Below are 115,343 nucleotides of genomic sequence, written 5' to 3'. Positions count from 1 at the left end.
TTGTCTAGCGTGTGTGGTCTTGCGGTGCCTCCGTGCCCGTCGGTAGTAACTTTGTATAAGTTGTTAACATGAGGAAGAGAGGGCCTCACGTGAAAAAAGTGTAGCCGGAGCTCCATTGGAGCCCACCATTATAGATCATAGTTAAACTAATAACCATCAGAATGAATACAACGATAAGAATGTGTTTGGCTTTAGCACTTGTCTGCGTGCTAAAGTTGACCTATGCCCAATCCGAGCGAGAAAAATATCTGCAGGTGATTACGGAACGGTCAGATAAAATCATTGCTCAGCTCGGCGATTTAGATCGGGAAAAGTACGCGGAAGCTAGAGCGATAGTCGTGCGCCAGTATGATCTCCTCAACAGCCACCACGAGGCTAGGGATGGTAAAATAAAGCAGCTGAAAGACACGTACGGAGGAAGGCCGGCTCTACTAGAGGAGAAAAGGGACGAGTTGGAAAGAAAGGAAGACAGCGTGCTCCGCGTGCTACACGCCGATTTTCTTTATAAGCTTGGTCAGGTATTGACACCAAAGCAGATCGATCAAGTGAAAGACGGGATGACATATGGTGTACTGCCGTTGACGTACAAGGCTTATCAAGAGATGATTCCACAGCTGACAGAAGCGCAGAAAGCACAGATCTTTTCGTACTTGATAGAAGCTCGCGAGTTGGCGATGGACGCCCCGGGATCGAAGGAAAAGCATGGCGTCTTCGGTAAGTATAAGGGACGTATCAATAACTATCTTTCCAAGGAAGGTTACGACCTGAAAGAGGAAGGAAAGAAATGGGAGGAGAGACGGGCAAAGGCAAAGGTCGATACCAAGAGCTGAATACCAGAGAGATCGTTTTTGTATGATATTGCTAACAAAGCGAAGATATAAACCTACTTTATTTACAATACTACAGCATGGATTTTAATGCATTATTCAAAAGAAGACTTTTTTTGCGAAGTCTAGGTATCTTTTGTCCTTTATTCATTCTTTTGCCTCACGTGGGCGTGCAGGCGACAAGCGCGAAAGAACCTATGAAGGAGTCGTTCTATACATTCGTTAACATTACCGGTAAGGTTTTGGATCAGGATGGCAAGCCGGTAGGCGGTGCAACTGTCACATTGAAAGGGACGAATACAAGTACCCAAACGGACGAGCAAGGTGTATTCCGTCTAAATGTACCGCCGGGTAGCGCCATCTTGGTGGTCAGCTTTGTGGGATATAAGACGCAGGAAGTACGGCTAAATAATCGAACGGATATTCAGATCAGAATGGAACCTACGGATGCCATCGACGAGGTTGTTGTAGTGGGTTACGGAACGCAGAAAAAGGCCCATTTAACTGGGGCCGTAGAAACCGTAGATATGGAAGCCATCGAAGATCTGCCCGCCACAAACATTGGTGCAGCTCTTGCCGGACGGCTGGCGGGGGTTGGCGTGAGTGGAGGAACCGCACGTCCGGGGTCTAAAGCTATGTTAACCATTCGGAAACCAGTCACCTATGGTAAGGACTCGGGCACTGGGGAACCGCTATACGTGATTGATGGAATGATCCAGGTCGACGCACAAAACAGGCCGGAGTCGACCCAGTTTAATAACCTGGACCCATCGGAGATCGAAAGTATTTCTATCCTGAAAGATGGTGCAGCTGCGGTATACGGTGTGAGGGGAGCAAACGGTGTCGTTCTTGTCACGACCAAGAAAGGTCGAGCCGGAGCGCCGCGGATATCGTATAACGGCTCTCTCGCATTAAGTGATGAAGCTTATCGGACAAAGATGATGAACGCCTACCAGTTCGCGCAATATTTTAATATTATGAACGGGCCAAATGGCGACAATGCAACGCCGGACAACTATCCCAACCGGCTTTTTAGCAGCGACGAGTTAGAACATTTTAAGACGCTAAATTATAACTGGTTGGATGACGCCTGGAAGGTGGCTTACAATACCAGACATGCACTTAACCTAAGCGGCGGCGCGGAAAGGGCGACCTATTTTGCCGGTGTCTCCTATAACAAGAACAATGGCAATCTGGGTAGCTTAGATTATAATAAATGGAATTTTAGAGCAGGCAGCGAGGTAAAGGTATCCTCTAACTTCAAAGTGTCATTGCAAGTTTCAGGAAATGAAGATCAGCTGGATAAAACCTTTAACAAAGTGTCCGGAGAAGGAGCTGAGGATGACTACAAGAACCTGCTTCTGGCGGCTCCCTATGTTCCTGCCTACATTGATGGCCTTCCGGTCAAACTTCCGGGAAGGGCAAATGACCTATCCGCCTATCATTTCTTCGAAATAGAACGACTTGGCAACCAAGCTAAGACTAACGCTAAGTTTTTTTCTTTAAACATCGGCGCAGAATACGACTTTAAGTTTTTGCCGGGACTAAAGGCGCGAGGTACCTACAGTAGAAATATGCGAAACTCGGTAGGTAGCCAAATCGGTACGAAATACGAGGTATACGAGTTCCAAAAGCAGGGAGAGTATCAGCATATCTTTGAAGGAGCTACGAACCCCACGGCGGTAACGGTTAGCAACGGAAACCGCTTGTATTATTCCAATATAAACGGAACCAACACGCAATATAACTTCTTCCTGACGTATGAGAAACAATTCGGTAAACATAATGTAAGCGGGCTATTCTCTGTCGAACGTGGTGAGGCGAAAGGACAGCAGGAGGACGTTTGGAAATCTGATCCGCTGGAAACTACAAATGGACAGTTTGGAACAGCCTTCGGTGAAATTGACGGCCGTACGTTCGCTTATGAATCGGGCTCTTTGGGCTATATTGGCCGGGCGAACTACCGCTATGACGAAAAATATCTTGCTGAATTCCTTTTCCGTACGGATGCTTCGACTAAGTTTGCCCCCGAAAATTATTGGGGAAAGTTCTACTCCGCTTCTGTGGGGTGGGTTGTTAGCGAAGAAGATTTTTTCAATGTTAGGGGAGTCGATTACTTAAAACTCCGCTATTCCGCAGGCTGGATGGGTAACGACCAGTTTTTGCCATGGTCCTGGCGTCAACGTTTTACATATGAGGTCGGTAAAGGAGCTGTATTCGGTGGGAATGGGAATTCGACGACAGGAATGAAAATGGGTCTGTCGCCAAACAGGGAGGCTACCTGGAGCGATGAATTTAAGAACAACATGGGGGTAGAAGCGCGATTTTTAGAGAGCCGTCTTTCCGCAACCCTCGATGGCTACTATAATAAAGCTTCTAATATTTTACTGCAACGCATCGGTAACATGCCTGTGTCTGTGGGCGGATCAGTTGCTTCCGAAAACTATGCAAAGGTTAATACGTATGGATATGAAGTCAGCATCGGCTGGAACGACAAAATCGGTTCGGACTTTAATTATGGAATTAACGGACGGCTCTCGTGGTCTGACTTGAAGATTATTAATATCGATTATAGCCCTGTTTCTACACTTTACCCATGGAATCCGAGAAATGGACGATCAGAAGACCTTGGCATGTGGGGTTTTGATTATCTAGGCATGTTTAAAAGCCAGGAAGAGATTGACGCTTATATCAGCGAATACAATATTACGCAGGTGTTCGGAACTAATGCGAGTGACTTGAAGCCCGGTATGTTGTATTACCGCGATGTGCGCGGCCCGTTGCAAGCGGATGGAACCTTCGCCGGCCCGGATGGTATCATTGATGACAATGATCAGATCCAGCTAAGTAGAAGAAAAAATAACAACTACGGTTTTGGCGTAACTTTGCGCGCCGGCTACAAAAACGTTTCTTTTGAAGCCGTCATTGCCGGCAGCTTCGGCGGTTATGCGGAAGTTGGTTCTACCGAAAGGAAGAAGTTAAACAACGATATCACCCGCGTATATAATAACCTCCCCGCCATATGGGGTGATGTGTACGATCCGGTCATTAATCCGACCGGGACAATGCCGAATCCCAATTGGGAGAATATCTACAACGTAAGTTCAGACTTTTGGCGGGTAAGCGCATTTCGTATGCGCGTCACGAGCCTGAACTTAGGTTATTCGTTACCAAGGAGCGTTGTCGAAAGGATGAAGGTAGCCAATGCGAGGTTATACTTCTCAGCGATGAATCCGTTGGGACTGTATCAGGCGTTTAGTTATAAGGATACGTATGGTACTGCGTGGGATTCGTATCCGAACTTAAAAACCTTTTCATTTGGCTTAAACTTAACGCTCTAGTGTTCTCGCTCCAACGGATGCTGTCCGTCGGACTTATTAACTAATGTAAAAAGCAAATAGACAAAAAAATGAGAAAGCGTTCATATATAAATATACTAGCATCGTTATTCTTGTTAACCGCAAGTTGTAGTGATGACTTTCTGCAGGAAAAGCGCGATTTAACAGGGGTTAATGAAGATGTCTTTAAGGATCCTGTGCTGGGGCAGGCGTACGTCGACTACGTGTATGGACTGTTTTTACCGGCAAATAACGGGACCGGCTTTATGGCTACGCAAACCGCATCGGATAACGGCACGTATAACACCGTGTTTACCCAAACTACCGACGAGCTGGCCGGAGAGACAGATTTTAACAAGCTTTGGGCTACAATATCAAATATTAACAACCATGCCAACAAGTATTTTGGTCAGCCGGTAAGCACCAATATAAACAACAATACGTGGACACGGTTGCGACAGATCAACATGTTTTTAACGGAAGTGGAAAAGTATGGTATGGAGGAAGGGGTAAAAAATCAGCTGAAGGGACAGCTGCATTTCTGGCGTGCATGGCAGTATTTTGAGCTGGTTAGATTATATGGTGGTGTTCCTATTGTGCTGACAGCGCAGAATCCGGCGGTGGGTAACATCGAAGAGAACTCTGTACCAAGGAGCTCAACGTCAGCTTGTATTGAGCAGATATGTGCAGACTTGGACAAGGCTGCCGAGCTGCTCCCCGGTAGATGGGATGCGGCCAACTGGGGGCGCATAACGAGCGGCGCGGCGCTGGCTCTAAAAGGACGGGTTTTATTGACCTGGGCGAGCCCGCTTTTCAACCCAAATGACGATGCTTCGAGGTGGCAGGAGGCCTACGATGCCAACCTTGCGGCCAAGGAACTGCTAGAACAAAACGGCTTTGGTCTATACAAAGACGGAAACCTAGAGAACGGAGAAGCCTGGGAAGGCATGTTTCTCGAGGAGGTGGGTAATCCGGAGGCTGTTATCGTTTTTGGTTTTAATAGCCTGGCGGTAGGGGGAAATTTTACCAAGAACAGCGGGTGGGAGCAGGCCATCCGTCCACGGGAGATCAACGGCGGCGGGTCTGTTTCACCAACCCGCCAGATCGTAGAGTCCTTCCCCATGAAAGATGGTAAGGTTATCGGAGACCAAACATCCGCATACCGGTACGATCCTAATAAATTCTACAAAAACAGGGATCCGCGGTTTTATAAGTCGTTCGCTTATAACGGCGCTATATGGCCGTATGGGGGAAATCCGAACTATAAAGTATGGACCTACTCCTGGAAGAAGGAAGACACGCCGAATACGGGGTATACGTCTACCGAGACTAAAGGGCCAAACGCGAGCGGAATATATGTACGTAAAGCGTCCAATCTATCTGCGAATAATGCCATCAACAATTTTCAGGAAAGTGGAACAGACTTTATGGAGCTGCGGTTTGCAGAAGTAGTTCTGAATCTCGCCGAGAGTGCTATTGGTATCGGCCGTTTGGGAGAGGGGCTTGAGGGGATAAAGGCGATCCGGCAACGGGCTGGGATAGAGAACCGGGATGGGGCATATGGCTTGGCCGACGTCGCCGGCGACAGAAACAAGCTGTTTAAAGCTATTATTGACGAGCGCAAAGTTGAGTTTGCTTATGAAGGAAAGCGTTTCTACGATTTAAGACGCTGGATGCTATTTGACGATGCTACCGGTATGAACACGCGGTTAGGTATTCCTGTCCTGAATGGGACGAGGAGGACAGGGTATCGTATTACTGTTAGACGCTCGGACAACGCTTATTTCGGAGCTGCAGACCCTCTGCTGGGAGAATCTGCACCTGTGATAAACAGGGATGCAACGACCTTTCCTTCAGGCGTAGATAGCTATGAAGAGTACCTGGATTATCTCTATGACAACTACTTCGTGGTTTCCGATAAAGATGATCTCGATCGAACCAATGCGTCCCCTATGTGGACATTCAAGTGGTATCCGGAATATTATTATTTTGGTATTAACCAAAATGTCCTGGACAGCTCTCCTTACTTGGAGCAGACCAAAGGCTGGAACAGTTTAAACGGAATGGGTACGTTCGATCCGCTACAATAAGTTTTTTAATTTTTGTTCTCTATAGGTCGGGGACTAGCGTTTGCTAGTCCCTTTGTGGTATCAACAACAGGGCAGTCCTGCGGTAAGAATGTCAGTGGCGACTATGTGGGCAATTGATCACCGCCCGTCCATATAATGGGCTCCATGGTTTCCGATGTTCTTTTGGCGCCGCGAGGTAGATGCCGTGTTATGATAATGTGACGATTGAAGCTAATATGTTATAATATTTCGTGAAAATGGTACAAGTAACTATATATTTATCTTCCTAGTTTTGAGTAGTTAATGTAATGATTATAGGATATAAACCTTATGATTGCTTAGAGAAGGATTTTGTGCGTGGCAATGTCTTAGCCGATGCTCCTTCTATCTGTTTGTAAGAACAGCTGTTTAGACTTTTAATTTTTTGAAAGTATACTATGAATAAGAAAGTATTGTCGGGCTTTCTGCTCGCGGTAGGTCTGTTATCGCTAGAAACGGCGAAGGCACAGTATCCGAAGATTCCCGAAGACGTAAAAAAGGCATCAAATGAGCTTATGGAGCGCGCGAGACTGCAGTCTGACGTAGCTTGGGGCAAGGCCCTTCCAGTGATAGAGGAATATGCAAAGCAAGGGAAACCATATATCCCATGGGCAGGCCGGCCAACGGACTTGCCACAGGCCGATATTCCTGCGTTTCCGGGAGCTGAAGGGGGTGGTAAATACAGTTTTGGAGGAAGGGGCGGCAAAGTGATAGTTGTAACCAGCTTAGAAGACAACGGTCCGGGAACATTGCGGGAAGCCTGCGAACAAGGAGGCCCCCGTATTATCGTATTTAACGTCGCAGGAATTATCCGGCTAAAAACGCCGCTTATTATCCGAGCGCCGTACATCACTATTGCAGGGCAGTCTGCACCTGGGGATGGTGTATGTGTGGCAGGCGAATCTGTTTGGATCAATACGCACGATGTGGTCATCCGCCATATGCGTTTCCGGCGCGGAGAGACCTATGTGGGGCGCCGTGACGACGCCATAGGTGGAAATCCTGTGGGTAACATCATGATAGACCATGTGTCGGCCAGCTGGGGGCTTGACGAAAATATGTCTATGTACCGACACATGTACAACGACAGTACGGGCAAACAGGAGGAAAAGCGGGGAACGGTTAATATAACCATACAGAACTCTATTTTCTCAGAAGCTTTGGATACATGGAACCATGCCTTCGGCAGCACCCTGGGCGGAGAAAATTGCACATTTATGCGCAACCTATGGGCCAACAACGCGGCGAGGAACCCTTCCATCGGCTGGAATGGCGTGTTTAACTTTGCGAACAACGTAATCTATAACTGGGTGCATCGAGGAATTGACGGAGGCGACTACCAGGCAACATATAATATCTTTAATAACTACTTTAAGCCGGGCCCTGCGACACCCAAAGGACAACCGATCCGTTACCGTATTCTTAAGCCGGAGTCGGGACGAAGTAAATTGCCCTACGTTGTTTTTGGCCGTGCTTATGTAGCAGGAAACATTGTCGAAGGTAGCGAACAGGTCACTGCAGATAACTGGAACGGCGGCGTGCAACTGGAAAATAAGGCAGGTAACGCCATGACTTTTGACGAGGCACAGCCGTATTTTGCTGCAATGAAGGCGGAGAAGCCCTTCCCCCACGCAGAATTTAATGTTATGAGTGCGAAGGATGCTTATAGCTACGTCCTGGAGAATGCTGGAGCGACCTTACCAAAACGTGATCCGGTAGATATACGTATCGTGCGGGAGGTGCGCGACGGAAAGCCTACGCCGCTGAAGAATGTCACGCTGCCGGAAAAAGACTTCGAGCATAGACGTCTTCCGAAGGATTCTTATAAGATCGGGATTATTACGGATATTTCGCAGGTCGGTGGATACCCGACGTATAGCGGGACACCTCATAAAGACAGCGACAATGATGGTATTCCCGATGACGTGGAAATTAAAATGGGGCTAAATCCGAACGACGGCACCGACTCCGCGAAAATTACCGATTCGGGTTATGCAAATATTGAAGTTTACCTAAATGAGCTAGCATCAAAATAAACGTGATGAGTTTGAAAACAAGATATCGTATTTTACTGGTGCTTAGCGCGCTGCCTGTATGCTCTTTTGCGCAGTATCCGGTAATTCCCGATTCGTTAAAAGCTGTTGCCGCGCAACGCGAGCAGCTCGAGCAGCTACGATCCGAGAAGATGTGGCAGCAGGCGCAGGCGAGGATGGCGGAAGAGGGGAGACCTTATATTCCGGACGCGGCGAAACCAGAAGACTTGCCCCCGGCGAAGATACCGGCTTTTCCCGGAGCAGAGGGGGGAGGAGCCTATACCGCCGGTGGGCGCGGAGGACGTGTTATGGTGGTTACCAGCTTAGCCGACAGCGGCCCGGGGACCTTGAGAGAGGCATGCGAAGCCGGCGGTGCCCGTATAGTGGTCTTTAACGTAGCCGGCATTATTAAGCTGGAGAAGCCAATTACCATCAGGGCGCCTTATATAACGATTGCCGGTCAAACTGCTCCGGGAGATGGGGTCTGCGTAGCGGGAGAGTCATTTCTTATAGATACCCACGATGTCGTTGTCCGCTTTATGCGTTTTCGCAGAGGAACAACAGATGTAACGCGGCGGGACGACGCTTTAGGAGGAAATGGGATAGGTAACATCATGATCGATCACGTGTCGGCGAGCTGGGGGCTGGACGAAAATATGTCTATGTATAGGCATGTATACGACAGAGAAGGCAAGAACCTGAAGTTGCCCACCGTAAATATTACTATTCAGAACTCGATTTTTTCCGAGGCCTTGGATACGTATAACCATGCCTTCGGGAGCACGATCGGCGGGCTGAACAGCACGTTTATGCGTAACCTCTGGGCTTCCAACATAAGCCGTAATCCATCGGTGGGTATGTATGGCGATTTTGGATTTGTAAATAACGTTGTCTGGAACTGGTGGAATCGCACGGCGGACGGAGGAGACCACCGATCATTGTATAATTTTATCAACAACTACTATAAGCCGGGGCCTATTACGCCTGTTGGTCAGCCGATAGCATACCGCATACTCAAACCGGAATCGGGACGTGACAAAGAAAACGCCAATACTTTTGGAAAGGCGTATGTCCATGGAAACGTAATAGAAGGAAATGAGAAAGTTACGAACAACAACTGGGACGGGGGCGTTCAACCCGACGCCGACCCCGCCGTCCTTGCACATATTAAGGTAGACAAGCCTTTTCCGCTATCACACTTTGGACGGATAATGGAAGCTCGGGAAGCCTATGATTACGTGCTCAAGAACGTGGGCGCAACATTGCCGAGGAGGGATGCGGTCGACGAACGTATCGTTAAGCAGGTTAAAACCGGTAAAGTTTTCTTTACGGCTTCTGCTGGCCGCTCAGTTCCCTCGCCCTATGTTAAACGGCGTCTACCTGCGGATTCATACAAGCAGGGAATTATTACGGATATAAGCCAAGTTGGCGGATACCCCGAATATAAGGGTAAGCCCTATAAAGATGCAGACAATGACGGACTACCAGACGATTACGAAATTAAAATCGGTCTAGATCCGAATGATCCCGACGACTCGGCCAAGATAAGTGAAAATGGGTATGCGCATATCGAAAACTATTTGAATAGCGTTGTGCCGCTGAACAGCGTGAAACCCTTATAGCGGTAGATATCAGATAAGAAAAGCGGGTCTAAAGGGCAATACCTTGTCATGTGAGCTTGTCGAAACACAATTTAACGTGCTGTTTATTATTCGACCATGTCAGGCTGAGCACTTCGGCAGGGTCCATGCAGGCTCTGTCGAAGCCTAGGACAATAAAAACAGCTTTTTGGTAGACACTTTCTTTACGTTTACCCTTTTCGCTTGATGTGGACATGGATTACCCACTGTCGGTATCGAAGGGGGCGGACCGTACGCAGGAAATAACTTCTTTCTTTGAAAGAAACAGTTTGTAACATATTCGTTGGATTATGGTAATATGTTATAATAAAAAGGCAATGCGATATAATATTACGCGTTGCCTTTTCCGTTTATTTGTATAGTAATAACATAATCAGTTTGTAAGCCTTTGTACGCAAGAAAGTTATTGGTTGCTACCATTGTTTCGCTTTTATGTTTTAAGGCTAACCAGTTAGAAAAATAAACAAGTGCAGTATACCGTCGGACAATATCAACGGTAGTAGTATTTGTCTCCATTTATAAAGTGTATTGTTGACATTTATGCTGTGCAGCTGTGGAATATAGTTGAGGAGACGGAACATTGTTTCGTCGTACGATACTTTTAGAACCTATTTTATAAACACAATTTTAAACCAATGAATTATCAAGCTTATTTTACGAAGAGATGGCTGCGGAGGGGGGCGGTTCTTATGACGCTCATCTTAATCTATGCATGCAAAGAAGAGGATATCCGAGGTCCGGCAACGAGTTTGACGGAGATGGGAAGTGCGATCACCATTGTGCATGCAGATACCTCTTTGGTGTTGACTTGGGAAGCGGGGCGTGCAGCTTGGGAGGGGGATGACCGAAAGGTAGAGGTGGCTTATGAAGTTCAGGTCTCTTCCGATTCTACTTTCACCGACGCCTCCCAAAATGTCATCGATTTTCTTACCGATTCCACCTCAATTTTTCTCAGCGACCAGGAATTGACACCGCTGGAACCTTATTTTGCACGTGTACGTACGGTGTCCAGTACCGGAACGGGAGCATCCTCTTGGATGCGTACGCCACGGCTCCAGTTGAAGCCAATCAACCTGTTTACCCCGATTAAAGTCTGGAAACTGTCCCATGAAGCCGTAGTGCTGAACTTTGGAAGGCATGGCGAACTGACAAAAATGGTATTGGAAAAAGCAGATGGAACTAATTCCCAAGAATTCGATGTGTCCGCTGATGAGTTGACTGCTATGCAATTGGATGGATTGAGCTCAAATACAGACTATGTCGCCCGGCTTTTCCGGCCGGACGGTCGCTCGCTAGGTGAACTTGAGTTTAAGACCAAGCCTACCGTAGAGGAGGCGGGACATATTGATCTAAGAGGAAGTTCCGATCCGCAAATTCTGCAAAACACCTTGAATACGGTGCCTGATGGAAGTGTCATTGCGTTGAAGCGGGGCATGACCTACACCATGGGCGGCCTTACTTTGAATCGTGGGGTTACCCTGATATCCGAGCCGGGATTCGGACCGCAGGCGAGGATTGAAATGTCTTCCTCTTTTAATGTCGAGGGAACAATGAACCTCATCAAGTTTGAAGATGTACATTTTACCGGTGATATAGGGGGCAGTTACGTCTTTAACATCAGCGGGGAAGCATCGATTAACAAAATTGAGTTTGAAGCGTGTAGGATATCCGAGCTTCGGGGTGTGATGCGCTTGCAGTCCGCAGGGCCGAAATCAGTGAATGAATACGTGATTAATAACTCCATCGTACAGAATATTGGAAACTATGGTGCGCTGACGGTAGATCATAACGACGTATCCGAACGCGACGTGCGCTTTACAAATTCTACCTTCATCAATGTACAATGGCTCATTCGCTATGGTGGGTCGGTGAATGCCGGTCTTAATGCTGTACTCATTGAAAATGCTACGCTCTATCAATCACCCTGGGATAATCGCTACATTATCGACGCGAGCCGTGGCGAGATCGGTGGTTTCACGATGCGTAATACGCTAATCGGGTACACGACGGGCGGGCGTTCCTTCAATCGTGTTATGCCGAATTCGAGTGCCGTATCGAATAGTTTTGCGACGTCTGATATTCGCTGGGGAAGTAACGCGACGCAAGGGATGATACAAGGTGTCGTCGCTTATGGAGGTGCTTCCGAGCAGGTTTTTGCCGCACCGGATAAGACCAATTTTGCCAATAGCGATTTGACGATTATTGATAAAACGTTGTTTACGGTTGGCGATCCGCGCTGGCGACCATAAATGGGGGGGGAAATGGAGATGAAACCTATTTTTAGAATGAATAAACTTAAAATAAGATATATGAAAAGTCGTGCTGAATTGCCCCTAGCTTTTCTACGGGGAACGCGAAATGTGCTACTGGCATGTTTGCTCGTCACTCCTTTCGTTGGAGTGGAGGCGGCCGGGATGCCTGCACGGGAGCTGAGGAAAATAGAGAAGTTTGTCAATATTACGGGAAAAGTCATCGATCAGGATGGCAACCCGGTAATGGGCGCTACAGTATTGGTAAAAGGTACAAAATCAGGCGTCCAAACCGATAAAGACGGAATGTTCAGGATAAACCTGCCGGAAGGAAATACGCGGTTGGTGGTGAGTTTTGTGGGTTATAAAGTGCAGGAAGTCAATGTCGCCGGGATGACCAGTATCACCATCACACTGGAGTCCAGCGATGCGATTGACGAGGTGGTCGTTACGGGATATGGCACACAGAAGCGATCGGAAATTGTAGGGTCGGTGGCGACAATTACGGGAGAGGAGCTGATGGATATTCCGGCACCGAATATTGCCGGTGCTTTGCGGAACCAGATCGCGGGGGTTGGGGTCAGCGAAGCATCCGGTCGGCCGGGGTCGCGTATTTCCTTAAATATCCGGGGGGCGTCAACCAGTCAAGAAGCATCACGTATCGGATCAACATCCGACCCGCTCTATATCGTGGATGGGATAACCGTATCCTCAGATGTGTTTGATGCGTTGGACCCCTCCATGGTGGAAAATATTACCTTTCTAAAAGATGCGTCGGCGGCTATTTATGGTGCAGCCGGTGCGAAAGGGGTGGTGTTGGTGACCACCAAACGCGGAAAGCAGGGAAAACCCAGTATATCCTATAACGGCTATTTAGGGATAACCGATGCTGCCAGAAAACCCGATTTTCTCTCGGGCTATGAATTAGCGCAGTTTCTTAACGAAAGTGCCTTCATGGGCAATAAGCCGGAAAGTGAAATGTTCTCCCAAGCGGATTTAGACTATCTGAGAGGCTTAGATGTAGACAGTTGGTACGACCAACTGTGGAAACCGGCGATAATGCAGCGCCACAACCTGAGTATCTCCGGTGGTAGCGAACGCACGACGTTCTTCGTTGGAGGAAGCTTTCAAAACCAAAATGCCAATTATGCCGGCATGAAAGATGACAAGTATTCGTTGCGCAGTGGGTTGACGACGACCATTGTCGAAGGTCTGAAGGCGGATATTGCTTTTAACCTCAATCATAATATTCGGAAAAGCCAGAATCAAATCGGAAATGAAACGGATGCGGACTTTTTTGAACGGATAATATCCACTCCCGACTGGGTGCCTATGTATATTGACGGACTCCCGGTAAATATCAATGGTCGAGATAGTAATCCCTTGGCAGTGTTCAATTCTGGTTATGCGCAGAGTAGGAAGTCTCAGGATTACAATATCAATGCGAGTTTAACTTATTCGCCGTCTTTTTTGAAAGGCTTTTCGGCAAAAGTACAGGTTTCCCAGCGAGGAGGAAACGGTAGTAGCGAGCAATATATAGCGCCTTATATACTTTGGAATTTTGAGCGAATGGGAAACAATAACCTGTTTTTCTCGAACAGCTTGGTGGCAGGAGATAATCCATTTACTGAAGTACTTCCATTGGCGAGTGCCAGCTTAACTTCCTCTTTGGCGAATAATGGGGGCTATCAGGGGTTTGTAACTTTGGACTATAGCGGCACATTCGCGGATCACAGTATTGCTGTGGTTGCTGGAGCGGAGCAAACCGTTTCAAACAGTGAAGATATGGGATTGCGTTGGCTCAATCAGTTGATTCCAGAATCTATGGATTACTGGGGCTTTGATCAAAACCTGATGGAACGTACGACGCGTGCCATATTAAAAACAACTAAACGATCGGCTTTCGGGCGCCTTAGTTATGACTATAAGAAAAAATATATATTGCAGGTGGTGGCACGTCTAGATGCCTCTTCGAATTTTGCTCGAGGAGATCGTTGGGGCTGGTCGCCGAGTGTAGGTGCGGGCTGGATTGTCAGCCAGGAGAACTTCTTCAAGGATAATATTTCTTTTGTGAATCATCTAAAGCTGAAAGTAAATTGGGGGATTACGGGGGATGACCGCGTGAGCGAACGCCTTTGGCAGGAACGCTATGTCCTAGATGTTAACAATGGCTATATGTTTGGCGATAATAACTACGGTGTTGGTATGAATCCGCAATCTTATCCAAACCTCAATATCACGTGGGAGAAAATGCGCTCTTTTAACTTCGGAATGGAATCTACCCTATGGAATAATAAACTGAACATCGGGATGGACTTCTACCAGAACAAAATATTCGATGGTTTCGATCGGGGTGCGAACGAAACCAACCCGCTGTATTCCGGCTTAATCGCTCCGGTCGTTAATTATCGGGAAGCTTATAGCTGGGGTTCGGAGTTTACGATTGGCTACAATACGAAGATAGCCGAAGACTGGAGCATCAATGCGGGGATGAACTTTGGCTGGGGAAATTCCATTGTTACGAAAATGCTCTATAATCAGAACAACCTCATTGAAACGGACCGCTCTAGTGGTAATTGGCTGGGAACCAGTTTTGGGGTAGATCCTAGAAAATATGTCAACAGTAATATTGGATTCCGTACCCAGGGCATGTTCCGTACGCAGGAACAGGTAGACGCTTTTCTAGCGGAGAATCCAAACTATACGATTAACGGAAACGTCCCGCAGGTCGGGTGGATGATTTATGAAGACACCAACGGTGATGGCGTAGTTAACTTTAATGATAATGTCGTGTTGTTCGACCGTATATCCCCAAGGTTTTCTACCGGGATCAACCTTGGCATAGGGTACAAAAACTTTAGTCTCAGAACCAATATTATGGCACGTTTCGGGGGTAAGGTCTTTGTGGATAGCCGGGCGCGGTCGAAACCGGATCCGGGTACGAATGTACCCATTTTTTGGCGGGATCGCTGGACACCGGAGGATCCGATGAACGGAAAATATCCGCGGGCAGACGACCCTTTGATTAACGACAATGCCGATATATGGGCGCTAAATGGCACCACGATCCGGGTGAACAACATGACTTTAAGTTACTCAATCCCGTCGAACGTCGCCCGTCGTATAGGGCTGGGTAGCGGACGTATCCTTTTGACCGGTAATAACCTCTGGACCTTAGTGAACCCGTTCAGCTATAAGGATCCATACTCGCCTCAGGTATATAACTATCCGACGGTCCGAACAATTTCAGTGGGTTTAAGCGCTAGTTTATAAGATTTAACACGAATAGACATGAAAAAGAATTTATATAACAGGCTAAGAAAAGGCTTTTTGGTGATTCTGTCGACGACTTTCTTGCTTTCCTGTAACAACGACGATTTCTTTATCCTGCCCGATAGGGGAGGATTGGACGCCGAGGGGTTATGGAATACAGAGGGAGCAGTGAATTTTCACCTTAATAAGGCCTATGAATTGATTATTCCTCGGTTTCCTTGGCAGACCGTTCCATCCCGTTTCGATATACACTTGGTTAGCGACGAACACTTTTTCGCATCGAACGGAAGTTACGGTGCACAGGCGCTGGGGATTGCCGGCAACGCGCTGATTAATCATGATGTGCGATATGTAGGGAATAGTTATAATCAAAATTATCTAGATAACCGCTATATGGATATAGCCCGTTGTAATAATGCGATAAAATACTTGCCTGAGAGTACCATCCCTGATGCGCAGAAGTTCCCATTGCTTGGACAGTACTATGCCCTCCGAGCGATGGTCTATCTCGAATTGGTCAAGGTGTATGGCGGGGTGCCGCTGGTGTTGGAACCGCAGGATCCTGATGCGGTCATGACCGACGGACGTTCCAGTGCAAGAGCCTGTTTCGCACAAATCGTGGATGACCTAGATTATGCCATGCAGTACCTCGAAGGGGTAACTTGGGGAGGAGATAACTGGGGGCGGATTACCCATGCCGCAGCCGCGGCACTGAAAGGAAAAGCCTTATTGTACTGGGCAAGTCCACAGTTTAATCCGTTGGATGATCCGAAGCATCCCTACGACGTGTCGCGTTGGCAGGAGGCGTTGGCAGCGAATAAGGAGGCCTATGATATTGGATTAGCTGCTGGAAAGCGTCTCGTTGAGAACTACGCGGATATCTTTCGCATTAAGGGCTCCGCAAATACGGAAACCTTAATTTCCCGCCCTTATTCGAGTACGCGTCAACGTCGTGGGCATGATGAAGAGCGGCGATCACGTCCGCGTTCTGAGAACCAGAATGCTGCGCCGCATAACGGATATCGTGCTACAGTGAAGCTGCTTCGTGCCTACCCAATGAAAGACGGAAATAGAATAGACGAGCCCGGAAATTACACCTATGATGATGTGTTGTTCTGGAAGGATCGCGATCCGCGTTTTGAGGCAACGATGGCCTATAACGGTAGTATTTGGGTATTGAGCAATAAGCAGGGACGCAGACAGTGGAATTACGAGGGAGCGACAAATAATGGCCGTGCAGAAAGTGCGAATTGGGCTGTTTATTGTAAGAAATTTAGTACGCCGACCTTAGCTGAAGCAGCGGTTCCCTATTCCGATGGAATAGGTGGCAGTGGCATGGATTGGATTGAGATGCGTTTTGCGGAAGTGATGCTGAATTTGGCGGACTGTGCGAACGAAACCGGTGACATGGCTACGGCTAAGGATATGGTACGTCGAATTCGCCAACGTGCCGGTATTGAGCAGGGAAGCAACGATTACGGTTTGGGGCATATTGCTAGCATTGCGCAAATGCGGGAATTGTTGCTCAATGAACGCATGGTGGAATTTGCCTTTGAAAACAAACGTACTTCCGATCTGCGCCGTACAAGAAACTGGCATAAGCTAACGGGGGAATTCTTAGAGGTGTACCAAGTGCAAGTAGCAGGTGAAACGGATGCCGATCGAACTGCAAAGATTAACGAGCTGGAGGCAATTGACCCGAACACAGGGCGACCGTTTCGCGACGGCTTGGATTTGAATAACCGAGATGTGTATTTGGAATATTTTAAACCACATTATATTGTCCCCCAACAAACGGGTTTTCGAGCAATGAATATTCCGGAGTATCATAATTTCTACACTTTCCATAATGATTTCGTCCGTAGAGGGGTGAATATCGAAACGACCATCGGCTGGGAAGGCGGAACCTTTGATCCCCTAGACGATTAAGCGGATGTTGATAATAGACTTAAATAATGAATGATGAAGAAGATAAATATTAAAAGAATCCTTCCTTTTCTTTGCACGTTATTGGCCTTTAGTGCCTGTAAAGTGGAATCGGAGAATATATTTAACATGTTTGACGATGTGAAGGTAACCTTCCATAATAACAGCGAATATGCTATTGTGGAAGACGCGGTTGTCAATGACGGGGATAGTGTGCATATCTACTTTACGATCACGTCGGAAAGGGAAGACATGATGGCCATTGTCGTTGATAGCACCAACGGTACTGGAACCTATTCGCAGCGAGAAATCCTAACGACCGAGTCAGAACGGCGCTCCTATTCTGGAGTGCGGAAGTTTAAGATGCAGCGCGATGGAAAGATGACCTTCCGTTTTTATGCTAAAAATGATAAGAATGTGTATATAGGCGATGGTTACACGTCTATTACGGTGGAAGGTGCTCCGAGCTACACCCTTTTTCCGGACAGGCGGTTGTATGCCCCAGTTGAAGGAGAAGACTACCCAAGTTTCCTATCGTTGAGTAGCGGAAAAACCTACAGTTATAGTCAAGCTGCGACGGTTTCCGAGGAGATTGACTTCGGAATAGATACGATATTTGACAGCCGGGCTAATTATTCCACGTTTTTGGTGTATAACCTGTACGCACTTACGGTAGATAAATATCCTGTTGAATTTTACGACGTTTCCAATTGGACCAAACGCGAAACTAAATTTAGCGCTCCCATAACAGCTTCAAATGCCTATACAACGTTTACCCGTACATTGGTGTCGTCAAGTAGAATTGAGGAACAGGCCTCGAATCAAGCGATTGACCGAGAGCAAACTGACGGGTTAGAATACACGCAGGGGCTTGCTGCAGCGAGTATGATATACTTCCAAACCCCCGAAGGAAAATATGGGGCGATATATGTCAACCAGGCAACACGAGATCAGCAAGGTCGGTATTACGTAAGCATGGATATAAAAATTCAGAAGTAATCCAGAAAGTAATAATAATATTGTCATCCGAGCATGTTTGCCATGCTCGGATTTTTTATGCCTCTTGTGTATGTCATCCAAAGCCTGTCGAAGGATAGACATGCTCTTTGATAAACTCACACTCTCTTAGTGTGAAGCAAAAGAATGTCTGAGACTTCTGTTTATAGACCTCGCCCTAGAACCCGCTTCGCTACCCTACGGAGAGTGTGTGTATGAATGGGATGCCTTCCATGAAAGTGATTTTGAGCCCCAAATACTTTTGCCATAAACAATCGCTATATGTTAATATTTTATAACAAATTGGTAAGGGGATACAATGTGGAGTTTCGAGTTTTCCGTTTCTTTGTATAAGTAATATAACACCGGTAGCAACTTTTGCAGAGGCGGGACCGTGGTTTTCCAATTTATAAACCGTGTGCGAGGGCTAATCAGTTAAAAATAGGATTGCAAGCGATAAACAGACTGGTCGTTCATACACCGCGACGGAACCCGTTAATTATACTAATTTAGCTGCCGAACATTGTAGTCCGCTAGAAAATTGTCAGGTATAGCACGGAATGGTAGTTCCGATTTGTAATAATGTTAACGCCTGTTTGGCTAACACAAATTTAAACGAATGAATGATCAAATTTACTTTACAAGAAGGTTGTTGGGTCCAGCTTTTTGTCTGTTCTGTACGCTACTTGCGTCCGGATGGACAAACTCTTTTGCAATGGAGTCGGCGACAACTTATGTTCTCAACGATAGAATGGTAGGCGTCACGGGCAAAGTATTGGATCCCGATGGCAACCCAATCGCCGGCGCTACAGTGCTGGTTAAAGGAACAAAAACCGGTGTAAAAACTGATGCCGACGGCGTATTCAATATCAATGTTCCCGAAGCAAACAGTACCATTGTCGTGAGTTATGTGGGATATAAAGTTCAGGAGGTAAGCGTGGCAGGCAGAAGAAGTGTCACGATAACGCTTGAGCCCTCTGATGCCCTCGAAGAGGTCGTAGTAATCGGTTACGGCACCGTCAAACGGAAAGATTTAACCGGAGCGGTATCGTCCGTAAAGGCCGAGGAAATCGCCATGGCTCCGGTAGCAAACCCCGTGGAAGCGTTGCAGGGGCGTGTGGCCGGCCTGGATATCGCGCGGGAGTCGGGTCAAGCGAACTCAGGTTCCAGTATCTTGCTGCGTGGTAATAGATCGTTGACAGCCGGCAGCGAGCCTCTGTATATTATCGACGGTATTCCCGGAAACATTACGAATCTCAATCCGAACGACATCGAGAGCATTGACATTCTTAAAGACGCATCATCGACAGCCATTTATGGATCGGCTGGTGCAAACGGGGTCTTTATTATTACTACGAAACAAGCGAAAGTAGGTAGGGTATCTGTTAATCTTGATGCCTACGCAGGTATCAATGCCAACGGCCGATATCCCTCTGCTTTACAGCAGGACGACTGGCTTAGATATTTAGAGGATGCGTTTATTGCGTCCAACAACCGTGCCCCTGCCAGTCGAGATGAGTTGCTAAGTGCGTGGAACTTGAATCCAGAGCAGATTAATCCTTATATCGACAACGGGCAATGGGTTAACTGGGTGGATGAAACCTTGCAGACGGGTGTACAACAGAATTACTCGCTATCCGTAAATGGTGGAACCGAAAAAACGCAGGGTTTTTTCTCGATGGGCTACAACTCCACAAAAGGGATATACCGGAACGATCAAGCGGATTTGTTTACTGTTCGTACCGGTGCGACCAATAAAATCACGGATTGGTTTAAAGGCGGTATTGTAACCAACCTGACTTGGAGAGATATTGATACGCGTCCAAGCCGCTTGAACAATACGTTCAGTATTGCGCCTATCGGACAGGTGTACGATGAATATGGTAATATCAATGTGTGGCCAATTGCAGGACTGACCGAGCCGAGCTTATTAGCCGATGATATTCCGAATACATTAAGCAACAATTCGAAGCACCTGAACCTGACCATCAACCCCCATATTGATGTGGACATTATGGAAGGGTTGACCTTTCGTTCGATTTTAGGTGCTACATTAAGCAATCGTCGAACCGGACAGTTTGAGAGCGACCGGACCTACATGAAATTATCCGGAAGTGGTGCGTTGGTACGTAGTGCAAGCTACGAAACAGCGCTGGGATACAGCTATGTATGGGAGAATATCCTAAGTTATCAGCGCACTTTTGGACAGGATCACGATCTATCCGCTACACTTGTGTCTTCCTGGGCACACATGCAAAATGAGAGTTCATCATCGAGTAATCAGGGATTCTTATATGATGAATACCTATATTATAGCTTGGCATCTGGAACGGTACCGTTCGTAGGGACTGGCTATCTGATGAGCAAGCGGATGTCTGTCGCCTCGCGGATTAATTACGGTTATAAAGGACGTTACTTACTCACATTGACCCAGCGTACCGACGGCGTATCGCAACTCGCGCGGCGGTGGGATACCTTTTTGGCAGCGGCCGGAGCATGGCGTGTAAGCGACGAAAGCTTTATGGATGGTGCACGGGATGTTCTTAACGAGCTGAAGTTCAGGGCGTCGTACGGTGTTTCTGGAAACTCGGGAATTGACCCCTATTCGACGTTGACAGAAGTAACCAGTACAGGTCTGGATCAAATCAACCTTGGTGGAGGTGTTTTGCCCGTCAGTGTGTTAACCCAAGCGGTGGGTAACCCATTATTGACATGGGAAAAATCATACAACTTCAACCTGGGTTTAGATTTTGGGTTGCTCAACAACCGCATAACAGGTGCTATCGAATGGTATGACACCGACACACGCGATGTATTGTATGCACGTAGTCTACCGTTCTCCAGTGGCGGTTTTACCCCGAAGATTCCTTATCGCATGACCGACAACATTGCGCGTATGAACAACCGGGGTATTGAAGTAACCTTAACCGGCAACAATATACTGAACGGGAATGCTTTCAAATGGAACTCCACGGTGACCTTCGCTCATAATAACGAGCAGGTACGCTCCATTGACCTAGGCAGCGGGACCTCCGTAGACGACCTGATTTCATTAGGGCTATTTATGGGGCGTCCGAGCAATACCTTGTTCGGATATAAAAAACTGGGTATATGGCAGACCAATGAAGCAGCGGATGCTGCTGCGTTTGGTCTCCTGCCGGGAGATGTGAAAACACAGTCCAACCTCACCAAGGTGCGCGACGGTGTCTGGGTAGACAACGAAGGAGTCGAGTATACCGCAGACAATCCTTACTCCATCTCGCCCGACGACCGCGTAATTTTAGGGCAGGGTACACCGAAGTGGACCGCCGGTTGGCAAAACACATTTCTATATAAAGGATTCGACTTAAATATTTTTACCATCGCCCGTTGGGGACATCACATTGATGCTGAGTTATTGGGCTATATGAATAGTTATGGCACAAGAAATATCCCGGCTGTGTACGATTATTGGACGCCAGACAACCCGACGAATGATTACCCAAGACCGTATATCAACAGGACTTCGGCTAATCACAGCAACCCGCTGCTTGGAATGAATGTGGTAGATGCGTCCTTCGTTAAAATCAAGAATATTACACTAGGTTATACCTTGCCCGAGAATTTAAGTAGGAATATAAAACTGTCCAGATTCCGCGTATATGCCACGATGCATAACCCGATTATTTTTACCCGGAGCCATCTGCTGAAAGGCATGGATCCTGAGACCGGAGCGTCAGATTCTTTCCCGCTGTATAGACAGATGGTTTTTGGCGTAAACATGTCTTTCTAAACAGTATACGGTATAGATACGAACTATAAATATGACAACAATGAAAAGATTACGATATAAAATTTCCTTCGCGCTGCTGATGGCCGTCGGGGTCAGTTCCTGCTCCTTGGACGAATGGAATCCGTCTACGGTGGACGTTGAAACAGGTTATAAGTATAGAGATGGGTATGAGAGTCTGATCAATTATTGCTACAACGGGTTGTACTATTTCTATGGCAAGATAGACGGCATCGGGGCCATGGAAATGGGCACCGATCTTTGGGCGAACGTGGCCAATAACGAAACGGGATTTATCCTCTACAACAGTAATATGAACGCGCAGTTGGGAACTTTGGCGACCATCTGGAACGGGATGTACGCGACGGTTAACTATTGCAATACAGCGATCTATTATGCCGATCAGGTAGAAGACTATGCGTCTGAAGAAGAACGAAATGCAAAAGTAGCAGAAGCATATTTTCTTAGAGGATGGGCCAATTGGCATCTGGTGGAGCAATTCGGTGGCGTATCATTGACGACCATCCCCTCCACGGAAACTGGTCCTGTTAATAGCCCTATCCGGGCAAGCGAACAAGCATTCTACGATCTAATTATTTCCGACCTGATCTTTGCAACGGAACATTTGCCCGATAGACCGGCAGGCGAACGAGGACGTGTGACTAAGAAGGCCGCATATGCGATGCTGGCGAAGGCTTACCTCCAGCGTACACGTCTGGGCGATGTACAGGAGAATGCCCGCTTAGCATTGGAAGCGGCCGAGGAACTGATCACCAATGGTAGTGCTTACGGAGTCTCGTTATATCAGAGTGACGATCAGCAATCCGGTTTTGGTAAGCTTTGGAGCGGAGCCAACAACAAGAACAACACCGAATTTTTGTTTATTGAGGCGGTAGATCATACTGAAGGTAGGAATCCAGAAGGATGGAACCGCGGAAGGACACGCCAGTATTATCTGGCGGACACACGTACTACAGGAGCTCCGTGGGGAACGCAGGAAAATGAAACTTGGACAGGCCGTTCCAATAGCCGTAACTTCAAGCCAACGAAATATTTGCTGACTGAGCTGTTTGAGCCCGTTCCGGATCCGGCCGATACCCGGTTTAAAGAGACATTTTTCTATGAATATTACAACGCTAAATGGGCGGATGTAACGATTAGCCAATCCATGGTGAGTCAGTACCGTAAAAATCCTAACCTAGTAGGGCATGTCATCAAGAACACCGCCGCAGGTGATGTCACGTTGGTACAAGGAGGAACAAACACTTGGCGCATGGGGGTAGAGAATATGGTGGATAATAATGGCGATGGTTGGTTGGACGGTTTGTCGATATTCACACCAAACTGGGTGATGTCCGCTCAGGAAAAAGCAGATCTCCCGTTCTGGATTGTCGATCCATCAGATTGGTTTCAGGCCGATGGGAGATGGGTACAACCGGAAAGCCATAATATGGCAACGTATACCCGCGAAATTTACCCATCTCTAAAGAAATTTTCGGCCTGGGAATATGTCATGGACCGTCAGTATTGGTTAGGCGATATTCCGATCATCCGTCTGGGGGAAGTATATTTAATCGCGGCCGAAGCGGCGTTGTTGTATAACAATGATGTAAATAAAGCCCGGCAGTATGTCAACGCCGTCCGGAGGAGGGCAGCAATTACATCAAGACAAAGCGAGATGGAGGTAAGTGCCGCACAGGTGACACTTGATTTTATCTTAGCGGAAAGAGGCCGCGAACTGGCAGGGGAGCAGACACGGTGGTATGACCTGAAACGGATGGGTAAGCTAACCGCAGATTATTTGCGGGCGACAAATCCGGATATCCAATTCTTTGATGCCAATAAACATACCGTACGTCCTATTCCGCAGTCTTTTATGGACGCTATTGCGAATCCGCAGGAATTCGGACAAAACCCAAATTACTAATCATACGGCCGGTGTAGGAGTTCATCGGTAAAATGATATAAGAGCCGGAAAATATGTTATAAGCATGTTCCGGCTCTTTTGGTTATGTTTGGAATACATAAAAACTAAACCATATAAGCATGAAAATATCCTCCCGTAAATCAATAAAACATTTACTTCTAATAGCGCTGTTTTCCACTGTGGTGGATGGGTATGCGCAACAGGGCGCTGTCGCTGGTGAGCCCGAACGGGGGCAGATACCGCCACATCCGCCGCGATTACCAGAAAAGGTTATTCCCGCATTTCCCGGAGCCTGGGGCGGCGGCATGTTTACCACTGGGGGACGTGGGGGTAAGGTCATTGCGGTAACTAACCTTAACGACAGTGGCGACGGAAGTCTGCGGGCGGCGCTGGAAGCAGAGGGACCGCGGATTGTTGTGTTTCGCGTCGCCGGAACAATCAAAGTGGACGGCGACCTCAACATTAATCATCCCGATATCACTATCGCAGGACAATCCGCACCGGGCGACGGTATCTGCATTGCCGGTACCTTAAACATCAACACGCACAATGTGATTATCCGTCACGTACGTGTCCGTCGGGGCGTGCCGGTAGGGGGCCAAGGAGACGATAATATCGGCGGAAACCCACATCACCATATCATCATTGATCATTGCTCTACCAGCTGGGGCATGGATGAGAACATTTCCCTTTACCGGCATATGAGACCTTCTGCTGACGGCAGCACCCAGATAAAAGATCCGGCCGAGAACATCACGATTCAGTGGACAATATCCAGTGAGGCGCTGGATGCCAAAGGACACGCATTCGGCGGTACCTGGGGAGGTAATCCCTCAACATTCCATCACAACCTGTTTGCCAGCAATACGGCACGCAACCCCTCGATCGGGATGTCTGGAGCCTTTGATTTCCGGTACAACGTGATTTTCAACTGGCGCCACCGGACGATAGACGGCGGAGATGAAACGTCAATGATCAATCTAATCAACAACTATTTTAAACCGGGGCCCGCAACGAATGATAATATGCGTGGCGTCATTGCGCGTATCGAACAACGTAGCATGTACTCTCCCGGCAGTGCGTGGGCGGCGGGCGATTGGTACCCTAAAGAACAAAACCGTCCCGGCAAATGGTACGTGGCGGGCAATATTATGCATGGCAACGACGAGGTAACTCATAATAACTGGGCTGGCATGCGCATGAAAGAAACGAAAGGCTCAATTATTCCGAACAAAAATGAGGCAGAAAAATATGCACGTGTATACACGCCATTCGAGGCCTGGCCGGTTGCACCGCACCAGACGGCAGATGTGGCTTTCGAGTCGGTACTCGCAAAGGCTGGAGCGACCTTACCCAAGCGTGATGCCGTAGATGCACGCGTCGTGGAAATGGTGCGTACAGGAAAGCCCACTACGGAGACAGGTATAATCCGGTCGGTCGATGAAGTAGGCGGCTACCCCGCCTTGACATATGACCCCGCTGAGGTTCCTGTTGATACGGATGGCGACGGTATGCCGGATAAATGGGAAATTAAACATGGCTTAGATCCGCATGACCCCACAGATGGCGCTAAAGATGCAGACGGAGATGGCTATACGAACGTCGAAGAATACCTCAACGGAACCAATCCGAAAGAGAAAATCGATTATCGAAACTTAGGTAATAACGTCGATACCATCAGTTGATTCAAGTAAAATGCTGCCGGCAAAATGCTACAATAGCTAGAGAAAATAATACAACCCTCCGGCATCATTTTTACCTATGTTTGTAGAAGTGGTAAAGACCTATATTTTATACTTTTTTCAAGGAAGCAATACTAGGTAACTTCTTTGTTATTAGCTTTATAAGCCTTTTTTTATTTGTATTAAATTGAAACGTGTTTTTTTATATAGCAGTTTGTGTTTTAGAAAATGGACGATTTTTCTAGCTGTTCTTTGTGTGATGTCTCTTGTAGGATATGCACAAGAACAGCGATCGCCCATTTATATAAAAAAGGATGGCCGTTTGGCCTATGTATCAGACAGCTTGGGGAATCGCATACCGGATTTTTCGTACGCAGGCTATGAAGGCGGAAACAAAGCAATTCCCGAAGCACCGGTGAAAATGGTCGTGCCGATACAAGAAGGCGACGCTACGGCACGTATCCAGGCGGCGATTGACTATGTGTCACAATTGCCTGTGGATGAGAAGGGATTGCGTGGGGCGGTACTGTTGCAACCGGGACGGTATGTGTTGTCGGGCTCTTTGAAGCTACATACCTCAGGGGTTGTTTTAAGAGGGTCGGGATTTACAGAAGACGGTACCGTATTGATTGGCGAGGGCACGACGAGGGAAACGTTAATACGCATAGCAGGACAGTCGGATATCGTCCGTGAAAAAAAAGGTCGGGTCGAGGACGCTTATGTGCCCGTAAATGCCCACGCGTTTCATGTGGATAATGTGGGCGATCTGCGTCCAGGCGACCGCATCATGATTACCCGTCCGTCAACAGACGAATGGATTAAGACCTTGAGAGCGGAAGAGTTTGGAGGTGGAATGTCGTTCCTGGGTTGGAAGCCGGGGTACTGGAATACGACGTGGGACCGGACAGTTGTCCGGATCGAAGGAGACCTGATCGAATTCGACGTTCCGCTCACTGTGGCCCTGGATCAACAGTACGGTGGCGCTATCGTCGAGAAATATACGTGGCCTGGTCGAATTGAACATGTCGGCGTCGAAAATTTACGGCTGGAGTCGACTTTCAATGCGTCGAATCCAAAAGATGAAGACCATCGGTGGATGGCTATCACAATTGAAAACGCATCGAACGTATGGGTTCGGCGCATGCAGTTCCGCCACTTCGCGGGGTCTGCTGTTTATGCAAAAGAGACTTCCAGTAAGCTGACTGTCGAAGACTGTATCTCAAAAGATCCTGTTTCGGAGATCGGAGGGCAGCGAAGATATACCTTTTATACCCGGGGCCAACAGACGTTGTTCCAACGACTCTACTCCGAAAAAGGCTATCATGATTTCGCAGTAGGTTTTGTAGCTGCTGGTCCGAATGTGTTTGTACAATGTCAGGCTGTAGAACCATACAGTTTCAGTGGTACGATCGATAGCTGGGCTTCTGGCGTTTTGTTTGATATAGTAAATATGGATGCACAGGCGCTGCGTTATGGCAACCGTGGACAGGACGGCAAAGGTGCCGGTTGGACAGCTGCAAATAGCGTTATCTGGCAATCGACAGCAGCCCTTATCGAAAATGTACATCCACCGACCGCACAAAATTGGGGGTTCGGTCTATGGGCGCAATTTCAGGGAGACGCCTATTGGTCGGAAACCAATAGCCATATCAATCCACGGAGCCTGTATTATGCGCAGCTGCTAGACCGCGTAGGGGAATCTGCGAAGGATAGGGTAGTGCTGTTGCCAATGACGACTGAGGCGTCCACGAGTCCGACAATAGAGGAGGCTTTGGAATTGACCAAAATTGCGGAGACACCCGCTCCGGAACTGCAAGATTTGATTGTACGCGTATCAGAGCGCCAGCCGTTGAACATCGAGGTTAAGGGAGCAAGGGTGCTAACCGAGAAAGACGTTCCTCAGAAGAAGAAGCTGATCAAAGCCGCGGATATGCGCCTACTAAATGGTTGGCTGGTGCGTGGTGACGAAGTATTAGTGGGCAGGAAGAACGACGTACAGTGGTGGAATGGCAATATCCGCCCGCGTGGGCTGAAAGATGCCAAACCTCATATCACCCGCTATGTTCCCGGAGAGACCGGAACCGGTCTGACCGACGACCTCCGCGAAGTAGTGGATAGTATGTTAGCCAGGAATGTATTAAGTGTCGATCATAATTATGGACTTTGGTACGATAGACGAAGAGATGACCACGAGCGGATCCGACGTATGGATGGTGACGTATGGCCGCCATTCTATGAATTGCCTTTTGCCAGAAGTGGACAGGGGCTGGCGTATGATGGTTTATCGAAATACGACCTAACAAAATACAATTCCTTTTATTGGAGTAGATTGAAGCAATTTGCGGATTTGGCGGATCAAAACGGTTTGGTACTGTTACATCAGAACTACTTTCAGCATAATATTTTGGAAGCAGGAGCACATTACACCGACTCGCCCTGGCGTACGGCGAATAATATTAATAATGTAGGCTTTCCCGAACCTGTGCCGTATGCCGGTGATAAACGGATCTTTATAGCAGAGCAATTTTATGATGTCTCGCATCCGGTGCGGCGCGAATTGCATCGGGCGTATATCCGCCAATGTCTGGAAAATTTCAAAGATAATACGGGAGTTATCCAGCTAATCAGCGCTGAATATACCGGACCTCTCCACTTTGTTCAGTTTTGGGTGGATGTGATCAAGGAATGGAAAAAGGAAACCGGAAGAAATCCGATGATAGCCTTAAGCACCACCAAAGATGTGCAGGATGCCCTGTTGGCTGATCCGGAAAGGGCAAAGGAAATTCAGGTAATCGACATCCGCTATTGGCATTATCAGGCGGATGGTACACCGTATGCGCCTAAGGGCGGACAAAACCTTGCACCCCGGCAGCACGCACGGCTTTGGAAACCGAAGAAAACATCTATGGAACAGGTATATCGCGCTGTTGCGGAATACCGGCAGAAGTATCCTGATAAAGCCGTGCTCTATCATGGTGATAACTACCCCGAGATGGCTTGGGCCATTTTTATGGCGGGAGGCTCTATGGCTGGAGTGCCGAAGGTCGAGCAGCCGGGCTTTTACAAAGCCGCGTCGAACATGCGGGCGGCGGAAGTTGGTGGCGTGTGGATGCTGCGGGACACTGAAAACGGTGCTATCGTTTACAAGGACCCGGGAAAGCCCCTTACCTTCGACGCGACTGCTCTCAAAGGGGATTTTCATCTTTATCACATTGACCCGAAGACCGGTAGGACAATGAAGAAAGAGCGGTTGAAAACCGGAAAGAAGATAACATTTAACAACGATAAAAGCGCAGAAATTCTGTGGATAACAAAAAATAAGAAATGAAGATTTATAAAAAGCTGATACCTATTCTTTTGGCTGGAGCGCTGTTTTCCTGCACGTCGGGCGGTAAGCAGGAAATGGAGCTATTACAGGTTTCGGAGAATGGCCGTTACCTGGCAACAGCGGATGGAAAACCTTTCTTTTGGCTGGGAGATACCGGGTGGCTGTTGTTCAATAAGTTGAACCGTGCCGAAGCCGACCAGTACCTGGAGGATCGAAAGGGGAAAGGATTCAATGTAGTGCAGGCTATGGTGCTCCACACTGTTCCTTCGGTAAATGTGTATGGCGACTCTTCGATTGTTAATCAGGATATATCAAAACCGCTTGTCACCGAAGGAAGTAACCCTGAGGTGGATGCAGAATACGACTATTGGGACCACATCGATTATATAATCGACAAAGCGGCGCAGAAGGGTATTTATATGGCTTTAGTACCGGTCTGGGGAACGCCGGTGAAGGAGGGGAAGGTGTCTGTAGAGCAGGCAAGGATTTATGCCCGCTTCCTGGCCGAACGGTGGAAAGACCGAAAAAATATTATCTGGTTGAATGGAGGAGATATAAAAGGGAGCGACTCGATTGCCGTATGGCAGGAAATAGGAAGAACAATTAAGGAGGTCGATCCTCAACACTTGATGACTTTCCACCCCCGGGGCCGAACCGCCTCATCAGATTGGTTTCACGACGCAGCATGGTTGGATTTCAATATGGTGCAGTCGGGGCACAGACGCTACGACCAAGATACCTCGGCGAACGAAGATAAACATTACGGGGAAGACAATTGGCGCTTTATGGAGGCGGACTGGAACCGGTCGCCGGTTAAGCCAACGATTGACGGCGAGCCCTCCTACGAAGGTATTCCACAAGGCCTGCACGATATCAATGAGCCCCGGTGGACGGCGGCGGACGTTCGGCGTTACGGCTACTGGTCTGTATTCGCCGGTGCCTTCGGCTATACATATGGGCAAAATTCCGTCATGCAGATGCATGCTGAAACGGACACGACAACCGCGTACGGTTCGACCGAGCTATGGGTAGAGGCTTTAGATGCTCCGGGCGCTAAACAGATGCAATACCTGAAGAAGCTGATGCTGTCAAGAGATAATTATTTCGGGCGTATACCCGATCAAAGCTTGGTGGCGGAGAATGGGGAACGGTACAGCCGGCTTATGGCGACACGGACCGACGATTACGCGTTCGTGTACACCTACAACGGGCAGGAAATAAAGGTCAATATGGGTAAGATCAAAGGACAGGAGGTCAAGGCTTCGTGGTTTAATCCACGTACGGGAGAAACTACCAAAATCGGCGTTGTCGAGAACAGGGGAGTGCAGACATTTCGTCCCGAAGGCGCGCCGGAAGATGGGAATGATTGGGTGTTGATTTTGGATAGCTTATAATGAATGAAATTTACAGTTAAGTTTTTAGTTTTTGTGTTAGCTACATCCCTCTTGGCGTCCTGCCAAAGGGATGTTTATCTCTTTACGTCGTTTCGCGAGCCTGCAAATGAAGGCTTACGTTATCTGTATAGTGAGGACGGATTCCATTGGAAGCGTATTCCCGGCGTGTTCCTAAAGCCGGAGGTGGGAACGCAAAAGATCATGCGCGACCCTTCTATGGTTCGGGATAAACACGGTATGTACCACCTCGTCTGGACGATTGCCTGGAAAGGCGATAAAGGAATTGGTTATGCATGTTCGAGCGATTTGATACATTGGGAGAAACAGCAGATTATCCCCGTGATGGAACATGAGCCACAGACCGTAAATGTATGGGCGCCTGAACTTTTTTACGATGAGGACGAGGATAGGTTTATTATTATCTGGGCATCCACCATCCCCCATCGTTTTTCCAGAGGTATAGAAGCCGAAGACAACAACCACCGGATGTATTACACAACGACGAAAGACTTCGAGGAGTTTGCGCCGACGCGCTTATTCGCCGATCCGGGTTTCAGCATTATCGATGCGGTTATCGTAAAAAAGGCGAAAGACGACTATGTACTCGTCCTAAAGGACAATACACGCCCGAACAGGAATCTAAAGGTAGGCTTTTCGGATAGTCCTCTGGGGCCTTATGGGCAGATTTCAGAGCCTTTCTCGGATTACCTCACGGAGGGTCCAAGCGTGGCAAAAGTAGGGAAAGAATGGTTGATCTACTTTGATTCTTATGGGGCCAAAACGTATGAGGCCGTGTCAACCAAAGATTTTAAGCATTTTGAAAAGATAAATAACCGGATTTCGATTCCCGAGGGGCACAAACACGGGACGATATTTAAAGCTTCTAAAAAAGATTTAAAAAGGTTGTTAGAAAGTAAAACGGCGGAATAAATTGGACTTCTAACACCGCACAAATAGGAAAACATGAAATCGACAATATTTGGTATAACGTTATGGTGCCTTGCCCATGCAGCCACGGCACAGGATACGGTAAGATATACCGGGCAAACGCTGTCCAACGTAGACTATCACCACGGACAATTAATGCCCGCTGTAGGTACACATAATATACAGGTATTCCGTGCGAATAGGGAGTTCCCCGACTTGGCCGGAGGACACGGCTTTACGTATAACCACCAACCGTTTCTGGCCTATTGGAACAACACGTACTACCTACAATTTCTGAGTAATCCTATCGGAGAACATATCGCCGAAGGCAAGACGCTGCTCCTGACGTCAAAAGATGGGTACGCTTGGTCTGAACCACAGGAATTATTTCCTCCTTATCTCGTGCCCGAGGGATTTACCAAACCTGGGCGCACGGATAAGGCGGGGAAAAACCTGTATGCGATCATGCACCAACGAATGGGTTTTTATACAGCGAAGAACGGAAAACTATTGACGATAGGCTATTACGGCGTCGCCCTGGATGCCAAAGACGACCCGAACGACGGGAACGGCATCGGCCGGGTGGTTCGGGAAATCAAAACTGATGGTTCGTTCGGACCGATTTATTTTATCCGTTTCAATTCATCCTTCGATCAAAAGCTGGCGCAATATCCGTTATATACCAAAAGCAAGGATAAAGCATTTGTAGCGGCGTGCAAGGAATTGTTGAACACCCCCCTTATGATGCAGCAGTGGGTAGAAGAGGCCGACCGCGACGACCCCTTAGTACCCTATAAACGCCCGATAAAAGCGTTTGCCTATTATCACCTAAAGGACGGAAGAGTTGTAGGGCTGTGGAAGCACGCGCTGACTTCCATCAGTAACGATAATGGCCGTACTTGGGCGTATGGTCCGTTACGTGCCCCGGGGTTTGTCAACAGCAACGCAAAGATATGGGGACAAAAGACCAGTGATGGGCGCTACGCCACCGTATATAATCCCTCTGAATTTCGATGGCCGCTGGCCGTATCGACAAGCGATGACGGTCTGTCTTACACCGACCTGTTGTTAGTTAATGGAGAAATTACGACGATGCGTTACGGAGGAAACTATAAATCCTACGGCCCGCAATACGTACGGGGTATCCTCGAAGGAAATGGTACGCCGCCGGATGGAAACATGTGGTTGACTTACAGTATGAACAAGGAAGATATGTGGGTAGCCAAGGTTCCGGTGCCGATAACCGCCCAAACTAAAGGAGCGGTGGCTGACGATTTTAAGAAGAATGGTGAAGAGGCCTTTAATAGCTGGAATATCTATAGTCCGCTTTGGGCCTCCGTGAAGGTAGAAGGCGGGGAGCTCGTCTTAAGAGACAAGGATCCATACGATTATGCGAAAGCTGAACGTATCATCGAACCGTCCAAGAAAGTAAAAATAGCATTTACCGTTACACCAAAACAGGTGGACCACGGCAACCTACAGGTTGAATTGGTCAACAATCTGGGATTAGCAGCAGCCCGTATTGTCTTCGATGCGGATGGGATAATTAAAAATAAGGCGGGTTATCGTATGGCTTCGCTGCAATCGTACGAGGCCGGAAAAACCTACCACGTTGTGTTGACGGTAGATGTAGATACGCGGTCTTATCAGATCCGTATCAACGGAACCGACAAGGGAACACGGCTGTTTTTCCAACCGGTAAGTGAAATTAGCCGCGTATCGTTCCGTACAGGCGACGTCCGCCGGTATCCGGATGCGGACACGCCTACAGATCAGGATTTTGACGTAAAGAACGCGGGCACAACGGTGAAGGAAGCCGTATTTGGAATAGCTGCGTTTGAGGCCGAAAAGCGAAATTAAATGAAAAGACTATTGGTTAGTTGTTGTTTCTGTATGTGTATGCTTGCAGGTTATGCAAACGTTGTGTTGCCTAATATTTTTGGGCACCATATGGTATTGCAACGGGAGCAGCCGGTAGCAATTTTCGGGCAGGCGGATCCGGGCGAACAGGTGTCCGTCCGCTTCGGTGATCAGACGAAGCGGGTGACAACAGACGGGGGAGGCCGATGGAAAATCTTACTATCACCGATGAAGGCCAGCGATATAGGGCAGGATCTGACCATTCAGGGCGTGAATACTATTGTCTTACGTGATGTTGTCGTTGGCGAGGTATGGATTTGCTCCGGACAATCTAATATGGAGTATCAGATGCGTAAGCTGGAGAAACTGTCTCCTCCACAGACCGGCGGCGATTTTCCAAAAGACGAAGTAGAGATAGCAAAGAATCCGCAGATTAGGTTGTTCTTGGTAAGACGTAAGTTTCTAACGAAGCCCGATCATACCTATGCCGGCTGGAGCATTGCGCAAGACTCCGCTTTACGTCAGTTTTCGGCAGCAGGCTACTTTTTTGCGAAAAAGGTGCAATCGGAATTAGATGTCCCCGTAGGTATGATTTCGGCTGCTGTGAGCGGTAGCCGCATTGAACCTTGGATTCCGCAAGTGGCACTTCAACACGAGGCATATTTTAAAGGACAGAAAATAGAGGGCGACCCGGGAAAGTTTTTTGAAAGTATGATTGCTCCGTTGGCGCCATATACGATTAAAGGGTTCCTGTGGTACCAGGGTGAAACGAACGTCTTCCTTCAGGAAAATATTAGCTATGCGTACAAGCTCAAAACACTCATTAAAAGCTGGCGTAGACAGTGGGGAGATGACCGGCTGCCATTTTATTTTACGCAGATTGCGCCGTTTCAATATTCCATCGATGAAGCGGGAAAACAGCGGATGTCGCGCTATGTATTGCCCGCGTTCCGGGAAGCACAGGATCTGGTGTTACAGCTGCCGCATACGGGGCGCATTGTTACAACAGACCTGGTGGATGACGTGACCGATTTACATCCAAGCTATAAATGGGAAGTCGGACGGCGGCTGGCCTTGCAGGCGCTGAGAAAGACCTATAACTACCCCCTGGTAGCGGACGGGCCGACATGCAAAGCAATAAGAGTACGAGGGGGTATGGCCCTGATCGTCTTCGATCATGCCCATGGCCTGCACACACGGGATGGAGAGGCGTTAACGGGCTTTGAGGTGGCGGGCGAAGACGGCAATTTTTTCGGTGCCGACGCGTATATTCAGCGGCAGACGGTTTACGTTTCCGCATCTGCCGTTCCAAAAATAGTGCATGTCCGTTTTGCATGGGATGAGGCGGCGCAACCCAATCTCGTTAATGGAGCAGGACTGCCAGCTCTACCCTTTCGGTCAGATAACCCTTATAAAAAGCTAAAACTCTAATAACTGGATACCACATGAGACTATACGTAGCTATTCTGTTTACACTACTTTTTGTGCACGCGACCCGTGTATCTGTCGGACAGGAAACTGTTCGCCATTATCTGTCGGGCACCGGTAAAGACGATGGTGTTCTGTGGGATTTCTCCGTATCAGAAGGTATGAAGGCCGGACAATGGACGAAAATTCCTGTTCCGTCCAACTGGGAACTTCACGGTTTTGGAAAATACAACTACGGCTTTGATAAAGAAGAAAAAAAAGGGAAAGAGATCGGCCGGTATCGACATTCTTTCATAGCCGACCGGAGTTGGAGGGGAAAGCAGGTCAACATTGTTTTCGAAGGCGTTATGACCGATGCCGAGGTTCGTATAAATGGGCAGCTGGCGGGAGAGGTGCACCGGGGCGCATTTTATACTTTCAAATACGATATCAGCAAGCTGTTGAAGTGGGGTAAACCCAACGTGTTGGAGGTAGAGGTAGCGAAACATTCGGCCGACAAGTCGGTGAATGCCGCTGAGCGGGAAGGAGATTTCTGGGTGTTTGGCGGAATCTTCCGGCCCGTGTTCCTCGAGATCTTGCCAGTCAACCACATAGAACGTGTTTCTTTTGATGCTCAGGCAGACGGCACGTTACGCACCAAGCTGATCGTCAAAGGGCGCGGCGACGAGGCCATTATCCAGCTTTACGACAGGGAGGGGAAAAAGTTCGGTAGGCCTGTACAGTTGGACATAAACGACGGACAGGCCTATGAGGAAGCCCGCTTCGAGCAACCCCAGCTGTGGTCGGCAGAGTTTCCGCACCTCTATCGCGCGGAAGTTGTGTTGCTGGCCGGTGGGACGGAGCAGCACCGCCTCACGCAAAAAATAGGCTTCCGGACGGTAGAGGTCAGAAAGAGGGACGGTGTCTATATAAACGGCACCAAAATTAAGTTCAAAGGTGTCAACCGGCATTCTTTCCATCCGACCTCGGGCAGGACGACCAGTAAAGCGATTAGTATTCACGACGTAGAGCTGATCAAGGAGATGAATATGAATGCCGTACGTATGGCTCACTATCCGCCCGATACGCACTTTCTAGAAGTATGCGATTCATTAGGCCTGTATGTCATGAACGAACTGGGAGGTTGGCATGGACATTACGATACGCCTATAGGGAAAAAGCTGCTGAAAGAAATGATACGTGTCTCGGAGAACAGCCCATCGATTATATTCTGGGCAAACGGCAATGAGGGCGGCCATAATTCGGAGTTAGACTCGTCCTTTTTCGCAGAAGATATCCAAAGGCGGCCTTTAATCTACCCGTGGGCCGTGTACGGTGGGTTCGAAACAACCCATTACCGCGAGTACAACTACGGTATAGGAACATATGATCATGGACATCATATAGTGATGCCTACAGAATTTCTGCACGGCATGTTCGATGGTGGACATGGAGCCGGCCTCGAAGATTATTGGAAGGCCATGTGGAACAATCCCCTGTCAGCCGGCGGATTTTTATGGGATTTCCAGGATCAGGGTGTGGTCAGGACGGATAAAGGCGGGATATTGGATACCGACGGAAATCGAGGCGCTGACGGCATTGTTGGTCCATACTACGAGCGGGAAGGTAGCTTTTACGCCATAAAGGAAGTGTGGAGCCCAATTTATTTTGAACGCCGCGAGATGACACCCGACTTTAACGGGGAGTTTATAGTTGAGAACAGATATGCTTTCACAAATATCGCCGACTGCTCCTTTACATATGCGTTACGCCATTTGCAAGGCGACCGCAGTAACATAGCGGTAACTCCTGTACGTATTGCATCACCAGATATTGCACCCTCCGCGAAGGGCATACTAAAAATCGAACTGCCGGCTGACTGGTACAGCTATGATGCATTGTATATTACCGCTAAGGATCCACATGGGAAAGAAATCTATACATGGAGCTTTCCCATCGCGTTGCCAGAACGCGTCGCTGAAACGTTAAAGAAACACGGTCTGTCTGACGTACATACAGAAGAGACGGCAACATCCTTCGTAGTGACCGCAAATGGTGTCCGCTATCAAATCAATAAGGAAAATGGTTTGTTGGAGTCCGTACAGAACGCGAAGGGCATCATTCCGTTCGCCCAAGGCCCCGTACTTCAGGAGGCGGTGAACAACTATGGCGGGTTTGTCATGCGGCGCGATAAGGACACGGTGATTATCGAATCTACCTTTGACAGAAAAGAGCGCTACAACACGTTGTCTTGGAAAATCTTTCCATCAGGGCAGCTTAAAATGCATGTTCAATATTTTCCTGAAAGTTATTTTACACGTTTCGTAGGCGTGAATTTCAATTTGCCGGAAAAGGAAATGAAAAGCGTCGAATATATGGGTATGGGGCCTTATCGCGTATGGAAGAACCGGATGAGGGGAAACCAGTTTGGAGTCTGGGAAAAAGCCTACAATGACGCGGCAACCGGAGAGATACCCTTTCAATACCCCGAGTTTAAAGGATACCACGCCAACATGTACTGGGCCAAGTTCAAGTTGGGAACACAGTCTTTCACTGTGTTTACCGATCGGGAAGATGTCTTTTTGCGCCTGTATACTCCGAAGGAGCAACAAGACACTGAGTGGAAAAATATGGAGCCTACCTTTCCTGCGGGAGATATATCCTTTATGAACGGGATATCCGCTATAGGCACCAAGACGCAAAAGCCCGAAACAACCGGTCCAATGGGGATGAAGCATGTCTATTATGATTTTGAGAAAGAGCCTATACGGGCGTTACATATGGTATTGTACTTTGATTTTTCTATTGAGCAATAAGCGTTAGCGGTATGAACAGATGGTGGTGTGTTTTTATAGTATGGTTAAGCGTTGTTCCCGCCGCGGTCATCGCTGGTCCGGACGTGTTTGATCTGCGCTGTGAACTGCTTACGGAACCGCTCGGCATAGACGTGCCGCAGCCTCGTTTAGGATGGAAGATTAAGGCGGAAGAGCGTGGCGTACTACAAACCGCCTATCATATACTCGTCGCGTCCTCGCCCGAGAAGCTGGCGCAGGACATTGGAGATTTGTGGGATTCGGGTAAGACGGAATCCCATAATTCGATTGCCGTTTACTATGACGGAAAAGCTTTAAAAAGTGACACGAAGGTTTTCTGGAAAGTCAAAGTGTATACCAACGTGGGTGAATCCGCTTGGTCGGCGCCTGCTTCATGGCGGGTAGGTCTGCTGTATTACAAGGACTGGAATAGGCGTTGGATTGGCTTCGATGGGTACTTCAACAGCGATGATGAAGAAGCCGGTTATCTGAGCGCCCGGTATTTCCGAAAGGAAATTTCCATGACGAAAGAAGTGAAAGAAGCAACGGCCTACATTATGGGGCTCGGTTTGTATGAGTTGTATATCGATGGTAATAAAGTGGGCGATCAGGTGCTCGCTCCAGGCTTAACCGATTACACCAAAAACGTAAAATACAACGTGTTCGATGTTACGGATTTACTCAAGGGGAATAAACATGCTTTGGGAGTCGTATTAGGTAACGGGCGTTATTACGCTGTACGGCAGGAAAAACCGTATAAGGTGAAAAATTTCGGTTTCCCCAAAGTACAAATGCAAATTCGCGTGACTTATACGGATGGTTCTAAGCAAACCATTCACACAGATGATACGTGGAAAGGCACAACAGAGGGACCGATTATATCCAATAATGAATACGATGGCGAGATATATGATGCCCGTAAGGAGCTGCAGGGCTGGGCGACAGTTGGCTATGATGACAGGGCTTGGAAGAAAGCGACCTATGTACAGGAGCCGGGGGGGAATTACGAAGCCCAATTAAATCGTAATATGAAAGTAATGCAAGACCTTCAACCGGTTTCCATCACATCCAAAGGCGGAAAATATATTATCGATTACGGACAGAACTTTTCCGGCTGGGTGAAGATGCGTGTGCAGGGCGAAAGTGGAACGAAAGTAACCTTGCGCTTTGCAGAATCGCTAAATGAGGACGGTACGCTTTTCCGGGACAATCTGCGCGCCGCAAAGGCGACGGATGTGTATATTTTAAAAGGCGGCGCCGTAGAGGAATGGGAGCCGCGTTTCACCTATCATGGTTTCCGTTATGTAGAGGTAGAAGGTTACCCCGGTGACTTGGATGTGGAGAAAATTACGGGGCGACTGGTATACGATGAAATGGAGACGGTCGGGTCATTTACCTCATCAAATACGTTGCTGAATCAAATTCATAAGAACGCCTGGTGGGGAATCGCCTCAAACTATAAAGGTATTCCCGTAGATTGCCCGCAACGTAACGAACGGCAGGCTTGGTTGGGTGACAGGCCGGGTAGTGCTTACGGCGAAAACTTTCTGTTCGACAATGCCAATTTCTATATCAAATGGTTGGACGATATCCGCCTGTCGCAGAAGGAGGACGGGGCAATTCCCGACGTAGCACCGGCTTTCTGGCGATATTATAGTGATAATATGACCTGGCCCGGTACATACTTGATTGTGGCCGATATGCTATACCAACAGACAGGTGATGTACGTATACTAAAGAGGCATTATCCGGCCATGAAGAAATGGATGCAGTATATGCGGGCGCTCTACATGGATGGCGATGGGATCATAATCAAGGACAGCTACGGCGACTGGTGTGCACCACCGGCAACTATTGAGGAAGGACGTGGTAAGAGTGCTGATGTCAAACGTCCAAATCCCCTCATATCCACGGCATATTACTACCATTTGTTGGAGGTAATGGCTCGTTTTTGTGAATATACAGGAGACAGCATAGATCGGGCAGAATTTGAGGAAGCCGCGGTCAAAATGAGGGAAGACTTCAACAGAAGATTCTATAATCCGTCTGGCTATTACGGCAACAATACCCTGACAGAGAATATCCTAGCGATGTATTTCGGGCTAGTGGAAGATAGCGAGAAAGAGAAACTCGCCGGCCGCATTATCGCGATTATCGAGAAAGAAAATAACGGTCATTTAAGTACCGGATTGGTTGGAACGCAATGGATTATGCGTACGTTGACCGATATGGGGCGTTCCGATCTGGCCTATAAACTGGCCACCAATACGTCATACCCGTCATGGGGCTACATGATTGAACACGGCGCAACGACCATATGGGAGCTGTGGAACGGTAATACGGCGCATCCGCGTATGAATTCGCAAAACCATGTGATGATGCTGGGCGACCTATTAGTGTGGTATTATGAGAATCTGGCGGGGATTAAGTCGGCAGCGAACGGATTTCAAAGAATTGTCATGCAGCCGGAGCTTATTGAGGGGCTTGATCATGTAGCTGCGCGCTACCAGAGCTTGTACGGAGAAATTACATCGAACTGGACAAAGCGTAAATCTACCTTTGAGTGGACAATTTCTATCCCTCCGAATACGCGAGCGGAGCTGTATTTACCCGCAAGAAAAGGATCATCTATCACAGAAAGCAACAGAAATATAAAGGACAATAGCCGTATGCAGATCCTGTCAGAAGACGGCGACAAGGTGAAGATAGCGATTGGATCGGGTACCTATCAATTCAAAACTAAATTATAAACACATGAAAAAGATATTCATTATTTTTTTTCTGAGCTTTTTAGCGGTCAATCTGAAGGCGCAGGATAATACAGGGGAACAGAAACGGGCTGCTGAGTGGGTCGCCGCGCTTGATCTTCATGACACGAAAAAAGAAGAGCGTATAAAGACGTTAATCTTTAACCACCTGGTTGCCGTTAAAGAATGGCACAATACGCATCCCGCGAGTACCGTTCCTGCAGGAATCAACCCTGTAACCGGTCAGAAATTAAGTGAGCTCGATAGAACGATTATTGCCGACTCGGCGATGCCCGACACCGTTCATAACACGCTGATGAATGGTTTACGGGAAGAACTGGATGCTGCTCAAGTGGCTTTTATCCTGGATAAATATACCATTGGTAAGGTTGATTTCACCATGAAGGGTTACAAAGCTATTGTGCCTGATCTGACCGCGGAAGAGGAAAAAGTGATCCGCGCTCATTTGGAAGAGGCGAGGGAAATGGCTATTGATTACAAAAACATGAAACAGATCTCCGCTATTTTCGAGATTTATAAGACCAAATCAGAAGCGTATTTGAATGCTAACGGAAGAAACTGGAGACAGCTGTATAAAGATTACGTTAACAAGGCTAGAGCCGAAAAAGCTAAAAAATAAAAAATGAAAAGTAAGATAGGGTTATTCATGATAATCAGCATGGTGTTCTTCTTTGGTGCACGTGCGCAGGAAAATGCTTTACACAAATGGCAGAAAGGTATCGTACGAGACGAGTTTATCTATGAAAAGGCAGCCTTTCCTTCCTGCCATTCCGCTACGTTGGCGGAAACGCCGACGGGGCTGGTGTATGCATTTTTTGGAGGTACCAAGGAGCGGCACCCTGATGTGGAGATTTACATTTCCCGGTTAGACGACGGAAAATGGACAGCCCCGGCGTCGGTGGCCAATGGGATACAAGAAGACGGCAGCCGCCTGCCCACCTGGAACCCTGTATTGTATCAGGTGCCCAACGGGGAGCTACTGCTATTTTATAAGGTAGGTCCCAAGCCCTCGGCTTGGTGGGGTATGCTTAAACGTTCTACCGATGGCGGCAAGACATGGTCGGAAGCAGAACGCCTGCCGGAGGGCTACCTTGGACCCATTAAGAATAAGCCGGTGTTACTGAGCAATGGCAGCCTGATATGTCCAACAAGCACCGAAGGTAATGGCTGGAACATACATTTCGAGATCACGTCAGACTTCGGAAAGACGTGGCGCAAAGTTGGCCCTATTGCCAAGGGTGAAGATGTGTTAAATGCCATCCAGCCGAGTGTACTGGACCACGGTAAGGGGAAGCTACAGATTCTCGCGAGAAGCCGTAACTGGGCGATTGTGGAGTCTTGGTCGTACGACTACGGCGAAACATGGACGCCCCTGCAAAAGACAACATTGCCAAATAACAACTCAGGGACAGATGCCGTTACCATGAAAGATGGCACACACGTGCTGGTTTACAATCACGTCTTACCTCCCAAAGACAATCCAAAAGGGGCACGTACCCCCTTGAATGTGGCTATCTCGAAAAACGGAAAAGATTGGGATGCCGTACTGATATTGGAAGATTCGCCTATTAGCCAATATTCTTATCCGGCGGTGATACAAACAAGCGATGGTCTTCTCCACTTCGCCTACACGTGGAGAAGGCAGAAAATGAAACATGTTGTTGTAGACCCCTCCCAATTAAAAAGGAGACGTATCAAGAAAGGCATCTGGCCAACGGTAGCCGGATATACCTTACCTACATTGGAAACGTATAAAGCAGAAGAAGATTAGTAATAGAATATAAAAAAAGCATGTCAGTAGAACGCGTATTAAAAATAAATTTTCCAGGGAAGCTCGTTTTTGGCAATGGTGTGTTGGAACAGCTTGTGGAAGATGTGGTCGCATTAGGAAGCAGGTCGGTCATGCTGCTGACGATTAGACCTTTGGAACAGCGGGTCAGTGGGTTTGTAACGCAACTGAAGGAGCACGGTATACAGGTCGTCGTGGATACAAGTATCGATAAGGAACCGTCATTCGGTGACTTTAATCGGGTATCTGCCAGTCATCGGGAGATAGAGATTGATACCGTTGTCGGGATAGGAGGAGGCAGCGTATTAGATGTCGCCAAGTTGTTGGCGGCGCTGTTGGACGGTGTACAGCCATTGGAAGCTGTTGTTGGTAATGGCCTGTTAAGGGGGCGAAGCAAACGGCTTATCTGTGTTCCGGCAACATCCGGAACGGGAAGCGAGGTCTCGCCAAACGCTATTTTGGTAGACGACGAAAATCAGAAAAAAGGAATTATAAGCCCTTTCCTGGTTCCGGACATGGTTTATGTGGATCCCTTGCTCACGATAGGATTGCCGCCCGAGATTACAGCGGCAACGGGACTGGATGCATTGACCCACTGTTTAGAGGCGTACACGAATAAATTTGCGCAGCCTTTTATAGATATCTATGCGTACGAAGGCATACGCCTAATTGCGGCCAATTTAGTGGAAGCCGTGCGGAACGGAACGAATACGCAAGCAAGACATGACATAGCTATGGGAAGCCTGCTTGGCGGCTTCTGTCTGGGGCCCGTAAACACGGCGGCGGTACATGCGTTGTCCTACCCCTTGGGTAGCATGTTTCACCTTGCTCATGGACTGTCAAATGCGTTGCTTTTGCCGTATGTCATGGAATACAATTATACGGCGGCACCCAAGAGATACGCCGACGTTGCGGTAGCATTGGGGTGCCCCCGAAAGCAGACGGAGGAGGAAACAGCACTATCGGGAATAGCCAAGGTTAAGGAATTGATAAAAGATTGTGGAATTCCTGCCCGGTTACGCGAGGTGGGCATACCTCGGGAAGCGCTGCCAACGATGGCTGAAGATGCCATGAAAATAACCCGTTTATTGGTTAACAATCCACGCGAGCTTGCATTATCTGACGCGTTGGCCATATTAAATGCTGCCTATTAAGATGAAAGAACACAATATACAAAAAGAGACGATTGTTCCCGTGGTAGCGCCCCTGAAACAAGATCTAAGTCTGGACCGGGACGCTGTAGCCCGCATTTTTTCCTACTTGTATGCAAACGGGGCGACCCCATTTATTCTAGGTACAACCGGGGAGTCCGCGTCCTTATCAAACCGTTTTAAAGAGGATTATCTGCAGGCGGCCGTGGCGAACCGGCCACGTGACAAGAAGCTATATGTGGGGATTTCTTCGAATATCCTTCAAGACTCCATTGCTTTTGCCAACCTGGCGGCCACGTTGGGCGTTGAAGAGGTTGCCGCTACGCTGCCAACATATTACAAGCTGTCAGAAGCGCAAATGGAAAAGTATTATCTCGACCTTGTAGAAGCTATTGAAGCCAACTTAATAGTCTACAATATCCCTGCCACAACACATATGTCAATTCCGCTTGGTTTATTGGACAAACTAAGCTTCCATCCAAAAATTGTTGCTGTGAAAGACTCTGAGCGAAGCATGGAAAGGCTGGAACAATCGCTGCGCCTCTGGAAGGACAGGACAGACTTTAAACATTATATGGGGTGGGCAGGCGCCTGTGCACATTCCTTGATTCACGGAAGCGACGGTATCATTCCCAGCTCGGGCAATTTTGCCCCGGCAATTTATACGGCAATGTGCCGGGCCGTGGAACGGGGCGACACGGCGACGGCAGAAGCTTTACAGCAGCAGTCGGACAATCTGGGCGCGCTGTACCAGTCTAACAAATCGCTAGGCGAGTCTTTATGGGCCCTAAAGGTGCTCATGAAGGAGCTCGGCTTATGTGAGCCCTACATGATGCCGCCACTGTATGCGTTGGGACAGCAGGAAGAACGGGCTTTAATTGAAGCCTTCCATGCATTGATAACTAAAGAGAGTATAAAATTGAATATTGTAAATCATGTATAAACCTATTATCGGTATTACAATGGGTGATCCGGCGAGCATAGGGCCGGAGATAGCTTTAAAAGCCTTACTGAACAAGCGGGTACAGGATATTTGCCGACCTATATTAATCGGCGACGCCGCCGTATTCCAACAGATAGCGGACCGGCTGCAATTACCTATTGCTATCCGTCCCGTGGCAGCTGTTTCGGAAGCGCAGTTTATCGACGGTCAGGCAGATGTGTTCGACCTTCACAACACCGATTTGTCGAAGGTTGTATTCGGCGAGATCTCGGCAGAAGCGGGAAACGCATCTTTCGAATCGGTGGTGAAAGTCATCGACTTGGCACTCAATGGGGCCGTCGACGCCACAGTAACGGGGCCGATCAACAAGAAGTCTATTAACGAAGCCGGGCACCACTTTGCCGGGCACACCGAGATCTATGCACATTACACGGGAACCAAAAAATATGCAATGTTGCTCGTCGAGGAGAATATGCGCGTGATCCATGTTTCAACCCATGTATCCCTCCGGCAAGCCTGCGATCTGGTGCGGCAGGAACGTATCCTCGAGGTTATCGAACTGCTCCAAAACGGGTTGATCAGCCTCGGCGTAGACAATCTAAAGATCGGTGTTGCCGGTTTAAATCCGCATGCCGGCGATTCGGGACTGTTTGGGACTGAAGACGACGAAGAGATTCTGCCCGCAGTGGTGTTGGCCAAAGAACGCGGGTACGATGTGGATGGACCCATTCCGGCGGACACCCTGTTTGCAAAAGCCGCTACTGGATATTACGGGGGGATTGTAGCGATGTATCATGATCAAGGGCACATTCCGTTTAAGCTGACGGGCTTTAAGTGGAATGCCGAAAAAAAGCAGATGGACAGCGTGAAAGGCGTAAATATCACCATGGGGTTGCCAATCATCCGTACGTCGGTTGATCACGGGACGGCTTTTGAAATAGCCGGAAAAGGTGTTGCCAGCCCCGATGCGATGATTCTGGCGATAGAATCCGCCGTTCAGCTGGCATTAAACAGATAAATCGAAACGTATGAAGCCGATTTTAGTGATAGCAGACGATTTAACAGGGGCCGCCGAAGTTGGGGGCATCGCCGTTCGCTATGGATTGTCCGCTCAGATCGCGCATACGTTGAAGCAAAAGGCAGACGTCGATATCGAGATCCTGAACACGAATACCAGATCAATGAACCGCGATCACGCGCTGTCGCATGTCGGGTCTTTGTTTACAGATATAGATAGGGATAGGTGGAGCTGGACATTTTTAAAATTCGATTCTGCGCTGCGGGGACATATACAGCAAGAAATCCCGTTTTTCAGGGCATTATTCGGTATGCAAGGCGTATTATTCTGCCCTGCAAATCCGGCTTTGGGGCGCGTGATTCAACAGGGGATGTATCTGGTTGACGGCATTCCTATAGCGGATACCGGCTTTGCCAACGATCCCGAATTTCCGATTTCGGAAAGTGCTATTCTTTCTCTGTTGGGAGCTGAGGATTGGCGGTTACTGGATCGGATGGATGCGCTTCGGAAGGAATATACGTATGTTGTTCCGGCTATCGCCGATAATGATGGGCTAAACCATTGGGCGTCTATTTCTCCGGTTGGACACTTATGTGCTGGGTCGGCTGTTTTTTTTGAGGCGTTGCTACGCAATCGCATGGAGGAACGCCGTCCGGCGACTACCACGGGGCTGGCAGAGCGACTTGACCATGCGCTCTTCATTTGCGGATCAAACCATGTCAGCAGCGTAAATCGCCTAAATAAACTTAACACCGACGATGTCGTGTACTGGAGGAAAAGCGGGGAGGAGCGGATCGTCGCGAACGCTTTACGGGAGATGCTAATGAAAAAGGGCGGTGGAGTGTTTGCTATAGACCCTACCGTTTCGGCCGACCCTGTTGCCATTAGGCACAGTATGGCAAAAGTTATTGCTATATTGAACGAAAAATGTACGCTGAGGAAGCTAATTATAGAAGGAGGTGCTACAGCAAGCGCTGTTTTGGAAGCACTCCAAATTGACGCACTTCGTCCAATTAAGGAGCGAGCGCCGGGGGTCATCACATGCGAAATTCCTACAAGCGGATTGCATGTCACGTTGAAACCGGGCAGTTATCCATGGACGAAAGATTTATGGGCTTTCTAGCCTAAAAAAACCGAATAAACAAATGAATAAACCTATTTTAAACGTTTTTGATTATGGTATCATCGTAGCTGTCCTACTGGTTACTTTGTATTTTGGACTGAAATACGCCAAGAATCAAAAGTCTACAGAAGCTTATTTTTCAGCGAAAGGGCGCGTACCATCGTGGGCAATCGGGATGTCGCTTTTAGCTACGTTGATTAGCAGCGTGACATTTTTAGGGTATCCTGCGGAGGGCTACTCGCATAACTGGATTCTCTTGGTGCAAGGGCTAATGGTGCCCATCGTGTTGATCGGAACGGTATGGTTCATTGTACCGTTATATCGGAAAGTAATAGGTCTAAGCACATATGAATACTTTGAAAAGCGGTTTGGTAATTTTGCGCGCTATTACAGCTCTATAGCTTTCGTTTTGAGGCAGTTCTCAGGGATGGGTACCGTACTCTACCTGTTAGCCGTAGCTTTGTCCAGTATGACCGACATCAACACCTACTGGATTATCATTGTTGTCGGAACTATTATCGTTGTTGTTAACCTTCTTGGAGGTATTGAGGCTGTTATCTGGCTGGACGTGTTTCAGGGATTTATGCTTTTTGCCAGCGGAATCCTCTGTTTGCTGGTCATTATATTCTCGGTACAGGGCGGATTGCCGGAGATCTGGAGGGTTGCGTCGGAGAACGGCCGGACCGGGTTCGGACCTTACGACCTCGATTTCACGAAATTGACATTTGTCGTAATGGCTATAAACGGAATGTTTTACGCCATACAAAAATACGGAACCGATCAAACGGTAATCCAGCGCTATCTGACGGCGCGGTCTGACAAATCTGCAATCCGTGCGTCCCTTATGGGAATTTTGCTGACCGTGCCTGTATGGTCGCTTTTTATGTTTATCGGGACAGCATTGTTTGTCTATTATACGCAGCAACCTTTGCCGGACGGCATTGGTCCCAACAGTGTATTTCCCTATTTTATCATGAGCAACCTGCCCGTAGGTGTGGTGGGCTTTATCTTAGCGGCTATGGTATCGGCTGCAATCTGTAGCCTCAGCGCTGACCTCAATTCGCTGGCAGCCGTTGGAATAGAAGATTACTATAAGAAGCTACGGCCGGACAAGGTGGATAACGAATACCTGAAGGCGAGCCGATGGATGGTGGCGATTGCAGGGCTGGTGTCCATGGGGATAGGGTTTGTCTACATTGAGCTGGGCAGCGAAAGTATCCTCGGGATAATCTTTACGTTATATGCTATCTTCTCCGGAGGGATAGTCGGGATTTTCTTACTTGGTATATTTTCATCGCGCGCAAACCGGCAGGGCGTAAACATCGCCATAATAGCCTGCATACTGTTTACAGCCTACGCGTTCTTAACCAGTACAGAAATAGAATTTCGCGGCGAGAAGCTGATGCTGCTGGATCTAGGCGCTTTCAACTTTACACATAACAAACTTATGCTCGGTGTCTACAGCCATGTTGTCGTCATCGTGGTTGGATATGTGGCAAGTCTGTTTTTTCCAAAACAAGAGCTGGATCCAAATCTATATTATTCCGGTTGGAAGAACAATCGCAGGATAGAAAAAGAAGGAGGAGTAAACCATGATTAAACAGCTTGTTTTTGCGGCGGTATTCCTGACAGCAATCGGTCGGGTATCCGCACAGACATCGGACAGCCAATACCGGAAGCCCTTAAAAGAGGTATTGGAGGCGATCCAGAAAAGGTATGGGGTGATAATCAAATATCAGGAAGAGCAGGTCAGCGACAAGTGGCTAAATTATGCTGACTGGCGCTTCCGCGCAGATGTGGACGAAACATTGCGACAAGTACTGGCGCCGTTAGACCTGAAGGTAAACAAAGAAGGAGACAAAAAATACAAGCTTAAAGAATACGAATATTACCGATGGGAGCCGCAGGACGGATGGGATTATCTCAATCAATTGGCTTCGCAATATCAGGATAAAGATAGCTGGGAGCATCGGAAACAACAGATCCGTCCCGATTTGTATAAAGCGTTGAAGCTTTCGCCGTTGCCTCCGGCGCCGCAATCGGTACCCTTGGTAACAAAAAAACGGAAGTTTCAGAACTATACCGTGGAGAACTTCGCATTAGAGATCATGCCCGGCTTGTATGTTAACGGTTCCATATACAGACCTTTGAAACCAAAAGGTAAAGTGCCGCTGATGCTGAGCCCGGACGGACACTGGGCTGGCCATCGTTTCCGCAAGGACGCACAGATTCGCTGTGCGATGACAGCGCAAATGGGGGCAGTTGCTGTGAGCTACGATCTTTTTGGCTGGGGAGAATCCGGCTTACAGTTTCAGTATAGCGACCACCGCAGAAGTTTATCGTTGACCGTTCAAACATTGGGGGCTATACGCATACTGGATTGGATGCTGCAAGATAGCCAGATCGATACGGCACGGGTAGGTATCTGCGGAGGCTCGGGGGGCGGAAGTCAGACGGTACTGATGACCGCATTGGATGATCGTATTACGTTGAGCATTCCGGTTGTTTCACTGTCTTCCTATTTCTATGGAGGATGCCCATGCGAGAGCGGGATGCCGATACATGCAAGTGCCGGTGGAACCAATAATGTAGAATTGGCTGCTATGGCAGCACCTCGGCCCCAGCTGGTCATCTCCGACGGCAAAGATTGGACGGCGCACATGCCCCAACATGATTTCCCTTATCTCCGGAAAATATACGGCTACTACGGGAAAACGGAATTGGTAGAAAATGTTCACCTTCCGGATGATGGCCATGATTTCGGCTATTCTAAACGTAAACCTGTTTATGATTTTATCAGCAAGCATTTTGGCTTAGACACGAAAGGACTTAAAAATGCAGCAGGCGATTACGATGAATCGGGCTGTGCGATAGAAGAAGAAAAGGCATTGTATGCTTTTGGATCCAATGGGGAAAATCTGCCGTCCAACGCGATACAGGGCTATAAAAATTTAGAACAACTATTTAAAAACGAACAGCATGAAGCTATTAAATAGAAGAGCGTTTATAACAGCATCCCTTTTCGGTGCAACAACCTTGATGTTGCCGAAGTCAACTTGGGCACTTGCGCGGAAAGATCAGCGCTATAAAGTGGCTGTGATCGATTTGATGATCTTGAAAAGGCAGAAAATTAGTGCTTTTGATCTCGCGCGGGAAATCGGAGCCGACGGATTGGAGGTGGACATGGGAGGACTCGGTAGCAGAGATACCTTCGACAGCAAGCTGGCAGACCCTGTCGTCCGACAGCAGTTTTTAGACAAGTCCAAAGCTACGGGGGTTCAGATATGTTCGTTGGCCATGACGGGTTTCTATGCACAGTCGTTTGCCACACGGCCCACGTACCGGCAGATGGTGGGCGATTGTCTGGACACCTGCCAACAGATGGGTGTTAAATTGGCCTTCCTACCGTTGGGCGTTCAAGGCGATCTGGTACAGCACCCCGAACTTCGTCCAGCCATTGTCAAGCGCCTCCGTGTAGTCGGTAAGATGGCAAAAAAGGCGGGGGTAATCGTCGGTATAGAAACAGCTTTGGATGCACGGGGGGAAGTAGAGCTGTTGAAAGAAATCGGATCCCGGAACATACAGATTTACTTTAATTTTTCAAATCCGTTAAAACAGGGACGTGATCTGATTCAAGAGTTACATATTCTGGGAAGAAACAGGATCTGTCAGATCCACTGTACGGACGAAGATGGCGTCTGGTTGGAGAACAACCGGCGGCTAGATATGCGGTTGGTGAAGAAGACGTTGGACGACATGAGATGGAAGGGCTGGCTGGTGATCGAACGCTCCCGGGATGCCTCCCTGTCGCCACGGGCAGTAAAGGAGAACTTTGGTGCCAACGCAAGATTTGTAAAAAGTATTTTCCAATGACAGGTAGATATATAGGATATTGGCTGATCACCTTATGGCTGCTGGCCGGATGCCGGAGCATACCGCTTGACAGGCAGCTCGACAAGGTATTGCCGACCGCTGAGCGCGTAGGAGCCGACCAGCTGCCAAAAGCGGTGGAAAAAGTACACTCGCCGTTCTTCGATATGGACGTCGCCCGCCCGCAGTTCCCCGATAGGCGGGATACGGTGCTACCGAGCGAATCTATACAGGAAAAATTGGATAGACTGGCGGAAAAGGGAGGCGGAACATTGCTGCTGAGCGGCCATCACCTGACGGGTAGGATCGCGCTGAAATCGAATATCGAACTTCGGCTGGATACGGGTGCGGTATTGGAGTTTAAAAGCGAAATTGCCGATTTCCTACCGGTGGTGTTCACCCGTAACGAAGGCGTGGAACTCTATAGCCTTGGGGCATGTATCTACGCCAACGGGGCCAAGAATATTGCCATAACAGGAACAGGGAGAATCATCGGCCCAGGAGAAGGAAGCGTGCGAAAGCAGACGATGACGCACGACGTGATTGAACATATTGTCGACAGCGAAACGCCGGTAGAGGACAGAATATATGATGGAAAAACAGCAGACTTTATATTTCCGCCAGCTCTAATTGCGCCGATAAACTGCAGCAATGTATGGATTGAAGGGGTATCGTTAGAGCGTTCCGCATTTTGGAATATCGTACCTACGTATTGTGATGGAGTCGTCATTCGGGGCGTCCGTGTGAATTCCATAGGGATACAGCGTGGAGATGGCATCGATATCGAATCTTCCAGAAACGTGCTCGTCGAATATTGTACGTTAAATACCGGTGATGATTGCATCGCGATCAAGGCGGGGCGTGGATACGATGGGCTGCGCGTAAACCGGCCGGCGGAGAACATTGTCGTGCGGTACTGCCTTTCCCAAAAGGGTCATGGCGGCTTCACGATCGGCAGCGAAACGGCAGGGATGGCAAAGAACGTATACGTTCACGACTGTGTATTTGAAGGTACCGATGTCGGTATCCGCTTCAAAACCAGACGTCCCCGAGGGGGTGGTGGCGAGCACATCCGCTTCGAAAACATAAGGATGCATGTGGTCCATTCGGCACTGCGCTGGGATATGCTGGGACAGGCACAGCATGTGGGTAGCCAGGCTAGCCGGGAGTTTAAAGTAAAAGTGAACGCACTGACCCCGCGGTTCTCTGCAATTCAGCTGCACAACATCTACATCGGATCAGCCTCCGACTGTATTAAGATCGAAGGGATTCCCGAGTCGGTGCTGGAAGACGTTACATTCAGCCGCGTCTTCGCCAGGGGTAAACGCTACCTATCCATCAAAGACGCCAAAGACATCCGGATAATGAATAGCTTATTCGACTGTCAGGATTACACAGTGGACACAACAAACGTGTCGGACTTGATCCAGAGAAACGTTGATTTTAAAGCAGCATACTAATCATGAAAGATCCTGGAAAAACATATAAAAACAAGGGAAGTGCATGGACGCAGGGGATGATTCGCTTGATCATCCTCCTGCTTCTCCTCGGATATCAGACCATAGCCTTTGCCTCCCTGGAGATAAAACGCGTATTGATTTCCGGCCGCGAAAACCCCCTTGGCATCAATACCGGTACGCCAACGTTCAGCTGGCAGTTGGCAAGCGACGGTCATGATGTACGCCAGAAAGCCTACCGTATTGAAGTGGCCAGTGATGTTGCTTTTCCCAAAGATGCATTGGTATGGGACTCTCACTGGCAGCATAGCGGGCAGTCGCTCCACCAGGCTTATCATGGACCGTCCCTGGGAGCGGCTAAGACGTATTTTGTAAGGATCTCCGTAGAAGATAATCGAGGGAACAAGGCAACCAGTAAGGTGCAGTATTTTCATGTAGGCCTTTTGGACACTGCCGATTGGGGCGGTGCTGCCTGGATTACCAAGGATGTGTTGCCAGACTCCTTGGTTAATCCCTTGCCGCTGAGTTCCAGTAAACTGCGCATAGACAAGAGCTACGATCTCCCCGTTTTTAGGAAGTCTGTACACCTCCAAAAGCGTTTAAAGTCGTCGATTGCTTATATCTCGGGATTAGGCCACTATGAGCTGCTGCTCAACGGACGGCATGTAGACGATGCTGTGTTGCAGCCGGGCTGGACCAAATACGATAAAGAAGCGTATTATGTTGTCTATGACCTGACGAAGCAATGGCGAAGAGGGAAGAACACCTTTGCGGTATTATTGGGAAACGGCTTTTACTACATACCCCCGATCAAAGGGCGCTTTCAAAAACACAAAGTGGCTTTTGGGTTGCCGAAACTGAAAATGAAGGTTGTCAACACGTTTGTGGACGGTACCGAGGAGGTTATCATCACGGATACCAGCTGGAAAACACATCGCTCGCCTATCACATTTTCGAGTATGTATGGTGGAGAGGACTACGACGCAGGCGTGCTTCCCGCCAATTGGACGCTGCCAGACTATGACGATACCCATTGGCAACAGGCGTTACTGACCGACGGCCCTGCATTACGTGCGCAGGAGATTGACCCGGTCCGCATCATGGAGTACTTTAAGCCGAAAAAACTACAGTCCAGCGGCAACAATGGCCGGATGGTTTACGACTTCGGACAAAATGCGTCGGGAATAATAACGCTGACGATGACAGGTAACAAGGGGGACACTGTACGTGTATATCCGGCAGAACTGCTGACGGACGACGGACGTCCCAACCAGAAACATTCGGGGAGTCCTTATTATTTTCAGTACATCTTTGATAAGAAAGGAAAGGTAACGTGGCGGCCGCGTTTTACATACTACGGTTTTCGATATGCTGAAGTACAACTGCGGCCAGCGGCGGTAAAGAAGATCCACATAAACGATATCCGCGCGGCACACATCCGTAACAGTGCAAGGCAAATAGGATCCTTTCACAGTTCAGACACGCTATTTAACCAGATACATACGCTAATCAATTGGGCAATCAAAAGCAACATGGTCAGCGTATTTACCGACTGCCCCCATCGCGAGAAGCTTGGATGGCTGGAGCAGCTTCATCTTATGGGGCCGTCGGTACATTTCAACTTCGACGTCCAACGCTTATTTGCGAAGTCGTTGCGGGATATGCGTCTGTCACAGACCAGGGATGGATTGGTGCCGGAGATTGCTCCCGAGTATGTACAGTTCGACTGGGGAGGCGACATGTTCAGGGACTCACCGGAGTGGGGATCCAGCGCAATTCTACTGGCATGGTACGCCTATCAGTGGTATGGCGATCCAGCATTCCTGCGCGACAACTACGCGATGATGAAGCGCTATATTGACTATTTAAGGGGGAAGGCGAAAAACAATATCCTGTATCAAGGACTGGGCGACTGGTACGACCTGGGACCGGAACGCCCCGGCGTATCACAGCTCACGCCGGCGGGCATCACGGCTACGGCCATCTATCACTATGATCTCGAAATATTGTCGCGCATAGCAGAAATCCTCGGGGATACCGCGACGAAGCGATCGGCAGACTCCCTTCGAAAGGAGGTATATCGCTCGTTTAACACGGTGTTTTATCAAGCCGATAAAGCGGTTTACGGATCGGGGAGCCAGACCTCGTTGGCTATGCCCTTATATATGGGGCTGGTCGATCCGTCGGTCCGACAGAACGTGTTTGAAAATCTGGTGCAGGATATCGTTTCGCGGGATACTTCCTTTACTGCCGGCGACATCGGACACCGCTATCTATTACAGGTTTTACACAAATATAAGCGAGACGATCTCATTGTCGCGATGCACCGCGATGACACGCGGCCGGGCTACGGGTATCAGATCCGGAAAGGGGCAACTGCCTTAACCGAATCCTGGGCGGCGTTGCCGAACGTCTCCAATAACCACTTTATGCTGGGCCACTTAATGGAGTGGTTTCATGCCGGTTTGGGAGGACTTGGGCAGGAGGCCGGCTCCATCGCCTATGAACATAGCCGCTTGGCGCCACGCCTATTGTCGTGGCTGGAGGGACGTCACGTAAGCTTTGAGACCCCCTACGGCATGCTTGACTGGAAAAGCGAAAAAGGGAAATATGAGGTGCACATCCCTGTCAATAGCCGCTGTACAGTCGTGCTTCCTGCATCGGCGGACTACATCATCAACGGTAAGAGGCTGGATAGCTACACACATCGGACAACGGACGATGGATTGGAAATCACATTGGGGTCCGGTAGATACACAATCAAAAAATGAAAAGAAAAATGAAGAAAATTACCCTGTTTTGCTGTCAATTGCTAGGTGTATTGGTCTTGTACGCACAATCGGATACCGTTTCTTCGGCCGAGATGGAAAGGCTGTACCAAGAGGTAAAGACGCCGTACAAATATGGCTTGGTTTTAACTCCAGATAAAAAAGGAGACCTCATGGACTGTCCGACCATCTATCGGCAAGGTAAAAAGTGGTTCATGACCTATATCGTATTCGACGGTGTTGGCTACGAAACATGGCTCGCCGAAAGTACGGACCTGCTGCACTGGAAAACGCTCGGCAAACAGATGTCCAAGCTCGACGATGGACGCTGGGATTCGAAGCAACGTGCCGGCTATAATGCGCTGGTCGACACCAAATGGGGTGGCAGTTATAAGCTGCATACGTTTAACGGAAAATATTGGATGTCGTATTTCGGAGGCTCCACGGCAGGATACGAACCCGAGCCGCTGGCTATTGGCATGGCCTACACTACACAAAAGCCGGTTCAACCCATGGAATGGACGCGTCTGGAACAACCGGTCTTACGTAGCGAGGACGCCGATGTACGGTGGTGGGAAAATCGGCACAAACTGTTCAAGAGCTATGTGGTGGAGGATTCGCGACGCCATACCGGACACCGCTTTATTATGTACTATAATGCTGTCGGAGACTCCTTGCCTGACAACAAACCGACCCGATGGTATGAACGTATCGGTATGGCCGTATCTGACGATTTAACCACCTGGAAGCGATATGGGCAGGATCCCGTGGTCCATCATCCGGTAGGAATAACCGGCGACCCGATGATACAACGGATAAACGACACGTGGGTTATGTTCTATTTCGGCGCCTTCTGGAAAGATCGAAAGGGAGCTTTTAACAGATTTGCTGCATCAAAAGATCTAATACATTGGACCGACTGGTCGGGCGACAACTTAATCGAATCATCAGCGGATTTCGATAACCAATATGCGCATAAGCCATTCGTGTTGAAGCATAAGGGCATCGTTTATCATTTTTATTGCGCAGTCGACAAGGATGGCAATCGGGGTATAGCCGTGGCTACTTCAAAAAATTTAGGGACAAGTAAGTTACGTTTTACAACAAAATAGTTTCGAACAGCGAGGTATGAGTATGATTTTTTTTAGATGTGTTTGTTTTTTAAGGACGTTAGGAGCCCAGAGAACGGCTACTATAGTAAGGGCCGTCAAGGTTTTTTGTGGGTTATTCCTCATCGCCCATATAGGATGCGTTTATGGACAGAGCCGAAAGACTATAGATTTTAATGACGGCTGGCGTTTTAAGCTGGCAGATGAACTGCAGTTCCGCCGTCCGGATTTCAGCGATCAAACGTGGCAGCCGGTTGTATTACCCCACGACTGGAGCATATTGTCTGATTTCGGGGCCGACTTTCCCGCGGGGAATGCTGGAGGTGCCCTGCCGGGAGGCACCGGTTGGTATCGTAAAACATTCCACATCGCGGAGACAGATAAGGGACGGAACGTTCGTATCGATTTCGGTGGAGCATATAGGTACACTGAAGTGTGGATAAACGGACACTATCTAGGTAAGCATAGCAATGGCTATCTTTCCTTTGGGTACGACCTGACCCCTTACCTACGTTACGGTGAGCGCGAGAATGCCATTGCCGTTCGTGTCGACAATAGTCAGCAGCCCAATTCCAGATGGTATTCGGGATCAGGAATATACCGGGACGTCCAGCTGACGTTTACGGACCATGTACATATGGAGAAGGACGAAACATTCGTTACTACGCCTGTCGCGACAGAGGAAAAAGGAACCATCCGCGTGCGAACCACACTCCGCAATCCGCGCGAAGAGCGTGTGTCGCTACAACTGCGTGTGTTCGACCGTGATGGAAGGGTGGTCGCAGAAAAGACTGCGAGCGTCAAAGGCATCCATATCGACGAAACCATAGATGTGCTGCGTCCGGCATTGTGGGACGTTGCTTCACCCAATCTATACCGGTTAGAGCTACTTGTTCAAAGTGCCAAAGGAGCGGAGATCGACCGGTTAGCCTATAAAATCGGCTTCCGAACGATACATTTTGATGTAAACGGTGGTTTCTCTTTAAACGGGAAACACCTCAAGATCTTGGGCGTCTGTCTACATCATGATTTAGGCGCGCTAGGAGCCGCATTCAACAAGTCGGCAGCGAAGCGTCAGCTGTTGATAATGAAGGATATGGGGGCTAATGCTATCCGTACTGCACACAACCCTCCTGCAACCGAACTGTTGGATCTATGTGACGAACTCGGCCTGTTGGTGTACAACGAGGCTTACGACATGTGGCAGAAACGGAAGACCAAATTCGATTATCACCTCGATTTTAAAGAACACCATATTGCCGACCTGCAAGCTTTTATAAAAAGAGACCGGAACCATCCGTCTGTCATCCTTTGGAGCATCGGCAACGAGATACGCGAGCAGTTTGACAGCACAGGGATAGCCCTGACGCGGGAAATGGCAGCGGTTGTTAAACAGCTGGACGACACCCGTCCGGTAACCGCGGCGTTGACAGAGACCAACTACGATAAGAATTTTATTGCGCAGGCCAAGGCGTTGGACGTGCTGGGTTTTAACTACAAATATGAAGACTACGATAAGCTGCCGAAGGAGTTCGCAGGAGTGCCGCTGATCGCTTCAGAAACAACATCCGGTTTGCAGACGCGGGATGTTTACGATCCTTTACACGACACTATACAGTTCTGGCCTGCATCAAGCAAGGATAAGTTTGTGACAAACGGTAATCCCGATTTTACCGTTTCGGCCTACGACAATGTGGCTGCTTACTGGGGTACAAGTCACGAACGGGCCTGGTTAGAGGTCAAAAAAAGAGATTTCCTCGGTGGGATATTCGTATGGACAGGTTTTGATTATTTGGGGGAGCCGGTTCCTTATCCCTTTCCTGCGCGGAGTTCGTACTATGGTATTGTAGACCTGGCCGGATTTCCGAAAGACGTCTATTACATGTATCAGTCAGAATGGACGGACAAGGATGTATTACATGTTTTACCACATTGGAACTGGAGTACGGGCGATACGGTCGACGTATGGGCCTATTACAACAAAGCGGAAGACGTCGAACTATTTCTTAACGGGAAGAGCTTAGGCAAGGCTCGTAAAACCGACGAACGTCTGCATGCGGAGTGGAAGGTCCCTTTCGAGGCCGGTGAATTAAAAGTTGTGAAATATCGAAACGGACGCCCCGTACAGGAGACTGTAAGACGGACAGCGGGACAGGCGGCAAAACTTCAGGCCAAAGTAGCCTACGAGCGCTTCCGGACCGGCGATCCCCGTGACCTCTACTTTATAACAGTTGAACTCGTCGACGAGGCGGGCATCCCCGTGGTGGGGCAGGATATGGAGCTGACGTTCACGACAGAGGGACCCTGTGAAGTCGTGGGGACAGACAACGGCTACCAGGCTGATCTGACGGGATTAACCTCCTCAAATAGGAAAACCTATAAAGGAAAGGCGCTCGCCGTCGTGCGAAAAAAGGAAAATGCCGGAAAGGGCGTACTACGGGTCAAGTCTACACTCGGAGAAACAAAGATAGAATTACCACAACTATAGCCAGCGATGAATAAAAAAACGTTGATGATAATGATGCTTTTCCTTGCCTCCATTGGCGGAAGCATCAGCTATGCAGGCGAAATCTATGTGGGGAAAAATATGTCGGGACGGGGCGATGGCAGTAAAGGATCACCTTTCTCCAGCTTGGAAGACGCCCTTCGGGAGGCCCGTGAATGGCGCAGGCTGGGCGACAGCCGTGTGCAGGGAGGAATTGATATCTGGGTGGGAGACGGAGTATATTCCCCATCCCAAACCATTTTGATCCGGCCTGAAGACAGCGGAACGGCGGACAGTCCAACGCGTATACGGGCGATGGCCGACGCTGCGGTCTTGTCGGGGGGTATTCCGGTCAAGACATGGAGGCCGGCAGGTAAGGTGGAAGGTGTACCGTCCCATGTAGCCAAGCGTCTGTTTGTCGCCGACGCACCCATGGCGGGAGGAAAGTTTTTCCCGTTCCGGCAGCTCTGGGTAAACGGACGCAAAGCTGTACGCGCAGAAAGCCACAGCGATCAGCAGCTGCCCCGTATATTAAACTGGAACTTTCAGGACGGTACGGCGACTATCCCTAATATTTTTCCAGGCTTTAAGCCGACAGCCGGAATGGAATTCTTCATTCACCAATGGTGGGCGGTAGCCCAGCTTCGTGTGCGCGATGCTAACATTTCCAAAGACAGCATTGTGCTCGCATTTCATGAGCCGGAATCGCGCATACAGAATGAGCACCCCTGGCCGAAGCCCTGGCTGTCCAAGGAGCACGGGAACTCGGCGTTCCGTCTTTTGAACGCGCTGCAGTTTTTAGATCAGCCGGGCGAATGGTTTCTTGATGAATATACACATAAGCTCTACTATTACCCGCGGGAAGACGAAGATATGGAGGTGGCCACGGCCGTTGTACCCTACCTCGAAACTATCTTGCAGGTCGTCGGCACAGCCGAACATCCGGTGGAACACTTGTCTATCGAAGGGCTAACATTTCAGCATAGTGCGTGGCTTCGACCTCATACACATGGACATGTAGCATTGCAGGCGGGTATGTATTTTGTCGAGGCGTACAAACTGATTAAACCGGGGACGCCAGACAAAGCAGGGCTTGAAAACCAAGCGTGGGTGGGGCGGCCGAAAGCAGCCGTCGAAATGAGGCATACCGCTTACACCGCATTTCGTAACTGTACGTTTACCCATTTGGCATCAACGGGAATAGACTACCGGTCAGGGAATAGGTGCGATACGTTGGAAGGTAATTTCTTTCAGGATATCGGAGGCTCCGGCGTCCTGCTGGGGACATTCTCCGAAGAGGAATTTGAAGCACACCTTCCCTATCAGCCGAAGGATGAACGTACGTTGACAGATGGCGTCGTCATCACCAACAATCTACTCCAGCATATCGGTCGGGAAGACTGGGGCGCTGTCGGTATCGGTGCCGGATTCGTCCGAAATGTCCAGATTATGCACAACGAGCTACTGGACCTACCCTATACAGGTATCAGTTTGGGATGGGGATGGACGCCAACGGTAAACAGCATGAAAAACAATAGGGTGGTGGAAAACAAAATTACCCGGTACGGTAAATTTATGTATGACGTGGCGGGTATATATACATTGTCGGCACAGCCTGGTACGAGAATCCAACGTAACCATATCGATAGTATCTATTTGTCGCCTTATGCACATCTTCCAGACCATTGGTTTTATCTCTATACTGATGAAGGGTCTGCGTATATGAATGTCTCCGACAATTGGTTCCTCGCCAACAAGATTTTACAAAATGCTAACGGTCCGGGCGTTGAGTGGAAAAACAATGGTCCGCAGGTAGATCGGAACCTGGTGAAGAACGCCGGGCTACAGCACCGCTTTTCTGCTATGCGCAACAGGCTGCTTCCCTTAGATACGGTGGCCCGATTCAATGCGTATATCCCATTTACAAAGCCGGTGTTTTTTCAGATCTATGATCCGAAGGGTTCGGTCTCGGAGCAGGAAGTTAAGGCTTTTATCGCGAAGCAAGGTGGCGACCCTACGCACGTATACCGCTGGAAAACGTATACCATTTGGCAAACCACAGACGAACTCGGTAAGAAGATGGCTGGCGCCTGGCTCGCGACATATCCAGCGATAGCATACAAGGTGTTTAATAACCTTTTTTACAGCTTTGACCGTTCGCAGTGTGCGCCGGATCCGGAACCGGGGGAGACCGATTTCGTACTGCTCACTGCACAGCTTGTTGATGACAAGGTTAAACAGCAAGAATACCTTGACGCCCACAAAAATCAGCAAAAAGAGTGGCCTGAGGTAGCCAGGGGCTTCTGCCGGGCCGGCTTTGAAGAGGTGTTATTATATCGGAACGACCGGCAGCTGATGCTCTATATCTCATTTCCGAAAGGAAAGAACTTTGAAGAAATAGACCGCTTAACAACCGAGGATAATCCCCGCGTACTCGAGTGGAATAAGTTGATGGGGAGCTACCAAGAAGGTATTGAAGGGGCGGCAGCAAATGAAACTTGGATTTTTTATAAGAAATAACATGCAATTTACAGGCAAATTAAGATTAGGGATTTTAGGGTTAGGTGAAGGCCGCAGCACCATGTCAGCGGCACTGCAAAGCCCACACATAGAGCTAGTACAGATATGCGACCTGAACGAAGAGCTCGGGCGAAAGCGCGTCAAGGAGTTTGATTTCCGGAATTACACGCGTCGTTACGAAGATCTTCTGCAGGATCCCGATATCGAAGCGATAGCTATTTATACACCCGACCATCTGCATGCAGCACATATCCGCCAAGCGTTGGAACACGATAAGCATGTGATCTGTACCAAGCCGTTCATTGATAACTTAGCCGATGCCAACGAGCTGTTAGAGCTGGCAAGGAAAAAAAATAAACGCGTGTTCGTAGGACAAAGCTCCCGTTTTTTCGAACCTTTGAAAAAGCAACGGCAGGATTTCGAAGCAGGCCTTATCGGCGATCTGATTACGATTGAAGGCTACTATCATGCTGATCATCGTTGGTTTTTAGAAAAGCCATGGGCACTGCAGTCCTCATTCAAATGGCTATATGGCGGCTTAAGCCATCCGGTCGACTTTATACGCTGGTATCTGCCGAATATTGAGGAGGTGATGGGGTACGGTATGCTAAGTGCCAATGGTAGAAAAGGAGGATTACAGAATGCCGACACCATGCACTTCATCTTCAAAGCCGAAGACGGACGCGTCGCACGGGTGAGTGGAGCTTACACCGGACCTATACAACCAGTGACCCGCGACAGCGAGATGAGCTGTATCCTGCGCGGCACGGAAGGAGCAAGCCAGGCAGATTACATGGATCTGCGCTATGCGATCACGGATAAGACCGGGGAGGAGCGCATCTTGACATGGGAACATAAATTGAAACATTACTTCCGTTTCGAAGGAAAAAGCCACCATGCGGGCGAATACCAAAACTATCTGGAATACTTTGGGCAGGCGATAAGGACCGGAGAACCGGCATTTCCGGACATGAAAGAAGGTATTGGCACGATCGCCCTATTGCAGGCCATGGACGAATCCTTGTCCACAGGAAAGCCCGTTCGGCCCAAGGATTTACTAGCCAGATATAATGTAAACTTATCGGAATAGCATGAACAATATTGTCGATAAACTGACTATTGTCGATTACGCCATCGTGGTGGTCTACCTCTTGGTGTTGTTGGCTATCGGTTTGTTCTCTTCCCGCAAACGTGCGGATGGCGAAGCACATTTTCTGGCCGGAAAATCCTTAAGTTGGTACAGTATCGGTTTCAATATGTGGGCAACCAACGTAGGTCCCTCCATGTTACTGGCTTTCGCTACCGTGGGCTATACCACGGGAATTGTCGCCGTTAACTTCGATTGGTATGCGTTTGTGTTCCTGTTCCTACTTGCCGTCGTCTTCGCGCCCCGCTACCTGATGTCTGGCGTGCGTACGCTCCCCGAATTCATGGGGCAGCGGTTCGGCCCCGGCACCCAGACGATTTTAGCTTGGTACTCGTTGGTAAAAATGTTGATCTCCTGGTTATCGTTAGGTTTGTTCGCGGGCGGCTTTTTGGTTCGGCAGATCCTAGGCATACCCATGTGGCAATCGGTTACGGTGCTGGTCGCGTTGGCAGGGCTCTTCGCGTACACTGGTGGACTTAAAACCGTGGCAAAAATCAATATCTTCCAGATGATATTGCTTATTTTGGTATCTGCCTTGTTGACGTTCTTAGGTTTGTCCAAAATCGGAGGATGGCACGTATTGGTCGAAAGCACGCCAACAGACTACTGGTCGCTTATTCGTCCCGCCAGCGACCCCGACTATCCCTGGTATGCCATTGCGTTGGGCTATCCGGTAGCTGCTATCGCGTTTTTCTGCACGGACCAGGCCATGGTGCAGTCGGTGTTGGGAGCGAAGAGCCTGGAGCAAGGACAGCTCGGGGTAAACTTCATTGCCTGGCTGAAGATTCTTTCCCTGCCGCTATTCATTTTGACAGGTATCATCTGTTACATCTTGTTTCCGGGGCTGGAAGATCCATCGTTGGCCTACATGACGATGGTGACGAACCTTTTCCCTACGGGATTGAACGGCCTTGTGATTGTGGTATTAATCGCCGTGCTGGTGGGCACGATCGGTTCTTCACTGAACTCGCTTAGTACGGTCTTCACGATGGATATCTATCTTAAACACATAAAACCCGGTGCAGACAGCAAAGAGGTTACGCGGATAGGACGCTACACGATTGTTGTCGGCTGCCTTATGGCTGTCTTCATGGCGATAGCCATCGATCAGATTAAGGGGCTTAACCTGTTCGACGTCTTCCAGTCTATCCTCGGCTTCATTGCGCCGCCGCTAGCCGTCGTGTTCCTTCTGGCTGTGCTTTGGAAACGGACAAACAGAGCGGCGGTGAACGCTTTGCTGACAGGCGGTGCTGTTTTGAGCCTCGGTACAGGCATACTCTATCTATGGGTGTTCCCGAAAGATGTTTATGATTTCTGGCCGCACTATTTGTTGCTTTCTTTCTATCTGTTCGTGTTGCTCCTGATCTTAGGTATAGGCATCTCTCTAGTGGTAGGAAAGTCGGCATTTGAAAAAGAAAGCGAGTTTGTATATGACCTTAAGACAGAACGCCCGACAGCAAAAGTAAAATGCGCGTGGGGCGTCTTATTTATCGTGATGGCGGGTTTGTACCTGCTATTTAAATAGGAAAAGTAGTTTAAAAAGTTAGTTAGAAATACGAAAATAGAGTTACGGATGACAAAAAAAATTCAGTTGAAAGGTATAACATGGGGGCACTCCCGTGGTTTTGTGCCGATGGTTGCCACCGCACAACGTTATGAAGAGCTCCATCCGGAGGTGGAGATCGTCTGGAAAAAACGCACGTTGCAGGAGTTTGCCGACAAGTCTATTGAGGAGCTTGCCGGCGAGTACGATTTGCTGGTTATCGACCATCCGTGGACGGGGCACGCGGCGGCAAAGAAAATGGTTGTTCCGTTTGACGATTACCTGGAAAGAGAATATTTGGAAGACCAGCGCATAAATAGTGTGGGGCAGTCGTACACCAGTTATAATTTTGAAGGCAAACAATGGGCGCTACCGATTGATGCGGCCACACCGGTAGCGGCTAGCAGACCGGATCTGCTGGCGGAACTGGGGCTGTCCCTGCCGAACACCTTTGCCGACGTACTGGCCTTGGCGGAGCGCGGAAGAGTGGCGTTCTCACTGATTCCCGTCGATGTTTTGATGAGCTTCTACATGTTCTGCTGCTCGCTTGGCGAGAAGCCCTGTGCACGTGCAGAGGAAGTGGTCAGCGAAGCGACAGGGGTAAAGGCGCTGCAGCTGTTCAAGTCGTTGGCAGACCTAACTGACAAACGGTTTTATGCTAAAAATCCGTTTATGGTCTTTGAGGACATGGCAAACAATGATGAGATCGTTTATTGTCCGTTTGCCTATGGTTATTCCAACTATGCGCGGGAGGGGTACGCGCGTAAGGTTTTACATTTTCACGACCTCGTATCGCTGGACGATCGGGGTCCTATGATAAGTACACTTGGTGGAGCAGGACTTGCAGTTTCCGCGCGTAGCGCAAACATAGCGACCGCCGTGGACTATGCCCGTTTTGTCGGATCGCCGTCGATACAATCGTCTATATACGTGGAAAACGGGGGGCAGCCCGGGCATTTGAAAGCGTGGGAAAACGATTATGTTAACGCGTACACGTCAAACTTTTTCCGCGATACCTTACCCGCGCTGCAACGGGCTTTCCTGCGTCCCCGGTACTTCGGGCATATGCATTTTCAGGACCACGCAGGGGATATCATCGTCCGTTATCTACGAAACGGAGGTGACGAACAGGCGGTGCTTGACAACATCAACAAGCTGTATAGAGAATCACAACTAATAGAAAATGTGCATGGATAACCGACCATTAGCGGGCTTGGTAGTGCTGGAGTTTTCTCAGTTCATGGCCGGACCGACAGCTGGGCTACGTCTCGCGGATATGGGTGCACGTGTCATTAAGATCGAGCGGCCGGGAAGCGGAGAGGCAGGACGCCAGATTGCTATTAAGAATATATTTGTTGATGATAGCAGTTTGGTGTTTCATACGATCAACAGAAACAAAGAGTCGTACGCCGCAGATCTGAAAAACGCCGAGGACCTGGCTGCTATCCGGAAGCTTATTGCAAAAGCCGATATTATTACGCATAATTTTCGTCCGGGTGTAATGGAAAAAATCGGCTTGGATTACGACAGCGTTACTGCCCTGAACCCGAAGATCATCTATGCCACGGTGACGGGATATGGAGAGGAGGGACCTTGGGCTAAGAAGCCGGGACAGGATCTGCTGGTTCAATCGATGTCGGGGTTGACATGGCTCTCCGGCAGCGATGGGGATAACCCAACACCCTTCGGTTTAGCGGTCATCGATATGTACTGCGCTACTCACCTCACGCAGGGAATTCTGGCGGCACTGCTAAAGCGATCGCGTACGCAACGGGCGGTGAAGGTGGAGGTTAGCTTGCTGGAGTCGGCGCTCGACATGCAATTTGAAGTGCTGACGACATATTTTAACGATGGCGGACAGCTTCCAAAGCGGGCAAAGATACGCGGTGGAGGACATGCATACCTTAGTGCACCTTACGGCCTATACAGGACAAGCGATGGTTTCTTAGCCTTAGCAATGGGCGATTTGGAGAAGATTGCCTCATGCATCGGTCTGGAGGGATGGCGTTATGCCGACCGGACGACATGGTTCTCGGAACGCGATCGCATCATGCGGGAACTGGGGAACGTATTCGTGGGTAAAGATACAGATACATGGATCGAAACTTTGGAAGCCGAAGGGATCTGGTGTGCACCCGTCAACAACTACCGCGAGTTTCTGGAGGGAGAAGGTTTTGCTGAGTCCAGGATGTTGCAGGAAGTGGATCTACACGACGGGTCCATACTGCATACACCGAGAAGTGTTTACCGGATCGATGGACGCTTTCTATTTTCGGCCCGGCCTGCTCCCAAGGTCGGTCAGGATAATGAACGAATTGTAAAAGACTTTTTAAACGATTAGTATGTTGCCATTAGCAGATTTTACGGTGGTAGATTTCAGCCAATTTCTGTCCGGCCCCCTTGCGGGCCTGAGGCTCGCCGATTTGGGTGCACGTGTCATCAAGATCGAGAGACCTGTCACCGGCGACATCTGTCGACACATGTATACATCCGACACGGTGCTGAATGGGATGTCCACCGTCTTTCATGCCATCAACCGCAATAAGGAAAGTGTGGCGCTCGATGTCAAGGACGAGGCAGACCGTCAGGTGATATGGGATTTAATAAAAAAAGCGGACGTGGTCATGCATAACTTCCGGCCGGGCGTGATGGAGCGCCTGGGCTTCGACTATGCCGCAGTGCGGGCGATCAACCCTGACGTCGTTTACGGAGAGATATCGGGCTACGGGGATAAGGGCCCCTGGTCTAAGAACCCCGGTCAGGATCTGCTGCTGCAGTCGCTTACCGGGATGACATGGTTGAGCGGCGATGCCGACCATGGCCCCGTACCGATGGGATTGTCCATCGTCGACATGTTCGCCGGCATGAACCTTTGCAGCGCTTTGCTCGCCTGCTTATACCGCCGGGCAATACAGCATGTGGGCGCGCTGGTACAGATAAGTATGCTGGATTCCGCTGTAGATATACAGTTTGAAGCGGTAACGACCTATTTTCGGGATGGCAGGCAGCTACCTGAACGTACCCGTGTGAGCAATGCCCACGCATATCTGGCTGCTCCCTATGGTATTTATAAGACGCAAGACGGATTTCTGGCGCTCGCCATGGGTTCTATCCCCTTGTTGGGACGGCTACTGTCATGCGCGCCGCTGGAGAACTTTTCCGACGGTGAGCAGGCTTTTCGACAGCGTAGCGACATAAAGGCTATCTTATCGGAACACCTGGCCACGTCGACAACGGCACATTGGTTATCAATTTTAGAAGCTGCTGATATCTGGTGTGCCGATGTGCTGGATTGGAACAGGCTGACCGCACACGACGGCTTCAACGTTTTGGATATGGTTCAACGTGTATATATGGAGGACGGCTTTGGTTACGATACGACCCGCTGCCCTATACGGATTGATGGCGAACGCCTCAAGGCGGAACGCGGGTCACCCAGATTAGGAGAGCATACCGAGCAAATAAAAAAGGAGTTATATGGCTAAACTACGGTTTGCAGTACGAAAGTTTGCCCCATTCGAACAGGCACTGGCAGATACTTGGTCCCGCTATCAAGCGATGTATCCGTCGGATATCCAAATGGAATTTGTACCCATGGACCTGGAAGAGCTGTATGCAGCGCTATTTCAAAAGGATGGTCTGCAAAACGGCACTTGGGATATCGCACACGTGAATACCGACTGGATAACAGAAGCCTATGAGAGAGGCTGCATACAACCACTCGACGAGTATATAAAAAAGCAGCCTCCCGAGGGGGGGATAGACGCCTGGGCGCCCAGCTTGACAAAGTTACAGCAGTTTGAGGGACATTTCTATGGATTGCCGTTTCACGACGGCCCGGAGTGTTTGGTGTTGCGAAAGGATCTATTCAATGCGACGACGGAAAAGGAGCGTTTTTTTGAACAGCACAGCCGTGAGCTTCGTGCTCCGCAGACGTGGGACGAGTTTCTTGACGTAGCCTCTTTTTTTTATCGTCCAGAACAAGGTTTATACGGGACCGTCTTCGGCGGCTATCCCGATGGACATAATGCGGTTTTTGACTTCTGCATACAATTATGGGCTCGGGGCGGTGAGCTGACCACAACTTCCGGAGCGGTCTCACTGGTGTCGGCCGCTGCGGTCGACGCCTTAGACTTCTACCGCAGGCTGTTTCGAGAACCGTGCGGACTGCATCCCAAGTCGCTGGACTACGAATCGGTACAAGCGGGGCAGGCTTTTGCGCGTGGTGAAGCCGCTATGATGGTTAACTGGTTCGGATTCGCTTCCTGGGCGCATATTGATGAGGCGTCAGCTGTACGGGGACAAGTAGATATCGCGCCAATTCCAGCATGCGACGGGTATGCCGCACCTTCGCTGAATGTCTATTGGTTGTATACAGTTGGCAATGGAAGTGCACATAAGGAGCGGGCATACGACTTCCTGCGGTTTGCGGTGCAGCCCGAACAGGATAAACAACTTACGCTGACAGGAGGGGTAGGGTGTCGACGGACAACCTGGACAGACGCAGAAATAAACGGACGGATACCTTTCTACGCGAAGCTTGAACAGCTACATGAGACAGCACGTACATTACCACGTCTACGCAATTGGGCTGCCATTGCCCATATTATCGACCAGATGGTGAACCAGGCAATACAAACCAACACGGAGAGCAATGTGCTACTTTATGAAGCGCAACAAAAGATAGAGGAGTTAACATGATAGAAATTCCATACCATGCGGTATTACCGCAGAAGAACTTGCCCATCGTCATCATTGGCGCCGGCGGGATAGTGAAGGATGCACACTTACCGGCCTATAAAAAGGCCGGATTCACCGTGCATGGCATTGTCAACCGAACGCGCGCCAAAGCGGAATCGTTGGCAGAAGAATTTGGCATTCCTTATGTCTACGACACGGTGGCCGATGCGGTAGCTCAAGCACCGTCTGATGCGGTGTATGACATCACCATTATGCCAAGCCAGTTTATCGAAACATTAGAGATGCTACCGGACGGAGCGGCCGTGCTGATTCAGAAGCCGATGGGCGATTATTTTCCCCAGAGCGAGGCAATTCTCGAAGTCTGTCAACGTAAGGGTCTGGTGGCCGCCATCAACTGCCAGCTACGGCAGGCTCCGTTTGTAAACGCGGCACGGTGGCTGATCGAAAACGGCTATATCGGTCCGCTCTACGATATGGAAGTCCGCGTCACCGTCAACACACCGTGGGAGCTTTTTCCGCATGTCATGATCCATCCCCGGCTGGAGATCCTATACCACAGCGTACATTACATCGACCTGATCCGTTCTTTTCTCGGCAATCCGGCATCCGTGTATGCGAAAACGTTAAAACATCCGGCAAAAGAACTAAGCTCCAGCCGGACGACGCTACTGTTTGACTATGGAGACACGATGCATGCTGTCGTGAATACCAATCATGACCATGACTTCGGGGCGCGACATCAGGAGAGTTTCATCAAATGGGAAGGAACCAAAGGGGCGATCAAAGCAAAGATGGGACTGCTGATGGACTATCCGCACGGCGTGCCCGATGCGTTCGAATACTGTATAAAGGGTGCGGATGGGATTGCCGACTGGGTGCCGGTTCCGATCGAAGGCTCGTGGTTTCCAGATGCTTTCATCGGCAGTATGGGCAGCCTCATGCGTTTTAAATTGGGCGAAATCCACGTGCTGCCCGCAGCCGTGGAGGATGTTATCCATACCATGGCCGTGGTCGAAGCAGCGTATCAAAGCAGCAGCCGGGGTGGACAGCCCATACACTATAGAAATGAAGAATGACATCCGACGAAGGATAGAAGGTGATTTTTAACTTTTAATTTTATTATAATGCATTTTGAATCTATTTTCTTTGAAGATTATCTGTTAAACGATAAACGGGTAACATTAGGGCGTACGATAACGGAGACGGATTTCGTGGTGCATGCAGGACATACGGGCGACTTCTTTCCACACCATATGGATGCGGAGTGGTGCAGGACCCAGCCATTTGGGCAACGTATCGCCCATGGTACCATGATCTTTGCTATTGGCATAGGTCTTACGGCGTCGGTCATCAATCCAGAAGCTTTTTCGAAAGGATATGATCGACTGCGATTTGTTAAGCCCGTATTTATTGGGGACACAATTCATGCAGAAGTGACAATCTCCGAGAAGTCAGCGGCTAAAAACCCTGAGTTTGGCACTGTCGTTGAACACGTGGAGATTCTCAATCAACATGGGGAGGTGGTGTTGGTGGCTGACCATATCCTGTTGGCAAAGCGCAAGGACAGCACCCCAGCATAACTGATTTTTTAAATATTTTATAAACCTAATATGCAAGCCAATACAAACGCGCAGCCCGCGGCAATAGGTGCCGGCAACAGGAACTATCTTTTTCCATTTATTTTGATCGTTAGCCTGTTCTTCCTGTGGGGCATGGCACATAACCTGAACGGGGTGCTTATTCCCCACTTAAAGAAGGCCTGCCAGCTGGATAATAGCCAGTCGGCACTGGTCGATACTTCCGTATTTTTTGCCTATTTCGTGATGGCCATACCGGCCGGTTACCTGCTCCGTAGATGGGGCTATAAGCTGTCGATAATCATCGGCTTGATCACCTTTTCGTTGGGCGCCTTTTTGTTTATTCCTGCTGCCGACCTTCGGATGTACGAGCTTTTTCTGCTAGCGCTATTTATTATCGGCTGCGGCTTAGCCGTTTTGGAGACGGCCGCAAATCCGTATGCAGCGGTTCTCGGCCCTCCCGAATCGGCTACGCACCGGCTGAATCTGGCCGCTTCATTCAATGGATTGGCCGCGATGGTGGCCCCAGTTGTTGGAACGATATTTATCCTCTCGGGGACGAGCTATTCGGAATCCGAGCTGGAGGCCATGACAGAAACTGCTCGCCAGGCTTATCTGACGCATGAAGCCTCTTCTGTGAAGCTGCCCTATCTCACGCTCGGCCTGGTCTTACTGATCGTAGCCATTCTGTTTATCTTCGTGAAGCTTCCTGAGATCAAGTCTTCGGAGATGACAGAAGATCCGGGCCGAAAAAGGAGCTTCTTTGCCGTCCTTCGGCATAAGCATTTGGCCTTTGCTGTGTTAGCGCAATTTTTTTATGTGGGTGCACAGGTCTGCGTCACTAGTTTTTTCATCCGGATGGCGCAGCAGGGAGCCGGCGTCGACGAAAAGACGGCAGGCTATTACCTTGGCGTATACGGCTTGTTGTTTATGGCCGGCCGATTTGTGGGCACTGTTCTATTACGGTATACCAGCGCTCCGCGTCTGTTGTCGATGTATGCGTTCGCCTGTGTTTTATTGGCGGCGACGGCGGTGTTTGGTTCAGGGATGATGGTGCTGTATGCTTTGGGCGGTTTAGGCTTTTTTATGTCTATTATGTTTCCCACGATCTTCTCCTTGGGTATTATCGGACTGGGAAATGATACGAAACAAGCATCTTCCTGGCTGATTATGTCTATTGTAGGCGGGGCGGTTTTTCCCTTCCTTACGGGAGACATGATTGATCGCGCCGGAGACAATGCACAGATAGGTTATATTGTACCTTTGGTATGCTACCTCGTTATCTTCTGGTACGCCATTAAAGGGTATAAAGTCCGTACGGACGCGAGCCATTGACAACGCTGGAGCGGACGGTGTTGGTTCGCTCCTATGACATGCCCATCCATTACCTCATGCAGACTCCCTATTCCGTAATCAATTTTCTAATGCCAATATCTTAGAGTAGCTGGAGAAAATATCATAAATATTACCCTACGTTTTCCACTAAGTTTGTAGTTGGCATCATGCGGAAAGTAAGAGGTGAATTTCAAGGCTAACTAGATGGTACGACCCGTGTTAAGGAAACCATTCCGCCGACCTATTTTACGAATCACTTGGGGAATTTGGCTGTACAATCTTGTCATCATCTTACTTGCCGATAGCAACACAAAGTCATGAAGAGATTTTTCGTACTTATGAGCTGCATCTGCAGCACCGTTTTGCTGTTTGCGCAGCAGAAAGCGACTTGGATTTGGTATCCGGGAGATTTTGAAGTTTGGTTGAGTAACGATATGCAAAACCGGAGAACAGAACGGGGGACATTTTTCCCACCCTTTTGGAAGATGGACAGCCATTACGTGTTGGTGGAGTTTCATAAGGAATTTGACTTGCCGGCGGCAGAAGAAATCCAGATCCACGCAGAAGGCAAGTATAATGTCAAGATCAACGGCAAAATGTTAGCCGGAATGCCAAGTCGTGTTAAACTCGACAAAGGAAAGCAAAAGATAAACATTAAAGTGTACAACCAGGCACAGGTGCCGGCCTTGTATGTCCAAGGTAAGAACGTGTATACCGATAAAACCTGGTTAGCGACCTTCGAAGATAAGGAATGGATCGACGAAACCGGGAAAGCTTCCGACCAGTCGGGGACAACGTATGTGCATGCAGGGTATTGGAATTTTAACGAAGCAGCACAAGCCCCATCTGAGTTCCGTCTTCCGACAAGGCCGCAGGAGGCTGTACAGCAACAAGCACAAGGAAAAGGCACGCTGATCGATTTCGGTAAGAACACTTTCGGTTTTCTTACGTTGCATCAATTGAAAGGCCGGGGGAAACTGCATATCTACTACGGCGAGTCCAGAGAGGAGGCGCTGGCGACCCAGACCTGCGAAACGCTAGATATCCTGGACGTGCAGCTGCAGAACGCCAACGACACGACGCTAGATCTATCCAAGGCGTTTCGTTTTGTGTACATAGAGCCCGACGGACAGGTGCAATTTGAAAAGGTATCCATGCAATATGAGTATCTTCCTGTCCCCGATCGGGGCACCTTTAAAAGCTCGGACGAGGAACTCAATAAGATCTGGGAGGTGGCCAAGTATACAATGGAACTTACCTCCCGTGAATTCTATATCGATGGCATAAAACGGGATCGGTGGATCTGGAGTGGCGATGCATACCAATCGTACGCGATGAACTACTACCTTGGTTTTGATGCCGAAACCGTGAAGCGGACAATCCTGGCGTTACGGGGAAAAGAACCAACCGTCAGCCATATCAATACCATTATGGACTATACGTTCTACTGGTTTCTAAGTATATACGACTATTATCAGTATACCGGCGATAAAGAATTCATTGCGGCCATTTATCCGCGGATGCGGTCCCTCATGCAATTCTGCTTGGACAGGCGGAATGCAGATGGGCTGATGCAAGGGCTTGCGGGCGACTGGGTGTTTATTGATTGGGCCGAAGGATTAAGCAAGCAAGGGGAAGTCAGCTTCGAACAACTACTACTATGCCGAAGTTTGGAAACTATGGCATTATGCGCAGACCTACTGCGCTTGCCAGACGACAAGCATACATACGCCGCCGAGGCAAGTGCGCTGAAAAAAAAGTTGTTCGATTATTATTGGAACACGAAGCAGGGGGCCTTTGCCCACAGCCGCATCGACGGGAAGCGAACCGAAAATATCACCCGATATACCAATATGTTTGCTATTTTCTTTGATTATCTGTCCGCAGAACAGCAGCAAAGCGTAAAGGACAACGTGCTGCTAAACGACAACATACAGAAAATCGTAACCCCCTATATGCGCTACTACGAGTTGGAAGCGATGTGCGCCTTAGGTGAGAAAGACTACGTGATGAAGGAGATGAAAAATTATTGGGGAGGTATGTTGAAACTGGGAGCGACCACCTTCTGGGAGGAGTACAACCCGTCCAAACACGGTGCAGATCATTATGCCATGTACGGGCGCGAGTTCGGAAAGAGCTTATGTCACTCTTGGGGAGCAAGTCCTATCTACCTATTGGGAAAATATTACCTGGGCGTTAAACCGACTAAAGCGGGCTATGAACAGTATGAAATCGAACCCTACCTGGCGTCTTTGTCCTGGATGGAAGGAAAGGTGCCGACCCCCGAAGGGGAAATCGAGCTGTATGTTTCAAAATCAAAAATTAAAGTCAGCTCGCCGGTGGGGCAGGGGACACTGAAAATAAAAAGCACCAAGAAACCCCGCGTGAACCGGGGCGAAATAAGACAGGTGGACAAAAATAGCTATACGTTGGAGTTAGAAAAAGGGGTTAACTATGAAGTGGAGTATGCAGGTGTGTAGTAAAATTGGTGTGCGGGCATGCTTGCTGGGACTGATCCTATCGGGAATTGGAGCCGCGCAGGGACAGACGGTGGACGGAAAGCCGGCTGTGATTCCACCCATTCCGGACGGAAAAATTGCGTCGGCCTGGGAAAATCCTATGGTCACCTCTATTAACCGGGAACCTGCGCGGGCAACAGGCTATTCGTATGGATCGATAGAGGCCGCTTTAATGAACGACCGGCAGTCGAACAACCGGTTGTTGTTTCTTAACGGGGAATGGGATTTTAAATTTGCGTTCAAACCGGCGGATGCTCCGAAGGATTTTCATATGTCCGACGTTCAGGGATGGGAGAAAATACAGGTGCCTTCTAACTGGGAGATGAAAGGCTATGATATCCCGATCTATCGCTCTGCCGTATATCCGTTTCAGCCGATCGACCCACCGCGTATCCCCACAGACTATAATGCCGTAGGATCTTACCAACGGTCGTTCGAGTTGCCACAGGACTGGGATGGCATGAACGTGACTTTGCATTTCGGAGGTGTCTCGTCTGCTTATCATCTGTGGATCAATGATAGCTACGCAGGCTACGCGGAAGATTCTTGCCTTCCTTCTGAATTTAATATTACCCCCTATTTGAAGAGGGGAAAAAATAGAATATCCGTGCAGGTGATCCGGTGGAGTGATGCATCCTACCTGGAGGATCAAGACCATTGGCGGCTGAGCGGCATACATCGCGAGGTGTTTCTGATGGCCGAGCCTAAAGTGCGTATTGCTGACTTTCATTGGCAGGCAACACTCGACTCGGCTTATCGCGATGCGAAATTTTCCCTGCGTCCTAAGATTGACAATTTTTCAGGAGATAGCATCGCAGGCTTCGTCGTTAAGGCACAATTGTACGATGAAGACAATAAGCCGGTATGGAAGCAGGAACTGCAACGGGATGCCGATGAGATCTTCAACGAAATCTATCCGCGGCTGGACAACGTAAAGTTTGGTTTGCTCGAAGGCCAGGTAGCTAATCCTAAAAAATGGTCGCCCGAAGAACCGAACTTATATCGGTTGGTGGTTAGTCTCTACGATAAAAGTAATCGTTTGCTGGAGGCTAAGACCTGTCACGTCGGCTTCCGCAGCATAGCATTTTCAAAGGAGACGGGTAAGCTGCTGATCAACGGAAAGACGACTTATTTATATGGCGTAAATCGGCATGATCACCACCCTGAGCGGGGTAAGGCGCTGACACGTGAAGATATGGAGGCGGACATCCGGCAGATTAAGCAGTTCAATTTTAACGCTATCCGTACCTCACACTACCCGAACGACCCCTATATCTACGAACTATGTGATCGCTATGGCATCATGGTGATGGACGAAGCAAATATGGAATCGCACGGCCTAGGAGGCAAGCTAATGAACGACCCGACATGGCTGGCTGCCCACATGGAACGGGTGACGCGTATGGTAGAACGGGATAAAAACCATCCATCGATTATTATATGGTCATTGGGAAATGAGTCGGGGAGAGGGCCTACTACCGCAGCGATGGCGGCCTGGATTCACGACTTCGATATCACGCGGCCGGTGCACTACGAACCCGCAATGGGGAGCCACCAGCTGCCCGGCTATATCGATCCTTCTGACCCCCGATATCCTAAATCAAACGATCACGCACACCGACTGCAAAATATACAGGATCAATATTACGTCGATATGGTCTCCCGGTTTTATCCGGGAATCTTCACCCCGGAATTGCTCCTGAACCAGGAAAATGGCGACAAGCGCCCGATTCTTTTCGTGGAGTATTCACATTCGATGGGTAACTCCACCGGAAACATCAAGGACTTCTGGGATATCTTCCGTTCGCATCCCCGGCTGATTGGCGGATTTATCTGGGACTACAAGGACCAGGCGCTTGTCCGTCAGGACAGCCTGTACGGGAAGGTCCTTGCTTATGGAGGAGACTTCGGAGAGAAGATCCACAACGGCTCCTTCGCATTGAACGGGATTGTCGATGCGTGGAATCGCCCCAAGGCAGCAATGCTTGAAAACAAACGTATTTATCAGCCAGCAGAAGTAACGTTACTGGCAATGGACGATGCGCGGGTACGCATAAAGAACAGGTCGGCGTTGCTCAATTTAAATCACTATGACGCCGTATTGATCCTCCAGGAAGACGGAAGACCCGTGAAGGAAGTGCAGCTTCCGGCAATCAGCCTAAACGCGGGAGACTCTCTTGAGTTGTCCTTAGGTGCTGCAGTACCAATCAAACGAAAGGCCGGTAAAGAATATCAGCTGAACCTGCAGTTCCGCTTGCGTGAAGCAACACCGTGGGCGCCGGAAGGTTTCGTGGTCTCGTCTTCACAGGTACGCTGGCAGGAGGGCTCGTCATGGATAGCGGAAGCTCCAAGCGCAGGGGGCAAGGTTGCACTCGGGGAGCAAGATACAACATATCAAGTTGTAGGTAAAGACTTCCGTGCCGTATTTAGTAAGAAGACAGGCGCATTGCAGCACTATACTTACAAAAATCAGGTCATCGTAAACGGTCCATTGCTACCGAACTTTACCCGTCCGGCAACGGATAACGACCGCCGTGGTTGGAAACCTCAGCTAAAGCTGAAATACTGGTATAATATCCCGACGCCGCGGGAAGTAGAAGCCAGACAACTAGAGGGAGCCGTGCAGGTGCAGGCTGAGTATGCGCTACCGGCAGACTCGGCCGTGGTACAGGTCCGCTATCTGGTAAATGGATCCGGCACCATTACCGTTGACTACAACCTCCACGTACAGCCAGGACTGCCGAATATACCGAAGGTGGGCATGCAGATGGGGATCAATCCCTCGTTTGAGCAGATCCGATACTATGGCCTCGGACCGATGGAGAACTATCCCGATAGAGCCTACGGATTTGATCTCGGCGTGTATGAAGACAACATCGACGCGATGCTGCAGGATTACCTCTATCCGCAGGAAACAGGAAACCGCATGGACGTCCGTTGGTACCGTTTGCAAAATGCCGATTACGGTCTGCTGGTGGAAGGCGGGCAGCCGCTGTATATGAGTGCGTGGCCATACGCACAGCAGCAGATCAGCTCGACTAAACATTGGTATAAGCTAAAAAAAGAGGATAGAATCACGCTAAATGTAGACTTCAGGCAGATGGGAATAGGGGGGAATGACACGTGGACGGACGTCTCACAGCCGCTCGAAAAATACCAGATACCGGCTAGAAATTACCAGTATTCGTTCCGCCTGACACCTTATGCGGTGAACAAAAATAAATAGATTAGACAGCCGTGAACGTTGTAAAGATACGTTTACCAGCAAAATATGTACGATGCAAAACAGACTCTATATCATATTGATACTGGCTTTGGGATGGATGACATCCCTTGGCCAGATAAAAGGGATACCGACCTCGCTGGTCGCCTTGGATCAACGGTCCTACGTGGAAGCCAAACCGTGGGTTGTCTGGTATTTTATGCATGCGAGCTATTCGAAAGAGGGTATTAAAGCTGATCTGGAAGCCATGGCTGCGAATAATATCGCAGGTGCCTATTTCACGCCCATTAAGGCTAAGAAAGATCCCCCGTTGTTTGAGCCAGCTGTGGAAACCATGACGCCGGCGTGGTGGGAGATGTTCCGCTACCTGGTTGGAGAAGCTAAAAAGTACAATATTCAGATCGCGCTATTTCCTAACGATGGGTTTGCGACGGCGGGCGGTCCGTGGATTAAACCGGAGCAGTCCATGAAGAAAGTCGTAGCGGCAGACACGACAGTGATCATCCGAAAGAAAGGAAAGCGCAGGGTCCAGTTGCCACAACCTGAACGGAATGCCGGATATTACGAAGATATTCAGCTATTCGCCGTACCGGTGCAAAAAGAATTTCAGACCAGCCATACCAGCAGGCCCGTGGTGAGCAGCAGCTACGGAGAAGATCTGCAGCGTTTGGCCGAAAAGCATAATAAGCAGGCCTTTGCCACCTCGCAGCCCGGATGGATTCAGTACACCTTTTCGGAGCCATTCTCTGCCAACGCATTGAAGATCGAGTGGAACGCATCCAACTATCAGGCGAACCGCCTGAAGGTGTTGGTCAGCGAGGACGGAACGAACTTCAGGGAGCTCACGCAACTGAAGTCGCCGCGCATGGGCTGGCTCGACTGGGATAACGGCGTAACACATACCATTCCATATACCACCGCAAAGGTTTTTCGATTTGTCTACGACCCTGACGGATCCGAGCCGGGGGCGGAGGATCTGGATTTTGCTAAATGGAAGCCCTCCCTGAAGTTGTTGGGTATCACCTTGTTCGAAGAGCCACGCATCAACCAATATGAGGGGAAGACCGGCGAAATATGGCGGGTGTCCTTGCCGACCGACGAGTCTTGGATATATACGTCGAATATCATCAGAAGGGAGCAGCTCCGCAGTTTGCCTAAACCATCGCCAGAAGGCCGTGTCGAAGTTGACCTTCCGAAGGGGATATGGAAGATCATACGCATTGGGCATACAAGTACGGGACATAAAAATGAAACGGCTGGTGCGGCAAAGGGGTTGGAGTGTGATAAGCTGGACGCCGATGCCATGGCCTTCCAATTTGAACAGTGGTACGGAAGAGCAAAGCAGATGGTGGATCCCGCTGTCTCTGACGACGTCCTCACGGTGTACCACATCGATTCCTGGGAGTCGGGAAGTCAAAATTGGACGAAGCATATGCCGACCGAGTTCCGGGCGCGGCGTGGATACGCGCTCGATCGGTTCTTACCGGTATTGGCAGGGTATGTCGTCGATAATGCATCGACGTCGGAGGCTTTTCTGCACGACTATAGGCAGACCATCGCAGAGCTTTTGGAAGAAAAGGGCTTCCAAACGCTGCGCAACATGGCAGACAAATACAGGGTGAAGTTTACTGCAGAAGCTACGGCTCCTGTGATGACCGGCGATGGGCTGTCGCATTTCCGCTTTACGGATCGTACCATGGGTGAGTTTTGGTTTAGAAGCCCATCGCACGACAAGCCAAACGACATCCTCGACGCAATTTCCGGCGGACATATATATGGTAAGAATATCGTTATGTCGGAAGCATTTACACAGATCCGCATGCAGTGGGACGAACATCCCCGTTTGTTAAAACCTGTACAGGATCGCAACTATGCTTTAGGCGTAAACAACCTAGCCTACCACGTGTATGTACACAATCCGTGGATGGATCGTAAGCCGGGGATGACCTTAGACGGTATCGGTCTTTATTTTCAGCGGGATCAGATCTGGTGGAAACCAGGTAAAGCATGGATAGATTATGCTATTCGCACGCAGCAGTTGCTGCAACACGGAAAACCGGTCCGTGATATAGCCGTATTTATTGGCGAAGAGGTTCCGCGAAGATCCGTGCTGCCAGACCGCTTAGTGCAGACCTTACCGGGAATTATCGGGGAGGAGCGTGTCTATAGGACGGATTCCCTGCTACGTAATGTGGGGCAGCCGCTGCAAAAAATAGCGTCGGTGACAACGTCGGCCAATATGTACGATCCTGCAGAATGGATAGATCCCCTACAAGGTTATGCATACGATTCCTTCAATCCGCAGGCGTTGCTATCACACGCTAAGGTAGTTGATGGAAAGGTCGTGTTTTCCGATCATATTGCATACAGCGTGTTAGTGGTGCCGGGACGCCACCTGCTTAATCCGAATGCGGACGCGTTTTCGTTGCCTGTTTTACGACGTTTTGCCTCCTTGATTGAGGACGGTGCAACTGTTCTTTTTCAAGATGTACCGAAAAAGCAGTTGGGCATCGTTTCTGCAGCAGATTCATCGGCATTCCAGTCGATACTGACCAGGATGTTCGGCAACCTGCAAACGCGGGAGGGACTGCAATATAAGGCTCTAGGAAGGGGCAAGGTTTACGTGGGAGCTTATAAAAGGGGCGACTTCCGTACATGGGGTGTAGACAAAGATGTGGTCGTAGACGGGGGACGCAACACCTATCTGGCATGGAATCACCGGCGGTTTAAGGGCGGGGAGAGCTATTTCATCGCGAATCAGGACAGCGTAGCCCATAGCCCCCGAATTTCATTCCGCGATACGGCACCTTTTGTATATGTGTACGATGCCGTGACCGATAAACTCGCACCGTTGGCTTCGGAAGAAAGGAATAACCGCACTGAAGTACGCCTGGACCTGGATGCTTACGCTTCATGCTTCGTACTATTCAGCGAGAAAAATCTGGAGCTGCCGGCATGGAAGGAGTCGACGGCGTCCCTGTCGACAGGACCGTGGACCGTGCAGCTGGAAGGAATCGCGCACAGCTCTATCACACAGTCTCGGCCCGACTTTTGGACCAATATGACGGACGATGCGTTACGTTACCATTCCGGTACGGGAGACTACACCACGACGGTGCAGCTGCAGGAACCTGTGGCGGGGAGACGGCTAGCTCTTCGCTTAGCGGAAGTAGAAAGCCTTGCAGAGGTCATCGTCAACGGGCAGACAGCCGGTGTCATATGGACCAAGCCGTACGAGCTTGATGTGACGGACTATGTAAAACAAGGAACGAACACGGTGAAAATAAAAGTATATAACACATGGGGAAACCGGTTTGGCTATGAAGTACGGCAGAATCCCGTGCAAAAATATGTGCAGACCACTGCAACACCAAAGTTTCTGAAGGATTTGCAGCCAGCGGGATTGAAGGGTGATGTACAATGGGTGTGGTATAGCACGTCGGAATGACGTATTTCTGTAGGAATAGCACGGGGAACCGCATGGAACTTAGTACGTGCAAGCAACTCATCCCGAAGGGATGACATATCTATAACCGTTATACGCGACCCCAACGGGGTCGAATACAAAAAGACAACAAATAAAGAAGATTCCGGATCCAATTTTCTGGTTGCATCGGAAAAAAAATTGAACAATGAACAACTATAGAAAAATAATGACCTTATCGTTGGGCTTCATTGCTTTGGCGGCCGGTGCATGGGCACAGCAAAAAGCAATTACCAATACCGGTGAAAGCCCGTTTGCCGTGCAAAAGGCAGTGAACATGGGCGACGTGTCCTGGACCAAAGGCTTTTGGGCAGAACGGACATCCACGTGCTACGAGCGCATGGTACCCAACCTGTGGGATATCTATACGGATGCCGAAATCAGCCATGCGTACCGTAACTTTGAGATTGCTGCCGGTTTACAGCAAGGCGAACATAAAGGACCTTCGTTCCATGACGGCGACTTTTATAAAACATTAGAAGCAGTCTGTGCGCTCTACGCCCAGACGAAAGACGCTCAGTTGCTACAAATGATCGATGAGGTCATCCCCGTTATTGCTAAAGCACAGCGTGCCGACGGGTACATCTATACGAAAGCAACCATTGACCAACGCAACTCGGGGCAAAATATCGAATTTCAGGACCGGCTGAGCTTTGAGTCATATAATATCGGGCACTTGATGACGGCCGCGTGTATTCATCATCGCGTAACCGGAAAGTCAGACTTGTTGCGCATTGCTACCAAAGCAGCCGATTACCTTTACGGGTTTTACAAAAAGTCCAATCCCACGCTTGCCCGCAATGCAATCTGCCCGTCTCATTATATGGGTACCATCGAACTTTACCGCACAACAAGGAATCCGAAGTACCTGGAGCTCGCCAAGCATCTGATCGATATCAAAGGCGAGATTGAAGACGGTACCGACGACAACCAAGATAGGGTGCCCTTCCGCAAACAAAATAAGGCTATGGGACATGCGGTGCGCGCGAGCTACCTGTATGCCGGCGTCGCCGACTTATGTGCGGAGCTGCAAGATACAACGCTGAGCAATAGGCTGTTCGCTATCTGGGAGGATGTCGTGCGGCATAAAATGTACATCACCGGCGGGTTAGGTGCACTATACGATGGCACGTCTCCCGACGGAACATCCTACGATCCAGCGGAGGTGCAGAAGGTTCATCAGGCTTTTGGTCGCGACTACCAGCTGCCTAACCTAACTGCGCATAACGAGACTTGCGCGAACATCGGCAATATGCTGTGGAACTGGAGAATGACAAATTTTACGGGAGATGCAAAGTACATGGATGTGTTGGAGCTCGCCCTTTACAACAGCGTGTTATCCGGCATTAGTCTTGACGGCGACAAATTCCTATATACAAATCCGCTCAGCTATTCTTCAAAGCTTCCGTTCCAGCAACGCTGGTCAAAAAAGCGGGTGCCTTATATCTCTTTGTCCAACTGCTGTCCTCCGAACGTGGTACGGACAATTGCGGAGGTGGCGGCATATGCCTACGGCCTTTCCGACGATGCCGTGTGGGTTAACCTCTACGGAGGGAATGTGCTGCAAACAACATACAAAGGAAATCCGATCAGCATAAAGCAGGAATCGAACTATCCATGGGACGGCGACGCCACCTTCCTGATCGAAGAGTTGCCGAAAGGGTATGCGCTTAAGCTGCGTATACCTGCATGGGCAGAAACGGCTGAGATTAGGAAGAACAACGAAAAAGTGGCTTTTTCAAAGGAGAAAGGCTATGCTATCTTGAAGGGGGATTTTAAAAAGGGAGATCGTATTCATTTACGCCTGCCCATGGCGGTGCGTTTTATGGAAGCCAACCCATTAGTGGAAGAAACACGCAATCAGGTTGCCGTCATGCGTGGTCCTGTTGTATATTGTCTGGAGCAAGCCGACGTCAAGCAAACCGTAGATATTTTCGACTTACAGATCAGTCATCAGGATACCTTCGTGCCAACACATGAGTCCGTATTGGGGCAAGATATCGTATTTTTGAAAGGACAGGCTTATACGGACGGGAAGCAAAGTTGGAGCACCCTGTACCGCCCGATGGGTGAAACGAAAAAACAGACGGTTCCTGTTCGACTCGTTCCGTATTTCGCGTGGGGTAACCGCACGTTTGGCGATATGGCCGTTTGGTTAGGAAAAAATTAGAAGAAAAAGATGAAACAGTTAATGACGTTTCTGTTGCTCCTGTTCGCCGCTGGTTTACGTGGCGAGGTGAAGCTGTCGGCTATTTTTACGGATGGGATGGTCTTACAGCAACAAAAGTCTGTTCCCTTATGGGGGTGGGCAGACCCGAACGCGGTGGTACAGCTGAGAACGTCCTGGGATAACAGGATGTATGAAGGAAAAGCCGACAAAGCGGGCAACTGGCGTGTATACGTGGAAACGCCGGCCGCCGGGGGGCCTTATGTAATTCTTGTATCGGAGGGCAATACCATACAGCTGCAAGATGTGTTGATCGGAGAGGTATGGCTTTGTTCAGGGCAGTCTAATATGGAGATGCCAATGAAGGGATACCCCGGGCAGCCTATTGCGGGTAGTACGGAGGCGATTCTAGAGAGTACGGACGCCCAGCTGCGGCTGTATACCGTTCCACGTAACCCTTCCGTTAAGCCTGCTCAAGATAGTAAGCCTTCGATATGGAAAACTGCAACGCCCGAGACGGTGGCCAATTTTAGTGCGACGGCCTATTTTTTTGGACGGAGATTGCGCAAGGTGCTGAACGTGCCCGTGGGGCTTATCCATAGTAGCTATGGTGGCTCCAACGTGGAGACGTGGATGGATGCTGCGTGGTTGGCCGACCAAAAAGATACAGAAATTCCCCAACAGGAGGAGGGCTTAAAAGATAAAAATAGAATACCCACGATGCTCTACAATGGGATGCTCCATCCGATCATTGGGTATGGCATCAAGGGGATCATCTGGTATCAGGGAGAATCGAATTACGAACGCCCCGACGCGTACGAAATCCTATTTCCACGGATGGTGACCAACCTTCGTAAGCAGTGGGGAGAGGAGCAGCTGCCTTTTTACTTCACACAGATTGCCCCATTCGACTATGCTGCTTTACCTCCCTATCATGTCGGCGGGAAATACAATTCGGCTTTCCTTCGGGACGCGCAACGGAAGTCGCTGGCCAAACTAAACAACAGCGGTATGGCTGTTACGTTAGATCTTGGTGAGAAAGACTGCATACACCCTTCCCGCAAGCGGGAAGGAGCCGAGCGGTTAGCACTTTTGGCTTTAGGGGATGCTTACGGCATGCAAGCGTTAAACTATAGAAGTCCGTTATACGACAGTTTGGAAATCAAAGGCAGTACGGCAATCGTTCGGTTTACCGATGCGCCGTTGGGCTTAACCTCTTTCGGTAAGAGCCTGCAGGCTTTTGAAATCGCCGGCGGGGATAAGATTTTTTATCCAGCAACGGCTGTCGTGCAGGGTAAGACCGTCGTGGTGTCCTCCCCCCGTGTGGCCGCTCCGGTTGCTGTGCGCTATGCTTTTAAAGATTTCGTGGTAGGCGATCTGTTTGGCGTCAACGGGTTGCCCGTGGGCTCATTCCGTACGGACAGTTGGTAACCGGCGCAGACTATCTAAAAACATGTAACAGTACTCGGAAGCGTAAGAAAGAATGAAACGATATATACTTGTGTTGGCTTTTTGTCTCAACGTGTGCGTTGTTTTCGCACAGGACTTTTCCTGGAAAGATTATAACGTGTTATGGACAGCACCCAGTAAAAGCTCTGCGGAATCAATGCCGGTTGGCGGCGGAGATATTGGGCTGAACGTGTGGGTAGAAAATGGGGATATTCTTTTTTATCTGGGGAAGAGTGGTGCATTCGACGAAAACAATACCTTGTTAAAACTCGGTCGTGTGCGGCTTACGCTGTCGCCCAATCCATTTGAAGGCAGGGATTTCCGGCAGGAGCTACAGTTGGATAAAGGACATATTGTGCTTGAAGGACAGCATCGCGATGTTAAGGCGAAGGTATTGGTGTGGGTGGATGTACATACGCCCAATGTGCATGTGGAAGTCGAAGCAAATAAGAAAATAAGCATGGAGGCTAGCTACGAAAGCTGGCGCTACAAGGACTTATACCCACAAAAGAAAGAAAATAACGCCAATTCCTGGAAGTGGGCGCCTCCGCATCGGGTCGTGACGCATAAGGATAGCATTCGAGCGGCAGATAATGCGATTGTTTTTTACCATAAAAACCGCGATACCACGGCTTTTGATATCGTCGTCCGCCAGCAGCAGCTGACAGGGGTGAAAGACTCTTTATATAATCCTCTGGCGGGGTTGATCTCCGGAGGGCTTATGCAGGGAGATGCGCTAGCGTTTGTGGAACAGCGCGAGGGCCGTTATGCGGATACGGATTTTCGGGCGTGGGTATTAAGAAGCCGGCACCCGCGTAAAACGCATCATGTACAAGTGACGCTGCTTGCTCAACAAACGGACGGCCTGGCGGAGTGGGTGGAGCGGATCAATCGATTAGCGGGCGCGGAGCGGCCCTTAGCTGTGCGGAAAAAACGAACGGAGGCCTGGTGGCGCGCATTTTGGGAACGGAGCTACATCGCTATCCTTCCGCAAAATCAAGATAAGGAAGAGGAAGCGTGGCGTATCGGGCGGAATTATCAGCTCTTTCGCTACATGCTGGCGTGTAATGCCTATGGGGAGTACCCGACGAAGTTTAATGGAGGGCTGTTCACCTATGATCCGTCCGGAGTAGATAGTACATTCACCTTCACGCCGGATTTTCGGAATTGGGGAGGAGGCACACATACCGCGCAAAATCAGCGGTTGGTATATTGGCCAATGCTGAAGAGCGGGGACTTTGACATGATGCCTGCGCAATTCAAATTTTATCAGCGGCTGCAGCGGAACGCCGAATGGCGATCTAAGGTGTATTGGGGGCACGATGGCGCTAGTTTTACGGAACAGCTCGAAAATTTTGGCCTGCCTAATCCGGCCGAGTACAATTGGAAGCGCCCCAAGGACTATGATGCGGGGCTGGAATATAATGCGTGGCTCGAATACCAGTGGGATACGGTGCTGGAGTTTTGTATGATGATGCTGGAAACGCAGAATTACGGCGGGAAAGAGGTGCAGACGTATATCCCATTTATAGAAAGTTGCCTGCGTTTTTTTGATGAACATTATCAGTATCGGGCACGGCAATCGGGAAGCAAAGTGTTGGATCAGCAGGGACATTTAATATTTTATCCCGGCTCTTCTGCGGAGACCTATAAAATGGCTTATAATGCATCAACGACGGTAGCAGCGCTCCAGGAGGTGACCAAACGTATGCTGTCGCTAACGGAGGTGAAGCGGGATACATCACTATCTGCCTATCTCACCGGTTTTCAAAAACGTATCCCTCCTCTGCCCACGCGGGAAATCGACGGCAAGAAGGTGTTAGCACCCGCCCAACTATGGGCCCGCCTCAACAATACGGAAGCGCCTCAACTCTATCCCGTATTTCCCTGGGGTATATACGGCGTCGGAAAGGCGGAGCTGGAGGTCGCTCGAAATACCTATTGGCTGGACCCGGATCTGCTGAAATTCCGAAGTCATGTAGGATGGAAACAAGACAACATCTTTGCGGCCCGTTTAGGGCTGACAGATGAAGCAAAGCGGCTCACCCTGCTGAAGCTGGGCGACGCGCCGCGGCGGTTTCCAACATTCTGGGGGCCGGGATTCGATTGGGTACCAGATCACAATTGGGGCGGATCTGGAATGATCGGTTTGCAGGAGATGCTTCTTCAAACCGCGGATGATAAAATTTATCTCTTTCCCGCATGGCCTCGGGAGTGGGATGTGGACTTCAAGCTGCATGCGCCTCAACAGACGACAGTGCAGGGGAAATTGCGCGGGGGGAAATTAGTTGACCTGCACGTGGTACCCGCTGCGCGTCGCGAAGATGTGGTCAATCTGCTTGATAAGTAAATCAAGCGGCATCCTTTGGTATCAATGCGGAAGTAATCCGTTGAGGATTATTTCGCTTTCGGGAAGCATTTTCTATACGACCCCTTCAGGGTCGAATATTATTTAGATCGATTTATCTATAGACATGTAATCCCTCTGGGATTATTCTTTAATAAATTCCCTGACCCCTTCAGGGTCATATATCTATAACACAAGGCGTTTTTTATACGACCCCTTCAGGGTCGAATATTATTTCGGTCGATTTATCTATAGACATGTAATCCCTTCGGGATTATTGTTTAACAAATTCCCTGACCCCTTCAGGGTCACATACCTATAGCACAAAGCGTTTTTCTATACGACCCCTTCAGGGTCGAATATTATTTCGGTCGATTTATCTATAGACATGTAATCCCTTCGGGATTATTGTTTAACAAATTCCCTGACCCCTTCAGGGTCACATACCTATAGCACAAAGCGTTTTTCTATACGACCCTGAAGGGGTCGCATATCTATAGACGGTGTTTTTTATACAACCCCGTCGGGTTCGCATATTGTTTTGATCGGTTTATTCGACCGCTATGCTACGTCGGCAGCAGAAACAATTCGGACGCAATATGATCAGCTAGGAGCTTTCCGGTCTTGGTCAAACGGAGGTATCGCTCCTCGACGGCTTCCACATGTTGTTGTGCAAAAAAGGGCTCGGCATTTTGTCGAATATGTCTTACCGCTTCCGGACCGAATTGTTCCTCAATTTTTTGCAGGTCGATACCCCACATGGTGCGCAGCGACGTCATTATATACTCGTTAACACGGTCTTCAAAGGAAAGTGTTTCTGTTTCATACTTCCGGCTGCCCGACAAGATGCCCTCGATGTATTGCGCGTTGTTAGCGATATTCCAGCTTCGGGACACCCCATCAAATGAGTGGGCCGAAGGCCCTATACCCAGGTAGTGCTTGCCACGCCAATAATTGGTGTTATGTTTGGCATAACGGCCGCTCTTGGCGAAGTTAGAAATTTCGTAATGTTCAAAGCCTCCTGCTGTTAGTGTCTCAATCAACTGTATCATTTGTGAAGCACTTTGTTCCTCATCCATAGGGGGTGTTTTGCCCTGTTGCACAAAGTGGGCTAGTGCCGTCCTTTGTTCGACGGTCATCGCGTAAGAGGAGATGTGTGGGATATTAAAGTCCAGCAACCGCTGGATATTGTCTCTCCATTTCGCATCGGTCAATAACGGATAACCATAGATCAGGTCGGCCGTAATATTTTCAAAGCCGGCATCCTGCACCCGTTTGATGGCTGCTTCCGCGTCAGACGCATGGTGGGCACGGTTCATCCAGCGCAGGTCCTCTTCAAAAAAAGATTGCACGCCGATGCTGAATCGGTTGACAGGGGTGCGGCGTAACGCTTGCACTTTGTGTTTGTCAAGGTCGTCGGGGTTCGCTTCGAGTGTGATTTCAGCATGCGGCCTAATGTCGAAGTAAGTGCCCACTTTATCAATCAGCTGTTCGATATCGTCCGGGTCCAAAACAGAAGGGGTTCCTCCGCCAAAATAAATCGACTCTACCGTTCTGTCCGTTAACTCGTTCTGACGCTGTTCCATCTCTGACAGCAAAGCCTGTATCATGTCGTCTTTGTACTTTAGGGATGTGCTAAAATGGAAATCACAATAATGACAAGCCTGTTTGCAAAATGGAATGTGGAAATAAATCATGCTACAAACTTAGATAAATTGCCATTAGGAGCAAAATAACCGCGTTTATATAAAAGCAATTTATCGATCTCTCCTCTGCCGTCAGCAACTTCTTGGTAGATGAAATATACAGATTGCTCAAGTATGTAGGTGAATGGGTAGTCATACGTCCTCGCCGGAATCAGCATGTTTATGTACGTCTGAAGCGATCATTTACTTTTGCGCATTGTATGGCCGGACGAGGGGTGGTTTCGGAATTTGCGGCTCTTCTTTGAGAAGTTGTTTAAGCTGCTTCGGGACACGGCCGGATGTTCATTGGCCGGTCTTCGACAAACCTTTGGCCGCATCTCAAATCCAGGGCGAAGCCTTGTCGAACGAAAGCCGAAGACCAATCGAAGATGTGTCGAACCAGATGCGGAGTAGGGGCGAGGTTGTATGGTAGGAAGTACGGACTTTGACGGACTTTGACGGACTTAAACGGACTTTGGCGGACTTCCATGGAGAATTAAGGAGATAGAAGATGCAGGTTGTTATGGTTTATTCTGTTTCTCAAAGGTAAAAATTTCTTATATTAGAAGCAAGTAGTTTGTTTATTCATGTTGAATTTAACTTTTGGTTTCGCATGGACAGAATAATTGAGAAGTACATTCGGAAGAAATACCGGAAACGCGGTGACAACTACAAACTGAGCGAGGGGAGTAAAGTCGCGGCACAGGAATTCAGTTTGTCCAGCAAGATGGCAGCCCAGATCTACCGTGCTTGGAAAGAGATATTGCCCAAGCCCGTGGAAGCATCACATTATCAGAAACTGGTTTCCTTGTTACGGCGTATCCGCGACAATAACAAAAAGCTCCTTGCTGAAGGAGCGGATGGGTTTTCGTATGCCAATATGTTATTAGGCCTGTCCCTTAATGAACGTGCATCTTGGACAACTTTATTGCCATGGACTCCCGATATCGCTTTTAAGCAAACCGAGATAATTGTTGAACTTCCATCAGACAAAAGGTGGTCTCTTGCGAGGATTCCGTACCGTGTTACGCGAATAGCCGTAACGTTTGACGTTTTGACTGTAGAATTTGGAAAGGGAGAAGAGCCTTTGCATCGTATGAAAACGAAAACGTTATTTATTATTCCGAACAGTGAGCAAAAAAGCGAACGGACGTCGATACCTATCTCCCTGTTTCCGAATAGCCTGATTATCGTACTCGGCACTGTTCAGTTCTACCTGTCTGAAAATGGTGGCACGTTGGATTTTTCCTCTCTCCATAACCAACATGTGGCTACCGATATTATGCAGGTGTTCCATGTGAAAGAGGGGATCGTATTGAAGAATAAGGAACAGGGGAAATATGTGCCTCCCACCCCTCCGGAACGGGATGGCACCGATTGGGAGTTCTAGGTCCGTTTTTTTTTCGTTTCATATTTAACGTCGACAACGGGGACGCGTATCCGTGAGCGGTATATTTCTCTACGGGCAGATTTACATTGCGTTTTTGTGCATCACTTTGCATGTTTATTTTTTTATTAATGCAATGTTAACATAAACTTAACATGACCTAGCTAGCTTTGCCGCCGTTGGATGATGGCTATTTTCTGCCACACAAGCGTCTATTATGAAAGAAATGAAAAAAATTACTTCTTCGCTCTACCGGTGTTCTGGCCGTACAGGCCGGGCGTTTTTGCTCATGGTGGGGCTCGGGTTTGTTCCCGGATTGTCGCATTCTTTTGCAAATCCAGCAAAAGAACGCGTATTGTTAGCGCAGCAAAAAGTGTCGGTCTCCGGCGCAGTGTTAGACGATAACACGCGGTCTCCGTTAGGCGGTGTTACGATTTTTGCGGCAGGGAAGCCGTTAGGAACGACGGACAACCAAGGACGTTTTTCTATCGAAATTGAGCGAAACCAAGAAGTGACATTCCAAAGCATAGGCTACCAGACGTTAACGCGGACTTGGTCGGAATCGGCAGGTAATGTAACTATTAGTCTTTTTTCCGATGATCAGGAGATTACCGAGGTTGTAGTAACAGCCCTGGGGATTAAGCGGGAAGCAAAATCTTTGGGCTATGCTGTGACGCAGATCAGTGGGGAACAGATGACGGATGCTACCCCCAGCAACTGGGTGGACGCCATGAAAGGTAAAGTTGCCGGCTTGAATATCACACAGGCCAGTTCAGGGCCGCTGAACACGGCGCGTATCACCCTACGGGGAGATAGGTCTCTCGTTGGGGGGAATAATGAGGCGTTAATCGTGGTGGATGGTATTCCCTTGATCAAGGGAGGTGCGAGTTCGGGCGTAACGGATGCGTATGGCGCCGGATCGAGTGGATTAGATAAGGATATTCCGGTGGATTTTGGAAACGGTTTTAGCGATATTAACCCGGATGATATTGAATCGATTTCCGTACTAAAAGGAGCGGCAGCAACGGCGTTATATGGTAGCCGTGCCGGTAATGGTGCTTTGATTATCACGACTAAATCCGGAAAGCGGAACAGCAAAGGAATTGGGGTGACTGTTAATTCTAACAGCAGTTTCCAGAATGTGCTGCGCTGGCCGGAATTCCAATATGAATATGGACAGGGTAATTTAAACCGAAATGCAGCCGGAGAGCTGTATTATTCATACGGCGCTAGTGCGGATGGAGCAAATACAGGATCAACTTCCAGCGCTTGGGGACCGAAGTTCGAAGGCCAGGAGTACTTTCAGTATGATCCGACGGTAGAAGGACAAAGCTTGACCCGTCAACCTTGGAGACCGTACAAAGATGGAGTGACGGGTTTCTTCCGCACCGGATCTACGTTTATGAACAACGTAGCGTTCGACGGCGGGACGGATAAGTTTTCTGCCCGGGCGTCATTGACCCACACCAAGAATGAATGGATCATGCCGAATACCGGTTTTGACCGTCTGGTGGCTTCGCTGAATGGTACAGCAAATTTGAGCGATAAGCTGAAGGTCAATTTCAAGGCCAATTATACAAATAAAAATAGCGACAATCTCCCCGGAACGGGCTATAATAACCAGTCGATTGCGTACTTTATGATTTTCCAGAATCCGAGCATTGACTTAGATTGGTACCGCCCGAGATGGCAACGTGGACAAGAGCAGATAGCGCAGATTCACCCATTTAGTTCCTATATCGAAAACCCTTTTATTATTGCGCATGAAATGACCAATAGCCTGGCTAGCCATGGGGTAGATGGGATGTTACAGGGTTTGTATACGTTTAATCCCCAGTGGGAATTGATGGTTCGATCGGGATTAAGTATGCGGTCGGACGCGCGCCAGCAGAGAAGACCTTGGGATACGGCCAATTTCCCGAACGGGTATTATAAGGAGCAGGATATGTTTTTTCTGGAATCTAATACCGACGCCCTATTGACCTATAATACGCAGCTACATGAAGATTTTAAACTTCGCGCTTCACTAGGAGGAAACGTCATGAAGCGCGATGCACGTGTGAATAATAGTGTGGCGCGGGGCTTAACATTGCCGGGCATCTATAAGCTGAGCAATGCCTTGACGAATGCACTTGCTGAAAACGATCGTGCGGCGAAGGAGGTCCAGAGTGTTTACGGGATGGTAAACCTGTCGTGGCAGGATAAGATCTATTTGGATCTGACAGCACGGAACGATTGGTCATCAACATTGCCGGCACATAACCGCTCGTACTTCTACCCCTCAATAAGCAGTAGCTTTATATTGAGTGAACTGATGACGTTGCCAGAGGCAATTTCTTTCGCAAAATTGCGGGCGTCTTGGGCACGTGTGGGTAGTGATACCGAACCTTATCGGACTTCGAAATATTTCGCTACATCCGTGTTTCCGGGATCAGCCGAGGCTCCGTCCGTTCTGCATAACGCAGATTTGAAACCCGAAATGTCTGCCTCTTCGGAGTTTGGTTTGAACGTAGCTTTCTTAAATAACCGCTTGACAACGGATGTGAATTACTACTATATCCGTTCGTTTAACCAAGTTTTGAGTGTGCCATTGGATGTAACCACGGGATTTAGTTCCGCGTTTATCAACGCCGGATTGATTGAGAATAAAGGCTGGGAGATTAGTTTGTCCGGAACACCGGTCATGAACGAGCACTTCCGTTGGACAACAAGCATTAACTGGGCTAAAAACGATAATAAAGTGTTGGAGCTGACGGAGGGTGTAGAGACGCCCTATCAGATTATCGCAACCTCGGGCAGTGGTGCTGTAGAGTCGCGGGCTACTATCGGAGGCTCGCTAGGAGACCTCTGGGGATATGGCTTGGTCCGTAATGAAAATGGCGATGTGCTCTACGACCCGAATACGGGTTTAGCGGTGCGCCCGAATGATAAAACCCTGATCGGTAATGCATACGCCGACTGGCGTGGGGGCTTCCACAATGAGTTCCGTTACAAGAATATGTCCTTGAGTGTGTTGCTAGATGGGCAGTACGGCGGTATTGTATATTCCCAGACACACCACAAAATGACGGAGCAAGGGAAGCTGAAGCATACCTTAAAAGGCCGTGAGACTGGAACGATTGTAGGTGAGGGGGTTATCGACAATGGTGACGGTACTTACAGCCCAAATACAACGGCTGCGGCTATCAATACGTGGTACGGCGACTACTACCGCCGGGCGAACTTGGAAACCAACAGCTTCGATGCATCTTATCTAAAGTTGCGTGAAGTGCGGTTTGAGTTCGGACTACCAAAGTCGGTCGTATCCCGTTTGAAGATGAACAATGCTTCCATTGCATTTTTCGGGCGTGACCTATTTATGTGGACAAACTTCCCGATGTATGATCCGGAAACCGCGGCATTAAATGGTTCTAGCATTATGCCGGGGGTAGAGATGGGACAAATGCCGAGTACGAAAACTTTCGGTATTAATTTGAGAGCGAATTTTTAAAAAAAGAACAGTCATGAAACTTAAACATATTAGCTTTGCCCTTTTGTTAGGTACGGCCGGGTTGGGCGCCTGTACGGGTCATTTCGACGAATTAAATACTGATCCAAATAATATTGAATCGGCTAGGCCGGGATCCTTCGTCACACCAACGGTGTACGGTATGTCTACTTATTTCACGGTACGGAGCAATGACTTCACCTGGGAAATTATGCAAACCGGGTTGTCGAACCCAAGTGCAGCAAACGGTGCTCACCGTTATTATCTGACAGAAACGTCCGGAGACGGTACCTGGAATACGTGTTACCGTTATTTGCGGAATGTGCGTGAAATGGAAAGTTCGGCGATTGCGATGGGCAATCCGGTGTACCAGGCGGTGGCCACCACGTTAAAGGCATACATTGCAGGTATATTGACGGATAGCTTCGGCGATGTGCCATTGTCTGAAGGTCTGCTGGCTGAAGAAGGGATCACACAGCCGGTATTTGATACCCAGGAAAAAATCTATACCGACATGGTCGCGGCGTTGGAAGAGGCGAACACCATGTATACTGCCGACGCTGTGATGGACGGAAATGATCTGCTGTATAACAACAATAAGGCACTGTGGCGGAAGTTCAACAACTCTTTGTTGTTACGCTATTACCTGCGCCAATCGAAACGTATCGATGCCACAGCAAAGATTAAGGCAATCTTAGACAACCCTGCACAGTATCCTATTTTTACGTCGAACGCTGAGGCTGCTATGGTGGAAATTACCGGGCTGGCGCCCTACGATTACGCTTGGGGCCGGCGTCAGGATTATGTGAACTTCACGGCCATGGCTGAGTTTTTTGTAGATCGCCTAAATGAGTTGAACGACCCGCGTCGTCCATTCATTATGACGCAGGCTTCGATAACCGACGAGGATAACAACAGTACTCCTATCGGCTACAAAGGAATCCCTGCGGGGCACTCTGGCCAGGAAGTCTTTGGCTTTAACCCAAGTACGCCCAACGGCGATTTGATGTATCCGAACAACGTAGGGACACCAATCAAGGAAATTCTGATGCCGTACTCCGAAGTGGAGTTTATCAAAGCAGAGGTATACCTCGATTTAGGAATGATGGAAGAGGCGGAAGAAGCTTACGAAAAAGGGGTGAAAGCATCTATTGAACAATATGGAGGAACTGTTCCAGCCGACTACTTCGAGAACGAAGCGGCTAAGTTTAATGGTACGCTAGAGCGCATTATGTTGCAGAAGTATCTTGGCCTATTCATGGTAGACTACCAGCAATGGTTCGAGTACCGCCGTACGGGGTATCCGAAGTTGCCAAAAACACCACATATGCTACATAATGGAGTGATGCCTACACGCTTCATGTATAAGAATGAGGTTCGCCGCTTTAATCCTGAAAATTACCAGAAGGCGGTAGAACAGATGGGGGGCGACGATTTTCATACGAAAGTTTGGTGGGAGAAGTAAGATTCTCCAAACAATGTGTTGACGTCCTGGCATTTTTGCCAGGACGTCGTGTTTATATACAGCGAAGGATATAAATAAAGCGCTATGTGCTCTTAACATTCCCTTAATCTTGGAAGACTATCTTTGGCGAAACATGCCTGAAATGAAATATATGGACGTCCCGGAACTGCTTGACCAACTGAAGGCTGGTCGAGAGGACGTTTTTTCCTCTATTTTCAACGCACATTGGGAAGGCCTTTTTAGGGAAGCATACTATCGGCTTAAAAATTATAATGAGGCGCAGGATCTCGTGCAGGATGTGTTTACCGATTTTTGGCAACGTAGACATAGTCTGGAGATTCATACAACGCTTGCGGCTTACCTATATAGTGCAATGAAATATCGTGTCATCCGTCATATAACACGGGCGCGGCTGCATCAGGACGTTATTGATCATCTTGTTTTCCAGATGACTGTTTTCGAAGACAGCATTGTGGATGCCATCGCAGCGGGCGAAGTGCAGAAGACATTGGAAGATGCTGTTGCGTCGTTCCCTGAAAACATGCGGGACATTTTTCTTTTGCGGAACCAGGATTTTACGGTTGCCGAAATCGCCGAGGCCCTCGGCCTGTCTTCCCAGACGGTAAAGAACAATACTTCTGAAGCGTTAAAGCGCTTGAAAACCGTGCTGGCGGAAAAACACCCAGACATCTCTTCCTCCCTTTATATCTTTCTATTGCTGTTTATAAAAAGTTAATGGACAGGTAACAATTTGTTGAAGTACTTCAGCCCTCTTCATGTCACTATAGATATGAAAAGCGATAGGAAGTGAACTTTACACAATTAAAAAAGTTATTACGGAATTATTTGGCGAATGACTCAACCAATGCCCAACGTCGGGTTGTCGACCTTTGGTACGAGTCGTTTTCTACTAAGCAAAACAAAATACCCGAACTGGACGACCCTGTTCAGAAGGAAATGCTGCGCAAGCAGATATGGGAGCGGCTGCCCACCCACACGATTCAGCATTCGTGGTTAAGAAGAAACCGGCATATTGTGCTCAGACTGAGTGTTGCAGCTGTGGTAGCACTCGTCGGGATATGGGGATACGTGGCCTCGGTCAACCGTTCCGTGGTCGATGAATCAGCCGTCGGGAAACAGGGAGCTTCGACCTATATTACTAACACAGGCATCCGAGAACGGAAGCTATTGATCCTGCCCGACAGTTCACGGGTCTGGCTAAATGCGAATTCCACCCTGCAGGTAGATTCTGGCTACGCTGGGACCGAACGTTTGGTGAGCTTGGAGGGCGAAGCATTTTTCGATGTGCGACCAAATCGGTCAAGTTCCTTTGTTGTCAAGACGTCTCATTTGAAGATTCGTGTTTTAGGAACAGCGTTTAACGTGATGTCCTATGCACAGACGCCGGACATCCGGGTTGTTGTTGACCATGGCAAAGTTGCGGTTATGGACAGCCTTGACCGGACGTTGCATCAATTGACAGAAGGGCAGTCACTCGTATATGCAATAACAAGGGGGGAAGCGGAGGTCCGCCGTTCATCATCGGGTGCCTCCTGGCGGGAGGGTCATGTCGTATTGGAACAAGCTAGTTTTCAGGAAGTAAGTCAGGCTGTATATAACATGTATGGCATCCGCATCCGCAGCGCCCGACAAGAACCAAAAAGATATTCATATAATCTACATCTGCATGCACACCGCACGTTGGAACAAACCATGGAAATTATCTGTAGCATACACCGATTAAAATATAGGAGGAAACAAGATGAGATAGTACTTTACTAGAAACCTGATCAAACAGGCGCCCGGATAGGCACCTGTTCGAATGAGTTGGCTGAACCTAGCTTGAGACCCTTGATTCGGCCACTTAGCATTATGAGTTACTAAGACAATAAAGATATGAAATACACATGCTTTAAATGAAAAAAACATGCATGATATTCCATATAGCCTTTTAAGGATCGAATAGCGGAACCCGTAATCCATGCTCTTGTGGGCAAACTTGATGGTAAATGCGGGTATCTATTCGTCCTTAAAGACAAATTAAAAACATATGAATAGAAACCTATTGTTCATACGAATGATTATGCGTACGACAATTATTATATACTGTATGGCTATAGCAACATCACAATTGTTGTTTGCCAGCTCCTTAAAGGGGCAGATTCACAGCCGTAAAATTGATTTTGCCATGGAGCGCATAACCCTCCATGCGGCTATAAAAAAATTGCAACGAGAGCAGGGACTCGAGTTTGCATTTGACGATAAAGCACTCGATTTAAACCGCCGGTACGTTGCAAAGAGAACCTTCCGTAGCTCGACTATAGCCAGTGTATTAAAGAGTATTTTTCAAAATACGGAGATTACCTTTGAGGAAAAGCCGGACGGGACCGTCGTCTTAAAAAAGGAACAGCGTCCTGCACGTATCGGTGGATCGATCAAAGACGAACAGGGAGAGCCACTTGTTGGCGCTTCTGTGCAAATTGTCGAATTAAATCGCACCGTTGTAACGGACGTCCGTGGTAACTACAGCATCACGGCCAGGCCCGGCACGTATACCTTGGTTGTGAAGTATATTTCGTTTGAAGAGGTCAGGCGAAATAACATTACAGTTGTCGAGAACGAAACAAGGGAGGTCAATTTCACGTTAAAATCAGCCGTTGGAGATATCGATGAGGTCGTGGTCACGGCATTGGGTATTAAGCGGGAAGAAAAGGCATTGGGGTACGCTGCAACAGTCGTAAAAGGAGAGCAACTGACGGAGGCACTTTCCAGTAATTGGATGGACGCCTTATCCGGGAAAGTTGCGGGCTTAAATTTAATGCGGTCGAACGCCGGCCCGGTAGGTTCGACCAAAATCATTTTACGTGGCGAGAATAATTTGACAGGAGAGAATGAAGCATTGATTGTCGTGGATGGCATCGTTATCAACAACGGGTCAGGAAGACGCTCAGCCAACGCGTCGGATGCTATATACGGAACGGGGTCGGATAATATGCCTGTTGATTACGGCTCGGGAATGGACGATATCAATCCAGAAGATATAGAAAGTGTCACGGTCCTGAAAGGCCCCGGAGCTGCTGCCTTATATGGACAGCGTGCTGCGAATGGAGCTGTGATTATTACAACAAAATCGGGCTCTAAAAAGAAAGGCATCGGTATTACCGTGAATAGCAATACTGCTTTTCAGAGCGTCAATCGTTGGCCGGATTTACAGTACGAGTATGGGCAAGGACTCGGCGGTGCGGCGCATTACTCATATGGAGCTTCTGTCGATGGTCCCAGCACAAGCGGTACTAGTTCAGCGTACGGTCCAAAGTTTGACGGACAGCATTTTTTTCAATATGATCCCGAGACGCAGATGGTCGGAAGCGAACGAACACCGTGGAGAGCCTATGATAATATCACGAGCTTCTTTGATGTTGGAAAGACATTTACTAACTCCGTCACCATCGACGGGGGTACCGACAAAACGACAGCCCGTTTTTCGGCAACTAACGTACAGAATAAATGGATCGTACCTAACACAGGATATAAAAGGAACACGGTAGCGCTATCTGTCAATTCCAAGGTGACAGATAAACTTACGATCAGTTCGAAAGTAAATTACAACAACCGTTGGAGCGATAACCTTCCAGGGGCCGGGTATGGCAATCAATCTTTGATGTATTGGTTTATATTCTGGCAGCCAAGTGCCGATGTCAACTGGCTGAAGAATTACTGGGTGAAAGGTAAAGAGAACCTCGAAATCAGATATCCATATAGCACTTATCCGGAAAACCCGTACGCTATATCCTATGAGTTTATCAACAGCAACAACCGGCATACGTTTACCGGAAACGCACAGGCGAGCTACCAGTTTACGAAAGCGTTCAGTGCACAGGTGAGGGCTTCGATGGACTTTTCCTCGGAAAACCGGACACAGAACAGGCCATATGATGCCGGATCGAGGTTACGTGAAGGAAGCCACCGTACGCAACAGATCTTTTCTAAGGAATCGAACGCCGACTTCCTATTACGTTATGGCAAAAAATTGGATCAAGACTTTGAAATCTCTGCATCCGTGGGTGGAAGCACGCAGCAGAACGAGTATCGTCGGGAGTCGCTAACCTCGGATGGGCTTTCCTTTCCGGGAGTCTACAACCACAACAACTCCAAATATGGCGTGAAGACCGACCAAGCGATCGAGCGTTTTGAGGTAAACAGTGTATATGGATTGTTTACAGGTTCCTATAAAGACTACCTGTTTTTAGACGTCACCGGACGTATGGACTGGACGAGTACGTTGGCCGCCCCCGAATTCCCGGATAAGAAGAAAGGCTTCTTCTACCCGTCGGTTAACGGCAGCTTTATACTGTCTGAGGTTGTCGATCTTCCCAGTCTCATTAATCTAGTGAAGTTGCGCGCTTCTTTTGCCGAGGTGGGTTCCGGCGTCCAACGCCCCTATCAAACCTTGTTCGCCTATACTTCGCCCAACAGTTTGATCGGAGGCTCTTTAGCGAATCCTACATCGTTGGTTAACCCCTTGATCGAGCCGCTACGCACGCGTTCTATCGAATTTGGTACAGATATCCGGCTTCTTAAAGACCGTGTGCATATTGATGTTGCTGCTTATCAAGGAAATACCTTTAACCAGCATCTTTACCGTATTGTTGACGCAGCTTCTGGCGCGAGGACGCGCCTTATGAATATCGGCGAAGTAAAAAATAGGGGTTTAGAGGTAGCACTAAATACGAAGCAGATTGTAAATAAGGATGGTTTCAACTGGTCGTCTATGATCACCTTCACAACAAATCGTAACAAAATCGTCGAGTTGGCGGACAGCTCTTTGGTTTTGCAGCAGCGTTCGGTGGGATCAGGACAGATTGTCGCGTTCGTAGGCGGCAGTATGGGCGACCTGTACGGTCTCGGCTATCAGCGCGCTCCGGACGGACAGGTTATCTATCACGAAAGTACCGGCTACGCGAAAATAACGGAGAGCGTGGTGTATCTGGGCAACACTATTCCTAAAGGAAAGGCGAGTTTTGGTAATACAATCACCTACAAAGGCTGGCGGATGAATGTTTTGTTCGATACACAGTGGGGTGCGGTGGGACATTCCCTTACGCATTACAAAATGGCCGAACAGGGGAAAACAAGGAATACCTTGCCCGGCCGATATAATGGGATAATCGGAAATGGAGTGATCGAAAATGCAGATGGAACGTTCCGTAAAAACGATGTGATAGCGAAGGATATTGATCAATACTACCGTTCGCACTATGGCGCCGATAACGCCGAAGGGAGCACATATCCGACAGATTTTCTTAAGTTTCGGGAAGCACGGTTAGACTACACGTTTAATAGGCGACTTGCTTCGCGTTTAGGCTTACAAAAAGCAACGATAGGCGTATACGGAAGGGATCTGTTCATCTGGACAAAGTGGCCGGCTTTCGATCCCGAGTTTGGCACGCTGGACGGGTCGGATATCGTCAAAGGATTCGAGATAGCCCAGTTTCCGTCTACCCGTACGTTTGGTGTTAACTTGACTGTTGGTTTCTAACAATAAAAAGAAGATGATATTAAGAAAGTTAGTAATTGTAGGACTAGTGTTTTTGACGCTGCTACAATCATGCGATAAAGGGTTTGAGAACCTGAATACCGATCCGACGACCTCTACAGAGGCGTATCCCTATCAATTCATGGCAAATGCGCTTATCAACTCGGTGACATATAATATGAATAGGAACCGGAACTTTACAAACGAGTTGATGCAGGTTACGGTAGCTATCGGCGATGGTGATGGCCGTGTATTTCGGTATGACTTTAGAAGAAACTGGGCGGACTATCTTTGGAATGGTCACTTTATAGAACTCTCCAATTATAAGGACATGTATAGTAAGGCACTGGAGCCAATAAATTATAATCGGTCCTATCAAGGTATCTCCCTAATATTGCAAACCTGGACATATTCGATTTTAACGGATACCTATGGAGATATCCCTTATTCTGAGTCAAATTTAGGTAGAGATTCGTTAATACTCGAGCCTAGGTTTGACGCCCAGCACGACATATACGTAGACATGTTTAGCAAACTCGATTCGGCGAACAACCTTCTTCGGGCAGGAGACGCTATCGACGCTGTGCACGATCCGGTATATAGCGGTAGCGTAGCCAACTGGCGTAAGTTCGGCAACTCATTGTTTTTAAGATTGCTCCTGCGAGTAGCACATAAGCCGGAAGTGAAGGAGTACGCCATCGCTAAAATTAAGGAGATACTGGAAAGTAATCGATCAAACTATCCTATTATTGCAAACAACGACGAATCGGCCATTCTGCGCTGGACAGGCGAAGGCGCCTATGTATCACCCTATATGGCTATCAGGGTTCAGGATTTTCGGGCGGTGGCGATCGCCGAGTTTTTCATTGATTTCTTACGAGATAGCAATGATCCCAGGATCAATATCCCTGAATACGGAACCTCCAGCATTAACAGATGGGGAATTGCACCTGTTTCGGGCAATTATGTTGGTGTTCCAAGTGGATATGCGCAGGGCAGCGAAGACTATTCGAGGATGTCCTATTTCTATTCTGCCGATCAGAATAGCGGAGTGAATAGCCTACAACGTGAGCCGCTGGCAGGAATGATCATGAACTTTTCCGAGGTCGAGTTTATTAAAGCGGAGGCCGCACTCAAAGGGTGGATCAGTGGCGATCCCAAAGTGGCATTTTATAGCGGGGCAGAGTCCTGTATCAAGTTGTGGCTGCCAAACTGGTCGGGCACCATTCAAGCGCACCTCGCGGCCTCAGATATTGACTGGAGCGATCAGGATACGTTTGAAGAAAAAATGGAACGCATACACATGCAGAAATATATGGCTTTGTTTTTAGTGGATATGCAGCAATGGTTCGAGCATAGAAGGACAGGTTACCCTGTATTGCCAAAGGGGGCTGGACTACAAAATGGAGGAGAGATGCCGGCACGAATGTTTTATCCCGTTTACGTGCAATCTTCTAACCCAACGAATTATAAAGAAGCTGTGGCAAGGCAAGGTGCAGACGCTATTAACACGAAGGTTTGGTGGCAGAAGCCGTAACGTATTTTCAAGAAAGAAGTTTAACATGAAAAGAATAATTCATCAAGTACTATTTCTATTGGTACTCTCGGCCATAACGGCCGGTTGCGCTGATACTAACTACCCTGGCGGAGAGATCAGTCCCTATATTAGCATTTACGATGTGCGGAATCTGTTTAAAGGAACAGCGGTTACATTAAACCCGGAAATTTTGGATGGCTCCCAAAAGCTGGCCGCTACCGTAATATCGGATCATAGCGGGGGCAATCTGCCCGCTGGGCTATTGATTGTTCAGGATAAAAGGAGATTGGATTTTCAACGCGGAATCGCCCTTCCTCTGGGTGAGGCTGCGGCAAGTTTTGTGCCGGGAGATTCTGTGATCGTTGATATCAACGGAGGAATACTGGATCGGGTGGACGGCATACTTCAAATAAAAAACATCACGACAGACAAAATCACGAAAGTAGCGAAAGTGCCCGTATACGTCACACAAGCCAATGTTGCAAAAATTATTGCTAATCCTAACGATTATGAAAGTACCTTGGTCGCTATCGTCAAAGGAGGATTTACGTATACACCCACTGAGGGGCAGGTCATGGCCGGCGATCAGGAGATCAACGACGGTTTCGGATCGCTGACGGTCCGGACTGATGCCCGCTCTGAGTTAGCAGGGCTCCCGCAGTATCGAATGGCTAATTACTACGGCATTATTTTCAATGAAGTGATCGGTGACAGCCTTGTGCCGTACGAGCGTATGCGTATCCCGTCGGATCTTGTCGAATTAAAATCGGAATATAAAACGCCTAAGGCCATCATTACGGGGTGGTCTAACGATCCGAGAGGGACAGACGCGAATAATGAGTATATACAGTTTATGGCTACGGAAGATATCGATTTTTCGAAGACGCCGTTCGCTGTCGTGACCACAAATAATGCAAATGCTTCTACGCCAACAGGATTCCCACAAAAAGGTTGGGCCACGGGGGGCATGCGCACCTATAAATTCAATCTGACGAGCGGGTTTGCAGCTAAGGGGACGTTTTTCTACGTTGGAGGATCGAACAAGCTAATAATGAGTACCAACTCAACGAGTATAGCTCACGCCAACTGGATTACAGCATATGCATACAATACCAACGACGGATTCGATTTCGGGACGCGGACCACGAACCTTTTGGCCAATAGCGGTAATGCCTACGGCATTGCGATCTTTCAAGGGACAAATGTGGATGCTACCTCCATACCTGAAGATGTGATGTTCGTCGGCACCGGAGGGAGTCTGGTCGGGAATGGCTACGGCTATCGGATTACCAACAACGATTTTTATGATATCATCAACCCACTGACATTGGAGGAACAGCCTTTTTACCGGTCTGGATCGAATACCAATGCGATGACTTACAATACGCCGTCGGATGCTGGGTATTTTAACTTTATGGGAGGAGAGTTTAACCTTAAGCTTGGACGATGGACAAAAGCACGGGTAAAATATGCACCGTTGCTCACCAAAGAATCCACGCTGGAGGAAATCGAAGATCCTGAATTGACAACCAAGCTGATTGAGTGATAAACTTTATACTTGCCTTTGTTTGTTGATCCAACGAGAGCAGGCAAGTATCTATAAAGGGGAGGGACAAAAAAGGAGGCTCCTTGGTGAACAACCCTTTCTGGATTTCGAAATTTAGAAATCCGGAAAGGGTTGTTGTGTATTCAGGTTTTCTGCGGGCTAATAGTTACCGAATTACCGTATTGTTACCCGACTCAATATCGGCTAGCCGCAACGACGGGTCGATTTGTACCTTTTTCGGTTTTTTAGTGACCTTTACCGTATAGGAAGGCTTTGTCCAGAACCAATCCTCGAGTACAGTACGTTTTACGCCGTTGTACAGACTGAAGTTTTCTGCAGGTTTCTCCCCGCGCATTTCCCGCAGTGGGATGTAAAACAACTCTTTTGAGCCATCTTCGTATTCCACCAACAGGTCGATAGGCATCGCGAAGTTAGATTTGTTGGTCAAGGTGATTTCTGTGTCGGAAACCTGTTCAACAGCATAGTCGATCGTGCGCGTGGTGTTTATAAACAGGTTGAAGTACCATTTTAGGTTTATTCCAGAAACCTCTTCAGCTACACGCTTGAAATCGTTTGGCGTAGGGTGTTTGAACTTCCATATCTCGTAAAACTTTAGAAAGGTCTTTTCTAAATTCTGCTTACCGATAATGTACCCGAGCTGTTCGGCCAATACCTGTCCCTTGTTGTATGCTTCGTTGCTATACGCATAGTTGGTATTGTAGTAATCGGCAAGGAGGCTCATCGGCTCCTCTTTTCCGGATAGCGCCAACTTGTAATACGCGCGGTACGCGTTAATAACCGGGTTGGTTTCCAATGCTCCTTTTTTCTCGAACAAGCTTTGAAACGCAAGTTCCTCAATGTAGCTGGTAAACCCTTCGTCAAACCACTCGTCGACCGTCTCGTTGATGCCAAAAAGGTGCTGATACCAGGAGTGTGCTGCTTCGTGGAAAATAACGCCGACCAGGCTTTTTATGTTACGACCGCCCGTGACGAGGGTCGCTGTGCCGTATTCCATCCCGCCGTCGCCTCCTTGTACGATGCTATATGTTGGCCATGGGTATGCGCCGAAATGATCGGCGCAATAGTCGAAAAATTCCGTTGCCAGGCCCAGCGCCGTCTTCCAATTGCTTTTAACTTCATTGTTGGTTGGGAGAAAAACGGTGTATACCGAAACGCCCCCACGGCTTTTGGCGGAGTCAACCACAAATTTAGGATCAGCGGCCCAGACAAAATCGTGTATGTTTTCAGCCTTGAACCGCCATGTTGCCTTGCCGCCGTTCGACGATATTTTAGCTTTCCTGTCATACCCTTTGACTGCCGTAGGATTTTGCAGCTTACCCGATGCGCCAATCACATAGTCCTTGTTGATATGGATAGTGACATCGAAGTTACCGAATGGGGCGATAAATTCGCGGGCTACGTATTCATCAAGGTGCCATCCGAACTCGTCGAAATGTGCCATTTTCGGGTACCATTGTGCCATGGAGAGGGCGACTCCTTCTTTGGAGTTCCGTCCGCTGCGGCGGATCTGTTCTGGTACCTGTGCCTTCCATTGCATGACGAATGTTGCCGTTTGGGAAGGCTGCATAGCCTCAGGAAGGGTAACCTCTAGGATTGTTCCATCGACTTTAAACGAGGCTGGTTGCCCATTATAGGTCAGCGATTGTATGTCCTGATAGCCTATTTGTTCGGGTGTCAAGGTGGCTATGCGGCTTTGGTATACCGGTTTTTCCTTGGTACCAACGTTGACAGTCATCCGGGAATCAGGATCGGCGATGTTAGTCAGACGATGGTCCATCATGCTGCCGGGTTGGAACGCATTGAAGTAGAGATGGAAGTATACCTTGGCGAGCGCTTGATTGGAATTGTTGGTATACGCCAATGTCATCTTCCCCTGATACTGGTAGGTTTCATCGTCTACATCGATATCCATTTTGTAGTCGACTTTCTGCTGCCAATATCCTGCCCGTTGGGCGGAGACCAATGCTGCCGTCAGTACATAAAAAGAAAGTAACAGTAGTTTTCTCATATCTATCGGTTGTTTTTACATGTAATAATATTCGATACCTCGTTGCCTGAAAGCGTGTATCAAAGCGTCGAGGTCGTCAGCTTGCTGAAAAAGCTTGTTCCGCCAATATCGTCTCGGCGCTTTCTCCTTATGGAAGAAGATCATAAGGAGGTTGCCTCCGGACCGTGGTAAGTTCCGGATATACTTGATATCGCCGAGCATGAATGTGTCTGTTCCAGTGCCCGACTCTACGGTCACCTTTTCTTGGTTGATCGTCCATACGGACGGTGCTTTGCTCCATTTGGTGCTCAAAAAGATCAGGAAAGGCAAGCTGATTAATACGGCAAGAATCTTTGCAATTTCCTGTATCGGCATACGGGAAACGAATGCAGTGATTAAACACACCCCAGCGAGAAGCAGTAGCATAAATCTGCCGCGATGTAAAGTGGCGATGTGAAAAGTGGGGGTGCTCATAGGTCAAAAATAAGAAAGAGCAGCCATATAGCTGCTCTTTTCCTGAAATATCACGAGTTCTTTACTGATTGTTTTTTGCGAAGCCTGCGCGCCTGTAAACAGCAAATAGCCGATAGCCATAACCCCTTCCATTGTGTCAGGCTGAGCACTTCGGCGAGCTTTGTACAGGCTCTGTCGAAGCCACCCTTCGACTACGCTCAGGGTGACAGCCTCTATGTCAGCCATTCACTTTACAACTTCACGACTCAACGACTTTACGGCTTATAGCTATCTGCCATCTGCCTTTCACTTTACAACTTCCCGAATCAACGCCTTTACAGCTTATAGCCATCAGCCATTAGCTTATACTACGCAGATCTCACATCTAATATCTGACTTCTCACTTCTTCATAGCCCCTCAACCCGGGACGGGGTTTTACTTGGAAGGTCGGAAAAAGTAAAAATTAAAAAGGTAGTTGGAAATTAATTGTGAAGTCTCTAATCACGATCTATCCCCTAACTCCCAACTACCAATCACTAGAAATGCTGACGCAGTCGAACCAATGCCGGTCCTTTCCGACGCACGAGGCCGTGGAACCGTGAAGTAAACAGTCAATAGCTTACAGCCATCAGCCTTTCACTTTACAACTTCACGAATCAACGTCTTTACAGCTTATAGCCATCAGCCAATAGCCCGCTAAAAATAGAAGTACTTCTCGGGATTTACCTTGCGGTCGTTGATAACGACCTCATAATGCAGGTGTGGGCCCGTACTACGTCCGGTGCTTCCCAACAGTCCGACAATTTCTCCGGCGTCGACTGTCTGCCCCTTTCGAACACGGGTTCTTGTCAGGTGTGCATATCGGGTTTCATATCCGTTGTTATGCTTCACCATGACCACATACCCATAATCGCCCTTATATCCGGCGAATGTAACCCGGCCTTTTGCGGTGGCCTTCACAGGGTCTCCTATCCGACCTTTTAAGTCGACTCCAGAATGCATCTCACGCCCTCTATTGGTAAAAGGGTTTCTGCGGTATCCGAAGCGGGATGTTATTCTTCCTGGATGTGGGACACCTAATGGCATACCATCCAGTTTTGCTTCTAGACTCTTCAATTGTTTCTTATAGAAAGAGGAGAGTTCGACAAGGTCATCTTCACCTTTTTCTACCGGGCCTCCCATGTTCTTCATCTTTATCTCTTTCAGGCCACGCTTTCTCATTTTTTGGTTGATCCTTTCGAGTGTGCTGTCTATGGAATTGAAAGATTTTTTCATTTCCTCCGTGGTCAGCTGGCTATTGAACTCCTCCAGCTCCAGCAGGCGATTCTGTTGTTTTAATTCATTAATTTTTTTGTCGTAAACCTGGATATATTGTGCTGAAGTGCGCTGTTTTACCACATATACAACTGTGACAATAGTCGCGGCTATAAGGCAAATCAACGAAAGGAGCAATTTTTTCCAGTGTGAAATTATAAATGTTGGTACCTGCATTCTCGTAGTGGATGTGCCATCCGGTTCCACAAAAAGCACGGCTGTCTTTTTCTTTAGCATAGCGTCAATAACGAAATCTTACTTTTATGATACGGAATACAAAGGTACCCCTTCAAGATGTTTAACTTCAATATTTTACGTTTTTTAACATTTTGGGCACCTGTTTTTATTGAAAAAAAATAAGCAACTTTGCGTATGTCTTTTGCTGCGAAACTGTTGAAATGGTACGGTGAGAACGGACGGGATCTACCTTGGAGAAACACGCAGGACCCTTATATTATCTGGCTTTCGGAGGTTATTTTACAGCAGACGCGGGTGGAGCAGGGGATGCCCTATTTTTACCGTTTTGTCGAAGAGTTTCCTATTGTAACAAAATTTGCGGAAGCGGATGAGGAAAAGATCCTGCGGCTATGGCAGGGGCTGGGGTATTATTCGCGTGCACGGAATATGCATAAGGCTGCCAAGATGGTTGTGGCCGCATTTGGAGGAAGATTTCCTACAGCCTTTGCTGATGTCATCCGTCTGCCGGGTGTTGGTGAGTATACCGCCGCTGCTATTGCTTCGTTTTCATCCAATGAGGCAAGAGCTGTTGTCGATGGAAATGTGTACCGCGTACTGTCGCGGATGTTCGGTATTTCCCGGCCGATCAACTCGACACAGGGAAAGAAGCTTTTTTCGGAGCTTGCCAATGACTTGTTGGACAAGCAGCACCCGGGGCTATATAATCAGGCCATCATGGATTTTGGCGCGGTGCAGTGCAAGCCAAAAAATCCTCTGTGTGATCAATGTATCTTCCGATTCGAATGTGCTGCGTTCCGTGAAGGGCTGACGGAGCACCTACCTGTTAAGATGAAGGGGAAGGAGAGCAGAAACCGTTACTTCCATTATTTTATCATACGCGAAGAGGAACAGCTGTTGATGGCAAAAAGAGGCGGGGGTGATGTGTGGGCTAATTTATATGAATTTCCGATGCTGGAAACGCCGACAGCGGTTGAGGTGGACGATCTGATCGGTACGGAGCAATTCGGCGCTTTTTTTCATCCTTTTGCCGTAGTGGAAACCATCGGCCCGCCGACGAAGCACGTCCTCAGTCATCAAAACATCCACGCGCGCTTTTATATGATACATAACGCGTCCGCATTGAAGGTGAAAAAGTCAGAATGGAATTATTTTTTCTGGGAAAAAATCGATAGATTAGCTAAACATAAACTTATTTTTTCATTCCTGGAAAGGAACAAACAGCTAATCATCCCCTAAATTGTAATTATGGCTAGTGTTAACAAAGTAATTTTAGTTGGGCATCTGGGAAAAGATCCCGAAGTGCGTTATTTAGAAGGCAATATTACCGTTTGCAGTTTTCCCTTAGCAACCTCAGAGACCTATACGAAGGATGGTATCCGCATGCAGCACACGGAGTGGCACAACATTGTTATGTGGCGAAACTTGGCTGAGATGGCCGTCAAATACCTAAAAAAAGGTAAGCTGGTTTATATTGAAGGGCGTTTACGTACGAGGAATTATGAAGATCGGGAGGGGAACCGCCGTTTTGTAACCGAGATTGTGGGCGAAAGTTTCAAGCTGCTTGGACGTCCTTCGGACTTTGGGCAGGGGGGGAAAGCAGCCCCGGAAGGCACCGCCGACGATGGGGAGAAAGAGCAGGAAGTCGATTTCTTAGAGAACGACAACGATAGGGACGGTTTGCCGTTTTAGTATTAGCAGATGGCTATAAGCTGTAAAGGTGTTGATTTGTAAAGTCGGGAAGTGAGATAAGGTTGATAGGGTTAATAAGGTTGATATGGTTAGTGAATGAAAAGTCGAAGATGTAAAGTCGTTGAGTTGCTGATTCGTAAAGTTAAGATCTAACACCTAACCCTTAACTCCTAATTTCTGACTTCTAACTTCTAACTTCTAAAATGTAAAGTCGTTGATTTGTAAAGTCGGGAAGAGAGAGGGTAATGGCAGATGGCTGATGGCTGATGGCAGATGGCTGATGGCTGATGGCTGATGGCAGATGGCTGATGGCTGATGGCTGATGGCAGATGGCTGATGGCTGATGGCAGATGGCGGATAGCAGATAGCTGTGGAGACACAAGATCTTGTGTCTCCACAGCCAATAGCCACTGAAGAAATTTTAAAAACCAAGGGGAAGAAATTTTTAATATTTTGCCGTATCTTTGGCGGTATGTTGCACGACAAGATTAAGCAGTATACAGAGGAGGTTAACGGGTTCACCCCGGAATCGGCTGGAGACGTGGAGAACTTTCGCCTGAAATATTTGGTGTCCAAAGGCATTGTGAAAACGTTGTTTGAAGAATTTAAATCGGTTTCTTCAGAAGAGAAACGTACGTTGGGGAAGGTGTTGAACGAATTCAAGCAACTGGTAGAAGGGAAATTTAGCGAAGCTCAGGCCCGGTTTTCAGGTCCGGTACAGGCGGTCCGTCGGGAAGAGGGCGATTTGACGCTTCCGGGGGAGGGATTCCAGCTAGGTTCCAGACATCCGCTGTCGCTGGTGCGAAAAGAGATTGTTGAGATATTTAAAAAGCTCGGTTTTGTCGTTTCGGAAGGTCCTGAGATCGAGGACGACTGGCATAATTTCTCCGCGCTTAATTTCCCGCCGGAGCATCCCGCCAGGGATATGCAAGATACCTTTTTTGTCGAGAAAAAAGACGGAAATGATATCGCCTTGCGTACGCATACGTCATCTGTACAGGTGCGGTTAATGGAAATGGGCCAACCCCCTTTTAGGGCGATTATGCCGGGAAGGGTCTATCGCAACGAAGCCATTTCAGCTCGGGCTCACTGCTTCTTTCATCAGGTAGAAGGCCTGTATGTGGACGAGAATGTGTCGTTTGCGGATTTAAAGCAAACGTTGTATCATTTTGTGCAGGAACTATATGGTGAAGGTACCAAAGTCCGCTTCCGTCCTTCATATTTCCCGTTTACGGAGCCCTCAGCAGAGATGGATATCTCTTGTACAATCTGTAAGGGTGCGGGCTGTCAGTTGTGTAAACACTCCGGGTGGGTGGAGATCCTCGGGTGTGGCATGGTTGATCCCAATGTATTGGAAAACTGTGGGATAGATAGTAAAAAATATTCCGGATTCGCCTTTGGTATGGGAATAGAGCGGATTACGAACTTAAAATACGAGATTCGGGATTTGCGTTTATTCTCCGAAAACGATGTCCGTTTTCTCTCGCAGTTCGAAACGGAAATTATTTAATCTTTTCGATGGAGGTCCGGAAACATAGACGTCGTGCAAATAGCCTCAGCCTTTCGATGGATGCGTTGCGTCCGTGCAGGCTACACAAACTTCGCCACCGGAAGGTAGACCGATCGGAAGGAGGACGACGAAACATTAAATGATGGAATCTGATAACGTCATATTGTCTATAAAGAAATCGGCGCGAGAGCTTTTCCGTCGTTACGGGTACAATAAGACCAGTGTGAATCAGTTAGCCAAACAGGCTAAAATTGCAAAAGCGACCTTTTATAAACATTTCGCCAGTAAGGAGCTCATCCTGCACGAAGTGTTAATGGATTATATTCGGGAGAACGTTCAGGATATTCTCGATAAAAATGTCAGAGAGAAAGATCTTTCGACTTTTTTAGCCAATACTATCCTTCGGGTAAGCCGCGTAACATATACGGTGTGTAACGAATTTGTCGGCTGGGAGTTTATCCGCGAGTCGGCGAATGCCCAAGAATATTTAAAAATTCTCTCGGATGATCTGGAATTTTTGTTGTTGAGTTCGTTTATACAGAATGAAACTATTGGACAGACCGTTCCGGAAGAAAGGTTGACCTTCCTGATTAAAAGTAGTAAGAGCATCGTTTTTTCCTTTGCCTTTACGGCAGTCACCGATGCCGACGTCCGCAAAAATTTTATATCCTTTCAAAAAGACATGCTTCCCTATCTGGTCCAGGCAACGCTGCTTGGTACTAACCACTAACAGTTAACGGGGCGCCCTTCGACTACGCTCAGGGTGACAACTTCTATGTCAGGCTTTGTTCCCTTCGACAGGCTCAGGGTGACAGTATGTTTAGCGATGCCTGAAAGTCTGCTTTTTTCTGAGACGAAGCTTGTCGCGTCTACTGCCTGCTAACGACTAACAGTTAACGGGGCGCCCTTCGACTACGCTCAGGGTGACAACTTCTATGTCAGGCTTTGTTCCCTTCGACAGGCTCAGGGTGACAGTATGTTTAGCGATGCCTGAAAGTCTGCTTTTTTCTGAGACGAAGCTTGTCGCGTCTACTGCCTGCTAACCACTAATTACCAACTGCTGATTACTGTCGAGAAAAAAACGTATTTTTGCACCCATTATGGGTAGAAGAATTCCACAGGACAAGCGATTTATAGCAGACGTAAATATTGTTGATATAGCCGAGGAGGGGAAAGGAGTAGCAAAGCAGGACGAGCTCGTCATGTTTATAGAGCATGCTGTTCCGGGCGACATCGCCGATGTGGAGTTGCTTCGAAAGAAGAAGAGCTTTGCCGAGGGACGATTGGTGACGCTGAAATCGGCTTCGGAGCATCGGGTAGATCCTTTTTGTCCGCATTTTGGAACATGTGGAGGTTGCAAATGGCAGCATATGAATTACGCTGCGCAGCTGCATTTCAAACAGCAATATGTGGACAACGCGTTGAAGCGTTTGGGAAAGGTTGATACGTCGTGTATGGAGGATATCTTAGGGTCCGATCAAACCGAATATTATCGGAATAAACTGGAATTCACTTTTTCGAACAAGCGATGGTTGACGACGGTGGACCAAGACGTCCCGCCGGCGGATATGCATGCGCTTGGCTTTCACGTGCCGGGACGGTTTGATAAGATCTTGGATATAGATCATTGTTTTCTGCAGCAGGATCCGTCCAACGCGATCAGGAATGCTGTACGTGACTTTGCGGTAACGCAGCACATATCTTTTTATGATCTTCGAACACATGAAGGAGCTTTGCGAAACCTCATTATCCGTACTTCTTCTACGGGCGAGGTCATGTTGATTGTTGTTTTTGCTTATCCGACCGAAGAACAGATTGCGCTTTTGATGGCGTTTATCCATGAGCGTTTCCCGGCTTTAACGTCGCTCCTATATATCGTCAATCAAAAACGGAATGACACAATTTTTGATCAGGATATTCACCTGTATGCCGGACGCGATTTTATATATGAGGAGATGGAGGGTTTGCGCTTTAAAGTAGGGCCGAAATCTTTTTATCAGACGAATTCTGCCCAGGCCTATGAACTGTACAAAATTACCCGCGAATTTGCCGGCTTAACGGGGCGTGAACTTGTCTACGACCTATATACCGGTGCAGGAACCATCGCCAACTTTGTCGCGAAATCAGCCCGTGCCGTGGTAGGGGTGGAGTATGTTCCGTCGGCAATTGAAGATGCGAAGATAAATTCAAGCATTAACGGTATATCGAATACCACGTTCTACGCTGGAGATATGAAGGATGTTCTGACGGCCGACTTCGTCGAGCGTCATGGTCGGCCGGATGTTGTCATCACGGATCCGCCACGGGCGGGTATGCACGTTGATGTCGTCCATAGGATTTTAGAGATGGAGGCATCAAAGGTTGTCTATGTAAGCTGTAACGCAGCGACGCAGGCAAGAGATCTTGCTATTTTACAGGAGAAGTATGCTGTCAGCCGTATTAAGCCGGTAGACATGTTTCCGCATACGCAGCATGTCGAAAATGTTGTACTCCTGACATTGCGGGCATAGTGTTTGTATTCCTATGATGGTTGTTTTTTTTGACTTTTAACTTTTTATCGTGGATATAGAAGATTTAATGGGTAAAGACAGGCAGGGAGACTCGGCTGAGCAGCCCAGTCCGCTGCAGAGTTTGAAGGTAGACCTTGACTTTTATAAAGAGTCGATAAAGGAAGTATCGATCGATATGGTGGCCGAGGGCTATACGTTGTATCCGATATTTATCGCGCATCAACATGAAGTAAGCATTGGTGAACCTATTTTGAGGCACGAAGAATTGAATACGCGCTGGTCTATCCACGCGAGCTCGCTGGAAGAGTTTGTCGAGCGGGGGCTCATTAAGGAAGAACGGAAAAACTATTTTATAAAGACCTACAAACCCGCGGACGAGTATATGTGCTTATTTGTCGTTGTTCCTGAGGGAGCGAACTTCGTTTTTTATCCTTACGGCTAATTACGTTTAGATTTAAAACTTTTTAACATTGCTTAGTCTAAACAATTGTTAATTTTAGCTGAATGCATTTAAAAATAAAACATATCTATCTTTTTATATCCTGCATGTTTCTGTTGCTGGGCGCGGAACGACAGGCGGTAGCGCAATCGAACAGTGGCGTCTCTGGCATTGTCGTTACAAAAGGGGGCAGTACCCGACTTGGCGAGGTGAACGTAACCAACCTTAGGACAAACAGGCGTACACAGACAAATACATTCGGCGTGTTTATTATTGAGGCGTCGGTTGGGGACAGCCTATCGTTTACCAAGACGGGATACGGTCCGGTGAAGACGGTTTTACAGACGCAGGAAGATATTCTTATCGAGATGCAGGAGGGTTTGACGCTAGAGACGGTGGTAGTCAGCCGTATGAGTAAAGAGGCTGAGATGCGTGACATGCTGGACGACTATCGTAAGAAGGGTGTATACAATGGCGGAAAGAATACGGTGGGCACCTATCTGGGAAGCCCCGCCACGGCACTGTACAACCTATTTGGGAGAGACGCAAAGAACGCCAAGCGCTTTGCTAAGTTGATGGATCGGGAATTAGAAGAGTCTAAAGTTGACCGCATATTTAATAAGTCGTCGGTAGGTGCACTTACCGACTTAGAGGGGGACGAATTGCAATCGTTCATGGATCTGTACCGCCCATCGTACAGCATGGTAGAACATTGGGGGCAATATGACTTCATGAACTATGTGAAGACTTCTCTTGAAGCCTGGAATAAAAACGGTCGCCCCCGCTCGTCCCGCTTACCTAAATTAGAGATTCCTCCACAAGAAAGATAATATGTATCGCCGATTTATTAGGAGCGACACATTTTGGCATTTACTTTGTTTATTGTATTAGAACGTTGATCAGGTGGTATCAGGAGCCGGAAGCATGGTTCGGTGTTTTGATACACTGGGACCGGAATGTTTATTCACTAAGAATACACATCGATAAAATAATAGTTGCATATGAAATGCGCATGTTTAGCACGCTTGAATGCAGATGGATGTAAATACGAATGAATAACCGATGTAGGACATTCATGCATGCCATTGGATATAAACACAAACGAATAATTATACACATATGAAAATGAATAAAAAAATAGCTGTTTATGGCTTATCGGTTGCAACATCGGCGATGCTGCTTGCGAGTTGTTCGACTATTCAGAACACGAATAGTACTACAAAGGGTGCTGTCATCGGGACAGCTGCGGGTGCCGGGCTAGGAGCACTTATAGGAGGTAAAGCCGGAAACACAGCGGTAGGTGCTATTGCTGGAGCAGCTATTGGCGGCGTCGCAGGTGGACTGATCGGTAAGAAGATGGACAGACAGGCTAAGGAGATCGAAAATACCGTTGCGGGAGCTGAAGTGATCAAGGCGGACGAAGGTATTATTGTCAAGTTCGATGAAGGAATATTATTTGACTTCAATAGTTCTACGTTGAAGTCGGCCGCAAAAACTAATATCGCCAAGCTGGTGGAAACGTTGAATAAGGAGCCCGGTACAGAAATATTGGTTATTGGGCATACAGATAATATTGGAACGCTGGCGGCCAACCAGAAGGTGTCGGAATCCAGGGCCAATGCTGTAAAAGCATATGCCGTTTCGCAGGGACTGAGCAGCGGCCGGATCAAGACGGAAGGTAAAAACTACTCGGAGCCTATTGCTTCTAATGATACAGACGCGGGGCGCGCCGAGAATCGTCGTGTGGAAATCGTTATTGTCGCAGGAGACCAAATGATTCAGGAGGCGCAGTCGGAAGCTGGACGTTAGTATAGAGCCTGAGTAAAATCATGTTACGCATATTCGTATGCTTCCAACAGGCGGTCTGAGCAACACGTCGTTTACTTGCTCCTGCTGTCCTTGAAGGCGTATTCGGATATAACTGTTTTCAGAAAGAGCTATTCAGCGATGGATAGCTCTTTCGTTTTTTGCTGTGTCCGGTCCTCCGCTGGACACAGCAAATTTGTGAAGTAGTGAAGCGCAGCGTCACTAAGGATCTTAGGATAAAAGGGAGTCTGAGACTCCTGTTTATGAGCCCGTCCGTAGAGACCGCTTCGCTCACTCTACGGACAGTGTGCTTCGATAAAGTCAGGCTGAGCCTGTCGAAGCCCAGCCTGGCATCTGTTCGACGGAACCTATCGATATCACCGGCACTATCCTTAGTGTGAAGCGCAGCGTCACTAAGGATATGATGATAAAAGGGAGTCTGAGACTCCTGTTTAAGAGTCCGTCGTAGAGACCGCTTCGCTCACTCTACGGACAGTTGCTTCGATAAAGTCAGGCTGAGCCTGTCGAAGCCCAGCCTGGCAACTGTTCGACGGAACCTATCGATATCACCGGCACTATCCTTAGTGTGAAGCGTAGCGTCACTAAGGATATGATGATAAAAGGGAGTCTGAGACTCCTGTTTAAGAGTCCGTCCGTAGTGAGCGCTTCGCTCACTCTACGGACAGTGTGCTTCGATAAAGTCAGGCTGAGCCTGTCGAAGCCCAGCCTGGCATCTGTTCGACGGAACCTATCGATATCACCGGCACTATCCTTAGTGTGAA

69 protein-coding genes are annotated in these 115,343 nt (G+C 48.5%); 64 read left to right on the top strand and 5 right to left on the bottom strand.

What is annotated here, in order from left to right; genetic code table 11:
• Positions 1 to 161 precede the first annotated feature (161 nt).
• From BC792_RS08445 to BC792_RS08210, 48 genes are all read left to right on the top strand, one after another.
• Positions 162 to 830: a DUF3826 domain-containing protein gene (locus BC792_RS08445; protein ID WP_148908554.1), complete on the top strand. Its 669-nt coding sequence runs from the start codon at positions 162 to 164 to the stop codon at positions 828 to 830.
• A 113-nt stretch (positions 831 to 943) separates the two neighbouring features.
• On the top strand, positions 944 to 4,168 hold the full coding sequence (locus BC792_RS08440) for a SusC/RagA family TonB-linked outer membrane protein (protein WP_170249993.1): 3,225 nt from the start codon (positions 944 to 946) through the stop codon (positions 4,166 to 4,168).
• Between the two features lie 68 nt (positions 4,169 to 4,236).
• The gene (locus tag BC792_RS08435; protein WP_148908552.1) at positions 4,237 to 6,255 is read left to right on the top strand and encodes a RagB/SusD family nutrient uptake outer membrane protein; all 2,019 of its coding nucleotides are present in this window, start codon (positions 4,237 to 4,239) and stop codon (positions 6,253 to 6,255) included.
• 416 nt (positions 6,256 to 6,671) lie between these two features.
• Positions 6,672 to 8,309: a polysaccharide lyase gene (locus tag BC792_RS08430; protein ID WP_148908551.1), complete on the top strand. Its 1,638-nt coding sequence runs from the start codon at positions 6,672 to 6,674 to the stop codon at positions 8,307 to 8,309.
• A 5-nt stretch (positions 8,310 to 8,314) separates the two neighbouring features.
• Positions 8,315 to 9,928, top strand: coding sequence for a polysaccharide lyase (locus tag BC792_RS08425; RefSeq protein WP_148908550.1), 1,614 nt, complete (start codon positions 8,315 to 8,317; stop codon positions 9,926 to 9,928).
• Positions 9,929 to 10,581: 653 nt separating this feature from the next.
• Positions 10,582 to 12,195 carry a DUF4957 domain-containing protein gene (locus BC792_RS08420; RefSeq protein ID WP_148908549.1) on the top strand — a complete coding sequence of 538 codons (1,614 nt, stop codon included), beginning with the start codon at positions 10,582 to 10,584 and terminating at the stop codon, positions 12,193 to 12,195.
• A gap of 60 nt (positions 12,196 to 12,255) precedes the next feature.
• A complete protein-coding gene (locus tag BC792_RS08415) occupies positions 12,256 to 15,468 on the top strand; it encodes a SusC/RagA family TonB-linked outer membrane protein (RefSeq protein ID WP_246154926.1) in 3,213 nt (1,070 codons plus the stop codon).
• An 18-nt stretch (positions 15,469 to 15,486) separates the two neighbouring features.
• Entirely contained in the window at positions 15,487 to 17,397 is a 1,911-nt protein-coding gene (locus tag BC792_RS08410) for a RagB/SusD family nutrient uptake outer membrane protein (protein ID WP_148908548.1), read from the top strand.
• Between the two features lie 30 nt (positions 17,398 to 17,427).
• Positions 17,428 to 18,393: a hypothetical protein gene (locus BC792_RS08405; RefSeq protein ID WP_148908547.1), complete on the top strand. Its 966-nt coding sequence runs from the start codon at positions 17,428 to 17,430 to the stop codon at positions 18,391 to 18,393.
• A gap of 616 nt (positions 18,394 to 19,009) precedes the next feature.
• A complete protein-coding gene (locus BC792_RS08400) occupies positions 19,010 to 22,162 on the top strand; it encodes a SusC/RagA family TonB-linked outer membrane protein (RefSeq protein WP_148908546.1) in 3,153 nt (1,050 codons plus the stop codon).
• Positions 22,163 to 22,202: 40 nt separating this feature from the next.
• A complete protein-coding gene (locus BC792_RS08395; RefSeq protein ID WP_170249992.1) occupies positions 22,203 to 24,086 on the top strand; it encodes a RagB/SusD family nutrient uptake outer membrane protein in 1,884 nt (627 codons plus the stop codon).
• Positions 24,087 to 24,205: 119 nt separating this feature from the next.
• On the top strand, positions 24,206 to 25,771 hold the full coding sequence (locus BC792_RS08390; RefSeq protein ID WP_148908544.1) for a pectate lyase family protein: 1,566 nt from the start codon (positions 24,206 to 24,208) through the stop codon (positions 25,769 to 25,771).
• 319 nt (positions 25,772 to 26,090) lie between these two features.
• Positions 26,091 to 29,096, top strand: a complete 3,006-nt coding sequence (locus BC792_RS08385) for a DUF6298 domain-containing protein (protein WP_246154925.1) — start codon at positions 26,091 to 26,093, stop codon at positions 29,094 to 29,096.
• Positions 29,093 to 30,490 carry a glycoside hydrolase family 140 protein gene (locus tag BC792_RS08380; protein ID WP_148908542.1) on the top strand — a complete coding sequence of 466 codons (1,398 nt, stop codon included), beginning with the start codon at positions 29,093 to 29,095 and terminating at the stop codon, positions 30,488 to 30,490. Before BC792_RS08385 ends, BC792_RS08380 begins: the two co-directional genes overlap by 4 nt.
• Before the next feature lie 3 nt (positions 30,491 to 30,493).
• Entirely contained in the window at positions 30,494 to 31,420 is a 927-nt protein-coding gene (locus tag BC792_RS08375) for a glycoside hydrolase family 43 protein (RefSeq protein ID WP_148908541.1), read from the top strand.
• A 33-nt stretch (positions 31,421 to 31,453) separates the two neighbouring features.
• Complete coding sequence (locus BC792_RS08370) at positions 31,454 to 33,277, top strand: sialidase/neuraminidase family protein (RefSeq protein ID WP_148908540.1); 1,824 nt, start codon at positions 31,454 to 31,456, stop codon at positions 33,275 to 33,277.
• Complete coding sequence (locus tag BC792_RS08365; RefSeq protein ID WP_246154924.1) at positions 33,278 to 34,708, top strand: sialate O-acetylesterase; 1,431 nt, start codon at positions 33,278 to 33,280, stop codon at positions 34,706 to 34,708.
• A 14-nt stretch (positions 34,709 to 34,722) separates the two neighbouring features.
• Positions 34,723 to 37,500: a glycoside hydrolase family 2 TIM barrel-domain containing protein gene (locus tag BC792_RS08360; protein ID WP_148908539.1), complete on the top strand. Its 2,778-nt coding sequence runs from the start codon at positions 34,723 to 34,725 to the stop codon at positions 37,498 to 37,500.
• Between the two features lie 11 nt (positions 37,501 to 37,511).
• Positions 37,512 to 40,247 (top strand): alpha-L-rhamnosidase, encoded by a 2,736-nt coding sequence (locus BC792_RS08355; protein WP_148908538.1) that lies wholly within the window; start codon positions 37,512 to 37,514, stop codon positions 40,245 to 40,247.
• A 4-nt stretch (positions 40,248 to 40,251) separates the two neighbouring features.
• The gene (locus BC792_RS08350) at positions 40,252 to 40,884 is read left to right on the top strand and encodes a DUF3826 domain-containing protein (protein WP_148908537.1); all 633 of its coding nucleotides are present in this window, start codon (positions 40,252 to 40,254) and stop codon (positions 40,882 to 40,884) included.
• Positions 40,885 to 40,887: 3 nt separating this feature from the next.
• Positions 40,888 to 42,036 carry a sialidase family protein gene (locus BC792_RS08345; RefSeq protein WP_148908536.1) on the top strand — a complete coding sequence of 383 codons (1,149 nt, stop codon included), beginning with the start codon at positions 40,888 to 40,890 and terminating at the stop codon, positions 42,034 to 42,036.
• A 20-nt stretch (positions 42,037 to 42,056) separates the two neighbouring features.
• Entirely contained in the window at positions 42,057 to 43,208 is a 1,152-nt protein-coding gene (locus BC792_RS08340) for an iron-containing alcohol dehydrogenase (RefSeq protein WP_148908535.1), read from the top strand.
• A gap of 1 nt (position 43,209) precedes the next feature.
• Positions 43,210 to 44,148 carry a dihydrodipicolinate synthase family protein gene (locus BC792_RS08335; protein ID WP_148908534.1) on the top strand — a complete coding sequence of 313 codons (939 nt, stop codon included), beginning with the start codon at positions 43,210 to 43,212 and terminating at the stop codon, positions 44,146 to 44,148.
• Positions 44,141 to 45,166: a 4-hydroxythreonine-4-phosphate dehydrogenase PdxA gene (gene pdxA / locus BC792_RS08330; protein WP_148908533.1), complete on the top strand. Its 1,026-nt coding sequence runs from the start codon at positions 44,141 to 44,143 to the stop codon at positions 45,164 to 45,166. Before BC792_RS08335 ends, pdxA begins: the two co-directional genes overlap by 8 nt.
• Positions 45,167 to 45,176: 10 nt before the next feature.
• Complete coding sequence (locus BC792_RS08325) at positions 45,177 to 46,289, top strand: four-carbon acid sugar kinase family protein (protein ID WP_148908532.1); 1,113 nt, start codon at positions 45,177 to 45,179, stop codon at positions 46,287 to 46,289.
• 22 nt (positions 46,290 to 46,311) lie between these two features.
• A complete protein-coding gene (locus BC792_RS08320; protein ID WP_148908531.1) occupies positions 46,312 to 47,889 on the top strand; it encodes a sodium:solute symporter family protein in 1,578 nt (525 codons plus the stop codon).
• Entirely contained in the window at positions 47,882 to 49,285 is a 1,404-nt protein-coding gene (locus tag BC792_RS08315; RefSeq protein ID WP_148908530.1) for a DUF4974 domain-containing protein, read from the top strand. The genes BC792_RS08320 and BC792_RS08315 overlap by 8 nt, the downstream gene beginning before the upstream one ends.
• Entirely contained in the window at positions 49,269 to 50,162 is an 894-nt protein-coding gene (locus BC792_RS08310; protein WP_148908529.1) for a sugar phosphate isomerase/epimerase family protein, read from the top strand. Before BC792_RS08315 ends, BC792_RS08310 begins: the two co-directional genes overlap by 17 nt.
• Positions 50,159 to 51,619, top strand: a complete 1,461-nt coding sequence (locus BC792_RS08305; protein WP_170249991.1) for a glycoside hydrolase family 28 protein — start codon at positions 50,159 to 50,161, stop codon at positions 51,617 to 51,619. The genes BC792_RS08310 and BC792_RS08305 overlap by 4 nt, the downstream gene beginning before the upstream one ends.
• Positions 51,620 to 51,621: 2 nt before the next feature.
• Complete coding sequence (locus BC792_RS08300; protein ID WP_246154923.1) at positions 51,622 to 54,387, top strand: family 78 glycoside hydrolase catalytic domain; 2,766 nt, start codon at positions 51,622 to 51,624, stop codon at positions 54,385 to 54,387.
• Between the two features lie 8 nt (positions 54,388 to 54,395).
• Positions 54,396 to 55,496, top strand: a complete 1,101-nt coding sequence (locus tag BC792_RS08295) for a glycoside hydrolase family 130 protein (protein WP_148908527.1) — start codon at positions 54,396 to 54,398, stop codon at positions 55,494 to 55,496.
• Between the two features lie 16 nt (positions 55,497 to 55,512).
• Entirely contained in the window at positions 55,513 to 57,981 is a 2,469-nt protein-coding gene (locus tag BC792_RS08290; RefSeq protein WP_211357500.1) for a glycoside hydrolase family 2 TIM barrel-domain containing protein, read from the top strand.
• A 30-nt stretch (positions 57,982 to 58,011) separates the two neighbouring features.
• A complete protein-coding gene (locus tag BC792_RS08285; RefSeq protein ID WP_170249990.1) occupies positions 58,012 to 60,498 on the top strand; it encodes an L-rhamnose mutarotase in 2,487 nt (828 codons plus the stop codon).
• 1 nt (position 60,499) lies between these two features.
• Positions 60,500 to 61,588, top strand: coding sequence for a Gfo/Idh/MocA family protein (locus tag BC792_RS08280; RefSeq protein WP_148908525.1), 1,089 nt, complete (start codon positions 60,500 to 60,502; stop codon positions 61,586 to 61,588).
• 1 nt (position 61,589) lies between these two features.
• The gene (locus BC792_RS08275; protein ID WP_148908524.1) at positions 61,590 to 63,170 is read left to right on the top strand and encodes a sodium:solute symporter family transporter; all 1,581 of its coding nucleotides are present in this window, start codon (positions 61,590 to 61,592) and stop codon (positions 63,168 to 63,170) included.
• A gap of 48 nt (positions 63,171 to 63,218) precedes the next feature.
• Complete coding sequence (locus tag BC792_RS08270; protein WP_148908523.1) at positions 63,219 to 64,385, top strand: ABC transporter substrate-binding protein; 1,167 nt, start codon at positions 63,219 to 63,221, stop codon at positions 64,383 to 64,385.
• The gene (locus BC792_RS08265; protein ID WP_148908522.1) at positions 64,378 to 65,529 is read left to right on the top strand and encodes a CaiB/BaiF CoA transferase family protein; all 1,152 of its coding nucleotides are present in this window, start codon (positions 64,378 to 64,380) and stop codon (positions 65,527 to 65,529) included. Before BC792_RS08270 ends, BC792_RS08265 begins: the two co-directional genes overlap by 8 nt.
• Position 65,530: 1 nt before the next feature.
• Entirely contained in the window at positions 65,531 to 66,673 is a 1,143-nt protein-coding gene (locus BC792_RS08260; protein ID WP_148908521.1) for a CaiB/BaiF CoA transferase family protein, read from the top strand.
• Positions 66,666 to 67,889 carry an extracellular solute-binding protein gene (locus tag BC792_RS08255; protein WP_148908520.1) on the top strand — a complete coding sequence of 408 codons (1,224 nt, stop codon included), beginning with the start codon at positions 66,666 to 66,668 and terminating at the stop codon, positions 67,887 to 67,889. The genes BC792_RS08260 and BC792_RS08255 overlap by 8 nt, the downstream gene beginning before the upstream one ends.
• Positions 67,886 to 68,965 carry a Gfo/Idh/MocA family protein gene (locus tag BC792_RS08250; RefSeq protein WP_246154921.1) on the top strand — a complete coding sequence of 360 codons (1,080 nt, stop codon included), beginning with the start codon at positions 67,886 to 67,888 and terminating at the stop codon, positions 68,963 to 68,965. Before BC792_RS08255 ends, BC792_RS08250 begins: the two co-directional genes overlap by 4 nt.
• A 48-nt stretch (positions 68,966 to 69,013) precedes the next feature.
• Positions 69,014 to 69,469 carry a MaoC/PaaZ C-terminal domain-containing protein gene (locus tag BC792_RS08245; RefSeq protein ID WP_148908519.1) on the top strand — a complete coding sequence of 152 codons (456 nt, stop codon included), beginning with the start codon at positions 69,014 to 69,016 and terminating at the stop codon, positions 69,467 to 69,469.
• 30 nt (positions 69,470 to 69,499) lie between these two features.
• Positions 69,500 to 70,801, top strand: a complete 1,302-nt coding sequence (fucP, locus tag BC792_RS08240; RefSeq protein ID WP_148908518.1) for an L-fucose:H+ symporter permease — start codon at positions 69,500 to 69,502, stop codon at positions 70,799 to 70,801.
• Positions 70,802 to 71,118: 317 nt separating this feature from the next.
• The gene (locus tag BC792_RS08235) at positions 71,119 to 73,281 is read left to right on the top strand and encodes an alpha-L-rhamnosidase-related protein (RefSeq protein ID WP_148908517.1); all 2,163 of its coding nucleotides are present in this window, start codon (positions 71,119 to 71,121) and stop codon (positions 73,279 to 73,281) included.
• The gene (locus tag BC792_RS08230; protein WP_246154919.1) at positions 73,256 to 76,546 is read left to right on the top strand and encodes a glycoside hydrolase family 2 TIM barrel-domain containing protein; all 3,291 of its coding nucleotides are present in this window, start codon (positions 73,256 to 73,258) and stop codon (positions 76,544 to 76,546) included. Before BC792_RS08235 ends, BC792_RS08230 begins: the two co-directional genes overlap by 26 nt.
• 52 nt (positions 76,547 to 76,598) lie before the next feature.
• Positions 76,599 to 79,991, top strand: a complete 3,393-nt coding sequence (locus BC792_RS08225; protein ID WP_148908516.1) for a glycosyl hydrolase — start codon at positions 76,599 to 76,601, stop codon at positions 79,989 to 79,991.
• A 184-nt stretch (positions 79,992 to 80,175) separates the two neighbouring features.
• Entirely contained in the window at positions 80,176 to 82,197 is a 2,022-nt protein-coding gene (locus BC792_RS08220; protein ID WP_148908515.1) for an aceric acid hydrolase, read from the top strand.
• A gap of 9 nt (positions 82,198 to 82,206) precedes the next feature.
• Positions 82,207 to 83,625 (top strand): sialate O-acetylesterase, encoded by a 1,419-nt coding sequence (locus BC792_RS08215; RefSeq protein WP_148908514.1) that lies wholly within the window; start codon positions 82,207 to 82,209, stop codon positions 83,623 to 83,625.
• Positions 83,626 to 83,677: 52 nt separating this feature from the next.
• Entirely contained in the window at positions 83,678 to 85,993 is a 2,316-nt protein-coding gene (locus tag BC792_RS08210) for a DUF5703 domain-containing protein (protein WP_148908513.1), read from the top strand.
• Between the two features lie 563 nt (positions 85,994 to 86,556).
• On the opposite strand, the gene hemW is transcribed toward BC792_RS08210, so the two are convergent.
• The gene (gene hemW, locus BC792_RS08205) at positions 86,557 to 87,687 is read right to left on the bottom strand and encodes a radical SAM family heme chaperone HemW (protein ID WP_148908512.1); all 1,131 of its coding nucleotides are present in this window, start codon (positions 87,685 to 87,687) and stop codon (positions 86,557 to 86,559) included.
• Between the two features lie 601 nt (positions 87,688 to 88,288).
• On the opposite strand from hemW, the gene BC792_RS08200 reads away from it, so the two are divergent.
• From BC792_RS08200 to BC792_RS08165, 8 genes are all read left to right on the top strand, one after another.
• Entirely contained in the window at positions 88,289 to 89,065 is a 777-nt protein-coding gene (locus BC792_RS08200; protein ID WP_148908511.1) for a hypothetical protein, read from the top strand.
• 214 nt (positions 89,066 to 89,279) lie between these two features.
• A complete protein-coding gene (locus BC792_RS08195; protein ID WP_246154917.1) occupies positions 89,280 to 92,552 on the top strand; it encodes a SusC/RagA family TonB-linked outer membrane protein in 3,273 nt (1,090 codons plus the stop codon).
• A gap of 13 nt (positions 92,553 to 92,565) precedes the next feature.
• Complete coding sequence (locus BC792_RS08190) at positions 92,566 to 94,014, top strand: SusD/RagB family nutrient-binding outer membrane lipoprotein (protein ID WP_148908510.1); 1,449 nt, start codon at positions 92,566 to 92,568, stop codon at positions 94,012 to 94,014.
• Between the two features lie 142 nt (positions 94,015 to 94,156).
• Complete coding sequence (locus tag BC792_RS08185; protein WP_170249989.1) at positions 94,157 to 94,750, top strand: RNA polymerase sigma factor; 594 nt, start codon at positions 94,157 to 94,159, stop codon at positions 94,748 to 94,750.
• 71 nt (positions 94,751 to 94,821) lie between these two features.
• Entirely contained in the window at positions 94,822 to 95,796 is a 975-nt protein-coding gene (locus tag BC792_RS08180) for a FecR family protein (RefSeq protein WP_148908508.1), read from the top strand.
• A gap of 268 nt (positions 95,797 to 96,064) precedes the next feature.
• Positions 96,065 to 99,553 carry a SusC/RagA family TonB-linked outer membrane protein gene (locus BC792_RS08175; RefSeq protein ID WP_246154915.1) on the top strand — a complete coding sequence of 1,163 codons (3,489 nt, stop codon included), beginning with the start codon at positions 96,065 to 96,067 and terminating at the stop codon, positions 99,551 to 99,553.
• Positions 99,554 to 99,566: 13 nt separating this feature from the next.
• A complete protein-coding gene (locus BC792_RS08170; protein WP_148908507.1) occupies positions 99,567 to 101,087 on the top strand; it encodes a SusD/RagB family nutrient-binding outer membrane lipoprotein in 1,521 nt (506 codons plus the stop codon).
• 25 nt (positions 101,088 to 101,112) lie between these two features.
• The gene (locus BC792_RS08165; protein ID WP_148908506.1) at positions 101,113 to 102,633 is read left to right on the top strand and encodes a DUF5689 domain-containing protein; all 1,521 of its coding nucleotides are present in this window, start codon (positions 101,113 to 101,115) and stop codon (positions 102,631 to 102,633) included.
• A gap of 166 nt (positions 102,634 to 102,799) precedes the next feature.
• On the opposite strand, the gene BC792_RS08160 is transcribed toward BC792_RS08165, so the two are convergent.
• From BC792_RS08160 to BC792_RS08145, 4 genes are all read right to left on the bottom strand, one after another.
• The gene (locus BC792_RS08160; RefSeq protein WP_148908505.1) at positions 102,800 to 104,662 is read right to left on the bottom strand and encodes a M1 family metallopeptidase; all 1,863 of its coding nucleotides are present in this window, start codon (positions 104,660 to 104,662) and stop codon (positions 102,800 to 102,802) included.
• Between the two features lie 15 nt (positions 104,663 to 104,677).
• Positions 104,678 to 105,067, bottom strand: a complete 390-nt coding sequence (locus BC792_RS08155) for a hypothetical protein (protein ID WP_211357499.1) — start codon at positions 105,065 to 105,067, stop codon at positions 104,678 to 104,680.
• A gap of 51 nt (positions 105,068 to 105,118) precedes the next feature.
• Positions 105,119 to 105,340, bottom strand: coding sequence for a hypothetical protein (locus BC792_RS08150; protein ID WP_148908503.1), 222 nt, complete (start codon positions 105,338 to 105,340; stop codon positions 105,119 to 105,121).
• Between the two features lie 451 nt (positions 105,341 to 105,791).
• Complete coding sequence (locus tag BC792_RS08145) at positions 105,792 to 106,646, bottom strand: M23 family metallopeptidase (RefSeq protein WP_148908502.1); 855 nt, start codon at positions 106,644 to 106,646, stop codon at positions 105,792 to 105,794.
• A 135-nt stretch (positions 106,647 to 106,781) separates the two neighbouring features.
• On the opposite strand from BC792_RS08145, the gene mutY reads away from it, so the two are divergent.
• From mutY to BC792_RS08105, 8 genes are all read left to right on the top strand, one after another.
• Positions 106,782 to 107,843: an A/G-specific adenine glycosylase gene (mutY, locus tag BC792_RS08140; RefSeq protein ID WP_148908501.1), complete on the top strand. Its 1,062-nt coding sequence runs from the start codon at positions 106,782 to 106,784 to the stop codon at positions 107,841 to 107,843.
• A 9-nt stretch (positions 107,844 to 107,852) separates the two neighbouring features.
• Entirely contained in the window at positions 107,853 to 108,296 is a 444-nt protein-coding gene (locus tag BC792_RS08135; RefSeq protein WP_148908500.1) for a single-stranded DNA-binding protein, read from the top strand.
• Positions 108,297 to 108,768: 472 nt separating this feature from the next.
• Complete coding sequence (gene pheS / locus BC792_RS08130; protein ID WP_148908589.1) at positions 108,769 to 109,806, top strand: phenylalanine--tRNA ligase subunit alpha; 1,038 nt, start codon at positions 108,769 to 108,771, stop codon at positions 109,804 to 109,806.
• Positions 109,807 to 109,948: 142 nt separating this feature from the next.
• A complete protein-coding gene (locus BC792_RS08125; RefSeq protein ID WP_148908588.1) occupies positions 109,949 to 110,536 on the top strand; it encodes a TetR/AcrR family transcriptional regulator in 588 nt (195 codons plus the stop codon).
• A gap of 370 nt (positions 110,537 to 110,906) precedes the next feature.
• Positions 110,907 to 112,316 carry a 23S rRNA (uracil(1939)-C(5))-methyltransferase RlmD gene (rlmD, locus tag BC792_RS08120; RefSeq protein WP_148908499.1) on the top strand — a complete coding sequence of 470 codons (1,410 nt, stop codon included), beginning with the start codon at positions 110,907 to 110,909 and terminating at the stop codon, positions 112,314 to 112,316.
• A gap of 49 nt (positions 112,317 to 112,365) precedes the next feature.
• A complete protein-coding gene (locus tag BC792_RS08115) occupies positions 112,366 to 112,758 on the top strand; it encodes a hypothetical protein (protein WP_246154914.1) in 393 nt (130 codons plus the stop codon).
• A gap of 62 nt (positions 112,759 to 112,820) precedes the next feature.
• Complete coding sequence (locus BC792_RS08110; RefSeq protein WP_148908498.1) at positions 112,821 to 113,585, top strand: hypothetical protein; 765 nt, start codon at positions 112,821 to 112,823, stop codon at positions 113,583 to 113,585.
• 289 nt (positions 113,586 to 113,874) lie between these two features.
• Positions 113,875 to 114,564, top strand: a complete 690-nt coding sequence (locus tag BC792_RS08105; RefSeq protein ID WP_148908497.1) for a YiaD family glycine zipper/OmpA-like lipoprotein — start codon at positions 113,875 to 113,877, stop codon at positions 114,562 to 114,564.
• Positions 114,565 to 115,343 lie beyond the last annotated feature (779 nt).

The organism is Sphingobacterium allocomposti, assembly GCF_008124885.1.
GTDB classification, from domain to species: domain Bacteria; phylum Bacteroidota; class Bacteroidia; order Sphingobacteriales; family Sphingobacteriaceae; genus Sphingobacterium; species Sphingobacterium allocomposti.
The sequence above is the reverse complement of the archived record's forward strand: the minus strand, read 5'-3'. Positions and strand labels throughout refer to the sequence as shown.

What these genes read in the sequence shown, in the direction of transcription:
- BC792_RS08345 (WP_148908536.1), top strand. Translation starts at nt 40,888, where the DNA reads ATGAAAAGTAAGATAGGGTTATTCATGATAATCAGCATGGTGTTCTTC.
- pdxA (WP_148908533.1), top strand. Translation starts at nt 44,141, where the DNA reads ATGTATAAACCTATTATCGGTATTACAATGGGTGATCCGGCGAGCATA.
- BC792_RS08320 (WP_148908531.1), top strand. Translation starts at nt 46,312, where the DNA reads ATGAATAAACCTATTTTAAACGTTTTTGATTATGGTATCATCGTAGCT.
- BC792_RS08145 (WP_148908502.1), bottom strand. Translation starts at nt 106,646, where the DNA reads ATGCTAAAGAAAAAGACAGCCGTGCTTTTTGTGGAACCGGATGGCACA.
- mutY (WP_148908501.1), top strand. Translation starts at nt 106,782, where the DNA reads ATGTCTTTTGCTGCGAAACTGTTGAAATGGTACGGTGAGAACGGACGG.
- BC792_RS08315 (WP_148908530.1), top strand. Translation starts at nt 47,882, where the DNA reads ATGATTAAACAGCTTGTTTTTGCGGCGGTATTCCTGACAGCAATCGGT.
- BC792_RS08415 (WP_246154926.1), top strand. Translation starts at nt 12,256, where the DNA reads ATGAAAAGTCGTGCTGAATTGCCCCTAGCTTTTCTACGGGGAACGCGA.
- BC792_RS08360 (WP_148908539.1), top strand. Translation starts at nt 34,723, where the DNA reads ATGAGACTATACGTAGCTATTCTGTTTACACTACTTTTTGTGCACGCG.
- BC792_RS08245 (WP_148908519.1), top strand. Translation starts at nt 69,014, where the DNA reads ATGCATTTTGAATCTATTTTCTTTGAAGATTATCTGTTAAACGATAAA.
- BC792_RS08370 (WP_148908540.1), top strand. Translation starts at nt 31,454, where the DNA reads ATGAAATCGACAATATTTGGTATAACGTTATGGTGCCTTGCCCATGCA.
- BC792_RS08220 (WP_148908515.1), top strand. Translation starts at nt 80,176, where the DNA reads ATGAACAACTATAGAAAAATAATGACCTTATCGTTGGGCTTCATTGCT.
- fucP (WP_148908518.1), top strand. Translation starts at nt 69,500, where the DNA reads ATGCAAGCCAATACAAACGCGCAGCCCGCGGCAATAGGTGCCGGCAAC.
- BC792_RS08175 (WP_246154915.1), top strand. Translation starts at nt 96,065, where the DNA reads ATGAATAGAAACCTATTGTTCATACGAATGATTATGCGTACGACAATT.
- BC792_RS08375 (WP_148908541.1), top strand. Translation starts at nt 30,494, where the DNA reads ATGAAATTTACAGTTAAGTTTTTAGTTTTTGTGTTAGCTACATCCCTC.
- BC792_RS08195 (WP_246154917.1), top strand. Translation starts at nt 89,280, where the DNA reads ATGAAAGAAATGAAAAAAATTACTTCTTCGCTCTACCGGTGTTCTGGC.
- BC792_RS08435 (WP_148908552.1), top strand. Translation starts at nt 4,237, where the DNA reads ATGAGAAAGCGTTCATATATAAATATACTAGCATCGTTATTCTTGTTA.
- BC792_RS08275 (WP_148908524.1), top strand. Translation starts at nt 61,590, where the DNA reads ATGAACAATATTGTCGATAAACTGACTATTGTCGATTACGCCATCGTG.
- pheS (WP_148908589.1), top strand. Translation starts at nt 108,769, where the DNA reads ATGTTGCACGACAAGATTAAGCAGTATACAGAGGAGGTTAACGGGTTC.
- BC792_RS08260 (WP_148908521.1), top strand. Translation starts at nt 65,531, where the DNA reads ATGTTGCCATTAGCAGATTTTACGGTGGTAGATTTCAGCCAATTTCTG.
- BC792_RS08325 (WP_148908532.1), top strand. Translation starts at nt 45,177, where the DNA reads ATGAAGCCGATTTTAGTGATAGCAGACGATTTAACAGGGGCCGCCGAA.
- BC792_RS08185 (WP_170249989.1), top strand. Translation starts at nt 94,157, where the DNA reads ATGAAATATATGGACGTCCCGGAACTGCTTGACCAACTGAAGGCTGGT.
- BC792_RS08410 (WP_148908548.1), top strand. Translation starts at nt 15,487, where the DNA reads ATGAAAAAGAATTTATATAACAGGCTAAGAAAAGGCTTTTTGGTGATT.
- BC792_RS08430 (WP_148908551.1), top strand. Translation starts at nt 6,672, where the DNA reads ATGAATAAGAAAGTATTGTCGGGCTTTCTGCTCGCGGTAGGTCTGTTA.
- BC792_RS08280 (WP_148908525.1), top strand. Translation starts at nt 60,500, where the DNA reads ATGCAATTTACAGGCAAATTAAGATTAGGGATTTTAGGGTTAGGTGAA.
- BC792_RS08110 (WP_148908498.1), top strand. Translation starts at nt 112,821, where the DNA reads ATGCATTTAAAAATAAAACATATCTATCTTTTTATATCCTGCATGTTT.
- BC792_RS08150 (WP_148908503.1), bottom strand. Translation starts at nt 105,340, where the DNA reads ATGGCTGACATAGAGGCTGTCACCCTGAGCGTAGTCGAAGGGTGGCTT.
- BC792_RS08300 (WP_246154923.1), top strand. Translation starts at nt 51,622, where the DNA reads ATGAAAGATCCTGGAAAAACATATAAAAACAAGGGAAGTGCATGGACG.
- BC792_RS08290 (WP_211357500.1), top strand. Translation starts at nt 55,513, where the DNA reads ATGAGTATGATTTTTTTTAGATGTGTTTGTTTTTTAAGGACGTTAGGA.
- BC792_RS08125 (WP_148908588.1), top strand. Translation starts at nt 109,949, where the DNA reads ATGGAATCTGATAACGTCATATTGTCTATAAAGAAATCGGCGCGAGAG.
- BC792_RS08250 (WP_246154921.1), top strand. Translation starts at nt 67,886, where the DNA reads ATGATAGAAATTCCATACCATGCGGTATTACCGCAGAAGAACTTGCCC.
- BC792_RS08355 (WP_148908538.1), top strand. Translation starts at nt 37,512, where the DNA reads ATGAACAGATGGTGGTGTGTTTTTATAGTATGGTTAAGCGTTGTTCCC.
- hemW (WP_148908512.1), bottom strand. Translation starts at nt 87,687, where the DNA reads ATGATTTATTTCCACATTCCATTTTGCAAACAGGCTTGTCATTATTGT.
- BC792_RS08190 (WP_148908510.1), top strand. Translation starts at nt 92,566, where the DNA reads ATGAAACTTAAACATATTAGCTTTGCCCTTTTGTTAGGTACGGCCGGG.
- BC792_RS08305 (WP_170249991.1), top strand. Translation starts at nt 50,159, where the DNA reads ATGACAGGTAGATATATAGGATATTGGCTGATCACCTTATGGCTGCTG.
- BC792_RS08215 (WP_148908514.1), top strand. Translation starts at nt 82,207, where the DNA reads ATGAAACAGTTAATGACGTTTCTGTTGCTCCTGTTCGCCGCTGGTTTA.
- BC792_RS08165 (WP_148908506.1), top strand. Translation starts at nt 101,113, where the DNA reads ATGAAAAGAATAATTCATCAAGTACTATTTCTATTGGTACTCTCGGCC.
- BC792_RS08295 (WP_148908527.1), top strand. Translation starts at nt 54,396, where the DNA reads ATGAAGAAAATTACCCTGTTTTGCTGTCAATTGCTAGGTGTATTGGTC.
- BC792_RS08285 (WP_170249990.1), top strand. Translation starts at nt 58,012, where the DNA reads ATGATGCTTTTCCTTGCCTCCATTGGCGGAAGCATCAGCTATGCAGGC.
- BC792_RS08170 (WP_148908507.1), top strand. Translation starts at nt 99,567, where the DNA reads ATGATATTAAGAAAGTTAGTAATTGTAGGACTAGTGTTTTTGACGCTG.
- BC792_RS08335 (WP_148908534.1), top strand. Translation starts at nt 43,210, where the DNA reads ATGAAAGAACACAATATACAAAAAGAGACGATTGTTCCCGTGGTAGCG.
- BC792_RS08210 (WP_148908513.1), top strand. Translation starts at nt 83,678, where the DNA reads ATGAAACGATATATACTTGTGTTGGCTTTTTGTCTCAACGTGTGCGTT.
- BC792_RS08310 (WP_148908529.1), top strand. Translation starts at nt 49,269, where the DNA reads ATGAAGCTATTAAATAGAAGAGCGTTTATAACAGCATCCCTTTTCGGT.
- BC792_RS08390 (WP_148908544.1), top strand. Translation starts at nt 24,206, where the DNA reads ATGAAAATATCCTCCCGTAAATCAATAAAACATTTACTTCTAATAGCG.
- BC792_RS08350 (WP_148908537.1), top strand. Translation starts at nt 40,252, where the DNA reads ATGAAAAAGATATTCATTATTTTTTTTCTGAGCTTTTTAGCGGTCAAT.
- BC792_RS08105 (WP_148908497.1), top strand. Translation starts at nt 113,875, where the DNA reads ATGAAAATGAATAAAAAAATAGCTGTTTATGGCTTATCGGTTGCAACA.
- BC792_RS08155 (WP_211357499.1), bottom strand. Translation starts at nt 105,067, where the DNA reads ATGCTACTGCTTCTCGCTGGGGTGTGTTTAATCACTGCATTCGTTTCC.
- BC792_RS08235 (WP_148908517.1), top strand. Translation starts at nt 71,119, where the DNA reads ATGAAGAGATTTTTCGTACTTATGAGCTGCATCTGCAGCACCGTTTTG.
- BC792_RS08405 (WP_148908547.1), top strand. Translation starts at nt 17,428, where the DNA reads ATGATGAAGAAGATAAATATTAAAAGAATCCTTCCTTTTCTTTGCACG.
- BC792_RS08395 (WP_170249992.1), top strand. Translation starts at nt 22,203, where the DNA reads ATGAAAAGATTACGATATAAAATTTCCTTCGCGCTGCTGATGGCCGTC.
- BC792_RS08135 (WP_148908500.1), top strand. Translation starts at nt 107,853, where the DNA reads ATGGCTAGTGTTAACAAAGTAATTTTAGTTGGGCATCTGGGAAAAGAT.
- BC792_RS08380 (WP_148908542.1), top strand. Translation starts at nt 29,093, where the DNA reads ATGAAGATTTATAAAAAGCTGATACCTATTCTTTTGGCTGGAGCGCTG.
- BC792_RS08445 (WP_148908554.1), top strand. Translation starts at nt 162, where the DNA reads ATGAATACAACGATAAGAATGTGTTTGGCTTTAGCACTTGTCTGCGTG.
- BC792_RS08160 (WP_148908505.1), bottom strand. Translation starts at nt 104,662, where the DNA reads ATGAGAAAACTACTGTTACTTTCTTTTTATGTACTGACGGCAGCATTG.
- BC792_RS08425 (WP_148908550.1), top strand. Translation starts at nt 8,315, where the DNA reads ATGAGTTTGAAAACAAGATATCGTATTTTACTGGTGCTTAGCGCGCTG.
- BC792_RS08365 (WP_246154924.1), top strand. Translation starts at nt 33,278, where the DNA reads ATGAAAAGACTATTGGTTAGTTGTTGTTTCTGTATGTGTATGCTTGCA.
- BC792_RS08225 (WP_148908516.1), top strand. Translation starts at nt 76,599, where the DNA reads ATGCAAAACAGACTCTATATCATATTGATACTGGCTTTGGGATGGATG.
- BC792_RS08255 (WP_148908520.1), top strand. Translation starts at nt 66,666, where the DNA reads ATGGCTAAACTACGGTTTGCAGTACGAAAGTTTGCCCCATTCGAACAG.
- BC792_RS08270 (WP_148908523.1), top strand. Translation starts at nt 63,219, where the DNA reads ATGACAAAAAAAATTCAGTTGAAAGGTATAACATGGGGGCACTCCCGT.
- BC792_RS08340 (WP_148908535.1), top strand. Translation starts at nt 42,057, where the DNA reads ATGTCAGTAGAACGCGTATTAAAAATAAATTTTCCAGGGAAGCTCGTT.
- BC792_RS08230 (WP_246154919.1), top strand. Translation starts at nt 73,256, where the DNA reads ATGAAGTGGAGTATGCAGGTGTGTAGTAAAATTGGTGTGCGGGCATGC.
- BC792_RS08420 (WP_148908549.1), top strand. Translation starts at nt 10,582, where the DNA reads ATGAATTATCAAGCTTATTTTACGAAGAGATGGCTGCGGAGGGGGGCG.
- BC792_RS08200 (WP_148908511.1), top strand. Translation starts at nt 88,289, where the DNA reads ATGGACAGAATAATTGAGAAGTACATTCGGAAGAAATACCGGAAACGC.
- BC792_RS08400 (WP_148908546.1), top strand. Translation starts at nt 19,010, where the DNA reads ATGAATGATCAAATTTACTTTACAAGAAGGTTGTTGGGTCCAGCTTTT.
- BC792_RS08265 (WP_148908522.1), top strand. Translation starts at nt 64,378, where the DNA reads ATGGATAACCGACCATTAGCGGGCTTGGTAGTGCTGGAGTTTTCTCAG.
- rlmD (WP_148908499.1), top strand. Translation starts at nt 110,907, where the DNA reads ATGGGTAGAAGAATTCCACAGGACAAGCGATTTATAGCAGACGTAAAT.